This window comes from Streptomyces sp. RLB3-17 (genome assembly GCF_007113425.2).
In the GTDB taxonomy this organism is placed as follows: Bacteria; Actinomycetota; Actinomycetes; order Streptomycetales; family Streptomycetaceae; genus Streptomyces; species Streptomyces mirabilis_D.
This window is the reverse complement of sequence record NZ_CP041610.2, coordinates 10689784-10805126: the sequence shown is the minus strand read 5'-3', so window position 1 is coordinate 10805126 and position 115343 is coordinate 10689784. Positions and strand designations below refer to the sequence as shown.

Genomic DNA, 115343 nt, shown 5'->3' with positions numbered 1-115343 from the left:
TACTCCGCGCTCCTCGCCCTCGGCATCCGGGCCGACGTCGTCACCACGCAGACCGAACTCGACCGCTACCAGGTCCTGATCACGCCGGTGCTGCACGTCATGCCGGCCCCGCTCGCCAAGGAGCTCACCCGGTACGCCGAGAACGGCGGCCACCTGATCACCACGTACTTCTCCGGTGTCGTCGACGAGAACGACCACATCTGGCTCGGCGGCTACCCGGGCGCCCTGCGCGAGCTGCTCGGCATCCGCATCGAGGAGTTCGGCCCGCTGCTCGACGGCGAGACCGCCGACGTCGAGCTGGACGGCGTGGACGGCACCGCCCCGGGCACCCTGTGGACCGACCGGATCAGCGTCACCGACCCGGCGGTGGAGGTGCTGGCGCACTACCGCGGCGGCACGTACGCCGACCGTCCCGCCGTCACCCGGCGCCCGACGGGCGAGGGTTCGGCCGCGTACGTCTCCACCCGGCTCGGCGCGGACGGTCTCACCGCGCTGCTGCCGAAGCTGCTCGCCCCGGCCGGTGTGCACAGTGAACTGCCGGACGGCGCGCGGGGAAGCGTCGAGCTGATCGTGCGGCGGAGCGCGGACAGCCGCTATCTGTTCCTGGTCAACCGGACCGACGAGACGGTGCCCCTGACCGGAGTCTCCGGAGACCTGCTGATCGGCCGGACGGACGACGACGGCGCCGTCGTCCTCGCCCCCCGGGACGTCGCCGTACTGCGGCAGCCCGCCCTCTGACAGCCCTCGAACAGCGAGCACGGCCCCCCGTTCGAGGGTTAGCCGGCGTGCCCCCGCGCGGGGGCACGCCGGTCCATCGCAGCGACCACACACGAGTTGGGAGCACACGTTGGCACGCCGTACCCGCACAAGACGGCTTCTGGGAACCATCGCAGGCACCGCACTGGCCACCGGGGCAGCCCTGGTCACCGCCCCGCCGACGAGCGCGGAGACCGCGCCGCCAGCGGCCGCGTCCGTGACCGTCCGGCCTGATCCCTCGTACAAGGAGCAGAGCTTCGAGGGCTGGGGCACCAGCCTGGTCTGGTTCGCCAACGCCACCGGCAACTACCCGGCACCGATCCGCGAGAAGCTCGCCAAGCTCCTGTTCGGCGACGACGGCCTCAATCTGAACATCGCCCGCTACAACATCGGCGGCGGCAACGCCCCCGACGTCCAGAACTACCTGCGGGCCGGCGGCGCGGTCGAGGGCTGGTGGAAGGCCCCGGACGGCACCACCCGCACGGACACCGACTGGTGGAGCGCCGACGACGCGGCCGACTGGAACCCGAACGCCGACGCCACACAGCGCTGGTGGGTGGACCGGATCAAGAAGGACATCACCCACTGGGAGACGTTCAGCAACTCGCCGCCCTGGTTCATGACCAACAGCGGCTATGTCTCCGGCGGCTTCAACTCCTCCGCCGACCAGCTCAAGGCCGACTCCGTCGACGACTTCGCCGCCTATCTCGCGGGCGCGACCAAGCGGCTGGAGAAGGCACACGGCATCAAGGTCAACACCCTCGACCCGTTCAACGAGCCGAACACGAACTACTGGGGTACGCGTCTGGGCGCGGACGGGCAGCCGGTCGGCGGCCGCCAGGAGGGGGCGCACATCGGCCCCGCGCTCCAGCAGCAGGTCATCCGCGCGCTGGCCCCCGCCCTCGAGAAGGCGAAGACCGGCACGAAGATCTCCGCGATGGACGAGACCAACCCGAGCATCTTCACGCAGAACTGGAACTCCTACCCCCAGGACGTGCGGGACCTCGTCGGCCAGCTGAACGTCCACACCTACGGCACCGGCGGCCGTACCAGTGCGCGCGACCTGGCCAAGGCGGCGGACAAGCCGCTGTGGATGAGCGAGGTCGAGGGCGACTGGGGCGACGGCCAGAGCTTCACGGACATGCGGCCGGGACTGGGCCTGGCCCAGCAGATGGTCGACGACCTGCGCGAACTCGAGCCCAAGGCCTGGGTGTTCTGGCAGCCGGTCGAGGACTACGACAACATGAAGCCCGGCGGTGAGTCCGCCAAGGGCGGCAACTGGGGCAGCATCCAGATCCCGTTCAGCTGCACCTCCGCCGACACCCTCGCGACCTGCCCCATCCACACGAACACGAAGTTCGACACCGCCCGCAACTTCACCCACTACATCAAGCCGGGCGACCGGCTGATCAAGACCGACGACACGTCCAGCGCCGCCGCGGTCTCCAAGAGCGGCAACGGGGCGACGGTCGTCCACGTCAACAGCACCACCAGCGCGCGTACGGTCACCATCGACCTGTCCAAGTTCGGCCACATCGCGCGGGGCGCGACGGTGACTCCCGTGGTGACCAGCGCCGACGGCAAGCTGGCACGCCAGAGCCCCGTCGCGGTCACCGACCGCCAGGCCACGTTCACGGTGCCCGCCCAGTCGGTGACCTCCTTCGTCGTCAAGGGCGTGTCGGGCGTGGCGAAAGACGCCGCTCTGCTGAAGAAGGGCCACACCTACTCCCTGACCGGCGTCCAGAGCGGCAAGGCGCTCACCGTCGCGGACGACGGCGGCAAGCTCGTCATCAAGACGGCGAGCACGGACGCGGCCACGGTCACCGGCCAGCGGTGGCAGCTGCGACAGATCAGCGGCCAGACCGGCAACCGGCAGCGGTACGTGTTCACCAACCCGGTGGAGGGCAAGCGGCTGGCCGTACGCGACGGCGCCCCGGTCCTGGAGGCGGACACCGGCCCTCGTGACACGGCCACGCAGTGGATCATGTCAACGACCGGTGACGGCACCTGGACCCTCGTCAACGCCGCCACCGGAAAGCTCCTGGAGGTGGGCGGCCAGGCCACCGCCGACGGATCCGCCGTCACGATCTGGACGCCGAACTCCGGCTCCAACCAACGGTGGACGGTGTCCGACGTGACCACCGGAACCGGCTCCTAGCGCTACCGCGCCATCCCTCTCCGCGCCCGCCCGTGACGGTCGGCGCGGGTGCGGAGAGGATGCCTCGGCCGCGTCAAACGCCTTGTGTATCAGGTGAGTCCGAGCAGTCCCCTGCACACGGCCGCCGCCCGATTGCCGACCCTGAGTTTGCGATACGCGCGCACGAGGTGGGTCTTGACCGTGGCCTCGCTGAGGTACAGCGCCTCGGCGATGCCCCGGTTGCTGCGCCCCTCGGCCAGCAACCGGACGACCTCGATCTCGCGATGGCTCAAGTCCTGCTCCGGATCGACCACTTGGCCGACAAGTTCGCCGACGATCTCCGCGACGAGTCCCATGGAGCCCGCGGCCGCGCAGGAGCAGCAGGGGGATCCAGAGGTGCCGCCCCCGGTGGACGAGGCAGCGGCGGCGGGGCCGGCCGTGGCGCCGAGGGCTCCGAGGCCGAGGGCTGCGGCACAGGCTCCGGCTCCGGCTCCGGCTCCGGCTCCGGCTCCGGCTCCGGTGGCAAGTACACGTCGTCTGCTGAGGAAACCGGACACTCTGTGGGGCCGCTCCGATGGGGGTGAGGACCTCGGCGGGTTGAACGCGGCGCCATGGTCAGTGGCGATTCTGGCGCCGTGCTGTGAGGCCTCGCGTCATCCGTACGCAGCGGAGGACGCGCGTGCGGTGGAATCCGCGTTCAACCGATCGGTTGAACGACGCCGACGGCCGGGCGGGCCGCGCACGTGGTGCCCGTCAGCGCCCCACGTCCGGCCCGACCGGGCGCCGACGCACCCAGCCGAACAGCGCCACCGAACCGACCGCCGCGAACGCGCACCAGGTCGACACGAACTCCAGCTCCCACAGCAGCCAGCAGATCAGCGCGCCCGTGCCCATCAGTACCCCGAGCAGCCGAAGTCCACGGTCACCTGAGAGCAGGAGGGAGCCGACGGTGGCCAGGAGATAGCCGGCGACGAGCAGTTCGGGATGGTCCAGATGCACGAAGTAGCCGAGGGTGTGGCCGCGCACCTCCGCTCGGACGGGACGGGTCACGAGGGCGTAGGCGAGTGCGGCGGCGGTTGCGAGGCCGATCGCCAGGGGGACCGTCAGCGCGCGCCGGGCGTGCGGGGGCGCCGCGCACATCACAGCGGCCGGAACCCACACCGCGAGCAGGGGCAGCGCGATGACGGCCCAGGCCACGGTCGCCGGGCCCGTACCCCCGCCGGAGTCCCAGACCACGGACTCCACGACCTGATGCGCCCCGAGGATCAACGGCAGCGCGGCCAGCGGCAGATCACGGACCCGCCGGACCCGCGCCACACAAGCCACCCCGACCGCGCCGATCCCGACACCGGCGGCCAGGTCGGCCGTCGCACTCCAACACATCGCGCCACCCGGGGGTCGGCCGTCATGTGATGACACCCTTACGCCGACCACCGTAGTGCCGCCGCCGGGCGAACCCATGCAGGGCCACCCGCCGGTGCGGGTTCGAACGGGACCGGCGGCACCGAAATGCGTTCCGTGAAGAGGTGATCGACGCGGGCCGTCAGGGGCGGCCCGCAGCGTCGCGGCATGGACCGCTGCCCATCGTCGGCTCCCACTCTCGACCCCGGCTCGGTGTCGACGTAAATCAGTTCGCGGAGTGGGGAGTTGATCCCTACGGTGTGACGCCGGACGAGTTCGGACTCACAGCATGACGCGCGTTAGGGAGTTGCCATGCCCCCGCAGATGAAGCTCACGGCGATCACGCTCGACTGCGCCGATCCAGAGACACTGGCCGCGTTCTATCACCAAGCCACCGGGCTTGAGCTTCACCCCAAATCCAACGGTGACTTCGCCGGCGTCACCCGCGAGGACGGGCTAGCGATCGGTTTTCAACGCGTCGACGACTACCAGGCTCCGCGTTGGCCGGACCAGGCCGCGCCCCAGCAGAGCCACCTCGACTTCGCGGTCGATGACCTCGACGAGGCGGAGGCCCTGCTGTTGCGGTTGGGCGCGGCCAAACCGGAGTACCAACCGGGGGGAGACAGATGGCGGGTCTTCACTGATCCGGCCGGCCATCCCTTCTGTCTGATCAGGGGCTGACGTCAAAAGCGCCGTCGAGCAAGGACCCCTGTCAGCCACCGACGTAGGTTGCGAGGTGCTTGCCGGTGAGGGTGGAGCGGGATGCGACGAGGTCGGCGGGGGTGCCCTCGAAGACGAGGCGGCCGCCGTCGTGGCCGGCGCCGGGGCCGAGGTCGATGATCCAGTCGGCGTGCGCCATGACCGCCTGGTGGTGCTCGACGACGATGACCGACTTGCCGGCGTCGACGAGCCGGTCGAGCAGGCCGAGCAGCTGCTCGACGTCGGCGAGGTGGAGGCCGGCGGTGGGCTCGTCGAGGACGTAGACGCCGCCCTTCTCCGCCATGTGGGTGGCCAACTTGAGGCGCTGGCGCTCGCCGCCGGAGAGGGTGGTGAGGGGCTGGCCGAGGGTCAGATAGCCGAGGCCGACGTCGGCGAGCCGGGTCAGGATCCGGTGCGCGGCCGGTGTCGCCGCCTCGCCGGCGCCGAAGAACTCCTCCGCCTCGGTCACCGACATCGCGAGCACCTCGCTGATGTCGCGGCCGCCGAGGTGGTATTCGAGCACCGACGCCTGGAACCGCTTCCCCTCGCACTCCTCGCAGGTGGTCGCGACGCCCGCCATCATCGCCAGGTCGGTGTAGATGACGCCGGCGCCGTTGCAGGTGGGGCAGGCGCCCTCGGAGTTGGCGCTGAACAGGGCCGGCTTCACGCCGTTGACCTTGGCGAACGCCTTGCGTATCGGATCGAGCAGTCCGGTGTACGTCGCCGGGTTGCTGCGCCTGGAGCCGCGGATCGCGGCCTGGTCGACCGACACCACTCCCTCGCCTGCCGGGATCGAGCCGTGCACGAGCGAGCTCTTCCCGGAGCCGGCGACGCCGGTGACGACGGCGAGCACCCCGAGCGGGATGTCGACGTCGACGCCCTGCAGGTTGTGCGTCCTCGCGCCGCGGATCTCCAGCGTGCCGGTGGGCTTGCGCACCGCCTCCTTGACGGCGGCCCGGTCGTCGAAATGGCGGCCGGTGATGGTGCCACCGGTCCGCAGTCCCTCGACGGTGCCTTCGAAGCAGACGGTGCCGCCCGCCGTACCGGCGCCGGGGCCGAGGTCGACGACATGGTCGGCGATCGCGATCGTCTCCGGCTTGTGCTCCACGACGAGCACCGTGTTGCCCTTGTCCCGCAGCCGCAGCAGCAGGTCGTTCATCCGCTGGATGTCATGCGGGTGCAGGCCGATGGTGGGCTCGTCGAAGACGTAGGTGACGTCGGTGAGCGAGGAGCCGAGGTGGCGGATCATCTTGACGCGCTGCGCCTCGCCGCCGGACAGCGTGCCCGCCGGCCGGTCGAGCGAGAGGTAGCCGAGCCCGATCTCCACGAACGAGTCGAGGGTCTGCTGCAACGCGGTGAGCAGCGGCGCCACCGACGGCTCGTCGAGACCGCGGACCCACTCGGCCAGGTCGCTGATCTGCATCGCGCAGGCGTCGGCGATGCTGATCCGCTTGATCTTCGACGACCGGGCCCCTTCGTTGAGCCGGGTGCCGTCGCACTCGGGGCAGGTGGTGAAGGTGACCGCCCGGTCCACGAACTCCCGGATGTGCGGCTGCATGCCCTCCCGCTCCTTGGCGAGCATGGACCTCTGGATCCGCGGGATCAGCCCCTCGTAGGTCATGTTGATGCCCGCGATCTTCATCCGGGTCGGCTCGCGGTGCAGGAAGTCGTGCAGTTCCTTCTTGGTGAACTTCCGGATCGGCTTGTCCGGGTCGAAGAAGCCCGACTCGCTGTAGAGCCGTGAGTTCCAGCCGCCCCCCGTGTACCCGGGGACGGTGATCGCGCCCTCGGAGAGCGACTTGGAGTCGTCGTAGAGCTGCGTGAGGTCGAGGTCGGAGACCGAGCCACGGCCCTCGCAGCGCGGGCACATGCCACCGGTGATGCTGAAGCTGCGGCGCTCCTTCACGGTCTGTCCGCCGCGCTCCATGGTGACCGCGCCGGCTCCGCTGATCGAGGCCACGTTGAAGGAGAACGCCTTGGGCGAGCCGATGTGCGGCTTGCCGAGCCGGCTGAAGAGGATGCGGAGCATCGCGTTGGCGTCGGTGGCGGTGCCGACCGTGGAGCGGGGGTCGGCGCCCAGCCGCTGCTGGTCGACGGTGATCACGGTGGTCAGTCCGTCGAGGACGTCGACCTCGGGCCGCGCCAGCGTCGGCATGAAGCCCTGCACGAAGGCGCTGTACGTCTCGTTGATCAGTCGCTGCGACTCCGCCGCGATCGTGTCGAACACCAGCGAGCTCTTGCCCGAGCCGGACACGCCGGTGAACACCGTCAGCCGGCGCTTCGGGATCTCGATGCTGACGTCCTTGAGATTGTTCTCGCGCGCGCCGTGCACGCGGATCAGATCGTGGCTGTCGGCAACGTGCGGCGCAGGCGACTGCGGGTCCGTCCTCGGGGCCATGCTCATCGTGTCTCCATCTGTCGAGTGGGGCCGCCTGCGCGGACTCCGTCGGCGTCGCCTGGCTGGATCCGACCAGCTCCGAGAGTAACGTCTGACGTTTCCCGTGTCGGAGCGTTCGTGGCAGCGGTCGCTGCCGGCCTGGCCGTCACGCTAGCCGCGGCTCACCGGCCGGCGCTTCTCGAATCCTGACCGGTCCGGTCGCGCGCGTCGCTTTCACGCCGGAAGCGCGCTGCCGTCCCGCCGCTGGATCGTCGCCGCCGCCCGGTGGAGTTCGGTGAGCACCGTGCGTACGGCCCTTCGCGCGGCGCGTTCGGGGCGGTGGAGCACGTCGATGTGGCGCCGGGTGTGCACGCCGCTGAGAGGTCTGAGGACGAGTGCGGGGTGTGGGCGCGTGGTCCAGCGGGGCATGAGGGCCAGGCCCCCGCCGGCGGCGACGGCCTCGGCGACGACCGAGAATTCGTTGATGCGATGGACGATGTCGAGCCGTCGGTTCGCGGCGCTCGCGATGGCGTCGATGGTGGCCATCAGCGGGAACCCGTCGTGGACGGTGATCCAGGGTTGGTCCGCGACGTCGCGCGGGGTCAGACGTCGTTTGGCGGTCAGGGGGTGCCCGGCCGGCAGAGCCACGTCCAGCGGCTCACGCAGCAGCGTGTCGGCGGTGACCGTGTCCGGCCACGGCGGCGCCTGGTCGAGACGGTGCGCGAGTACGAGGTCGTAGTCCCGGGTCAGTCCGGGGAAGTGGTCCTGCGCGACGTCCTCGTCGGCGAGCGAGAGCCGCGGGCGTCCAGGTCCTGCCTGGCCGAGCAGCAGGAGCGGGAAGAACGCGGAGGCCGCGCTGTGGAAGGCCGCCACCGACACGCCCGCGTCCGGCTGGTCGACGAACTCGTCGATCGCGTGCCGTGCCGCGGCCATCGCGGTCTCCACCTCGATCGCGGCACGGGCCAGGGCTTGCCCGGCATCGGTGAGCACCAGCCGTCGGCCGTCACGTGCGGTGAGAGGGACCGGGATGGAGCGTTGCAGCAGCCGCAACTGCTGGGAGATCGCCGAGGGCGTCATCAACAGCGCCTCGGCGGTGGCGGTGACGCTTCCCGACTCGCCGAGCTCCCGCAAGATCTGCAACTGTCGCTCATTCACCTGCTCAGTGTAGTGATGCTTCAGGTTCGCTGAAGAACATCGTTCTTGGCTTCAGGGTGGGAACAGTGCAGCGTAGGGGCGTGTTCCATACCCGCCGCACTGACGCAGTGCTTCTCCTTGTCGCCATCGTCTGGGGCTCCAGCTACCTGGCCGCGAAGACAGCCACCCATGCCCTGCCCGTCCTGGTGGTGCTGTTCGCGCGGTACGCGATCTCCGCGATCGCCTGCCTCGCCCTCGTCGCCGCCCGCCGGAAGGAGCGCTGCACGCGGGACGAAGTACGAGCCGGGACTGTGCTGGGGATCACCCAGGCCGCTGTCCTGGTTCTGGAGACGTACGGTGTCGCGCACACCAGCGCGGCCAACGCCGGACTGATCATCAGCCTCACCATCGTGCTCACCCCACTGCTGGACCGCACGACGGACAACGGACGGCTGCCTCCGCGCTTCTTCGCCGCCACGGGTGTGTGTCTGCTGGCCGTCGCCCTGCTCATGTCCGGCAACGGCTTCCACACCCCCGGGATCGGCGACCTGCTGATGCTCGCCGCCGCGGTGGTGCGCGCGGCACATGTCGCACTCGTGGGGCGGCTCACGAAGGGCCGCGACGTGCGGGCGTTGCAGCTCACGACCGTCCAGACGGCTGTCGGCTCGGCGCTGTTCGTCGTGCCCGCCGCGAGCGCCCTGCCGACGCTGACTCGGGTCGATGCCGCGGTCTGGGGTCAGCTCGTGTATCTCGCCCTGTTCTGCAGCGTGTTCGCCTTCCTCGCCCAGACCTGGGCGGTGCAGAAGAGCTCCGCCAGCCGGGCCAGTCTGCTGCTGGGCACCGAACCGGTCTGGGCGGTCGTGGTCGGCGTCTGCCTCGGCGGCGAAGGGTTCACCGTCCTCGCCGCCCTCGGCGCCGCGCTCATGGTCACCGGAACGTACTGGGGACAGCACATCGAACGCACCCACCGCACCACCCACATCGAGGAGTCCCCATGCCGGACAACGGCACCTACGAGCGTCTGATCAGCCTGCTCGACAGCACCGCGACCGCGTACGAACTCATCGACCACGAACCGGAAGGCACCACCGAGACGGTCAGCGCACTGCGCGGGCACCCGGTGTCCGAAGCCGCGAAGTGCCTCGTCCTGATGGTCAAGATCGACCGGCGGGTCACTCGCCACGTGCTCGCGGTCGTTCCCGGGGACCGGCGTGTGGACCTCGACGCCATCCGCACGCTGTTCGCGGCCCGCTACGTCGGATTCTGCGACGCCGCCACGGCGGAGCGACTGGCCCATGCCGTCCCCGGCACCGTTCTGCCCTTCAGCTTCGACCCCGCACTCGAACTCGTCGCCGATCCGGACGTCGTCGCGCGGCCGTGCCTCTACTTCAACGCCGCCCGCCTTGACCGTTCGCTGGCCATGTCCGGGGCGGACTACGCCAGGCTCGCGGAGCCGCGTGTCGAACGCATCGCCGGTCCCGGCGCGGACTGAGCAAGAAGGCCCCGCCTCCGGAAGGTCGGAGGCGGGACGGTGTGCAGCGGCGGCCGACGCGCCGCCGGGTTGCAGCGCCGCTGAACGGCACTTCGGCTGACGTACGGTTACGGCGAGTGGTCTGCGGTCGAAGTCGTAGGGGTGGGAAATGGCCGAGTTCCAGGGCGAGTTGGTGCGTGTGTTGACCGGCACGCTGAAGGAGCATTCGGCTCGGCGGGGAGGCAGGACCGCCTACGTGGACGGCCGCCGCGCCGTCACCTACCGGGAGTTGGAGGAGCGCACCGGCTGGCTGGCGGGGCATCTGGCGCGGCTCGGGGTGCGGCGCGGGGAGCGGGTCGCGATCCATCTGGGCAATCGGGTGGAGCTCGTGGAGAGCTGTCTCGGGGTGCTGCGGGCCGGGGCCATCGGCGTGTTGCTGAACCCCGGTGCGTCGGCCGAGGAGTTGGGGTATTTCCTCGACGACAGCGGCGCGGTCCTGTTGATCACCGAGGAGTCGCTCGCCCCCCGGGTCGCCCGACTGGCCGCCGTGCGGCCCGAGTTACGGGTGGCCGTCGTCGGCCCGGGCGACCTGCCCGCCGACACGTTCGCCTTCGAGGACCCGCCCGCCGACGCGCTCGCCTTCGAGGACCTGGCCGGGACGGATCCTGGTGTGGCGCCCCGGGACGACCTCGGTCTCGACGATCCGGCGTGGATTCTCTACACCTCGGGCACGACCGGGGAGAGCAAGGGCGTGGTCTCCACCCAGCGTGCCGCCCTGTGGTCGGTGGCGGCGGCCTACGTCCCGGCGCACGGACTGCGGGCGGAGGACCGACTGCTGTGGCCCCTGCCCATGTTCCACGCCTTCGCGCACTCGCTGTGCCTGATGGGAGTGATCGCGGTCGGTGCGAGCGCACGCCTCCTCGCCCCGGGTGCGAGCGTCGCCCAGGCGCTGGCCGCCGAGCCGTTCACCATTCTGGCCGGGGTGCCCGCCACCTATCGCCTCCTGCTGGAGTCGCTGCGGGAGACGGCGGCCCCGGTGTCCTCGTCACTGCGCCTGTGCGTCACCGGGGGCGCACCCTGTCCCCCTGAGCTGAAGGCGGAGGTCGGCCGTGTCCTCGGCGCTCCCCTGCTCGACGGCTACGGCTCCACGGAGACCTGCGGGAAGATCGCGGTCCAGCGGCTCGACGGACCCCGTGACGACGCCTCCAGCGGGCCTCCGCTGCCGGGGCTCTCGGTGCGGCTGACCGATCCGTCCACCGGTGCCGAGGTCACCGACGGGGCCGACGGGGAGATCTGGGTCCGCGGCCCTGGACTGATGACGGGCTATCACAACCGTCCGGACGCCACCGCGAAGGCGTTCTCCGACGGTTGGTACCGCACGGGGGACCTGGGCCGGCTCGGCGGGAACGGCCATCTCCATGTCACCGGCCGGGTCAAGGAACTCATCATCCGGGGCGGGGAGAACATCAACCCGTCCGAGGTCGAACAGGTACTGCTGGCCCGTCCCGACATCGCCGACGCCGCTGTCGTCGGCCGCCGGCACGACGTGCTGGGCGAGGTGCCGGTCGCCTTCGTCGTCCCGGGACCGGACGGGTTCGACACGGCGCGGGCGCTCGCCGACTGCCGGGAGCGGCTGTCCGGGTTCAAGGTGCCGGACGAGATCTACCCGACCCCCGCGATCCCCCGCACGCCCTCCGGCAAGATCGTCCGGTCGGCGCTCGCCGAGCAGTTGACGGAGCGGCTCGCCGCCGAACGTGCGGCCGCGTCCTCGGCGCTGCGTGCGCGGCTGACGGCCGCGTCCGACGCCGTACTGGACCTGGTACTCGACGAGACCGCCCGCACGCTCGACGTCCCCGCGCAGTCGCTCGATCCCGAACTGCCCTTCACGGCACAGGGACTCACCTCGCTCGGCGGCGTGCTGTTGCGCGACCGGCTGGGCACGGCGACCGGTCTCGATCTGCCGGCGACGCTGGTGTTCGACCATCCCACGCCGGCCGCCGCGGCGGTCCTGGTGCGCGACGCGCTGCACGGCGACCGCAGGCCCGCCGCCGCGCGCACGTCCGGCGGCGGACCCCGCGTCGAGCCCGGGGAGCCCATCGCCGTCGTGGCCATGGCGTGCCGCTACCCCGGGGGCGTGGAGTCCCCTGAGGATCTGTGGCGGCTCGTCGCGGACGGCACCGACGCGACCTCGGACTTCCCCACCGACCGTGGCTGGAACACGGCCGACCTGTACGACCCCGACCCCGACCGGCCCGGCACGTCCCTCACCCGCAGGGGCGGCTTCCTGCACCGGGCGGCCGACTTCGACGCGGCCTTCTTCAACATGTCGCCGCGCGAGGCGCTGGCCACCGATCCGCAGCAACGGCTGCTGCTGGAGACCGGCTGGGAGCTGCTGGAACGGGCGGGCCTCGACCCGTCGGAGCTGCGCGGCAGCGACACCGGTGTCTTCGTCGGCGTGATGCACGCCGACTACGGGCGCCGCCTCCTGCAGCGCGGCGGACACGAACTGGAGGCGCATCTCGCCCTCGGTTCGGCGGGCAGCGTCGCCTCCGGCCGGATCGCCTACACGCTGGGGCTGCGCGGGCCCGCCGTGACGGTGGACACCGCGTGTTCGTCGTCGCTGGTGGCGATGCACACGGCCGTACGGTCCCTGCGCGACGGCGAGTGCTCGCTGGCCGTCGCGGGCGGGGTCACGGTCATGGCCTCGCCCGGTCCGTTCATCGCGTTCAGCAGGCTGCGCGGACTGGCACCGGACGGGCGCTGCAAACCCTTCTCCGCGGCGGCCGACGGCACCGCCTGGGGCGAGGGCGTGGGGCTGGTTCTGCTGGAACGGCTGTCCGACGCGCGGCGCAACGGTCATCCGGTCCTGGCCGTGCTGCGCGGCTCGGCCGTCAACTCCGACGGCGCGTCTAACGGGCTGACCGCCCCCAACGGGCCCGCGCAGCAACGGGTGATCCACGCGGCCCTCGCCGACGCGGGACTGTCCGCGGCGGACGTGGACTCGGTGGAGGCGCACGGCACGGGCACCGCGCTCGGCGATCCGATCGAGGCGCAGGCTCTGCTGGCCACGTACGGACAGGCCCGGACCGCCCAACAGCCGTTGTGGCTGGGCTCGTTGAAGTCCAATCTCGGGCACACCCAGGCGGCGGCCGGGGTGGGCGGTGTCATCAAGACCGTACTGGCGATGCACCACAAACGGCTCCCGCGCACGCTGCACGCCGACGAGCCGACACCACGGGTGGACTGGTCGTCGGGCGCCGTACGGCTGCTGACCCGGGACGAGGAGTGGCTCCCCGCGCCCGGGCGGCCCCGACGGGCCGCGGTGTCGGCGTTCGGCATCGGCGGGACCAACGCGCACGTGATCCTGGAGGAGGCCGAGGCGGGCGCGGTCGCCGCGGCACCCTCCCGTCGCGGCGCGGCGACACCGCCGCTGCTCCTCTCCGGCGCGAATTCGGCGGCGCTGCGGGCGCAGGCCGCACGGACCGCGGCCGTACTGCGGGAGCGGCCCGAAATCGCCCTGGTCGACGTGGCGTTCACCCATGCCACCGCCCGGGCCGCACTCCCCCACCGAGCCGCCGTCGCCGCCGACGACCGCGCGGGGACGCTGAGCGCCCTGGACGCCCTGGCGGAGACCGCCGCGTCCCGCCCGGCGGACTCCGCCGGCCGGTCCGCCCTGCTGTTCACCGGTCAGGGAGCCCAACGCTCCGGGATGGGAAGGGAGTTGTGCGAGGCCTTCCCGGTCTTCGCCGACAGCTTCAACGCCTTGTGCGACCGCTTCGACGCGCACTTGGAACACCCGTTGCGCTCGGTGCTCTGGGACACCGCCGCGAGCGAGCTGCTGGATCGTACGGACTTCGCCCAGGCGGCCCTGTTCACCTTCGAGGTGTCCGCCTTCCGACTCCTGGAGTCCTGGGGCGTACGGCCGGACTTCCTGGCCGGACACTCGATCGGCGAGGCGGCGGCGGCGCACGCCGCGGGCATCCTGTCGGAGCGGGACGCCGTCGAACTGGTCGCTGCCCGGGGTCGGTTGATGCGGGAGCTGCCTGCGGGCGGCGCCATGGTGGCGCTCGACGCCACCGAGGTGGAGGTGACCCGCGAGCTGACCGACGGGACCGCGATCGCTGCCGTGAACGGCCCCCGCGCGGTCGTGGTCTCCGGCACGGAGGAACCCGTCCTCGCGCTCGCCCGGCGCTTCGCCGCGCTCGGGCGCCGTACGGTCCGGCTGCGGGTCAGCCATGCCTTCCACTCCCCGCTGATGGACCCGATGCTCGCCGAATTCGGTCGTGTCGTCGGCGGACTGACGTATGGTCAGGCCCGCATTCCGGTGCTGTCGGGGCTGACGGGACTCCCGGCCGCCGGAGACGAGCTGCGGTCGGCCGAGTACTGGGTACGGCACGCCCGCGAGGCCGTGCGGTTCGGGGACGCCCTGCGCTGGCTTGCGTACGACGGGCGGGTGACCGCGTTCACCGAGATCGGGCCGGACGCGCACCTCACGGCCCAGGCCACGACGGCTCTGGCCGAGGGCGGCAAGGACCCGGTGTTCACGGCCGCCGCCCGGCGGGGCGCTCCGGAGCCGCGGACGCTGTTCGACGCGCTCGGTCGACTCCATGTCCACGGTGTGCCGGTGGACTGGCGCAGGGTGTACGCGGACAGCGGCGCCCGCCGGGTCGACCTGCCGACCTATCCCTTCCAGCGGCAGCGCTACTGGCTGTCCGAGCCCGCCACCGACGCGCCGGCCGGTTCGGGCCATCCGCTGCTCACCCAGACGGTCACCGTGCCGGGCACGGAGCGTGTGCTGTGCGGTGGCCGGCTGTCCGGCGCGGCCCAGCCGTGGCTGCGCGACCATGCCGTGGGCGGCCACACCCTGGTGCCCGGGGCCGCGTTCGCCGACCTGGTGCTCCATGCCGGTGACGCGTGCGGTGTCGCCGTACTGGAGGATCTCGCCCTTCTCACCCCGCTGTTCCTCCCCGCCGCCGACGACGAGGGGATCCAGGTCCAGGTGGCGCTGGGAGAGCCGGACGGCGCCGGACGGCGCACGGCGGACGTGTACGCGCGGCCGGAGGAGTCCGGTGCGCTCGGCGCCTGGACGCACCATGCGACCGGTCGGCTCGGACCGGCGGTTGCGGGTGTCCTGGAGCGCCCGGCCTCGCTCGACGCGTGGCCGCCGCCGGATGCCACGCCCGTGGATCTCACCGGCGCCTACGAACGGCTGGCCGCCACCGGTCTCGCGTACGGGCCGGCGTTCCGGGGCGTCACGGCCCTGTGGCGGCGAGGCGAGGAGTTGTTCGCCGAAGTCGGCCCGGTGTCGCTCCCGGAGGCCCGGCGTCACGCCCTCCACCCGGCGCTGCTGGACGCCGCCCTGCACGCGGGACTGCTTGCCGAGCCGCCCTCCGGACCGGCCCGGCTTCCGTTCGCCTGTCAGGGCCTGACACTGCACGCGACCGGGGCCACGGCGCTGCGCGTACGCATCAGGAACACCGGCCCGGACACGGTCGGCCTCGACCTCGCCACGCCCTCGGGTGCGCCCGTGGCCCGGCTGGAGTCGATGACGACCCGACCGGTGCCGAAGGCGGGTGTCGCTCCGGTCGGAGAGCTGTACAGGCTGCGGTGGACCGGCGTTCCGGCTGTCGGCGAAGGACCCGCCCTCGCGGTGGAGGAACCCGACGACCTGGGGCTGGCCGCGTTCCTGCCGCGGCGGGACACGGCCTCCGGGGCCGCGGACGCTCCAGAGGTGGTCGTGGTGTCCTTGTCCGCCCGCGCCGACGAGGGGACCGACCCCGCCGCCGCGGCCCACGCGCTGACCGTACGGGCACTGGATCCGCTGCGTGCGCGGCTCGCCGGTCCCGGGCGGCTGGCCGTGGTCACGCGTGGCGCCGCCGATGCGGCGCCGGACCTGCCCGCCGCGACGGTCTGGGGGTTGCTGCGGGCCGCGCAGGCCGAGTACCCCGGTCGCCTCACCCTCGTGGATGTGGACGGCCGGCCCGAGTCGCTACGGCTGCTGCCTGCCGCCCTCGGCACGGGCGAACCCCAACTGGCCATCCGAGACGGCCTGCTGAGTGTCCCTCGGCTCGCGGCCATTCCCAGGGCGGCGGTGGACGGCTCCCTCGGCCGGGGCACCGTCCTGATCACCGGCGGCACCGGCTCCCTGGGCGCGCTGCTGGCCCGGCATCTGGTCGATCGGCACGGCGTACGGCATCTCGTGCTCGTCAGCCGACGAGGAGAGCGGGCGCCAGGGGCGCAGGCGCTGCGCTCCGAGCTCGAAGGAGCGGGGGCACGGGTGGACCTGATGGCCTGCGACATCACCGAGCGGGATCAACTGACGTCCCTCATCAAGGAGTTCGGGCCCGATCTCACCACCGTGGTGCACACGGCCGGGGTCCTGGACGACGGCGTGCTGGAGGCGATGACCCCCGAGCGGCTGGCGGCCGTACTGCGGCCGAAGGCCGACGCGGCCTGGCATCTGCACGAGCTCACGAAGGATCTGCCGCTGTCGCAGTTCGTCCTGTTCTCCTCGGCCGCCGGACTGCTGGGCAATCCCGGCCAGGCCAACTACGCGGCGGCGAACTCCTTCCTGGACGCACTCGCCCGTCACCGCACCGCCCTCGGCCTCCCCGCGCTGTCCCTGGCCTGGGGTCCTTGGGCCGACGACGACGGGATGGCGGCGCGCGCGGGCCGGGTGCACGGTGGGGCCGTGCGCGCGGTCTCCCCGGAGCAGGCGCTGGCACTGTTCGACGCCGCACTCGGCGGCCGGGAGCCGGTCCTCGCACCGCTGCCGCTGGACCGCTCGCCGGCAGCGCTGCCCGCCGGGACACCCGTTCCGCCGCCGCTGCGGGGGCTGCTGCGCCCTGCCCGGCCGACGGCCTCACCCGCGGGGGCGAACGGGGTGGCGGGCGAAGTGACGGAGCCGGACGGCGTCGCCGGGGCCTGGCGGGAGCGTCTCGCGGCACTGCCGCCGTCCGAGCGGGCGCCCGCCCTGGTGGAACTGGTCCGCGCCGAGGTCGCCACGGTGCTCGGTCATGCGCAGGTCGAGGCCGTCGACCGGGACTTCCCGGAGCTGGGTCTCGACTCGCTGATGAGCGTCCTGCTGCGCAACCGGCTGAGCCTGCTCGCCGGGATCCCGCTGGCGGCCACCGTCGCGTACGACTGGCCGAGCGCGGAGCAGCTCGCGGAGCACCTGTACGCCGAGCTGAGCGGCGCCCTGGCCGACGAGGCCGCTGCCGCCGTGCCACCGGAGGGCGATCCGCGTCATGAACCGACCCGCCCCGACATCCCGACGGTTGAGCGCCGGCGCGAAACCGGCAGGTCGCTGCCGACCCTCTATCGGCAGGTTTGCGAAACGGGCGACGTCGTCTCCGCGATGCACCTCCTCGTGAGCGCGTCCCTCGCCGCACCCACCTTCGGCCACGACGAGGGCGCCCGACACGCGATACCGCCGCTGCGACTGGCCTCGGGGGCGGACGGTCCGGCACTCGTCTGCGTTCCCGGCTTCGCCACCAACCTCGGTCGGCCCTGGTACGCGGGGCTCGCCGGCCCCTTCGACGGCGAGCGGGACGTCTTCGAACTGCGCCACCCCGGCGTCGACACCGGAGTCGCCGTGGCGCGGGACCTGGAGACGCTGGCCGAACTGCACGCCGCGACCGTCCGGCGGCAGCTCGGCGATCGCCCCTACGTCGTCGTGGGCCACTCCATGGGCGGTTCGGCCGCCCACGCGGTCACCGCCCGGCTGGCAGCCGACGGCGCACCCCCGGCCGGACTCGTGCTGGTGGACTCGTACCACGTCACCCCCGACCGGGAAGCCGAGCCCTGGCTGCTGGCGATGCCCGCCCGGATCCCGGCGGCCGTCGGCGAGCGGTTCGACAGCGCGGTGGACGACCTGACCTTGCTGGCGCTGGGCGCGTACACCCGTATGTTCCGCGGCTGGGACCCTCAACCCATGCGGGTTCCCACCCTGTTGGTGCGCGCCTGCGAGCCACTGCCGGACATGCCGGAACGGTGGCGGTCGTCCTGGCCGCTCCCCCACGACGCGGTGGACGCTCCCGGCAGCCATCTCGGTGTGCTGGAGGAGAACGCCCGGACGACGGCCCGGGCCGTGCGCGAGTGGATCGACGCGCTCGCTCCGGGCCGAGGAAGGACCGCATGAGCGCCGCGGCGGGTCTCGTCGCCCGCCGCGGTGTGCCCGAACGGGCACGTGACCTTGCCTCTGCTCCTCCTGAAGTCCGGCGGACGAAACGCTAGCGTCCCCTGGTGAGTATCAGGACCCCCGAGTCACCATCCGAGCCCGGGGCTTCGCCCACCCGGCGCAGACGCCGCCCCGGCCCGTTCACGCTGCTGATCCTGCCGGGGCTGACCGCCGTGGTGGGGTTCGCCGTGTTCATGACGGCGACGGGCCGGTTGACCACTCTTCTGTCGCCGGCCCCGAGTACGAACAGCGCGGTGGTCGCGGACGGCGCGGTCGCCGAGCACGTCGAGGACGCCTACGTCCCTTGGCTGCGTGCGGCGGCCAAGACGTGCACGGTCCTGAAGCCGTCCGTCCTCGCGGCGCAGATCGAACAACGTTCCAGCTGGGACACCGACTTCGCCACGCTCTCGGGCGAGACGGGGATCGCCGGGTTCACCGACGCGCAGTGGCGGACCTGGGGCAAGGACGAGGACGGCAACAAACGGTCCTCGCCCCGCGACCCGGTGGACGCCATCGTGGCGCTCGCCCGCGAGGACTGCGCTCTCGCCAAGAAGGTCACCCGTCTCAAAACCCATGGCACGGTCACCGGAGAGCCCCTAGACCTCACCCTCGCCGCCTACACGGTGGGCACGGACGAGGTGACCCGGGCGGGGCACGTCCCCACGAAGGCACGGACCTACGTCACCGCGGTCAAGGCGCTGTTCCCGCGCTACAAGACGTACGACCGGGTGGAGAGCGGGAGTTCCGGCAGCGGGGCGGCGAGCGCGGTGCTGGCGCCGCCGCTCACCTCGCTCGTGGTCACCTCACCCTTCGGCATACGCCAGCACCCGCTCACCGGTGTGACCAAGCTGCACACGGGCGTCGACTTCGCGGCGCCCCAGGGGGCCCCGGTCTCCGCCGCACGGCAGGGACAGGTCGTGTTCGCGGCGATGACCAAGGCCTACGGCAACCGCATCGTGATCGATCACGGCACCATCGGCGGGAAACGGCTGGAGACGACGTACAACCATCTGTCGGCCCTTCAGGTCACCTCGGGCCAGAGCGTCGACGCCGGAACGGTCATCGGTTTCGTCGGCTCGACCGGCCTGTCGACCGGCCCACACCTCCACTTCGAGGTACTCGTCGACGGAACGTACACCGACCCGATGCCGTGGCTCGCCGCCGGTTCCTGACGGCCACCTGGGCTGGTCGGCACCTGCGCGGGCGAACCCGCGCAGGGATCGGCCGACACCTCACAAAGTGGCATCGCGCTCGTGCTGTGCCAGCGGCGGACCTTCCAGGGGCGGCGTCTTCCGGCCGAGGAATACCAGCGCGAGCATGTCGGGCATGAGCAGTCGGGCGGGCGGCTTCTCCATGCTCATCACGTCCAGGAGGATGCGTAGGGCGTAGGGGTTGCGCGAGCCGGCGTCGACGGCCTTGTCGACGAAGGCGGCGAGGGTTCGTTCGAGCCGGGTGGGCGGCTGGTCGCTGGCGTCCGGGTAGAACACGTCCTGGCCCACGGCCAGGCTCCAGGCGTTCTCGACCGGCCGGGCCGCGGCCTTCTGGACGCGCCGGGCGGTACCGGGTGCGCCGAGGTCCTGTTGCCGCAGGACGCGGCGCAGGGCGATCACACTCTGCGCGGCGGCGCTCAGCCCGTGGCCGTAGACGGGGTTGTAGCCTGCGACGGCGTCTCCCAGCACGGTGAAGCCGTCGGGCCAGCGGGCGGCCTTCTCGTAGTACCGCCGCTTGTTGGCGGTGCTGCGGGTGGTGACGACATCGCTCTCGGGTTTGGCGTTCGCCAGCAGTTCGCCGATGACGGGGTGGGGCAGGCTCAGGGCGAAGGGCATGAACTCGTCGTTGTCGCTGCTGGGTTGCCCGCCGCGGGATCCGGAGAGCGTCACGAGCCATCGGCCGCCCTCTATGGGGGCGATGATGCCCCCGCGGCCGGGGATCCGGCGGGGATCGGCCTGGACGTTGACGATGGGAAAACCGTCCGCCGCGCTGCCGGGTGCGCGGTAGATCCTGCTGGCGTAGCCGATACCGGCGTCGACCGTGCGCTCCTGCACCGGAGGAAGTCCGAGTTCCCGCAGCCAGACGGGGGCGCGGCTGGCGCGACCGCTCGCGTCGATCACCACGTCGGCAGGAATGGATGTTTCGGACTCCTCCGCGCGTACACGGACACCGGTCACCCGGTCCCCGTCGCCCAGCAGGCCGAGCAGTTCGGTCTGCTGGAGGAGGGAGACGCGGTGGTCCCGCAGAACCCTGGTGCGGATCACCGCGTCGAGGAGGTCACGGCTGCACAGGAGGTTGGTGTGGCGGGCGTGGGTGAATCTGCGGAACCACTGCCCCGAGGGGGCTTTGGACACCAGGTCGGTCATGATGCGCGGTGTGTGGGCGCCTTGGTCGACGAGTTGGTCGACGATGCCGGGCAGGAGGTCGTCGAGGGCTTTCACGCCGCCGGACCAGAGCACGTGGGCATGGCGGGCCTGCGGCAGTCCCTTGCGGGGGTGTGGGCCGTCGGGCAGCACATCGCGTTCGATGATCCGCACGTCTGCGAAGTCGGCGAGCACGGCCGCGGCGAGCATGCCCGTCATACCCCCTCCGATGACCACCGCGGTACGGCGGGAGGCAGTTCTGGCAGACGACGACATAGGGTGCACTCTTTTCTGTTGCGGGGAGCGGGAGTCTCAGTCACGGCCGGCGGCCGTACGGGCGGCGGCCTGCCGTCGTGCTCGGGCGACGATCGGGGATGAGGACAGCGCGCGTGACAGCGGAACCATCCGTTGCGGTTGGGAAATGGACTCCAGGGTTCCCGCTCTCGCCGGTACCTCCGCGCGGCCGTCGCGCAGGACCTGTACACGGGCCGCGGCCAGCATGGCCGCCTCGGCCACCACCGCGGCCTGGTGCGGTGATCGGACTCCGCGGGTGCCGTCGGCGGCGAGTGACGCCGCGGCCTCGGCGTACGCGGTCGTGCGCACGTGGTCGTCGAGATAGGGCGAGCAGACCAGAACGCCGTCCCAGATGGCGATCTCCTGGCGCGCCAGGCGCACGACCGGCGGATCCCACCAGCGGATGATCCCCTCGGTCGGCGCGCGCAGCGTCCGCAACTCCGCCCAGAGGGGCTTCAGGAGCCGGTAGCGCTTCCACGCGCGCAGATTGTCGACCGCCGGCGGCCCCACCCGGGGGACGGCGAAGCCGGCGGCGGTGGTGACGCCGGCGAGCATGACGAGCGGTGGGGACACGTCGGTGGAGAGGAAATCCCAGTCCACGCCGTTCCAGCGGGCGGCCATGGCCGTGTACTTGGCGATCTGGTAGCCCGCGTCGAACGTCAGGCCGACGACGAGCAGGATCAGACCGACGCGGGTCACGCCGCGCACCTCTCGCAGCCAGCTCACGCTCATGACGGCGAGAGCGACGGTGGCGGCCGTGTGCGCGACCATGTACAGCACGATCATTTCCCGCATGCAGGGCGTGTTGGCGTAGTACGTGTCCAGGTCCCGGGTCCGTTCCACGGGGACCTCGGCCAGGCCGAACAGGACCCAGATTCCCGCGATGACCAGTGCGTAGACGCTCAGTACGAGCCGGGCGGCGCGCTGTTGCGTCTCAGGGGGTCCGCCCTTCCACCGGATCATGAGGACGAGGTAGCTCGCGCTGAGCGCCGTCATGCCGGCGTACACCAGCGGGGCGCTGAAGTTCGCGACGCCGGTCGCGTCATTGACGTACCGGATCGTGGGCGGGGCGGACAGAACGCACACGGCGGAGCCGACCAGCAGGATCGCGTTGCTCGGCGCGACGAGGGAATCCCGCCACAGGCCCGTGCCCGCCGACAGCTTCAGTCCCGCGGCGACCAGAAGAAGAGCGCCGGGTATGTAGAAGACGATGCCGCTGTCCACTGGGCCTGCCTGCCTTCCGGGGATGTACGTGGGACCGGTCGATCGGACTGCGGAAAGGGCGCCGTGGCCCGCCGTGACGTGTCCGGTGGCGGGACGGGCCTGCGCGGGGGCACGCCGTGCGGGCTCATGACGGGGTTCTTTCGTCAGCGGGGGCCGCAGCGGCCACGGCGTCCGCGCGGGCCGCCGCGACCATGGGGGACGTACGCAACGCATGCGCCACGCCCATCAAGGTGGCGCGCGCCGTCAGGGCCGCGGAGTGGTCGAGTACGGCCGTTTCGGCAGGCGCGCCGTCGGGGTGGACCCGAACGGCGGCGACGATCATCGCGGCGAGGCCGATGCGGGAGGCGTCCTCGTCGCCGTGTCCCGCGGACCGGGCCGCTGACTGCGCCCGGGCCCGGATCCGGTCGTCGAGATGCGGGCGAAGAAGGTTCAGCCCGTCCTGGATGCCGGCCTCGCGCCGGGTGAGCCGCACGGCGTACGAGGAATACCAGGGGATCGGAGCGGCGAGCGGACTCCCGGGGGAGACGCCGCCGAGTTCGTGCCACAGCGGACCGAGCCGCCGCCAGGTCACCACGGTGCGCCAGAGCAGGCCCAGCCGCGGCCCGAACAGCGGCACCGTGAAGCCGACGGTGGCGACGGTGGCGGCCAGGCTCGCCATGCCGGGCGCCAGGCTGGTGCTCAGCACGTCCCAGTCCCCGCCGGCCCACCGCGCCGCCACCGCGGTCAGCTTCAGGGTGCTGAAGGACAGGTTCAGCAGCCACCCGGCCACGAGGAGCCACAGCCCGGCCCGCAGCCATCCCCGCACCTCCAGCGCCCGGCGCCGGCACAGCGCCGTGGTGGCCACCGCCGCGGTGATGTGACCGAGCAGGTACAGCGCGATCATCAGCCCGATCCAGGGCGTGGTGGCGTAGTAGGTGTCGAGATCCGTACGGCGCTCGACGGGGGCGTCCCCGGCCACGAAGAGGACGATGATCAAGGTGATCAGTACGCTGTAGCCGATCTGCCAGCGCCGGGCGAGGCGGCGTACGTGGTCGGCCGGCCCGCCGCGCCAGTGAAGGATCAGCAGCAGGCAGGCGGCGCTGTAGGCGCTGACGATGACGTAGTCCAGCGGGGCCGCGAGGTTCGGGATGCCGCTCGCTCTGTTCACGGCGGCGACCGTGGGCGGGGCGGCGAAGAGGAATCCGGCACCTCCGAGGAAGATCACCCAGCACACCGAACGGACCAGAGGGTCGCGCCAGGTTCGGATCAGGTCCGGCAGTTTCACTCCGAGGCCGGCCCACAGGGCCAGCGCGGGTATGTAGTAGCGCGAGGCGTTCACGGCTCAGACCTGGGACCGGCGGTGTCCCAGTGAGGCGCCGATCCGGCCGGCGATCTGGGACCGGTCCGTGGCAAGGCTGCCCGGTTCCCCTTCCAGCCAGATCCGAAAATGCGTCACCGCCCGCAGGGCGAAGGTCTCGGCTTCCTGCTCCGACCGTTCGTGGAACTCGGTTCGCGCGGCCACGGCCCGCACCGTCCGCTGCACATCGGCCCGGTCGCTCAGCAGGCGTGCGGCGACGGGGACGCCGGCGGCGTGGTGTCCGCAATCGCCCTTGATCATGTGCCAGATCTCGTGGCAGAGGATGGCCAGTTGGTGGACGGGCGCCGCCCGCCTGTCGACGAGGACGATGTCGTGGTCCGGCATGTCGAGCCACAGTCCCGTGGCGGTACGGTGCGGGAACTCCTCTTTGAGGAGGACGACCTCACGGCCCCTGATGTCGGCGACCACGGCGATGAGCGCGTCGAACAGCGCGTCAGGAGCGGCGGGTACGGGCAGGCTCACGCCGTCGGCCAACAGGCCGATCAGGTTCCGCATCTCCTTGGCTCTGCCTGTGCGCACCGCTCTCCCCCGCGAACTTCAGCATGGGGCACCGTCGCACGACGCCCGCCGATCCCACCCTGCCTGCACCCACCCGGCCGAAAATACGCCCAACTCGGCCTGTCAATATGCCAAACAAGGTGCCTTGTCGGCCACGCCAGGCTCTGCGGTGTGCAGCAAGCTGAGGGGGATCAAATACCGATCAAACCGGATACGCGCACATCCGGGCCTGGCGCATCCGATGCGTTCCGGACACGCTCCGGCCCGCGCGCAGGACGCCCGCCGGTACCTGCGCCCGGCGGACGGCGCGGCGTGGGCTTCCCGCCCCGGGCGGCGACGCGCCTGCGTACGACCAGGTGCCCCCATGATCAGTGCCCTTCGGTGTGCGAACTGTCCGACCCCGAACCCCGTACCCGCTGAGCGTTTCTGCGCTGCAGGATGGTGTCGATCCAGTCAGTGACCAACTGAAGCTCTTCTTCGGCCAATTGCGGAGCGCGGGCGGCCAGCTCCCTCAGTCCGTGCGTACCGCGCAGCCGAGCCATCGGATCGGCTGCCTCTCTTTCCAGGCCGTGCAGGACGGACTGGAGGGCGTTGTCGAGAGAGGTCTGCGGTTCGGCGGAGAGCCAGCCGTTGGGCTGGCCGAAGAAGAACGTCTCGATGCCGGCCTGGGTGGATGCCAACGGGCCACCGGAGCGTGCCGGGCGTCGCTCCCCCGTCTGTTGCGAAGGCACCTGTTCCGAGAGCACCTGCTCCGAAGGCACCTGCTCCGAGAGCCCTTGCCGCGAGAGCGCCTGCCGCGAAGGCATCTGTGGCGAGGGCGTCTTCCGGCGGCTGTTGACCAGGTTCGACAGGGACGCCCGGGAGGCCCCGTAGGAGGCGGCGATCTCGTCGTAGGAGTGACGGGTCCCGTCGGGGCGCAGGCGTGTCTCGCGCAGGTGGACGATGCGGCGGACGATCCGGTCGGTGATGTCCTCGGCGGGTGGCTCCTCGCCGTCCAGGAGCATCCGGACGACGTCTCGCGGGACACCGCTTTCGTTCGAGAGCTGCTCCACGTCGAGCACGTCGTCGCGGCTTCGCCCGTCCCCGATGAGGGAGCCGATACGGCTGAGGGTCTCGGCGAGCGCTGGGCGCGTTTCTCTCACCGGCAGGTCTCCTGGTGTCGGACGGGGGGAACTGCACGTTGACTTCGGAGACTTTAGCCGCTGCCGGGCTCGGCCAGCCAGAGCGGAAGATACTCCAATAGCCTTACTCGGCTAGAACAGTTGACACGAATGACCGGGGATTGCAGGATCACGACACGACGTGCGGACCGGTCGTCACGCTGCGGGGATGGGGGAGCCCGCGTGCGCTCGGACGCGGGTCCCACGGAGTGTTCCGGGCTGCGGCGGTGCGCCATCACGGGGTGTGCGGTCGCAGCCCGGGCCGATTCCCACCGACGTCGGCCGCGTCGCGCGAAGGAGCCGCAGCGCACGGGGGAGCCGCAGCGCGCGGTGGCGGCATCGACGGGCGTTGCCCGGACAGCAAGCGCTCTCTAGACTCCCGTGCGATGGACGCGCAAACCGCTCTCGATAACGCCTACTTCGACTACTGTCCCTGGGACTTCGTGGGCCGCGCCTCCGCGGGGCAGCGGGCCGCGCAGGACGCGCACCAGCGACGGCTGGCGGAATCAGGCGCGCACCTCGGGCCGCGTTGTTACGTCTCGCCGGCCGCCGGGGTCTTCACCGACACACTGCGCCTGGGCACCGACTCCTACATCGCCGGGCACGCCTACGTGACCGGTGAGGTGACCGCGGGCGACGACTGCACGGTCAACCCGTATGCCACCGTCCGGGGCCGGATCACCCTCGGCGACGGGGTCCGGATCGGCGCGCACAGTTCGCTCCTCGGCTTCAACCACGGCTTCGCTCCCGACCGGCCGGTGCACCGGCAGCCCCTCACCGCCAAGGGCATCACCGTCGGCGACGACGTGTGGATCGGCTCGCACGTGGTCGTACTGGACGGGGTGACGATCGGCGACCACTGCGTCGTGGGCGCGGGCGCGGTCGTCACCAAGGATCTGGCGCCGTGGACGGTCGCGGCGGGCAACCCGGCCCGCCCCCTGCGCGATCGCCGCGCCCAGGGTGGACCACGACGGGATCGCGCGATCTCGGGCGACCTGCCGGGCGGACTCTCGGACGACCTGTCGGGCGACCGCCCGGGTGACCCGTCGGGCGACTTGGGGGACGCCGTCGCCCGGTTCGCCGACCGGGCCCGGGCGCAGGCCGCCGATCTCCTCGCCCGCTGCTGGAACGCCGACGCCGGCCGCTACGCCGACCGGCCGGGCGCTCCCGCGACCGTTCGAGCACACTGCGACGCCGTCGAGATCGCCGACCTGCTGCTGGGCTCGCCTCCGGAGCAGTTGGCCGCCGACGAACACGCCGCGCGGCTGCGCGCCCTTCAGGATCCGGGCAGTGGACTGGTGCCCGAGTTCGCTCCGGACGGCGGTCCGGGGGTGCTTCCCGCCCCGGCAGCCGACGGCTGGATCGATCACGGCACCGCCGAGTACCACGTGCTGGCCGTGGGCTACGCCCTGGACCTACTGGGCTCCCGCCTCACCCAACCGGTGCACGTGGTACGCCGCATGACGGCAGGTCAGCTGATCACGCGACTGGAGTCACTGCCGTGGCGGACGCGGACCTGGTCCGCCGGCGCGTGGGTGGACTGCTGGGCGACCGGCGCCCATCGCAATCTGGAGCTCGGCGTCGAGGACGGGGAGCCGGGCGCGCTGGAGGCGCTGTTCGGCTGGCTCACCACACGGGTGGACCCCTGGACGGGGATGTGGGGCACCGCCGGGTCGCCCACCGCGGGCCGGTTGCAGCTGGTCAACGGCTACTACCGGCTCACCCGGGGCTCCTACGCCCAGTTCGGGTTCGATGTGCCGTACGCGGAGCGGGTCGTGGACACCGTACTGGCCCATGGCCGCGATCAGCGCTGGTTCGCGGCCGGCCGGGAGAACGCCTGCAACGTGCTGGACGTGGCCCATCCCCTGTGGCTCGCGGGACGGCGCAGTGGGCATCGGGCGGCCGAGGTGCGGGCGTGGGCCGAGGAGCAGCTGACGCGGGCGCTGGGGCGGTGGCGGGACGGCGCCGGATTCGGTTTCGGTCCCGCGGGCGAGGGTGGTGGGGGTCCGGGCCGGGAGCCGGGGCTTCAGGGCACCGAGATGTGGCTCGCGATCGTATGGCTGCTCGCGGATCTGGTGGGCGTGGCGGACCGGCTCGGGTACCGGCCGCGCGGCGTTCATCGCCCGGAGCCGGCCCGGTCGCCGGGGTTCGCGACACCGGGGTAGTCCGCGCGGAACGCCGCGTCCTGCGGGGCGTGCGCGTACGGTGGGGCCGCGCGGTGCGCCACCCCCTGGCATGCTGCACCCATGCCGACGCCCATACAGCCGTCCTCGTCCGCCGAAGCCTTCGCCACCTCGGTCAACGGCCTGCGCATACAGGCACGTTCAGTCGGGCAGCGCATACACGGCGCTGGGAACGTCCTGCACGACGTGTCCCTCGACGTCGCGCCCGGGCGGCTCACCGTGATCGCCGGGAGCAGCGGGGCGGGCAAGACGATCCTGTTGCAGACGCTCGCCGGGCTGCGCGCGCCGACGGAGGGGACGGTCCTGCACGACGGGACGCGACCCGGCCGGCCGGGGCCGGAGTTCGGGTTCGTTCCGCAGGAGGACATCATCCACCGCGAGCTGCCGCTGCGTCGGACGCTGGTGTACGCGGCGGGTCTGCGCATGCCGCCGGGCACGACGCCCGAGTCCGTCGCGGCCGGTGTGGACCGGGTCCTGGAGGCTCTCGGTCTCTCCTCCCGGGCGGCGACGCCCGTGCGCGCGCTGAGCGGCGGGGAGCGCAAACGGGCCAGTATCGCCGCCGAGTTGCTCACCCGTCCCCGCGTGCTCTTCCTCGACGAGCCCACCTCCGGGCTCGACCCGGTGACCGGTGCCGCCCTGCTGCGGACCTTGCGCGCGCTGGCCGAGGACGGCACCACCGTCGTCCTCACCACGCACACGCTCGCCGATCTGCTCCGCGGCGACCAGGTGGTGTTCCTCTCCCCCGACGGCGAGGTCGCGTACGCCGGTGAACCGGGCCCGCTGTGCGGGGCGTTCGGGGTGGGCACCGTCGAGGAGGTGTACGAGGCGGTGGCCCAGGGCGTACGCGTCGAGCGCGCCGCGCCGCCGGACGCCGCGCACAACGCCGACACACCGTCGCCTCCGGTTCCCGTCCGGCGTGTCGGTGCCCTGCGCCAGTGGGCGCTGCTCACCCGTCGCGGTACCGCGCTCCTCCTGCACAACCGGCTCTCCGTCGCCGTCCTCGCCGGTTCGCCGGTGATGATCGTGGCGATGTTCGCGGTGCTGTTCCGGGCGGGCGCCTTCGATCGCGCGGCGCCCGACCCCGGATCGACCGCGATGATCATGTTCTGGATCGCGTTCGGCGCGTTCTTCTTCGGCCTGACGTACGGGCTGCTGCAGATCTGCACCGAACTGCCCGTACTGCGCCGGGAATGGCTGGCCGGGCTGCGGATCGGTCCCTACGTCGCGTCGAAGCTGACCACCATGCTGCCGGTGCTCGCGGTCGCCGACGTACTGCTGCTGGTGGTGCTGAGGGCGCTGGACCGGCTGCCCGCGGCCGGATGGGGCACGTACGGTTCGCTGTTCGTGTCGAGCGTGCTGGCCTCGGCGGCGGCCCTCGCGCTGGGGCTGCTGGCCTCGGCCGCGGTGACGGAGCCGGGCCAGGCGACGCTGATGCTGCCGCTGCTGTGCTTCCCGCAGGTGCTGTTCTCGGGGGCGTTCGTGCCGGTGCCGCGGATGACCGGTGCCGGGGAGGCGATCAGCTGGGCGATGACCAACCGGTGGGCGTTCGAGGCACTGGGCAGCGGGGTCGGCCTGGAGTCGTTGTGGCGCACGGGCGCGTCGCCCCTGGGTCCGCCGCTGCTGGACTCGTACGGGGACTCGTTCGGTCATCCGGCGAGCCGCGGCTGGTTGATCCTCGCGGGGTTCGCGGTGCTGTTCCTCGCGGTGACGTGGGCGGTCCTGGTGCGCAAGTGCCGGGACGGCGCGGTACGGAGCCGGGCGGGTCGCTGAGCGGCTGTCGACCCCCGCCGGACCCTCAGCACCCCACCCGAACCGCCAGCCCCGTCACCCCCGGCACCCGGTCGCGGTAGGTCTGGGTCACGAACGTCACGAACGTCTCGATGTCCCTGGGCTGGGACGACACGCCCAGGGAGATGCGGACGGCACCCGCCGAAGGCAGCCGCAGCAGGTCCAAGTACTCCTCCATCGAGCCGAGTTGCCTGCCCGCGGCCGAGCGCAGCCTGCGCAGCGGCAGTGCGAACGCCGCCTCGCCGGCGCCCGGGTTGCAGAAGCAGCCGGTCCGCAGGGAGATGCCGCGCGCGGCGCTGTCACGGGTGACGACGCGTTCGTCGACGATCCGGCCGTCCGCACCCAACAGGTTGAGCGCGACCGTGCCGCCACGGGCCGCCCCGGCGTCCAAGGGGCCGTACACGCGGGCCATCGGGGAATCGTCGCTGTGGCGCAACGCGCGCAGGCCGGTGAGCAGTTGGTCGGTGAGGGCGGTGACGTGGGCGTGCACCCGGTCCATGCCGAGGCGGTCGATCCACTCCAGCCCGGCGGTGACGTCCGGCACGGACAGGAAGTTCACCGTGCCGTCCTCGAAGGCCGCCTCGTCGTCGGCGAGGACGTGCCACTGCGCCTGCGCGCTGACCGCGTAGATCGTGCCACCGGAGAACCAGGGCCGACGCAGCTTGGCGAGGGCCTCCCGGCGGGCGATCAGACTGCCGATGCCGGTGGGGTGGCCGAAGACCTTGTACCAGCTGACCACGGTGAAGTCCGGGTGGAACCGGCCGAGGTCGAGCGGGTTAGTCGGCACGAAGGCGGCCGCGTCCAGCAGGACGTCGTAGCCCTGCTCCTGTGCCCGGGCGATCCACTCCAGCGGATGCTGGACGCCGGTGAAGTTGCTCTGGGCCGGGTAGGCCAGCAGCCCGCGCGGCCCCCCGCCACCACGCCGCCCCAGGCGGCTCAGGCGGCTCGGGTGACGCCCGGGACCGCGTCCGCGCGCGGTGAGCGCGCCCCACAGCTGTTCCTCGTCGATCCGCAGACCGGGCCCGCTCACGGGGACGTACGCCGTCGCGGCTCCTCTGGCCCGCGCGTACTCGCGCAGACCGTTGACCGAGTTGTGGTTGTCCAGCGACATCACCAGCCTGCTGCCGCGCGCGAACGGATACGCCTCGCCGACCAGGCGCAGCGCGCCCGTGGCGTTGGGCGTGAAGATCACGGCGTACTCGGCGGGGTCGGCGCCGAAGTGCCGGAGCACCGCGCGGCGGGCCTCCGCGAGCAGCACTCCCGAGGCGCGGGAGGCCGGGCTCTCGGAGTGCGGGTTGCCGAATAACCCGCCGGTGATCCGTTCGGCACTCCCCGTGACGAGCGAGCGCGGCGGAAGCCCGGCGCCCGTGTGGTCGAGGTAGGTGTGGCCGCCCTCGTCGAGATAGCCGAAGTCGCGCGCCCGCAGCCCGGCGAAGGCGTCCGCGCCCCCTGCGTCGGCGGCAGTGCCTCCGGCAGGCTTCTCGGTCGCGCGTATGTGACCGTTGCCCGGTGCTGTGTCCATGAGTTCCCTCCGCCCGGCCGGTCCTTCCCCGTCCCCCTGACCGACCCTCCATGAAGCTTCACCAAAGGTATCCGTACGGACCGGCCTCTCCCCTGTGCCGCGGCATCGAACAGTGATTGGGTGGGCGCGGCCATACCGTTCGAACCGCAGGAGAACCCCGCAGTCATGAGCAACGCTTACACGTACGAGTACAAGGTCGTCACCTTCCGGGAGTCGCTCATCGGCGACGCGCTGGACAGCGACAAGCTGGAGAAGGTTCTGAACAAGCACGCCGGGGACGGCTGGGCGCTCAAGGCGATCACGTCCGCCGATGTCAAGGGCCGCATAGGCCCCGGCGCGGTGGAGGGGCTGCTCCTGACCTTCGAGCGCCCTCTGGCGTAAATCCATTTATGCCCGTTTATGTCCTTGTATGGTGCGTAGGCGGCCTCGGCGGGGGATGCTGGAGCTGATGAGAGAGCGGATCCGCGGGTACTCCTGAGCCGTCGGAGGCCTTCCGGTGCGGAAGGCCTCCCCGGGCTGGGCGGGTGCCGGTCGCTTGCCGTACGCCACCGGCATCCCGGAGTACTCGTGTCCAGCCGCTGGCGGCCAGTGAGGGCAGGACGGTACAGCGATGAAGAGCGACGGAACACTCGACCGTGCGGTTGTCTCCAGCCACTCGGTGTTCGGAGCGCCCTGCTGGGTCAGCCTGGCCACACGCGATCTGCGGGCCGCGCAGGATTTCTACCACGCCGTGCTGGGCTGGGAGTGGCACACGGGCAGGCTGGGCAGGGAGTACCGGTTCGCCCGGGTCAACGGGGTGCCGGTCGCCGGCGTCTCGGCGATGTCCGGCATCGGCGAGAGGATGGCCACGTGGACCCCGTACTTCGCGGTGGCGAGTGCGGACGAGACCGTGTCCCGTAGCCAGGAGCGCGGGGGTACGACCGCGGTGGGGCCGATCTCGTTCCCGCCGGGCCGGGCGGCGCTGCTGGCCGACCGGGACGGAGCGGTGTTCGGCATCTGGGAGGGCGAGCTGGTGGCCGGCTGGGAGGAGTGGCGCCGGGCGGCACCGGTCTTCGTACGGCTGCACACCCGCGACGCCTTCGACGCCGCCATCTTCTACGCGGAGGTCCTGGAGTGGGCGTCCTCGGACCCCCGGTCCTGCGAGGTGCGCTACGAGGACAACGAGGTCGTGCTGCGCAGCCGGGGCGACGTCGTGGCCCGTATCCACTCCGGCGCGGTCGAGGCCGCGCCCGACCCGACGATCCGGCCGCACTGGCAGATCCACTTCACCGTCGACGACGTCGAGGCCGCCGCCCGCGCCGCCCGCGCCCACGGCGGCACGGCCCACCAGCAGGGCCTCGGCTCGACCGAGGCCATCCTCACCGACCCCGACGGAGCGCACTTCACCGTCACCTGCAAGGGCGCCGGATGACTCATCGGGCCCCGGCTGCCAGCGCGTCCCCCAGCGCCGTGCGCTCGTAGAGGACGTACTGCCCCTGCCGGTGCGACACCAGCAGTCCGGCCTCGCGCAGCACCGAGAGGTGGGACGAGACGGACGAGGGGGCCAGACCGTGGCGGTTCGCCAGGGTCGTGGTCGAGGCGGGACCGTCGAGGCCGACGAGGACGGCGGCGCGGTGGGGTCCGAGCAGCCGGGCCAGCGCGGCGGGCGCCTCGGTGGGGGCGGCCCCGGCCGGCGGGCCGCCCGTGCCCCGGGCCGGATAGATCACCGTCGGCTGCCAGGGCCGGGCGAAGCCGCTCACCACGTCCGGCCGGACGAAGACACTGGGCATCAGCAGCACACCCCGCCCGTCGGGCCCCTGCGCCTCCTTCAGGTCGGCGTACCCGCGCAGGGTGAGGGTGTCGTCCGCCCATCCGATCTCCGGGTGCAGGTCGCCGAAGAGTGCCTCGAGTCCGCCGTCCGCCAACCGCCGTGAGCGGTGGGCGATATCGGCCTCCAGGAGAGCCTGGTGGCGAGGCCAGTCCGGGGCGAGCAGCGCGTGCCAGGCCCGCTCGGTGAGGTCGGCGAGGCGTCGCACGGTGCCCGCCGGGTCCTCCAACGCCGCCCGCCCGTACGGCGATGCCGCGGCGCCGGGTGTGCAGGCGAGCGAACGCGCCAGCTCCGTACGGGCCAGGGCGGGGTCGGTGGCGCGCATCAGGGCCAGTTCCTCGTCGAAGGAGGCGTTCGGCGTCCGCGGCGGCGGTCCGAGGAAGTCCGGGGTGTAACCGCCCTTGCGGGGGATGAACAGCCACAGCTCCACCAGGTCCAGGCCCGCCACGATGTCGCGCACGCGCCGCAGCCAGTCCCGGTGGAAGGCGTGCCGGTCCGGGCGCCGCAGCATGCGCAGCGCCTCGTGCGTCTGGCAGAGCGGGGACACCGCGAACCGGCAGCGCGTCAGATCGTCGGTGCCGAGGTGCAGGGTCAGCGGCAAAACAGTCTCCGACTGGTCTTCGGCCGAGCGCACGGGGTCGGGGTGGGCGATTCGGCTCCAGCCGAAAGAGTAGTGGGCCGCGCGGCGGCCACGCAGGCTGGCCCGTGGCCGGGTCCGGCCGCCCGTCCCCCTTGGGCACCCCGTCAACACCCCTTCGCAGAAAGGCTCGTGGATGGCGAGCGTTCTTCTCACCGCCTGGCGCAGGGCCGCCGTCGTCGCCGCGCTCATGCTGGCCGCGTTCGCCTTCAACACCACGGAGAATCTGCCCGTCGGGCTGCTCCCGCTCATCGCGGACGACCTGCGCGTGTCGCTCTCCTCCGTCGGGCTGCTGGTCACCGGCTACGGCCTGACCGTGGCCGTCGTCTCGCTGCCCCTCGCGCACCTGACCCGGTCGATCCCTCGCCGCCATCTGCTGTCGGGCCTGCTGGGACTGCTCGTGGCGGCCAGCTGGATGTCGGCGCTGAGCGGTGTCTCGTACGGCTTCCTGCTCGCGGCACGGATCGCGACCGCGCTGGCCCAGGCGCTGTTCTGGGCGGTGATGGGTCCGGTCGCCGTGGGGTTGTTCCCGCCCGAGCGGCGCGGGCGGGTGATCGGGCTGCTCTCCGTCGGGGGCTCGCTCGCCACGGTGCTCGGGGTTCCGGCGGGTACCTGGCTGGGCGGGCACAGCGGCTGGCGGGCACCCTTCGTGGTGCTCGGCGCGCTGGGCCTCGTCGCGCTCGTCGCCGTCGCCGTCCTGCTGCCGACCTCGCGCCCGGACGAGGGGCACGCGGCGTACGGGGCGACCTCCGACGTCCGCCGGTTCGCCGTGGTGCTGGCGACCACCGCGCTGTCGGTCACCGGCGCCTTCGCGGGATTCACGTACGTCGTCGCCTTCCTCGACGAGGTGAGCGGTTTCTCCAGGGATTCGGTGAGCGCCGTACTGCTGGCGTTCGGGGTGGCGGGCATCGCGGGCGTCTCGGCGGCCGGCCCGCTCCTCGACCGTTTCCCGCGCGCGACCCTGACGGTCCCGGTGGCGACCCAGGCGGTGGCGCTGCTCGGGCTGTACCTGGGCGGCGGGCGCAGCCAGGTGGCGGCCGTCGCCCTGCTGATGCTCCTGGGCGCGTCGGTGGGACCCGTCTTCATGGCCACGCAGAGCCAGGTCCTCCACGTCGCACCCGGGCGCACGGAACTCGCCCTGGCGGCGAACTCGGCCGCCTTCAACGCGGGCGTCGCGGCGGGCGCGCTGACCGGCGGCGCCCTGCTCCACGCCGCCGGCGTGCGCGGGACCTTCCTGGTCGGCGGAGTGCTCACACTCGGCGCCCTGGCCGTACTGACCTGGCCCGCGACCGGCTCGTCGCGGGCCAGACCGAACGGTCAGGGCAGTGGTTCGGCGGTGGGCACCATCGGCGACTGGTAGCCGCCGCTGGCCAGCATCCGCACTTCCCCGGCCGTGCTGATCTCGGCGCGGAGGATGCCGGTGGGGTCGGAGTACACCGGGTTCCCGCCCGGTCCAAGGGCGTCGGTCCGTTCGACGACCACCTCGTCGGTGATGACGCCGACGCCTGATTCCTGATGGGTGAAGATCAACCGGTAGCGGTCCGGAGTGTGCATGACGACCTCCCGTACCCGAGACAAGCCAGAGTTGCATAAGCGGGCAAATCGACCCTCCTCCATGATGCGGCCAGATCAGCCCGACAGCAGCACTCGCCGAGCGGCCCGCGCCACGGGCCCCGACCGGCCCCTGTCACACCACGCGCTGCCCCTCGCCTCGGGGCGCCCGGCAGTGTAGACATAGGCACATGGTCCGGCTCTTGGGTCGATCCCGGGCTCGGTCGACCCCTCGCCCAGGCGGTCCGCGCGCGGGGGGCAGACCCGCGTGGGGACCGCGGTCCGCGCTGGGCGGACGCAGCGTCGCGGGCCAGGTGTTCGTGCTGCAAGTGGTGATCGTGCTGCTGCTCATCGTCTCCGCGGTGGTGGCGCTGGTGCTGCAGGTACGGCACGACAGCACCCAGGAGGCCCGCAATCGTTCGCTGGCCGTGGCCGAGACGTTCGCCAACGCGCCCGGCACCCGTGAGGCGCTGAGCAGCCCCCACCCCACGCTCGTGCTGCAGCCGCAGGCCGAGGCCGCCCGTAAGCGGTCCCACGTGGACTTCATCGTCGTGATGAACACCGACGGGATCCGCTACACCCACCCCAAGCCGGACCGGATCGGCAAGAAGTTCGTCGGGAACACCGCCCCCGTGCTGGCCGGCCATCCCATCATCGAGGAGATCAACGGGACCATCGGGCCGCTGGTGCAGGCCACGGTTCCCGTCAAGGCGCCCGACGGCAAGGTCGTGGGCATGGTGTCGGCCGGTATCACGACCGCCAACGTGGGCGGGGTCGCGGACCGGCAGCTGCCCCTCCTGCTGGGCGCCGCGGCCGCCGCGCTCGCCCTGGCCCTCGGGGGTACGGCGCTCGTGAGCCGACGCCTGCTGCGCCAGACACACGGCCTGGGCCCGTACGAGATGACCCGGATGTACGAGCACCACGACGCGGTGCTGCACGCCGTCCGGGAGGGGGTGATCATCGCCGGCGGCGAGGGACGACTGCTGCTCGCCAACGACGAGGCACAGCGCCTGCTCGACCTGCCCGCCGACGCCGAGGGGCGGCATGTCCTGGAACTGGGCCTCGAGGCGGACACCGCCGACCTGCTGGCCTCGGGACGGGTCGCCACGGACGAGGTGCATCTGGTCGGGGACCGGCTGCTGGCCATCAACCAGCGGCCCACGGACCTCCAGGGCGGCCCGCCCGGCAGTGTCGCCACCCTGCGTGACTCGACCGAGCTGCGCGCGCTGTCCGGCCGGGCCGAGGTGGCGCGCGAGCGCCTCAAGCTCCTGTACGACATCGGGGTCGGCGTCGGCACCAGTCTGGACGTGACCCGCACCGCCGAGACGCTGGCCGAGGTGGCCGTTCCGCGGTTCGCGGACTTCGCGACCGTGGACCTGGCGGACTCCGTACTGAACGGAGAGGAGCCGGACTGCGTCACCGAGCTGCGCCGTACCGCGTACAGCGGCATCCGCAAGGACGCCCCGCTCTACCCGGTGGGCGAGAAGATCCGCTTCATCGCCTCCACTCCCCAGGCCCGGAGCCTGCGCACGGGCGAGGGCGTCGTCGAGCCCGACCTCGAAGGGGCCCCCGGCTGGCTCGCCCAGGACCTGGAACGCACGACGCAGGTGGTGGAGTACGGCATCCACTCGCTGATCACCGTGCCCCTGCGGGTCGGCCCCCTGGTGATGGGCGTCGTCAACTTCTGGCGCTCCCGCAAGCCCGAACCCTTCGACGAGGAGGAGCTGGCCCTCGCCGAGGAACTGGTCGCCCGTGCCGCCGTCTCCATCGACAACGCGCGCCGCTACACACGCGAGCACACCATGGCCGTGACGCTGCAACGCAGTCTGCTGCCGCGCAACCTGCCCGAGCAGAGCGCCCTGGACATCGCCTACCGCTATCTTCCGGCGCAGGCGGGGGTGGGCGGGGACTGGTTCGACGTGCTGCCGCTGTCCGGCGCCCGGGTCGCCGTCGTCGTGGGCGATGTCGTCGGCCACGGACTGCACGCGGCGGCCACGATGGGACGCCTGCGGACCGCCGTCCACAACTTCTCCGCCCTGGACCTGCCGCCCGACGAGATCATCGGGCTCCTCGACGAGCTGGTCGGCCGCATCGACCAGGACGAGGCGTCGGCGGACAACAGCGCCGCGATCACCGGCGCCACCTGCCTCTACGCCGTCTACGACCCGGCCTCCCGGCTCTGCACGGTCGCCCGGGCCGGCCATCCGCCCCCGGCGCTGGTCCGTCCCGACGGCAGCGTGGAGTTCCCGGATGTGCCCGCCGGGCCCCCGCTGGGGCTCGGGGGTCTGCCGTTCGAGACGGCCGAACTCAAGCTGGAGGAGGGCAGCCGTCTGGTGCTCTACACGGACGGGCTCGTCGAGGACCGGGAACGGGACATCGACGAGGGGCTCGAGCTGCTGCGCGCCGCCCTCACGGGGGTCGACCGGTCACCGGACGACACCTGTCAGGTGGTCCTGGACGCCCTGCTCCCGGACCGCCCGAGCGACGACATCGCCCTGATCGTCGCGGGCACCCGCGCGCTCGGCGCCGAGCACATCGCCGAATGGCAGGTGCCGTCCGAACCGGCCGCGGTGGGGGAGGTACGCGCCTCGGTCACCCGGCAGCTGGCGGAGTGGGGCCTCGACGACATGGCGTTCACCACCGAGCTGATCCTCAGCGAGCTGGTCACGAACGCCATCCGCTACGGCAGTGGCACCATCCAGGTCCGCGTACTGCGTGACCGCAGCCTGATCTGCGAGGTCTCGGACAACAGCAGCACCTCACCCCGCCTGCGGTACGCGGCCACCACGGACGAGGGCGGACGCGGCCTGTTCCTCGTCGCCCAGCTCGCCGAACGCTGGGGCACCCGGTACACCCAGGCCGGCAAGGTCATCTGGGCCGAACAACCACTGCCCTGAGCGGCTCGCGGCAGGGCGCACGGTCTCGATCCGGCCCCCGGCGCGACGAATTCCGTGGTTGCCGGTCCAATGGAGGTGACGGGATATACCGGTACGACATGTGCCGTCGCGTCCATGGGGCCCTGCGGCGGTGCGATGGAGGTCCGCGATGCCCACTGCTCTCCGGCTGCTGCCCGCCCTCTCCCCCGACCACAGGGAACGGCTGATGTCCCTGGCCCGGGAGGTCTCCTTCCCGGCGGACGGAAAGATCTTCGAGGCAGGGGGCACCGCGGACCGTTTCTGGGTGATCCGCTCCGGAACGGTCTCCCTGTACCAGCGGGTCGTCGGGGAGCGACGCATCTCCGTGGCGACACTGGGGCCCGGCGATCTGCTCGGCTGGTCGTGGCTGTTCCCGCCGCACCACTGGGACTTCGGCGCCGAGGCGTTCAGCCCCGTACGCGCGTACGAGTTCGATGCCGGGGAGGTGCGCACGCTGTGCGACCGGGATCCGGCCCTGGAACTGTCGCTGACCCGGACCATCGCCGCGATCCTCGCGCACCGGCTGGAGACGACCCGGGCGGCCCTGATCGAGCACTACGCGCGCCACGGCGGTGGCAGCGTGCGCTGAGGTGAGCGGTGGGGGCCGGGCTGCGATAGGAATCTCTCGTGAACCAGACTCCTGACCGCGACGAAACGTCCTTCGAGCTCCTGCCCGGTGCCCCCGACTCCCCCGTCATCCTGCACGTCCCGCACTCCTCGCGGCGCATTCCGGCGCCGGTGCGCGCCGGCATCGCGCTCGACGACGCCGCGCTGGAGCGGGAGTTGGACCACATCACGGACGCGCACACCGCGGAGCTGGCCGCGGCCGCGGCGCGGGCGGCCGAGGTCACACCATGGCGGTTCGTGAACCGGCTGTCCCGGCTGGTGGTCGATCCAGAACGCTTTCCCGACGAACGGGAGGAGATGCTGTCCGTCGGAATGGGCGCGGTCTACACACGGACGACCCGGCGCACACCGCTGCGGCCCGCCGACGCCGACCCGCGGCCACTGATCGAGCGCTACTTCCACCCGTACGCGGCGGCCATGACCGCGGCGGTGGCCGACCGGCTCGCCGTCGCCGGGCGGGCAGTGATCGTCGACGTCCACTCGTATCCGACGGCCCGGCTGCCCTACGAGCTGCACGGCGACGGTCCGCGACCTCAGGTCTGTCTGGGAACCGACTCGTTTCACACGCCGCCCGAGCTGGTCACCCTCGCGGAGAAGGCGTTCGCGACCCTGAGCGGTGTCGGGATCGACAGCCCGTTCTCCGGCGCGTACGTCCCGCTGCGCTTCTACGAGAGGGAGCCGCGGGTCACCGCCCTGATGGTGGAGATCCGGCGGGACACGTACATGAGCGAACCGGGAGGCCCCACGGGCCCGGGGTTCTCACGACTCGCCTCGGCGCTGACGGCTCTCGTCGATGCCATGGTCAACGAGTGAAGCGATAACAGGTCTGGCTGAACGTCCTGCCCCTGCCGAACCCGAAGACGGTGTGGGGCGCCACCTCGAAGACCAGGGCGAGGCCCGCGTCCCCGGCTTCCTCCGTCGACGGCGGCGCCGCGGCCGCCGTGGCGGAGTCGAAGGCCCCGCCGCGCACCTCGAAGTGCCACTCCGGGCCGTACTTCGCCTCCCACGCCGCCGCCAGCTCGGCCAGCCGCTGCTCGTCGGTGATCCGGACCGCGTCACCCTCGACCACCAGGTCGAGGCCCACGCCGTAGGCGTTGGTGCCGGTGGTGAGAACGACGTGCGGATTGGCGGCGAGGTTCAGCCCCTTGCGCTCCCGCGCGCCGGTGGCGAAGTGGAGCGCCCCGTTCAGCCACACCGACATCAGGGGGGTCACATGGGGTCGGCCGTCCGGACGTACCGTCGACAGCCAGAAGATCTCGGCCTTCTCCAGGTGGGAGACGGCCTCGGCCCAGGGAGTGGCGGTGGCACCCGGGGAGCTGTAGCGCGCGTCCAGATCGGTCTGCGGTTCCTGCGTCTGTGCCCGTGTCGGCATGGCAGAGTCCTCTCGGTCCTCGGTCCCCACCCATGGTTCCCGTGAAGCGCTGACTCCGCGCGCGAACCCCTCTAGGGTCGGGATGAGCAACCGCTTAGCCGCAAGCCCCGGGGAGGGTACGGGATCATGCCGGTCGTCGACGCGTGGATGCAGCACCCCACACTGCGCCACTCCAACCACGAGATGTTCGAGTCGCTGCGCCGCTGGACCGGCATGGAGCTGCTGGAGGAGCCGCTTCCGGTGAAGGTCACGGTGGCGGCGCTCGCGGCTGCCGACGTGGAGATCGGGCTGTCCGCGGCCTGGTACGGGCCGCAGGGGCCCCTCATCGACAACGACGAGGTCGCCGAGTTCGTCGCCCGGTCCGAGGGGCGGCTGCGCGGGGTCGCGGGCGTGGACCTGACCCAGCCCGTCGCGGCCGTGCGGGAGCTGCGGCGGGCCGTCCAGGAGCTGGGCTTCGTGGCCCTCAGGATCGTGCCGTGGCTGTGGCAGCTGCCGCCCACCGACCGGCTCTACTACCCGCTGTACACCGCCTGCGTCGAGCTCGGCATCCCGTTCTGCACCCAGGTCGGACACACCGGACCGCTGCGCCCCTCGGAAACGGGCCGGCCGATCCCGTACATCGACCAGGTCGCACTGGACTTCCCCGAACTGACCATTGTCTGCGGGCACATCGGCTACCCGTGGACCACCGAGATGATCTCGGTGGCCGACAAACACCCCAACGTCCACATCGACACCAGCGCCTACACCGCCCGCCGCTACCCGACCGAACTGGTCGACTATCTGCGCGGCCGGGGACGGCGCAAGGTCCTCTTCGGCTCCAACTACCCCATGATCACGCCGAGTCAGGCCCTGGAACACCTCCCTGACCTGCGCCTCGACGCAGAGACCACCGAGTTGTTCCTGTCGGGCAACGCCCGCCGCGTCTTCCGCCTCGGGGATCATTCGTAGATGCTGGGGCCAGGTACACGTTCGACCCCGAGGTGAGGGCAGCCCGTCGATGGCTTTGCAGATCAGCGCCACCAACCCGGAGCACCCCGCGCTCCTGCTCGAACTGCCCTGGCAACTGCCGCTGGAAGAGTGGCCGGAGCACTATCTGGTCCCGCTCCCCCGCGGCATCTCGCGGCACGTGGTGCGCTACGCGCGTGCCGGGACCGAGGTCGTGGCCGTCAAGGAGCTGGCCGAGCGGCCCGCCCTGCGCGAGTACGAGCTGCTGCGCAGCCTGGACCGGCTCTCCATCCCCGCCGTGGACCCGCTCGCCGTGGTCACCGGGCGCACCGACGGCGAGGGCGGCCCGCTGGAGCCCGTCCTCATCACCCGGCATCTGGGCGGCTCGATGCCGTACCGGTCGATGTTCGAGACGACCATGCGGCCCGCCACCATGCACCGCCTCATGGACGCGCTGGCGGTGCTGCTGGTGCGGCTGCATCTGGCGGGGTTCGCGTGGGGCGACTGCTCGCTGTCGAACACACTGTTCCGGCGCGACGCCGGAGCGTACGCGGCGTATCTCGTGGACGCCGAGACCGGGGAGCTGCACCCGCAACTGAGCAGTGGGCAACGGGAGTACGACCTCGATCTCGCCCGCGTCAACATCAGTGGGGAGCTGCTGGACCTGGAGGCGGCGGGGGCCCTGCACCCCTCCGTCGACCCGATCGAGTTCGGCATGGAGATCTGCGCGCGCTACCAGAGCCTGTGGGAGGAGCTGACCCGCACGTCCGTCTACCCGGCGGGCAAGCACCACTACATCGACCGCCGGATCCGCCGCCTGAACGACCTCGGTTTCGACGTCGCCGAGATGCAGATCGCGCACTCCTCGAACGGGGACACGGTGACCTTCGTGCCGAAGGTCGTCGACGCGGGCCACCACCAGCGCCAGCTGCTGCGGCTCACCGGGCTCGACGCCGAGGAGAACCAGGCCCGCCGTCTCCTGAACGACCTGGAGTCCTGGATGGCCACCCAGGACGACTACGCGCCCGGCGACCCCCTGGCCGCCCGCCCCGAGGTCCTCGCCCACCGCTGGGTGCGGGACGTGTTCCGGCCGACCGTCCGGGCGGTGCCGCTGGACCTGCGCGGCTCCATGGACCCGGCCGAGATCTACCACGAGCTCCTCGAACACCGCTGGTACCTGTCCGAGCAGGCCCAGCACGACATCGGCCTGGACACCGCCGTGGAGGACTACGTCACCAACATCCTCCCCAAGATGCGGGAGTCCCTCCTGCCACCGGCGGTGGACCCCACAGCGCCCGCGTGAAGCGGTTCCAGAGCGAAGGCGAGCATTCGTACATACGATTGAGGGCGACACTGTCCTGCTCGGGGTGGGAGACGTATGGCACAGGCCGCCGCTACAGCGCGGACCGTCATTCTGACCGTGGATGACGATCCCGGGGTGTCGCGCGCCGTCGCGCGCGACCTCAGGCGCCGCTACGGCGAGTCGCACCGGATCGTGCGCGCGGAGTCCGGGGATGCCGCGCTGGACGCGCTCAAGGAACTGAAGCTGCGGGGCGACCAGGTGGCGGTGATCCTCGCCGACTACCGGATGCCGCAGATGAACGGCATCGAGTTCCTTGAACAGGCGCTCGACGTGTACCCCGGCGCACGCCGGGTGCTGCTGACCGCGTACGCGGACACGAACGCGGCGATCGACGCGATCAACGTGATCGATCTGGACCACTATCTGCTCAAGCCGTGGGATCCGCCGGAGGAGAAGCTCTACCCGGTCCTCGACGATCTGCTGGACGCCTGGCGGACCAGCGACTACCGGCCCGTGCCGACCTGCAAGGTGGTCGGGCACCGGTGGTCGGCGCGCTCCTCGGACGTACGGGAGTTCCTGGCCCGCAACCAGGTGCCGTACCGCTGGTACTCGTCCGACACGCCGGAGGGGCAGCGGCTGCTGTCCGCGGCCGGTCAGGACGGGGAGCGGCTGCCGCTGGTGATCACGCCGGACGGTACGCCGCTGGTCGAGCCCGACGACCCGGATCTCGCGGCGCGGGTCGGCCTGGCCACGACGCCGACGTCGGAGTTCTACGACCTCGTCGTCATCGGCGGCGGTCCGGCCGGACTCGGAGCCGCCGTGTACGGCGCGTCCGAGGGGCTGCGGACCGTGCTCGTGGAGCGGTCGGCGACCGGCGGGCAGGCCGGGCAGAGCTCACGCATCGAGAACTACCTCGGCTTCCCGGACGGGGTGTCCGGGGGCCAGCTCACCGACCGGGCACGCCGCCAGGCGGCGAAGTTCGGCGCCGAGATCCTCACCGCGCGCGAGGTGACCGGCCTCGAGGTCACCGGAGCGTCCCGCACCATCCGTTTCTCGGACGGCTCGGCGATCTCCGCGCACGCGGTGATCCTGGCGACCGGTGTCTCGTACCGGCAGTTGCAGGCGCCCGGCCTGGCCGACCTCACCGGATGCGGTGTCTTCTACGGTTCGGCGCTGACCGAGGCGGCCGCCTGCCAGGGCCACGACGTGTACATCGTGGGCGGGGCGAACTCGGCCGGTCAGGCCGCCATGTACCTGTCGCGCGGCGCGAAGTCGGTCACCCTCCTGGTACGGGGAACGTCGTTGTCCGCCTCGATGTCGCACTATCTGATCCAGCAGATCGAAGAGGCGCCCAACATCACGGTGCGCACCTGCACGGTCGTCGACGCGGCGCACGGCACGGACCATCTGGAGCAGCTCACCCTGCGGGACGTGACGAGCGGGCACACCGAACTCGTCGACGCGCAGTGGATGTTCGTGTTCATCGGCGCGGCCCCGCTCACCGACTGGCTGGAGGGGACGGTGCTGCGGGACGGGCGCGGATTCATCCCGGCGGGTCCCGACATGACCATCGACGGGCAGCCGCCCAAGGGCTGGGAACTGGACCGGCCGCCGTACCACCTGGAGACCAATATTCCCGGCGTGTTCGTGGCCGGGGACGCACGTGCCGAGTCCGCGAAGCGGGTCGCTTCCGCGGTCGGAGAGGGAGCCATGGCCGTCATGCTCGTCCACCGTTATCTGGAGCAGTCATGAGCGGGCGGCCGATGCCGTGCGACATGGGGGAACTGAGCACGCTGTTCCTGTTCGAGAAGCTGGACGCGGACCAGCTGGGCCGGCTGTGCCGGGAAGGGCGGGTGGAGGAGTTCGACCCGGGTCCCGTCTACATCGAGGGCGATCCGGCCACCTGCTTCTTCGTGCTCCTCGAAGGCACCCTGGTGATGTCGCGCCGGGTCGGGGCCGACGATGTGGAGACCACCCGCAGCTCCCAGCGCGGGGTGTACGCGGGGGCCACCCAGGCCTATGTGAGCGGGCCGGACCAGGCGAACTACAGGGGCTCCCTCCGCGTCACCGTGCCCTCCCGGTTCTTCATCCTGCCCGCCGAGACCTTCTCCTCGATCATGCGGGACTGGTTCCCCATGGCCGTACACCTGTTGGAAGGGCTGTTCTACGGCACCCAGAACGCCCAGCGGACCATCGGGCAGCGCGAACGACTGCTGGCGCTCGGTTCGCTGTCGGCCGGGCTGACGCACGAGCTCAACAATCCGGCCGCGGCGGCGGTCCGTGCCACCTCCGCGCTGCGGGAGCGGGTCGCGAAGATGCGGCAGAAGCTCGGTGTGATCGCCGCGGGCCCCTACAAGCGCCACACTCTGGAAATCCTGGTCGAGATCCAGGAGCGCACCGCCGAGCGGGTCGCCAAGGCCACGCCGCTGAGCCCGCTGGAGACCTCCGACCGGGAGGACGCGCTCGCCGACTGGCTGGACAACCACGACATCGCGGGCGGCTGGCAGCTCGCGCCGACGTTCGTGCAGGCGGGGCTCGACACGGACTGGCTGGACCAGGTCGCGGCGGCCGTGGACGAGGAGACACTCCAGGGCGCGGTCCACTGGCTGAACTACACCGTGGAGACCGAGCTCCTCATGAACGAGATCGAGGACTCCACGACCCGTATCACGCACCTTGTGGACGCGGCCAAGCAGTACTCGCAGCTCGACCGCGCGCCCTATCAGGTCGTCGACGTCCACGACCTCCTGGACAGCACGCTGATGATGCTCTCCGGGAAGATCGGCTCCGGCGTCAAGGTCGTCAAGGACTTCGACCGTACGCTGCCGAAGATCCCCGCGTATCCGGGCGAGTTGAACCAGGTGTGGACGAACCTCATCGACAACGCCGTCTCGGCGATGGACGGCGAGGGGACCCTGACCGTGCGCACCGCACTCGACCACGACCAGCTGCTCGTCGAGTTCCGCGACAGCGGTCCCGGGGTACCGCCCGAGATCCGCGACCGCATCTTCGACCCGTTCTTCACCACCAAGCCGGTCGGTGAGGGGACGGGGCTCGGTCTGGACATCTCGTTTCGGATTGTTGTCAACAAGCACCACGGAAGTATTCACGTGCAGTCCGTCCCGGGCGACACCCGTTTCCAGGTACGCCTTCCCCTGACCGTCGCGGACACCGAAACACCCGAGGAGTCTTCATGAGCCTGCCCGCCGGAATCGATCCGAGTGTCCCGCCGAGCGGTCCGGGGTGCGGGGACTGCGACGCCGCCGGCGGCTGGTGGTTCCATCTGCGCCGCTGTGCGCAGTGCGGCCACATCGGCTGTTGCGACGACTCGCCCGCCAAGCACGCCACGGCGCACGCGAAAAGCACCGGCCATCCCATCATCCGCAGCTTCGAACCCGGCGAGGCCTGGTTCTGGAACTTCGACACGTCCGAGCTGTACGAGTCCGGTCCGGACCTCGCTCCCCCGCTGAGTCACCCCGAGGACCAGCCGACACCGGGTCCCGCGGGGCGGGTGCCGGCGAACTGGGCGAGCACGCTGGGCTGACCTGCCGGCCCGTACCTTCAGCTCCGTACCGTCAGCCCCGTGCCCTCGGCCCCGTGCCCTCGGCCTCGTGCCTTCGGCGGACGTCAGCGCACTGAGTGGCCGTACATCTCGCCCAAGGGCTCGGCGAGGAGTTCGACGCGGGCGCCGTCGGGGTCGCGGAAGTAGAGCGAAGTGCCGCTCTCCTCCTCGTAGTCGACCCCGGCGGCGTCGAGCCGTTCGCGCAGCCGCTGCCAGGTGGTGGGGTCGACGGAGATGGCCAGGTGGTGCAGTCCACCGAGCACCTCGGCGTAGGGGCCCAGGTCGAGGCCGGGGAAGTCGAAGAAGGCCAGCAGGTTGCCGTTGCCGACGTCGAAGAAGAAGTGGGTGGAACCCTTGTAGTCGCGGTTCTCGATCACCTCGGTGAGCGGGAACTCCAGGATGCCCTGGTAGAAGCGGACGGTCCGCTCGACGTCGGCGGAGAGCAGCGCCACGTGGTGCACTCCGCGTGCGGAACTCGCCGGCCGGTCCGAGGCCAGTTGCGTGTCGCGGATGCGCGTACGCTCCGCCTCGATCGCCGCGAGGTCCAGGGGCTGCAGCGCACTCATGGGAAACTCCGTTCGCCATTCAACCACTTTGCCCTCACTCTAGACCTCGCAACCGCACGCGGGCCACCGGTCGGTGGCGGCCACGGCAACCTCGGTCGGCGCCCCCGGGGTACCGAAGCCCGAACCAGCGTCACTGGTCACCCGGTCGCCCTGAGCGCGTCCTCGCGTCTCGGCTGTCGGGCTGGATCTCGCGTTGGAGATCGGCCACGCGATGGAGAGCCGTCTTGAAGGCGGCGTACTCCTGCCGACCCAGTGCCTTCGCGTGACGTTCCTCGATCGCGCGCATGATGGAGGCGGCGGCCTCCATCTGGAACAGCCCGCGTTCGGTGGGGCAGATCAGTTTGGCGCGGCGGTCCCCGGGGTCGGGTTTGCGTTCGACGTAACCCAGGCGTTCGAGGTCGTCGACGAGGGAGCCGATGACCTGCTTGTGCTGTCCGGAGACGCGGGCGAGTTCGCTGGCACGGATCCCGTCGGCACGCAGGTAGGCGAGGACGGCGCCGGCCCGGGGCTGGATGTCGTCGAAGCCCTGCTCGGCGAGCGCGCTGAACAACTCGCGCTGAACGGAGAAGAGGACCTGGGCGGCGAGCACGCCGAGGTCCGGGTCCGCGGTCCGGTGCTCGCTCAACACCTCTCCCGTCTCGGCGGTCGTCCGCCGTGCTGCGTGACCGGCGCTTGCGCTCCGGGGGACCGAGGTATAGCTTCGAATGGTCACTAGAACTGACTATCAAGTTTAGTGACCAATAAGCTGTGGCTCAACCCTCAAGGGAGCGGAAGATGAGCGAGCGCAGCAAGTTCTTGGAATCGATCACCCGGGACAACGCCGCCGTGGTGCTGGTCGACCATCAGGTAGGCCTGCTGTCCGGCGTCCGGGACATCCCGGTCGGCGAGCTGAAGCACAACGTGGTGGCGCTGGCACGGGCGGCGACCGTGTTGGGCATCCCGCTGGTCGTCACCACCACCGCGGCCGAGAGCATGTGGGGGCCGACCACCCCCGAGCTGGTCGAGGCGCTGCCGGCCGGACTGAAGATCATCGACCGCAGCACGGTCAACGCCTGGCACGACGACCGGGTCCGAGAGGCCATCGAGGCCACCGGCCGGCAGAAGCTGATCTTCGCCGGGGTGTCGCTCGAGGTGTGCGCGGCACTGCCCGCGATCGCCGCGACGGCCGCCGGCCATGACGCGTATGTCGCCGTGGACGCCTCCGGGACCTTCAGCCAGGCCAAGCGGGAGGCGGGGCTGCTGCGCATCCAGCAGGCGGGTGTCGTCGTCAGCGACTACGCCACCCTCATGGTCGAGGCCCTGGCCGACAACGCCGCCCCCGAGTCCGGCGCCGTCTACGCCGCCCTCGACATGCCGTTCGCCGTCCTGGTCGGCCAGATCTCCGCGGCCTACCAGGCCTAGGGCCTGTCCGGCGGATCATGCCTGGGCCGCGAGGTCCGCACAAGATGCGCCGCGCGGTGACGTGCCGGTCTCCGGTGTCTCGACGCCGGTCGCAGGGGGCTCTGGCGCCAGGGGACTTCGTGGACGACTGCTGACGGACGCTCTCCGTCCGGACGGTGGCCGGTGGAACGGTTTCCGGCCGGCAGCGGGCTACTGTGCGCTGCCGGGCCGCAGCGAGGTGAGGCGCGCCATCTCCGCCTCCGAGAGCCGCAGCGTGCCGGCCGCCACGTTCTGCGCGAGATGGTCCGGATCACCGGTGCCCGGGATCGCCAGGACGTGCGGCCCCTGCTGCAAGGTCCAGGCCAGCCGGACCTGCGCGACGGACACACCGTGCGCGCGGGCGACGGCACGCACCGCCTCGCTCTCGCCGGCTGCCGGACCCGCCTCGCGTCCGGAACCGGCGATCGCGAAGAACGCGACGAAGGCGAGGCCGAGTTCACCGCAGTGCCGCAGGAGCGCCCGGTCCTCGCTCAGCTCACCGATCCCGTAGGGGTTCTGCACGCAGACGACCGGGGCGATGGCCCGGGCCTCGGCCAGTTGCCCGGAGGTGACGTTGGAGATACCGAGGTGGCGGATCAGCCCGGCATCGCGCAGTTCGGCCAACGCGCCGAAGTGTTCGCCGATCGAGCCGTGCCGCCGACTCGGCGGCACGCGCAGGTTCACCACGTCCAGGTGATCGCGGCCGAGTTGGCGCAGGTTCTCCTCGACCTGGCCGCGCAACTGCGCCGGTGTGGCCCACCACCACGCGCCCGAGGGATCACGGCCCGGCCAGACCTTGGTGGTGATGACCAGATCCTCCGGGTACGGCGCCAGCGCCCGGTTGATCAGCTCGTTCGCGGAGCGCGTCGCCGAGAAGTAGAAGGCGGCGGTGTCGATGTGGTTCACGCCGAGCTCGATCGCCCGCCGGAGCACGCCGATCGACCGTTCGCGGTCGCGCGGCACGCCGCGGTCGAAGGGCGCGGTACCGGTCAGGCGCATCGCGCCGAACCCGACGTGGTTGACGGTCAGGTCACCGAGTCGCCAAGTACCCGTGGCTGCAGCGGTGTTCGTCCGTGGGCCCATGACATGGATCTCCTCTTGCGGGATGGGAACCGGGAACCGATGGGCGGTGCGGCCCCTTCAGGTCACTCGGGGCGTGAGTACCTTCGCAGCGGGTCCGCCGGTGCCGGGGGCAGGCTGGACCCGGGCACGAAAAAAGCCTCCTCGGCGGACCGGAGTCCGCGCCGAGAAGGCTCACGTGATGCCCAGCATCCTAGCAGCGCGGACCGGGCATCCACCAATAGGTCATCAATACCCCGCAAAATCCCCCAGGAGGGCGGCGCCGGTCGGCGACGACCGGTCAGGACGCCGCGTTCATCACGTCCAGGGCGCTCTGCTGGCGGGCGGCGTCCGTGGAGTCGATCGGCCCGGCCCAGTGCAATCCGTACGCGCCGAGGGCGTTGCGGTCGTTGGCGTAGGCGGAGTCGGCCTGCCGCGCGAGGTACGAGGTGTAGGGGCGGTCGGACAACTGGGCGTTGAAGGTGCTCAGACCACGGACGTAGGCACCCTTGAAGGTCGGCCCGTCGGCCCCGCAGCCGTTCGACTCACACGGCTCGCGCAGGATTCCGCCGGAGTTCAGCGATGCGGAGGTGGTCGAGGCGTCACCGATCTGGCGGCCGGTGGTCAGCAGGGCCGAGTCCCCCGTCGCCCGGTACAGCTCGGCGAGCCCGCCGAGGAGAACGCCCTGGTTGTACGACCATGCCGTGGACCCGTTGTTGCGACAGGTCGACAGGTCGATGCCGTCGTCGACGAGGTGCGAACTGTTGATCAAGCCGGTGCCCTTGAACCACGACCACTCCGCGTTCGCCCGGCCCAGATAGACCGAGTCGGCCCCGATGCGGTTGTGCAGGGCGGCGTTCAGCTCCAGGTAGAGGGAGTTGGCGATGGCGTTCTTGTACGTCTTCGCCGTGCTCCACCACACCCCGCCGCCGCACGTCGAGTCCCAGTACTGCGCCATGTGGTCCGCGTCGGCGCGGGCGGTGTTGAGATAGCGGCTGTCGCCGGTCAGGTCGTACGCGGCGACCCAGGCGAGGCCCCACCAGCCCGTGTCGTCGATGTAGTCGCTGCGGAACTGGCCTCCCTGGGCCCCCAGCTGGCGGTCGTAGGTGTTCGCGACGGCGTACTTGTAGCTGGGCATTCCGGTGACGCGGATGTTGTCGATGATCGCGGTCAGGGCGTTGGCGGAGTTCCACCAGCCGGTGGTGTCGAACAGACCGGTGGAGTTGTTGTACGACTGCATCAGCGCGGTGGCCGCCGCCGTGGGGCGGCTGTACGCGTTCCAGGTGGTGCGGGCCCATGCCGTACAGGCGATCTCGGCCCGGTCCCCCGCCTTGCCGCAGGCCCGCAGCGCGCCGACGCCGTTGTTGTTCCAGTCGTCGACGTTGTACATCAGGGTGCGCCAACCCCCTTGTCCTGAGGGGACGGTGGTGTCACCGAGCTTGCTGCCCGAGCTCCAGGTGCGGCCGCCGTCGAAGGAGCGGTCGAGCCAGACCTCGTCGGTCGGGCCGCCGTTGGTGATCGAGGCCCAGCCCATCGCGTCGGTGTCGTCGAAGTGCAGGGCGAGGGTGCGGGAGTAGATGGTGGCGGTGACCGGCTGCCGGTCACCCGGGGACAGGGCCGGGTCGCGTCCGTCGCAGTACTTGTTGCAGATCGTCGCCTCGGGGGCGGCGGTCGCGACGCCGCCGGTGACCGTGATCAGGAGGGTCAGCGTCGCGAACAGACCGGTCCCGATTCTCCGGACATGTCTTGCCGTTGAGTTCATGTCAGCTCCGTGGACGTGGGGGGTACGGGCCGTCAGCCCAGACGCCACTGCTGGTTGGCGCCGCCGTTGCAGGTCCACAGCTCGACCTGGGTGCCGTTGACGTTCCCGGCGGGCTTGTCGCCTCCGGTGACATCGAGGCAGAGCCCCGACTGGGCGCCGGTGATGGTGCCGTTTCCGTTGAGGCGCCACTGTTGGTTCGCGCCGCCGTTGCAGGTCCAGAGCTGCACTTTCGTGCCGGAGGTGGTCCCGTTGTCATACGCGTCCAGGCACTGGGTGCCGCCGTAGAGCCGCAGTTCACCGGCGGCGGTGAGGGTGACGGCCTGGTTGGCGCCGCCACCGCAGTCCCAGATCTCGATCTTGGTGCCGGGGGTGGTCTGGCCGTCGTACGCGTCGAGGCAACGGTTGGAGGAGGCTCCGATCAGCGGGTGTGTCGTCCCGACGCTGGTGCCGCTGCCGACGGACACCCGGTACATGACGGAGCCGTGCCCCGGTACGTTGGCCGCGATGCTGCCGGTCGTACTGCTGATCTGGTGGCTCCAGAGGTTGTTGATCCGGTACGACGAGGCCGCCGGCAGGCCCACCGCGGAGGCCGACGTCGTGATCGTGGCCGCGCTCGAGTTCTCGTTGAACAGGACGACCGACACATCACCGTTGGCGAGGGGTTTGGTCAGGACGTGCAGACCACCTGCCGAGGAGATCTCGGTGCCCTGCTTGCCGAGGGAGTCCTGGTCCACGGCGATGACGTCCTTGTTGCCGTAGAGGGAGAGGGTGGCGGCGGAGGCCTTGCGCAGATCGGTTCCGGCGATCAGCGGCGCGGCCATCTCGGCCCACAGGCTGAAGTGGGAACGGTCCTCGGTGAACGACATGCCGTTGCCGACCTCGAGCATGTCCGGGTCGTTCCAGGCGCCGGGCTTGGCGTACGGGGCGAGCTGGACGTTGGCCTTGTAGATCGACACCACCGTGGAGAAGTTGACGTTGATGTCGTCGGTGGTGCGCCAGCTGTTGCCGACCCCCGCACCCCAGGTCCACACACTGGCGAGACCCCAGTTGCAGAGGCTGTAGACGATCGGTCGGCCGGTGTTGGCCAAGGCGTCGCGCATGGCGGTGTAACGCTGCTGGTCGGGCACGTTCTGGTGGTTGCAGTTGTCGTACTTCAGATAGTCGACGCCCCAGGAGGCGAAGCTGTTGGCGTCCGTCTGCTCATGGCCGAGGCTGCCCGGGAATCCCTGGCAGGTGGCGGTGCCGGCGCTCTCGTAGATGCCGAGCTTGAGTCCCTTGGAGTGGACATGGGCGGCGGTGCCGCTGATGCCGTCGGGGAACTTGACGGGGTCGGGTACCAGTTGACCGGCGGAGTTCCGGGCCGAGGTCATCCAGCAGTCGTCGATGTTGACGTACTGGTACCCCGCGTCCTTCAGACCGGAGGAGACGAGATAGTCGGCGGTCTGCTCGACCAGCGCCTCGCTGACATTGCAGCCGAAGGCGTTCCAGTCGTTCCAGCCCATCGGGGGCGTCCGGGCCAGGCCGTTGTCGAGAGCGTGCACGCGCGGGGCCGAGCTCAGCAGGAGCAGGGGCGGGGAGAGCACCAACAGCAGCAGCGCGAGCACCGCTCTCAGGGGTCTCCACGGGCTTGACGGGGCGGTCATGTCTGCGTCTCCTGTTTCGCCGTGGGGGCCGGACGGATACAGGCGTCCGGAGCTATGGAAACGTAACCATCGCGAAGATCCCACGCCCTCGATCGGACGTCAATGGTCCGTACCACAACGGCTGTTGAGGATGACGCTGAAGAACTACCGTGCCTGCGCGGTCTGTTGACGACTCCATGTGACAGTGGCAACGTTTCCATTCGCCTGACGCCTGCGCGCCCCGTGCAGGCGGCGGCGCTCTGAATGGAGGCGTGTCGATGCGCTTGAATCCCTCTCGCCGGGCGCTGGTCGGCGGCGGCATCGCGGCCATGGCCACGTTGACCGCGACCAACGGAACGTCAGCCGCGGCAGACGTGCCAGGGTCTCAACACCCCGACCGGTCCCGGGCATTGTCACGCGGCATCGCCGCCTACGCCGCGCTGGAGAGACACCTGGCGAGCAAGGGCGGCTCCGGTCTGGTCCGTGAGCGGTATCCGGCGGCTTCCGGAGACAACGCGTACTCGTACGAATGGCCCTTCTCCCAGGTACACGTCGCGGCCCTCGACCTCGCGGCGGTCGATTCCCGCTACGCGGCGGAGGTGACCCGGCGGGCGAAGGCACAGGAGCACTACTGGAACGCCGGCGGCGGCACGACCGAGCTGCCCGGGTACGACTCCTACCCGCGCGCCCCCTACGGCTCCGGCGGCGACATGTTCTACGACGACAACGAATGGGTGGGCCTGGCGAAAGTCCAACTCCACCTGCAGACAGGGGACTCGGCGGCACTGGCCCGAGCCAAGGAGATCTTCGACCTCGTCAGGTCGGGCTGGGACACCGACTCCGCGCACGCCGCCCCCGGCGGCGTCTTCTGGACCCAGGCGAACTGGAGCCAGGACCGCAACACCGTCTCGAACATGCCGGGCGCCCAGCTCGCCCTCCGTCTGCACCAGATCACCGGTGAAGACGGCTACCTGGACTGGGCAAGACGGTTCTACGACTGGACGAACACGTATCTGCAGAGTCCCGGCGCTCTGTACTGGGACCATCTCGACCTGAAAGGGACGGTCGAGAAGACCATCTGGTCGTACAACCAGGGAGTCCCGGTCGGCGTCAACGTCCTTCTCTACAAGGCGACCCACGACCGCACATATCTGCGCAGGGCCGAGCGGATCGCCCAGGCGGCCTACGCCTACTACGTCACGCAGGGACGGCTGTTCACCCAGCCGGTGTACTTCAACTCGATCTTCTTCAAGAACCTGCTGCTCCTGGAGTCGGTGACCGGGGACGGCACGTACCACCAGGCGATGGCCGACTACGCGGACGAGCTCTGGTCCACGATGCGCGATCCCGGCACGGGTCTTGTGCACTTCGACTCGTCCGGCGGCACCGAGGCGATCCAACAGGCCGCCTTCGCGCAGCTCTACGCCGTGCTCGCGTGGCCGCGCGAGCTGTGGCCGACGCTCTACTGAGCCGCTACCGGGCAGCCGTCTCCCCCGTGCCACGGGCGATCAACCGCGACGGCAGCACGGTCCGGTGGAAGGGTGAGTCCTCGCCGTTGATGCGGTCGATCAACAGATGGGCGGCACGTCGGCCGAGTTCCTCGATGTCCGAGGTCACCACCGTGACCGGGGTGGGGAGCATATCGGCGAGCTTGAAGTCGTCGAAGCCCACCACGGCGATGCGCGCCTGCAACTGCTGGCTCGCCCGCAGGACGCCCTCGGTGAGGAAGCCCGTCGTCGAGAAGATCGCCGTCGGCGGGTGCGGAGAGGTGAGCAGGGCGTGGGTGGCGGCGGTGGCCTCCTCCGTGGTGCCGCGCCGCAGGGTGACCACCAGTGCTTCGTCGACTTCGATGCCGCTCTGCCGCAGGGCCTTGCGGTATCCGCGCAGTCGGCGGCCGGTGGTGTAGTACGAGGGGGCCACGAGGATCGCGATCCGGCGGTGACCGTGGTCGATGAGGTGCTGCGTCGCCATGCGTCCCCCGCCCTCGTTGTCGACGAGGACGACATCGGCCTCGGCTCCGGTGGCGGGCCGGTCCACGAAGACGATGGGCACCTGGTCGTGGCCGTTGACCTCCTGCAGAAAGGCGTGATCGCCCTGGTCGGGAACGATGATGAGGCCGGCCACGCGTCGCCCGATCAGCTCGCCCACGGCACGGCGTTCGACCTTCGGGTCCTCGTCGGCGGTGCTCAGGAGGACTGCGTAGCCTGCGTGGGCCGCCACCTCGACCGCCGCCTTGGCCAACGACGCGTAGAAAGGGTTGGTCAGGTCGCCGAGCAGCAGGCCGATGGTCATCGAGTTCTGCCCGGGACGCAGCGAACGCGCGATCTCGTTGCGCTGGTATCCGATCTCGCTGATCGCCGCGTTCACACGCTCGGCCGTCTCCTCACGGACCGTCCCGATGCCGTTGACGACGCGGGACACGGTGACAAGGGCGACTCCGGCCCGCTCTGCGACATCGCGCATCGTCGGCCTGGTGTTCTGGCGCTGCGGGAGACGACTGCTCACGTGGGGCGGAGACCAACTTTCCTGATGTGTTTCGCGGCCACCTGCGAGGGTGCCGCGCGGGCCTGACCGGGCGAACGCCCTCAGGATACGTTTCCGTTCCCGTCGTACGCCCCGGTCGGCGGGCGGCTTGCCCGCCGACCGTGAACGCGCCGAACACCTAGCCGTTGCTCTTGATCACTTCGTTGATCTTGTCGGCCATGGACTGCAGATCGGACAGCGGCTTCTTGCCCTGGAGGATGTCGGGCCAGTACGCCGTGATCAGGTCGCCGGCCTGGCTGGCCCACTGGGTGGTGAAGCGCACGCCGATGGTGGACGAGGCCTTCAGATCCGTCCTGACGGTGGAGGCGACGGTCGTCTGCCCCGCCTTGTCGAGGGCGTTGAAGTAGGAGTCCTGAGCACGGGTGTAGGCCGGCACCGCCACGGGCGAGTCGGGGAGCACCTTGGTCCACACGGTTGAGTCGAGGTACTTGAGGACCTTGAAGGTGGCGTCCGCGTTCTTGGTGTACGAGGGGGTGCAGATGCCCACGGCGTCGTACAGCGTGGCCGGCTTGTCGGCCTGGGGCAGGGGCGCGAACCCGTACTTGATCTTCGGTTTGTCCGTGAGGAAGCCGGCGGCCAGCCACTGGCCGCTCCAGAGCATGGGGATCTCCCCGGCGGAGAACAGCGACTGCTGGTTGGAGATGTCATAACCGGGAGGCGCTACGGCGCCGCTCTTGATCCCTGCCACGAGCTTGCTGACGCCTTCGGTGTACGTGGCGTCGACGGTGACCTTGGTGGGGTGGTGGACGTCGTCGGTGAAGGGCGCGCCGCCGGCGGACTGGGAGTAGAGGCTGAGGCTGAAGGGGGCGTCGAGAGCGGTCATGGCGTCGGCGACCAGGCCGTACTTGGCGCCTTTCGCGTGCAGCTTGGCGGCGGCCTCGTACATCTGGTCCCAGGTCCAGCCGGCCGCGGGTACCGGAATGCCGGCTGCCTTGAAGGCGTCGATGTCGTACCAGATGCCATAGGTGTTCATCAGCGAGGGGACGCCGCCGATCCTGCCGTCGGCGGTCTTCCAGTTCTTCATGGCCGTGGCGTCGAAACTGCCGGTGCCGAAGTCGCCGGAACCGGAGAGCTTCGAGGACCAGTCGGTGAGCAGTCCCTGTCCGGTGTACTGCTGCTCGGTGTCGTTGCCGCACCAAAAGAGGTCGGGGAGCTTCTTGGCCTGGGTCAGCGCCGAGAGCTTGTCGCTGTAGTTGCCGTTGGGTGTGTCGATGCGTTTGACCGTGATGTCGGGGTCCTGGAAACCGGCCAGGGCCTGGTCGATGAGCTTGTTGGTCGCGTTCGACTCCCAGGTCATCACGGTGACCGTGGTCTTCCCGCCCGACTCCTGTCCCGAGGAGCCGCCGCAGGCCGAGGTGGCCAGCAGTCCGCCTGCCGCCAGCAGCGCTCCGGCTGCATGGAGTGTTCGTTTCAACGTGGCCTCCTGGTACGGGGAGTGGGTCGGCTGACGTGGTGCGGGTCAGCGCTGGTTGACGGTGCCCAGAGCGCTCAGGCCTTGGATGAAGTAGCGCTGGGCCACGAAGAACACGGCCAGTGGGGGCAGCATGTAGAGCAGGTTGGTGGCCATGTAGAGGTTCCAGTCCGGGGTCTGGCCGGCGAACTGGGAGACGAAGGAGGCCATGCCGACGCTCAGCGGCCACTTCTGTGACGAGTAGAGATAGATCAGCGGGTTGAGGTAGTCGTTCCACGACATCTGGAAGGCCAGGATGGACATGGTGATCCAGGCCGGTCGGGTGAGGGGCAGCATGACGCTCACGAAGATCCGGAGGTGTCCCGCGCCGTCGACCTTGGCCGCCTCGTCGATGGAGTGGGGAATCGAGAGGAAGTACTGGCGGGCGAGGAAGATGAACAGCGGATTGCCGCCCAGCCAGGCCGGCACGATCAGCGGCAGCCAGGTGTCGTACCAGCCGATGTCCTTGAACAGCTGGAACAGCGGGATGACGCCGACCACCGGTGGCAGGAGCATGCTGCCGACGAAGACGTAGAACAGGATCCTCCGGCCGGGGAAGCGGAGCCGGGCCAGGGCGTATCCGGCCATCATCGATGTCATCACCCCGCCGATCACCGAAAGTCCGGTGATGACGAGGGAGTTGAGCAACAGGCGCGGGAAGTGGATCGCCTTCGGCCCGTCGATGAAGTTCTTGAAGTGGAACTCGTGGGGCAGCAGTTTCGGCGGCACTTCGAAGACGGCCGAAGGCCCTTTGAGCGCGACGGTGAGCATCCACAGGATGGGCAGGATCATCACGGAGCTGATGAGCAGCGCGACGGCGTACCAGGACGCGGTACGTGCGGCCCTGCCTCGCGGTCGGGCCGCCCCCGCGCTGTCGGGCGGCGGCGGAGCGGTCGGCGGCGATGTCTTCATGACGTCAGGAGACGTGGTCACTGTAGGTCCAAATCGAGGAGAAGCGAGCGGTGGCGGCGATCAGGACGACGATGACGAGGAAGAGCACCCACACCTGGGCGGAGGCGTAGCCGAGTTGGGCGACCCGGCCGAGGCTGGGGAAGCCGTTGGTGTAGATCGACAGCATCAGCACCCTGGTGCTGAATCCCGGGCCGCCCATGCCGTCCGGGGAGAGGATCTTGGGCTGGTTGAAGGCCTGGAGGGCGGTCACCATCTGCAGGACGACCTGCAGCACCATGATCGGGCTGATCAGCGGCAGGGTGATCCGGAAGAACACCGTCCTGGGTCCGGCGCCGTCGAGCCTGGCCGCTTCGTAGAGCTCGGTGGGAACCGCCTGGAGCGCGGCGAGGAAAATGATCATTGTTGAGCCGACGCTCCACAGCATGACGATCACGATCGAGGGCATCGCCGAGTCCGAACCGGACAGCCACTCACTCGTCGGGAGGTGAAGCCATGACAGCACCTGGTTGGCCAGGCCGACTTGGGGATTGAAGACGAACTTCCACAGCGTGATCGTGGCGACCACCGGCAGTACGACGGGCACGTAGCACAGCGTGCGCAGCAGGCTGACCCCCCGCATCCGCTGGTTGCAGAAGACCGCCAGCGCCAGCCCGATGGCCAGAGACAGGGGCACGTACAGAACGACCAGCAGCAGGGTGGCGCGTACCGAGGGCCAGAACGACGGATCGGTGGTGAACATCCTTCGGAAGTTGTCGAAGCCGACGAACTTCGGATCCGAAAGGCCGTTGTACTGCGTCAGCGCGAAGTAAGCCGACCGGATCAGCGGGTAGACGACGAACACCGTGAACCCGATGAGGGCCGGCGCAAGGAACACGTACGCGGCCCGGGCGTCCGATCCGAGCTTTCTGCGCCACGGGCGTGGAAGAGCTGTCACACGCGTTCACCTTCTCCCTACGGGGAGTTGGCGATGGCTCAGTCCTGGGCGGGCTCGCCGGTCTGGTGGTCGCCAGCTCCCTCAAGGTAACGTTTCCATTCCCCGTTGATCACACCGTGGCGTAGGTCACAGGAGGAGTCAAGAGGCGTGATGGTAACGTTTCCCATTCCCCAATCTCCTCCGCCCTGGAGCATTCCGGAGTCCCTGAGGGCGCTCGGAGGGAAGCTCGCCACCGAACTGCGGGGCGCCGGCCCGGCCGCGGACATCGTCGAGAGCTGCCTGACCAACACCTGGGTCACGTCGATGAGTTGGGGAACTCCTGCGGCCCCTTGGGCGGCGGAGGTCTTCGTCAGGACCGGCGACATACCGGCGATGTGGTTGCGCGACAGCACCGCCCAGATGCGTCCCTACCTGGCTCTGGCCGCGGATCCCCGGATCGGCGATGTCCTGGTCGGCGTGTCGCGGCGTCAGATCCGCTGCGTCCTGCTGGACCCGTACGCGAATGCCTTCAACGACGGCCCCACCGACGCGCACGGCGAGCCCACCGACCGTCCTGCGGTGGGAAGTTGGGTCTGGGAGCGCAAGTACGAACTCGACTCGCTGTGCGCGCCACTGCAGTTGGCGTACGCGATCTGGCAGGCGACCGGTCGCGTGGACCACCTGGACGACGGCTTTCGCCGCGCCGCGTGGACGATCGTACGCACCTGGCGTGCTGAGCAGGCGCACGAGCGGTCACCGTATCGATTCGTCCGGCCCTCCGGCCCCTTCTCGTCGGACACCCTTCCGCTCGGCGGCCGCGGCGCGGCGGTGGCGTGGACCGGTATGACGTGGTCCGGCTTCCGGCCGAGCGACGACCGCTGCACGTACGGCTATCTCGTGCCGGCCAACGCGTTGGCGTCGACGTGCCTGCACGGCCTGGCCGCACTGGCCGAGTCCGTCCTGCACGACACGGAACTCGCCCGGACGTCGTTGGCGCTGGCGGACGAGATCGACGCGGGAATCCTGGCGACCGCGGTGGTGGAGGCGGGCGGCGCGTCCGTGCTGGCGTACGAGGTGGACGGCCGGGGCCATGTCCTGCTGGGCGACGACGCCAACCTCCCCAGCCTGCTGAGCCTCCCCCTCAGCGGCTGGTGCGCCCAGGACGACCCGCTGTACCGTTCCACTCGGCAGGTCGTGCTGTCCGACGCGAACTCCTCCTACTTCCGCGGCAGGTTCGCGTCCGGGGTGGGCAGTGCGCACACCCCGGACAAGCACGTCTGGCCGCTGGCGATCGCCGTCGCCGGGCTGACCGGCGACGAGAGCGACGCGGCGCGGGCTCTGGACACACTGGCGGCCACCACCGCGGGCACCGGGCTGATGCACGAGAGTTTCCATGTCGACGACCCCGGCCGGTTCACCCGGGACTGGTTCGGCTGGGCCAATGCCATGTTCTGTGAACTCGCCCTCGACCTGTGCGGACGCGGCGTGCGCCACCTCTTTCCCAGGCACCCGCGCGTCCCGCCTGCCGCCCCGGGCCTCACCTGAGAAACGTCCGGCGCTTCAGGCCGCCCACTGGCAAGTCGGCAGCGATTCAGGGCGAACCCACCTCCGCCACCTTCCGGTGGCACGTCGACCTGACACAGGTATCGGGCCGACGTGCCGAACGAAAAGGTCCGCCTGCGAGGACGGTGAAACCCAAGGCACCCAAGGAATCCGAGCAAGCCAAGCTCTTCGTCGTCGAAGCCGCGCTGTGAGCCTGGCCGTGGTTCACGGACGGACGGCCGAGACCCCCGAGTCGAGACAGGGGTGTGGAGCGGGCGATGGTGTGGTGCCGGGCCGCCCGATCACCGTCCTGGCAAGATGGCGGCATGGAACGTGTGCTTGGAATCGGTGGGTATTTCATGCGGGCCGCCGACCCGGCGGCCCTGAACGCGTGGTACCGCGACTGCCTGGGCCTGGACGCCGACGAGAACGGACTGTGGCGTCAGGAGACCGGGCCGACGGTGTTCGCGACGTTCGAGTCCGAGACCGACTACTTCGGGTCTCGCGCCCAGCAGGCCATGCTCAACTTCCGGGTCCGCGACCTGGATGCGATGCTCGCGCAATTGCGCGCCAAGGGAGCGGACGTGGCCGAAGAGACGCAGGACATGGAAGGTGTCGGTCGATTCGGCTGGGTCACCGATCCCGAGGGCAATCGGGTCGAGCTGTGGCAGCCCGCCTGACCACGTCTTCACGCAGGCGCGGGAGGCGGGACGGCACAGTCGCTGATGTGGTCGGCCTCGGCGGACGAGAACTCCGTCCCGGCGACCGCGGGGCTCGTTCAGGCCGATGAGGACACCGTCCAGACCCGTGAGTGGCACCGTGGCGACAACCGTGGCGTGGGCGAGGAGGGTCAGGCGGCGCCGGGCGTCCGCTTCCCCTCCCGTTCCTCCCGCTCGGTGAGCAGCGCGTCGAGCACGTTCAAGGCACGCCAGGTCCGTGTCATTCCGAAGGGCGCGGTGACGCGGACGGCGGCGCGGACCTCGTCCGGTGTCGCCCCCGCGCCCAGTGCGCGGCCGACGTGAGCGCGGAAGCTTTCCTGGAGGGTCTGGTAGAGGACGTCCACCGTCATGGTGGCGAACGCCCGTTCGCGGACGCTGATGCGGGACATGTCGGCCCGCATGCGCGACTGCAGGTCCATGTAGTCGGCCAGACCCGGGTCGAGGGTTTGGACCTGGGCGCGCATCGCCGCGGGAAGCGGGCTGCCCGTGCCGTCCGCGTTCACCTCGTGGCCCTTGCCGGTCGGTCCGGGCAGGCCGTGCTCGCGCTCGATCTCGGCCAGCCGCACCAGCGCGGCCAGCGCCGCCGGGTATCCGCTGTCGTAGGAGATGAAGCGGAGCAGTTCGCGCAGGTCGTCGGCGTCGATGCCCTGGTCGAGGGCGGCTCGCACATGAAGTTCGTACGGCATGCCGAGGACCTGTTCGCACACGTCGGCGACGAGGCTGAGCAGGATGCGCTCGCGTGGCGTCAGTTCCGGGCCCTCGCCGGCGAGTCGAAAGCTCGCGGCAGCCATCTCCGCGAACGTCGGGTCCAGCTCGACGATCGTGCTCTGGGTCGGCAGTGTCATGGCGACTCCCCATAGGTGAACACCTGTAGTGCTACGACTGTAGCTCTACAGGGGGTCCCCTACAATGCCGAACCATGGACGCGACCACCCCGGCCCGGAAGACCGCCCGGACCGCCTCACGCGGCCGCAACCCGCGGGGCCAGGGCGAGCGGCTGCGCGCCGAGATCGTCGACGCGACGCTGCGGCTGCTGGAGGAGCTCGCCGACGACGAGGCCCTGTCCCTGCGTGCCGTCGCCCGCGAGGTGGGCATCGCCGCGACGTCCGTCTACATCCACTTCGCCGACCGCGACGCGCTGGTACTGGCCGCGCTGGAGCGGTGCCACACGGACCTGCTGCGCGCGGTGGACGAGGCGGAGTCGGGTGCCGGCGACCCGGTGGCCGCGTTGCGCGCCCGCACCGCGCTGCTCGGGGCCTGGTCCCGCGAGCACCCGGGGCTGTACAAGGTGCTGCACGAGAGCACGCTCAACCGGCGCACGGACATGTCCTTCAAGGAGGAGATGGCCGGGCGCACGACCGCGGCGATCCGTCGCTGCATGGACGCGGGGCTGGCGCCTCGGGGCGACGCCGAGACCGTGTCCCTGGATCTGCGGACGGCCGTCCATGGCGCGGTGTCACTGCGCGTCAACCAACCCGAGCTGCCCTGGCCCCCGTTGGAGGAGCAGGTCGACCGCTTCCTGACGAAGCTGGTCGGTGTGCCACCCGTGAAAGGCTGACGGAGCGGCGCGGCCCACGGCCCCGCACAGGGTCAACCGCCTGAGGACACCGGTGGTAGGGACGTGTCGTTCTGCCGCAGTTCGACCAACAGTTCGTTCTGCCCGGCCAGTAGCTCCGTGAGGATGCGGCGGGCCGCGCGCAGGAGCTCCGCGACGTCACCGCCGGCCAGCGCGTAGCTGACGGTGGAGCCCTCGCGGATGGACACCACGATGCCGGAACGACGCAGTACGGCCAGCTGCTGCGACAGGCTGGACGGCTCGATGTCGAGGTCGGCGAGCAGGTCCCGCACCGGGACGGGGCCGTGTTGCAGCAGTTCGAGGACCCTGATGCGCACGGGGTGTCCCAGCATGCGGAAGAACTCCGCCTTGGCCTGGTAGAGGGGGACCCGCATCGGTGCTCGCTCCCTGCCGCGTGGGGATGGTCTTCACCTGGTGCGGCGACGCCCGGAAGGCGCCGCCGCACGATGTGTCCTTCGCTACCGATCCTTCTCGCTCGCGGCCCCGCGCATCCCCTTGTTGGGATCATGCTGATGTGGTGACTTGAAGAAGTCTTCACATCGTGGGCGCACGTCGGCCCGAGGATCCGGTCGGCCTAGACTTCCAACTGCTCCTCAACGCGCTTGAGTTGGTGGCGAGCCATCGCCAGATTCGAACGCGCCTTGTCGAGCACGAGGTAGAGGAACAGACCGTTGCCGTTGCGTCCGGTGACCGGCCGGATGAGGTGGTACTGCGATTCGAGAGTGATCAGGATGTCCTCGATCCGGCTCTTGAGACCCAGTTGCTCCATGGTCCGCACCTTCGCGCGGACGACATCCGTGTTTCCGGCGGCAGCGATCGTGAGGTCGAGGTCCTTGCCCCCGCCCAGCGTGCCCAGCGCCATGCCGCTGGTGTAGTCGACCACGGCCGCCCCCAACGCTCCCTCGGCCGCGGTCATCATTTCCTTCAGCGACACTTCCACACTCGCCATAGCGCCTCCCCTTGGTTGTCGGCTGTGCGGCGGGATCGGCGATGCCCGTCCCGCCACGTGACCGCACCGTATGCGGACGGCCGAGGCGCCGACGGGAGTATCTCCGAGGCTGACATCAGGCGATCGGAGATGATCGCGACGGCATCGATTTCCGACTACTACTGCCCTGTTGCGGCCAGTGCGGCGAGGGTGTCGTCGAAGTCGGTGGCACGGGGCTGGTTGAGCGGGAGCTTGGCCAGAACACGGGCCATGGCGCAGCTGCCGCTGACGGCCGAGTAGACCAGGCCTCCGGCGACGCCGACGGACAACCAGCGCGCGGCCGAACGGCGTTGTCCGACCGCGAGTCCGACGAGGACCAGGGACCCGGCGACGAAGCGGACCTGACGGTCCATGGGCCAGACGCCGCGGGCGTCGGCCGGACGGTGCAGGTCGTGTCCGTGCCGGCTCCAGGCGGTGGTGCCGCCGGTGAGGGTGGCGGCGGGGATGCCGTGTGCGGTGAGGGTGGCGCAGGCCTGCGCGGAGCGGGCGCCGGAGGCGCACACCATGACGAGGTCACCGCGCTCGGCGGCGGACTTCAGGACGGGCACGGCCGCGTCGAGACGGTCCACGGGGATGTTGTGGGCGCCTGCTATGTGACCCGAGGCGTACTCGCCGGGGGTGCGCACATCGATGACGGTCAGCTCGTGGAGCCGGGCGTGGGCCTGGTCGGGGGCGAGGGAAGTGGCGGTCACGGGAATTTCCTTCTCTTTCCGGTGCTTCACCCCACGGACAGAATACCCGCGGGGGTATATCGAGGGAGGGCTTGTGGAACTGGCGATGGCAGCCGAGGAGCTGAAGACGGTGATCAACCGGCTGCGCCGGGCGCAGGGGCAGATCGCCGGAGTGATCAAGATGATCGAGGAGGGACGGGACTGCGAGGACGTGGTCACCCAGCTCGCCGCGGCCTCCCGGGCACTGGACAAGGCCGGGTTCGCGATCATCGCGACCGGTCTGCAGCACTGTCTGACCGATGCCGACCTGGCCGCCGACGGCGACCGTGAGCGGATGCGGGCCCGTCTGGAGAAGCTGTTCCTGTCCCTCGCGTGAAGCTGTTCCTGTCCCCTGGCGTGAGTCCGCCGGTACCGGCCGGGGTCAGGTCAGGGCGTCGACGAGCATGAACACGGCGACCGCCAGCAGGACCACGGCGAAGGTGCGCTGAAGGAGAGGGCCCGAGACCTTGCCGGCCAGGCGTTTGCCGTCCCAGGCGCCCAGGATCGCGGTCCCGGTGAAGGGCGCGATCAACGTCCAGTCCAGGCCCGACGTCGTGGCACCGCGGGTGAGCAGCGAGGCCAGCGAGTTGACCGAGATGATCAGCAGGCTGGTGCCGATGGCGGCCTGCATCTCGAAGGCCAGGACGGTGACCAGGGCCGGCACGGCGAGGAACCCGCCGCCCACCCCCAGCAGTCCGGTCAGCGCGCCCAGCCCCGCTCCGGTGCCGAGGGCCCTGGCCGGACGAACAGCACCAGGCTCCGCTGCGGACGGCGCCCGGGAGGGGCGCAGCATGCGGGTGGCCGCGAGCGCGGCGACGGCGGCGAACGCGGCGATCAGCAGCGGCTGCGGCAGCCGGGCCGACGCCGCTCCGGCGGCCACCGCCGGGACGATGCCGGCGGCCGCGAACAGGATGCCGGCCCGCCACCGCACATGGCCGCTGCGGGCGTGGCCGAACAGGGCCGTGAGCGAGGTGGCGGTGACGATCAGGAGGCTTGCGGTGGTGGCCGCTGCCGGGGTGAAACCGAGCAGGTAGATCAGGGCGGGCACGGCGAGGACGCTGCCTCCCCCGCCCAGGGCGCCCAGCGCGAGACCGACCAGGCCCCCCGCGACGAGCGCGAGAACGAACGCGCTCACGCTATGGCACCGTCGTCTCCGTCCGGGCCGGCCACCGGCAGACCGGCCCGCGACCAGGCGACCATGCCGCCGGTGACATCGGTGGCCTCCGTCCCACGGCCGGTCAGGATCTCGACGGCCTGCCGGGAACGCCGACCGGAGCGGCAGATCGCCACGACCGACCTGCCCTGGGCGGCTGGTGGCAGGGCCTCCCCCGCCACCAGCCGGGACAGGGGCAGGTGCAGCGCATCCGGTGCGTGTCCCGCCTCCCACTCGGCGGTTTCACGGACGTCGAGCAGGACGGCCTGGCCGTGGGCGGCCCGCTGGTGGGCCTGGACAGGGTCGAGACGACGGGAGGCACGACTGCGGCTGCGGCTGCGGAAGAACATGGGTTCATCACTCCGAACGGGTGTTGCGGCGGGGGTTCCGTGAGGGCCTGACTGTGGTGCAGCAGTCCGTACGGAACCGGGTGCGGGTCGATCCATGCCGGACCAGGTGGAAATCAGCCCGGGCTGGACCAGGCAAAAGACGGCCCGTGCTGGACCAGGCGAGAGTCAGCCCGTGCTGGACCTGGTCAGGGTCAGTCCGGCCTCGACGGCGGCGTCGAAGCTGTCGTCCACGGCGACCACGCCGCGTCCCGTGGCGTCCAGGAAGGAGGCGGCGATCGCCGCGCGCATCCCGCCCGCGCAGTGCACCCACACCTCCCCCGCGGGCACCTCCCCGAGACGACCGGGCAGTTCATGAATGGGGATGTGCACCGAACCCTCCACGGAGCCGCCCGCGCGCTCGGAGTCGCGCCGCACGTCCAGCACGACCACGTCCTCGCCGCGACCGCGGCGGGCGGCGAGGTCGGCGAAGGTCGCACGTGGGAAGGACCGCGGCTCCACTCCCCCGGGCACCCAGTCCCAGGGGCCGCCGGTGGCGGCGGCGACCGGCCGGTCGATACCGACCCGGGCCAGCTCCCGCTGTGCCGCGGCGATCCGCTCGGGCGTGTCGGCGAGCAGCGTGACGGGCTTGCCCCAGGGGATCAGCCAGGCCAGGTAGGTGGCCGGCTTGCCGTCGCCCTCGAAGTTGAAGGAGCCGGCGACGTGCCCCTGGGCGAACGCGACACGGTTGCGCAGGTCGACGACCCATTCACCGGCCGCCAGCCGCTGGGCGATCTGTGCGGCGTCGGCCGGACGTGGCGGGGTGAGGTCGACGGGAGCGGGGCCCGCGGCGTTGGCCGGGCCCATGTGCGCGTAGTACGCCGGCACGTCGTCCAGACCGGCGAGCAGGTCGGCGACGAAGGCGTCCACGTCGCGGGTGAGGGCTTCGTTGATCTTGCGTTCCCGCCCGATCGTGGAGCTGTCCCCCTCTGCCTGGGATCCGGAGCAGAAACTGCCGAACCCGTGCGTGGGCAGCACCGGCACCTCGTCGTCCAGCTCCTCGGCAAGACGGTGGGCGGAGGCGTACTGGGCGCGGGCCAGCTGCTCGGTCAGCCGCGGTTCGACCAGGTCCGGCCGCCCCACCGTACCGATCAGCAGTGATCCGCCGGTGAAGGCGGCCACGCCGCGCCCGTCCTCTTCCAGGACGTAGGACGTGTGGTGCGGGGTGTGGCCCGGGGTGGCCAGTGCCCTCAGGGTCAGGCCCCGGTCGACCGTGACGGTGTCGCCGTCGGCGACCGGGGTGCGGGCGAAGGACACCGAGGCCCCGGCCGGGACCAGATAGCGGGCACCGGTGACCCGGGCCAGTTCGAGTCCGCCGCTCACGTAGTCGTTGTGCAGGTGCGTCTCGGCCACGTACGCGATCCGCACCCCTCGCCGGGCGGCGGCGGCGATCACCTGATCGATGTCGCGCGGGGGATCGATCACGACCGCCTCGCCAGGGCCGCCGGCCAGGTAGCTGCGGTTGCCCAGGCCCTCGAACTCCAGGGTGTCGACGAAGAACACGGGTTCGGCTCCTTCCGGATGAAAGTACCCCGGGGGGTATCTGACATCCACCGTAACAGAGATACCCCGGGGGGTATCTCCAGGGGTATGCGCGGAGGTGCTTCAGCGACAGCCGGCGACCGTCAGCGACGCCGAGGGCGCCCTAGACGAGGCCCTTGAGCATGCCGCGCCAGTACAGGGCAGGCAGGCCGTACCGCTTGAGCAGCCACATGTCGCGGCGCTCTTTGGTGGTGTCCAGCAGGGGGATGCTGGGGGCGGGGCGCTGGTCGTAGTCGAACTCGGCGAGCAGCACCTTGCCGCGGGCCGTGACCAACGGGCAGGACGTGTAACCGTCGTAGCGGCGCTGCTCACGGTGCTCGCCGTTGATCTCGGCCAGCAGGTTGGCCACCAGGACGGGGGCCTGCTTGCGGACGGCGGCGCCGGTCTTGGAGGTGGGCAGGTTGGCGACGTCACCAAGGGCGAAGACATTGCGATGCCGTGGGTGTTGCAGGGTGTGCTTGTCCACTTCGACGTAGCCGTAGGGGCTCGCGGGATCGGCCAGCGGGCCGCGCTCGACCCAGCCCGGCGCGCGCTGCGGCGGTACGGCGTGGAGCAGGTCGAACGCGAGGCCGTCCTCGGCGCCGGTGAAGCGGTCGGCCACGGTCAGCCGACGGGCCGCGCCGTCGACGGAGGTCATCTCGGAGTTCAGCCGGACCTCGATGCCATAACGCTCGGCGACGCGTTCCAGGGCCCTGCGCCAGACCGGTACGCCGAACATGGAGTCGGCGGGCAGCACGAGGACCACCCGGATACGGTCCAGGACCCCCTGCCTGCGCCAGTGGTCGGCGGCCAGATAGGCGATCTTCTGCGGGGCGCCGCCGCATTTCACCGGGCCGCTCGGCTGGGTGAAGACCGCCGTGCCCGAGCGCAGGCCACGGATGAGTTCCCAGGTGTATGGGGCGTACTCGAAGGCGTAGTTGCTGGATACGGCACCGTGCCCGATGGCGGCGTCGAGGCCGGGGATCGCGTCCCAGTCCAGTTGGAGACCGGGTGCCATCACGAGGTGGTCGTAGCCGACGGTGCGGTGCGCCGTGGTGACGGTCCGCGCCTCGGGGTCGACGGCGGTGGCGGCCTCGCGGATCCAGTGCACCCGCCTGGGCATGACGGAGGCTTCGGGGCGGTGGGTGACACCGAGTGGGGCCCGGCCGCCGCCGACCAGGGTCCACAGCGGCTGATACCAGTGGACGTCGGCCGGTTCGAGCACCGCGATGTCACAGAGGCCGGCGCGCCGCAGGCGGGCCGCGACGGTGATGCCCGCGGTTCCACCTCCGATGATCAACACCTGGAAGTGGTCGCGGGCGGCACCGGAGGCGGGGTGGGTGGAGGGCATGGCGGGCTCCTCGCAATCCTCGGGGTATACCCCCAGGGGTATTGGGTGAGCCCGATGCTAGGCCACGCCCGGCGACGGGACCAATGCGCGGTCGATTAATTGCCAGCCAGGTAAGGGGAGTTGACGCACATGGCGACCGTCGGCTAGGTCCAGGCGGTGAGGATCGGCCGTGGAGCGTGTCCCGCGCGCGAAGACGATCCGCCCGTCGAACACGGTCCGGCCGACCTCGACCCACGTGACGTCGTGGAAGTCGACGGACAGCAGATCGCCGTCCAGCACGTCCGAGGACGCCGACTCGGACACCGACGGGCAGCGCTGCCGCCGGGGCTGGTTCCACTCCGCGCGGGTGCGCCCCGCGGGTTTCCGCGGCGGGGTCACGTGGACGCTGCGCCACCGGGGGCCGTCAGGTCGGCCTGATCCCCTACGGCTGCGGCCGCTGTGGCAGGTGGAGCGCGACGGGTACCGCAGGTGCTGCGCCGGCCCGGCCGCCCCTCCGCCGTCGTACGGGACGCGGTGGTCCTGGTGCGAGCGCCTGCTCGGAAAGACAGGCGCCGCCTCCCACGCCGAGGCCACCGCCACCGCCCTCGCCCTCGCCCTCGCCCGACGGGAGGGTCCACCGCGGCCGTCCCCGGAGGTCCTGGACCCCTTCGCCGTCCCCGGAGGTCCTTGGACCCCTTCGTCGAACGCCACCCGGGCCGCTGAGCCGCCGTGTCAGCTCATGGTGAGCACCATCCGGAAGCGGGCGGCACCGGAGAGCATCTTCTGGTACGCCTCATCGGTCTCGCCCAGCGTCACGACCTCGGTCATCGGACGGATGCCGTGCAGGGCGCTGAACTCCATGGTGTCCTGGATGTCCTGCGAGGTACCGCTCGGGTGGCCGCTGACGACCTTGCCCGCCATCAGGAGCTGGGCCGGGGTGATGCCGAGCGGCTCCGCGTCCACGCCGATGACCACCAGCTCACCGCGGGGACCCAGACCGTCCACGGTCGCGGTGATGGCGGCGGAGTTCGACGCGGTGGCCAGGACGACCTGTGCACCCCCGAGGGACTGAAGCGCCTCGGCGACCGGAGTGTCGGCCGTGCTGTCGACGTAGTGGTGCGCGCCGAGCTGCTTGGCGAAGTCGGCCTTGTCGCCACCGCGGGCGATGGCCACGGTCTCGAAACCCATCGCGGCCGCGTACTTCACCCCCAGGTGTCCGAGGCCGCCGATGCCGAGGATGGCGACCAGGTCGCCCGGCCGCGCCGAGCTGCGCCGCAGGCCGTTGAACACGGTCACGCCCGCGCAGGCCAGGGGCCCCGCGTCGGTGGCCGCCAGCGCGTCGGGGATCCGGGCCAGCGCGTCCACGGGCACGACCGCCGTCTCCGCGTACCCACCGTCGTAGGCCCATCCGGGGACCCGCAGGTTCTCGCAGACGATGAAGTCGCCCTGCCGACAGGGCGTGCAGTGGCCGCACGCGCCGCCGAACCAGCCCACCGCCACCCGGTCGCCCACCTGCCAGCCCCAGTCCCCCGTCCCCTCGCCGAGTTCCGCGATCCGCCCGGCGATCTCATGCCCGGGGACCACCGGGAACGTCACGCCGGGAACGCCGGCGTTCACGAACAAGGTGTCGCTGTGGCACACCCCGCAGGCGTCGACGGCGACCCGTACATGTCGGGGGCCCGGCTGCGGTACCTCACGCTCGACGACCTCGAACGAACCGCCGGGGGCGGTCACCTGCGCGACGCGATAGCTAGTCATCCGGATCCCTGCCTTGGAGAGTCGGTCTGATCTCGAAAGCGCTCCGCCCGCAGGTGGTCACGGGGGCTGGTGACAGGCGCGCGGGGCGGCACGCGGACCACACGCGAGCCCGACCGGCTTGTTTCACTCCGGTGGTGGTGTTGTCGGTCGGTGGCCGGACGTGATCCGTCTGCCGGGCCTCGGCGGGCCATCGACGGACGGGCGCGGGTAGCCTCACGCTACTTCAGGTCACAGCAGGACGCTCGGCGAGTTCGCCGTCCACCGAGCGCCCAGGGCACGTGCGGGCCGACGCTCGCGAGCGGTGTGAGCCGCGCGATCACGGCACACCGTTCCCCTCGACGGCCCGCCACCCACCGCCTACCACCTACCGGACAAGGGCACCCGGCTGCCCGCCCCGGGCGGAAGCCCACCCGTCCCGGCTGTCACACCCGATCCCCCACGGGCGCCCGGAGCGAGTGCAGCCGACCGCCATGGATCGGTGTCGTGTGCCAGCGCACGGTGAAGGTGCCGTCCGGCAGCGAACACGTCACGGTCAGCCGGTGCGGGGTCTCCAGGAACAGCACGTCGAGGCGCAGGGTGTCCTGGTCCGTCCAGCCGCCGCTGACCGCGGTGGGCGGGCCGCCCGCGTCGACGGTCCAACCGGTGGCGCCGAGCCGCATCTCGATGAGCTCGTCGTCCTCCGCGAGGGACACGCCCCAGCCCTTCCCGTCCGCATCGGCGGTGACCGTGACGCCCGTCAAGGTCCGCTGCTGCGGGCACTCACCGTCCTCCGGTGCGAACACGGCGCCCCTCCAGTCGTCGCCCCGCGCGGGCGGCTCGGGGCTCGCCTCGACGGGCGGCAGGGCCAGCTCCGCGAGGCGGCGGCGCAGGCCCTTGTCCACCGTGCCCGGGAGCCGTTCGGCCGGGAGCCGTCCGGCCGGAAGCGGTTCGGCCGGAAGCGGCTCGGCGCCGAACGCCGGGAGGAGGTGGCGCCACACCAGATTCAGCAGACCCTGCATGTCCTCGGTCGCCGCGGTCGTCGCGATCACCGCGTCGTGCTCGGGCAGGACGAGACAGAACTGCCCGTACGCGCCGTCGCCGCGGTACCCGTGCCTGCTCCTCCAGAACTGGTACCCGTACCCCTGCTGCCAGTCCGACTGCGCGCCCTCCCGCGTACCGTCCGCGGTGGAGATGTGCGCGCGGGTCGCTTCCGCGATCCACGAGGAGGGAAGCAGCCGCCGCCCCTCCCAGACACCGTCCTGCAAATAGAACTGGCCGAGCCGGGCGATCGCGTCCGTCGTGGCATGCAGACCGCTGAAGCCGAGGTCACGCCCGGGCGGCCGTTGGAGCCAGGCCGTCTCGCCGATGCCCAGCGGGTCGAACAGCCGGGGCCGCAGGTACTCCGTCAACGACTGGCCGCTCACGCGCTGGATGATCGCGGCGAGCGTGTACGTGCAGGGCTGGTTGTACGCGAAGACGGTCCCGGGATCCCGGTCCGGCGGAAAGAGCAGGAACCCCCGTACGATCTCGTCGCGGTCGCGTCGGATCGAGGTCGCGTAGGTCTCTTCGAGGTGGCCGCTGGCCATGGCGGCCACATGGCGTACGAGCATGGCGCGGCTGCGCGGGTCGGTGATGTCGGCCTCGAACTCGGGGAAGTACGAGATCACGGGGTCGTCCAGGCGCAACAGCCCTTCGGTGGCGGCGAATCCGGCGGCCGTGGACGTGAAGCTCTTGCTGAGCGAGTAGAGCAGGTGGCGGCGGTCGGGTGAGTAGGGCGCCCACCAGCCGGAGGCCACGAGGTGCCCGTGGCGCAGGATCATCAGGCTGTGCGGTTCGATGTCCGGTGCCGCCTCGACGGCGTCGAGGAAGGCGTGGATGCCCGCGGCGTCCACCCCCTGGGCTGCGGGGGTGCTGGCGGGCAGGGGACGGGCGCTCATGAAGGCTGCCTCCGGGCGGTTCTGGCGGTGACGGGAGCGGGGCACTGTGTGCATTTGGCATCTTTCCGTCGCCGGACACCGTCTGTCCACGAGGTGCGTGCAGGACTCTTGAGGCTGAAGAGACGTGATGCGTAGGATCGTTGCCAGCGGAATGAAACGTTTCAATTCATCGCTTCACCATCGGGTTCACCATCGACTCCACCGTCGACTTCACCATCGAGGGGCGACACATGGCCAAGGATTGGAACCGCCGCGTCTTCCTGCGCAGCTCCGTCGCCGGAGCGGGCGCCACCGTCGCGCTCGGGTCCGGAGGCGCCCACACCGCCTCCGCGACCCCCGGAGCGAGCGCCGACGCCCCGCGGGAGGGCGGTCTGCGCATCGACCGCACCACCGTCGAGTACGCCGAGACACTGCTCGGCACCGAGGTCGAACACCCCAGACTCACCTGGGAGTTGACCGCCCCGGGCCGGGGTGCGCTGCAGTCCGCGTACCGGGTGCGGGTGGCGCTCACCGAGAAGGACCTGCACGAGGGGCGGCGCCTGGTCTGGGACTCGGGGCGGGTCGAGTCGGACCGCAGCGTCGGCATCGTCTACGCGGGGCCCGCGCTGCGGCCCCGTACCCGCTACCACTGGCAGGTCAGGGTCTGGGACGGCGACGGCCGTCCGTCGGCGTGGAGCGCCCCGCGCTGGTGGGAGACAACGTTGCCAACGGACGGTTGGCAGGGATTCTGGATCGGAGCGGCGGCCCTGCCCGAACCCCCTGGCTTCGGCGGGGCGTCCTGGATCTGGTCGCCCGGCTCGACCACCGGATCCGCCCCCGTGGGGCCCCGTTGGTTCCGTACCGCGACCACCCTCCCCGCCGGCAGTGAGGTGCGCAGGGCGAGACTGGTGGCCACGGCCGACGACGACTTCACGCTCTACGTCGACGGTCAGCAGGTCCTGTATCAGCCGCAGCAGACGGACGCCTGGCGCACCGGGCATCTCGCCGAGGTCACCGAGCAGGTGCGCGGGGCGAGCGGCGGGCGGATCGTGGTCGCCGCCGTCGCGACCAACCGCGACAACGGGTCCGCCAATCCTGGCGGGCTCCTGCTCCGCCTGATCGTGGAGACCACGTCCGGCGACACGGTCGAACTCGTCACCGGCGACGGCTGGCGCTGCGTCGACAGTGAGCAACAGGGCTGGCAGCGGCCCGACTTCGACGACACGGGCTGGTCGGAGGCCGCCGTGCTCGCACCCTGGGGACAGGGCCCCTGGGGCACCGGCGTGTCCGTCAGCGTCCCCGAACAGCCCGCTCCCCTGCTGCGCCGGACGTTCAGCGTCCCGAAGGACGTCGTGCGTGCCCGCCTGCACATCAGCGGACTCGCCTACTACGAGGCCGAGATCAACGGAGTCCGCGTCGGCCGTCAGGTCCTCGACCCCGGCTTCACGGACTACGAGGAGACGGTGCTCTACGCGGTGCACGACGTCACGGACCGCGTCCGGCGCGGTGCCAACGCGATCGGAGTGACGCTCGGGCGCGGTTTCTTCGGTCTGACCAGCCCCACCGCGTGGAACTGGAACCGAGCGCCCTGGCACGGTGAACCCCGGCTGCTGGCGCAACTGGAGATGGACCATCCGGACGGCTCGCGCACCACCGTCGCCACGGACGGCACCTGGCGGATCACCGACGGACCGACCCTGTCCAACTCCCTCTACGCGGGCGAGACCTACGACGCCCGCAAGGCGCCCCGGGACTGGACGCGCCCCGGCTTCGACGACCGCTCCTGGCAGGAGGCCCAACGGCAGACCGCGCCCAAGGGCACCCTGCGCGCACAGGGGCACGACCCGATCGAGGTGGCGGAGACCATACGCCCGGTGGACATCCGCGAGTTGAGCCAGGGCGTGTACGTGGTCGACATGGGGCGGACGCTCGCGGGCTGGACCCGGCTGACGGTGCGCGCCGAGGCGGGGACGACCGTCCGGCTGGTCCACGGGGAGCGGCTCGACTCCGACGGGAGTGTGCTCGCCCGCAACGACCTGGTGCCGGGCCGCTGCCAGACGGACGAGTACGTGTGTGCGGGCGGCGGCGCGGACGAGGTGTGGGAGCCCAGGTTCTCGTACAAGGGCTTCCGCTACGTCCAGGTCAGTGGATTGCCCGCGAAGCCGGGGCCCGAGCAGGTGCTCGGCCGGGTCGTGCACACGCGGGTGGCGTCGACGAGCACGTTCTCCTGCTCCGAACCGTTCTACGAGCGGTTGGACCGGGCGATGCGCCGCACCGTCCTCAACAACCTCCACGGCATTCCGACGGACACTCCCGTGTACGAGAAGAACGGCTGGACCGGCGACGCGCAGCTCGGCGCGCCCGTGATGGCGTACGCCTTCGGTGTGCACCGCTTCCTGACGAAGTGGCTCGGTGACCTGAGAGACAGTCAGAACGCCGAAGGGCAGCTGCCGGTGATCGTGCCGAGCGGCGGCTGGGGCTACCACGATCTGGCTCCCGCTCCCGAGTGGACGACGGTGTACCCCTTCCTGCTGCGGGAGATGTACCGCGTGTACGGGGACGAGCGGCTCGCCCGTGACCACTGGGCGCCGCTCGTCCGCTACCTGGACTGGGAGATCGGGCGCCTCCAGGACGGCCTTGCGGTGACCGCCCTCGGCGACTGGCTGCCGCCGGGCTACGGCGGCAACCCGCCCGAGGACACCAGGCTGACCGCCACGGCCTATCTGCACCGCGCGCTCACCGGGACCGCGGAACTGGCCGACCTGCTGGGCGACACCGAGGTGGCGGCCCGCTACCGCAAGACGGCCGACGCGTTGAAGGAGGCGTTCAACGCGGCTTTCCTCGGCGCGGACGGCCACTACCGCACGGCGAAGGACCCCGACTACCGCCAGACCAGCAACTGCCTCCCGCTGGCCTTCGGGCTCGTGCCGCCCGGCGCCCGGGCGAGCGTGGTCGACTCGCTCCTGGCCGACATCGCCCGGCGTGGCAACCACCTCAACACGGGGGCGCTGGGCACCAGCGTGCTGCTGCGCGAGCTCTCGGCCCAGGGGCATCCCGAGGTGGCCCACGCCCTCGCCACCCAGCGCACGTACCCCGGTTGGGGGTACTGGTTCGACAACGGCGCCGACACCATGTGGGAGATGTGGCCGCTCGACTCCCGCTCCCGGGACCACTACTTCCTGGGCACCGTGGTGCAGTGGCTCTACGAGAACGTGGCGGGCCTGCGCCCCGGCGACGCGGGCTACCGCACCTTCACGGTCCGCCCGGACGGCCGTACGGGCGTGGACTGGGCCCGTACCTCGGTGCGGACCGTGCGCGGCCGGGCGGCGGCGGCGTGGTCCGTCGTGGACGGGACGACGCGGCTGTCGGTGGGGGTACCGGTCGGGGCCACGGCGGAGGTCCATGTGCCGGCCGCCGACCGCTCGGCCGTCGCGTCGCCGGCCGGTGCGAAGTGGGTGCGCTCGGAGCCGGGGTTCGTCGTGTACACGGTGCCACACGGGAGTTGGGAGTTCGTGGCGCGCGCCTGAGCCGTACCCGGGGACGCCGCGGCAGGTCGGTGCGGGCAGGGGCGGAGGGGTTGTGCGGGCCGTGTCAGAGGGTTGCGCAGGCGCTGTGAGGGCTTGTCGGATCGCCGCCATAATGCCGAAATGATCAACCCCTCCCCCACATCCGCGCCGGCGCCGCGCGTCCCCGTCGTCATCATCGGTGCGGGACCCGCCGGGCTCACCGTCGCCAACATCCTGCGGGCCGCGTCCGTCGACTGCGTGGTCCTGGAGACCGAGAGCCGGGAGTTCGTCGAACAGCGGCCCCGCGCCGGATTCATCGAGGAGTGGGCGGTGCGGGCGCTGCGTCATCGGGGGCTGGCCGACCGGCTGGTGGAGCGGGCACAGGCACACAGCGAGTGCGAGTTCCGGATCGACGGCGAGCAGCACCGCTTCCGGTACGCGACGCTGACCGGGGACCGGCACTTCGTCTATCCGCAGCCGCTGCTGGTGACGGACCTGGTACGCGAGTACGCCGACGTGAAGGGCGGCGAGATCCTTTTCGGTGTGCGGGACGTCGCCCTGCACGGCATCGACGGCGACCGCCCGGCGGTGCTCTACACCGATCCGCAGACGGGTGAGCGCCGGCGGATCGACTGCGACATCGTCGCCGGCTGCGACGGCGCGCGCGGAGTGACCCGCGCCCATGTGGCCCCGAACCGGGGCACGGTGGCCCGGTACGACTACGGGGTCGGCTGGCTGGCGCTGCTCGCCGAGGCACCGCCGTCCAGCGACTGCGTCGTCTTCGGTGTCCACCCGCGCGGATTCGGCGCCCATATGGCCCGCAGCCCCGAGGTCACCCGCTACTACCTGGAGGTGGCGCCCGGTGAGGACCCGGAGAACTGGTCGCACGACCGCGTCTGGTCGGAGCTGCACGCCCGGCTGTCGGCCACCGGAGCCCCGGCTCTCACCGAGGGGCCGCTGATCGAGAAGCGCGTCCTCGACATGCACAGTTACGTCGTGGAGCCGATGACGTACGGGCGGCTGTTTCTGGCCGGAGACTCCGCTCACCTCGTCGCGCCGATCGCCGCGAAGGGCATGAACCTCGCGCTGCACGACGCCCTGCTGCTGGCCGACGCGCTCGTCGCCTACTACCTCAGAGGGGACGCCGACGGACTGCGCGGCTACTCGGCGGCCTGTCTGCGGCGGGTGTGGGAGTACCAGGAATTCTCCCGGTGGTTCGCGGAGTTGCTGCACGGACCGTCCTCGGGCGATCCCTTCCGGGCGGGTTCCGCGCGAGCCCGCCTCCGACGGATCCTCGGCTCACCCGCGGCGGCGGCCACCTTCGCCGAGTCGTACATCGGCAAGGTCACCGGCCCGATGGCCATGACGACACCGTGAGATGAACGGCAGTGGAGATGCGGCCTGAATTCTTCGCACGGGTGCGCTACGCGCAAAGAATTCCGGAAATCGGGGCCCCGGAATCGCCCGCCTTTGAACACACAACGTCACACCCGCCGTACAACCGGGAAAGGTGAGAGTCCGGTGCGCAGCGAGGGATGACCATGGTCAAGGTGCAAGTCTCCACGAATGAGTTGGTCGCCGGAAGATACCGACTGCTGGAGGGTGTCCACCACGAGGAGGGGCGTGAGGGCTGGCACGGTCAGGACGTCGAGTCCGAGCGGCCGGTCACCCTGACGCGCTCCCGGCTCCCGGCCCATCTCCGTGAGGAGGCGGAGCTGCGCACCGCCGTCCGGATCACCCGGGAGTCCGAGGCCCTGGGGCTGGTCTGCCCCGGGCGGGTGTCCGTCGTCATCGATGTCGTCGAGGACAAGGACTTCCTCTGGACGGTCACCGCACGGCCGGAGGGCGTTCCGCTGTGCGCGCTCCTCGGGCACGGCCCGGTGGACTACGTCCGCGCGGCCCGGATCGGGCTCGGTGTCCTCGACGTCCTGGGCGCGGCCCATCAGGAAGGGATCACACACGGCGACCTCAGCCCCGGCCAGGTGTGGGTGGAGGAGCGCGGCGGGGTCACGGTGGCCGGCTTCGGGCTGATGGGGGCCAGCGCCTCTCCGCGCGTCACGGCACCGTCGTACGCCTCTCCCGAGCAGGCCCGTGGCGAAGGCGGTGGACCGGCCACGGACCTGTGGGCGCTGGGCGCGATCATGTACGAGATGGTCGAGGGCCGACCGGCCATCCGGGACCGAGGAGGGCTCGAAGCGACGTTCCGCGCCGTGGAACGGCTGCCCATCCGGGCCCCGTTGAGCGCCGGGCCGCTCAGTCCGGCCATTCAGGGGCTCCTGCGCAGGGATCCGGTGGAGCGGGTGCCCGAGTCGGTCGTGCGGGAGGCACTCACGCGCATTCTCAAGGCGGAACTCGACGAGGACTCGATGCCCACCGAGACCCTGCCGGTCTTCCGGGACCTCGACGCCCCGCCGGCGAGGCGGGTGTGGGGCAAGGTGCCCCTCAGCCGCCCGGTGCTGCTGGGCGGGGCGCTGGCCGTGACGGTCGTCTGCTTCGCCGGGCTCACCGCGGCGGGCGGTCTGTCCGAGCGCGGCACCTCCGCGTCCGGTCCCGCGTCGTCCCCCAAGGTTTCCGCCACACCGTCGCCCACGCCGAGCGCCTCGCCCAGCAGCACCGTTGCCCAGCAGGCCCCGTCGACGTCCCCCTCCCCAACCTCGTCCTCATCCGCCTCCGCCTCCCCGTCGCCGTCCCACACCCTCACCGACGATCCGCCGACCGGCTTCTTCCGCTACACCGCGCCCCAGGGCTTCTCCGTCGCACTGCCCAAGGGCTGGAAGCCGGTACGGACCGAGAGTTCCGCCGACGGCTCCTATCGGGTCACGCTCGGCGCGAGCGGCGACCCGCGCACCCTGGTCGTCACCTACAGCACCCAGCTCACCTCGGACCCCGTCGCGGTCTGGCGCGAGGTGGACACCTCGCTGCGCGGCGACTCCATCGCGTACGAACGGCTGGGTGACATCCGCGCCGTCACCTACCAGGGCTACAAGGGTGCGGACATGGAGTGGCTTTCGACGAACGACGGGGTCCGTGAGCGCACGTTCGGGCGCGGCTACCTCATCGGTGACCACGAGGGCTTCTCGCTCAGGTGGACGACCCCGGCCGCCGACTGGGACACCGCCGCCGACCGGGCCGCCCTGACCACCTTCCTGCGGACCTTCAAGGGCGGATCACAGTGAACCCGTATGGCAACAGCCGTCCTTGCGCATCAGCCGCCCCACTTCGAGCCAGTCGTCCTCGGTCACGTCACGCCACCGCGCCGACGCCGAGACCTTCGACGGCGGCTCGAAAGCGGCCACCAGGTCCTGCGTCACGTACGGCGTTCCGCCCCTCAGCACCGACACCGTGCGGACGAGGGTGTCGAAGTCCTCGAAGGGATCGCCGTCCACCACCGTGAGATCGGCGAGTTTCCCCGGTTCTACGGTGCCGAGGTCGCCGTCGAGGCCGAAGAGGCGAGCCGGCAGGACGGTCGCGGTGCGCAGCGCCCCGGCCGGTGACAGCCCGCCGTGGTGCAGGGCCCGCAGACCCAGGTGCAGGGAGAGCCCGACCGGTACGAGCGGCTGGTCCGTGCCGAGCGCGACGAGACCGCCCGCGGCCAGTACCCGCCGGTAGACGTCCGTCTCGGTGCGCAGGGTGGCCAGTTGGGCCGCGGTGGGCGGCACGCCCGCGGACCGCCGTACGGCGGCGGAGTCCCACGGGGGCATGACGACGGTGACGCGGGTGTCGTCGGCGAGCCCCGGATCGGCGCCGAGCAGCGGCGCGGAGGTGAACGGCGTGGCGACGAGGGCGAAGTTGGCGCCCTGTCCGGTGTAGATCTCCACGACGTCCTCGTAGGCCCGTCCGGTAGCGCTCACCGCGTGACCGAACTCCCCGCGCTGAGTGGCCAGCAGATGGGTCGTCAGGTCCTGGCCGCTCTGGACGCCGGGTGACAGGAGATGGCTCCCCGAGCGCACCCCGAGCCGTTCGTGCGCGAATCGCGCCGCTTCCTCCATCACCCAACTCGGGGCTCGTACATAGGTCTTGACGAAGTCCCAGTCGAGGGCCGCACCCCGCTCCAGCGACCTGCGCAGACCGTCCCTCGTGCGGTGGGCGCGCCCCATGCTGTAGGCGACCCGCGAGCCGTCGAGCAGTTCGCCAGTGGTCAGCAGGCGGGGTCCGGCGAGCTGACCGACGGCCACCGCCTCGCGGATGCGGGCCTGCTCGTAGGCGAATCCGCCCAGGGAGACGGCCGTCGTGATCCCGTAGGTCAGTTGACCGACGGTCTGGCGGCCTCCATAGGTGCTCTGCCAGGGGTGGGTGTGGGTGTCCCACAGCCCGGGGATCACGGTGCGGTTCGAGGCGTCGATCCTGCGGAGGGCGCCACGGCCGCGGGCCCGGTGCGGCGCGACTTCGGCGACGCGTCCGCCGCGTACGACGATGTCCACGTCGTCCCTGACCGACTCGCCCGTGCCGTCCCACAGGCGCCCGGCGTGCACCACCGTGTCGGCGGGGGCGGTCCGGTGCTGGTCGAGCGGGACCCGGACGGTGCGGCGGTCGTGCCCGTCGATGCCGATGAGCCGCAGGCGGCCCGCCGAGAGGTACAGGAGAGTTTTCGAGTCGCCGGACCAGGAGGGGTGGTCGGCGGGTTCGGTGGCGAGGATGCGCGGGGCGCCGGTCGGGGTGCCGTCGGGGGCGACGGGCAGCAGGCACAGCGCGGACTCGACGACGACCGCCATCCAGCGTCCGTCGGGTGACCAGACGGGTCCGGAGTCGTAGCGGTCGGCGATGCAGACGTGGGGTGCGACGGCGTGGAGGCGGTCGGTGCCGGTCGTGGTGTCGACGATCCTGATGACGTTGTAGCCCTCGCGGAAGCGGAGATTGAGGCGGTTGCGGTCGCACAGCGCGAGGTATCTGCCGTCGGGCGACCAGCTCGGGCGGCCGGGCAGCCCGCCGCCGCCGAGCGGGGTCACCAGAACGCGTTCCGCACCGCTGCCCAGATCGCGCAGGACGAGCCTTCCGGTCATGTCGAGACAGGCGAGCCGCTTCCCGTCGGGCGAGAGCGCGGGATGGACCCGCCCGCCCGTGGCGAGCGCGGTCTCCTCGCCGGTGGCGAGATCGCGCCGGTACGCGCCGAGCAGTCCGTCGCGGTCGTCGGCGTACACGAGGGACCGTCCGTCGCGTGCCCAGACCGGTGCGAGCAGATAGCGGGTCGGTCCGGACTTCCGCAGTCGCTCGGGCGGGCGCCCGCCCGAGGTTCCGGCCAGCCAGAGCGAGTTGAGGGCGGCGAAGGCGATGTGCCGTCCGTCGGGGGACAGCGCGGGCAGGTGGATGCCCCGCACCGGGCGCACCCGCTCCTCGCCGAGGTCGTACTCCTTGGTCCGGTACCGCGGCCGGTCCACCGGCAGTTCGCCCTCGAAGGGGATCGGCTCGGTCCGCGCCGGCTTCTCCGGTCGTACGAGGGTGAAGTGGCCGTCCACGGTGAGGAGCAGTTCCCCCGTCGCGGTCCAGCGTGGCGGCACGGGTGCGAGGTCTCCGGCGAGCGCGACGGGCGTGCCGTCGACGACGAGGGTGCAGGAGGCGCTCGGGGCAGCGGTGACGCGCAGGTACGCGAGGCGGCGGCCGTCGGGGGCGAGGGCCGGGGTCATGACCTGCGCGGCCGTGGTCTCCGTGTGCTCGACGACGACCGGGCCCGCGGCGCCGGCCGGTACCGCGGCGATGGTGCGGGCTTCGAGGCCGGGCCCCGTGGGCAGGGAGACGGCCTTCGCGCGGACGAAGAGGACGCGCCTGCCGTCCGGCGACCAGGTGGGGTCGAAGTCCTCCCAGGGGCCGTCCTGCAAGGGGCCGTCCTGACCGGTGAGCCCGGTGACGCGGGTCAGTTCGCCGTTTGCCAGGTTCAGGACGTGGATACGGTACGGGCTGCCCTCGACCGGGTCGCCGCCCCGCTCGGAGGCGAAGGCGATCCGGGTGCCGTCCGGGGACCAGGCCGGGGCGCGGTCGTCCCAGGGGCCGTCGGTGCGCTGCCGTACGTCCGAGCCGTCGGGGCGCATGGTCCACAGGTGGTAGCCGCCGCCCTGGTACGCGCAGAACGCGATGAGCTTGCCGTCCGGGGAGTGCGTGGGCCGGTCGGGTTCGAGGCCGGCCGGAGTGAGGGGCACGGCACGGCCGCCGGTACGTGGGAGCGACCACAGCACATGCTGGATCTCGACGATCAGCCGGTCGCCGGCCGGCGAGAGCGTGGCCGCGCCGTTGGTGGCCTCCGAGAACGACAGGGAGAGCGCGGCGCGGCCGCTCGCCGCGGCCGGAACGGCGCTGAGGGCGGTAGGGGAAACGCCCACGACACCCGCGACGCCTGCCGCGGCGAGGAGTTGACGACGGGAAGGACGAGAGAGAAGCGAGCGCGGGGAAAACGGGGAGGGACGGGAGGTGGGGAAGGCTTCGGAGCTCCGGTCACGTTCCATGACAGAGAACGCTTACTCATCTCAAAGCCCGGGAGCAACAGCGCCATTCACGCCAAACGGGCACCTCCCGTACGGGAGGCCTTCCTCCCGACACACCTCTTGTCGCCGCCCCGGCGCCGACCTAGACTCCCCTCTGAACTGAAGTTGGTTCAGTAAGTGTCTCGTGCCACGGACGGGAGCAGACCGCATGCTGGATTCGCTCGGCGGCAAGACCGCCCTCGTCACCGGCGCGGGCCAGGGCATCGGGCGGGCCATCGCCGTGGAGATGGCCCGCCAGGGGGCGTCGGCGGTGGCCGTCGCCGACCGGAACGCGCAGGACCACGACCGCGCCGTCGACTCGCTCTCCGAGGAGGTCTGGGACGCGGTCTACCAGGTCAATCTCAAGGCCGCTTGGCAGACGACCAAGTTCGCGGCGCCGTATCTGCGCCGCTCACCGCGCGGCCCCGCCATCGTCAACGCCGTCGATCTCTCCCCGGTGCGCTGCAACTGCTTCTGCCCCGGTGTGATCGACACGCCTCTGGCGCGGGGTCACTTCGCCGCGGGCGAGGACCGGGACGCGCGCGAACGGAAGATGACCGCACCGCAGTTGGTGGACCGGCCGGGGCGCCCGGAGGAGGTGGCGCGGCTGGCCTGCTTCCTGGCGTCCGACAGCGCGGCGTTCATCACGGGTGCCGCGTATGTGATCGACGGCGGCGCGCTCGCCTGGCGCGGCGTCAAGGGCTGACGACGGAAGCGGGAGTGGTCGCGATGGAAGCGAGACTGGCCGGGAGGGCGGCGCTGGTGACCGGCGCCACCGGAGGCATCGGCGAGGCGGTCGTCCGGCGACTGGCGGCCGAGGGCGCCGCGGTCGTGGTGACCGATCTGGACGCCGACCGCTGCGAGAAGCTCGCCGAGGAGGTCGGGGGCGGCGCCCTGGGCCTGGCTCTGGACGTCTCGGACGAGTCCGCCTGGCAGGAGGTCGTCACCAGGGCGACGGCCGCGCTCGGCGGACTGGCCGTACTGGTCAACAACGCGGGGATCGCCGCGATGGGCACCGTGGAGACGGAGACCAAGGAGACCTGGGACCAGGTGCTCGCGGTCACCCAGACCGGCGTCTGGCTCGGCATGAAGCACGGCGGCGCGGCCATCGAACGCTCCGGGGGCGGCTCCGTCGTCAACGTCGCGTCGATCTTCGGCACGGTGGGCGGGTTCGGCGCCCAGTTCTCGTACCACGCGGCCAAGGGCGCGGTCCGTCTGATGACCAAGAACGCCGCGCTGCACTGGGCGCGGCGGGGCGTACGTGTCAACTCGCTGCACCCCGGGTTCATCGAGACACCCCGCTCCCGTGAACTGTGGCGCGGTACGCCCCGGTTGACCGCGATGCTCGACGGCACCCCGCTCGGCCGGCTCGGCACACCCGACGAGGTGGCGGCCGCGGTCGCGTTCCTCGCCTCCGACGACGCGAGCTTCATGACGGGTTCGGAGCTGTACGTCGACGGAGGCTGGACGGCGCGCTGAGCGGGCCGGAGGCCAGGGCTACGACATCACGGCGGCGGTGTAGCGCAGGACGCCCTCGGTCTCCGTGCGCGCGACCCGGCCGCGGGCCACCAGCACATCCAGGTGTGCGGCCGTCTCGTTCACGGCGAGCATCTGGTTGAAGGCGCCGAGGTCCGCGAAGGGCAGCTGCCTCCGGGTCCACCCCAGCTCCTGGGCCACCGTGTAGGCCGCGAGCGTGCGGTCGCCGAGGACGGCCAGGGCCTGGGCGAGTCGGTCGTCGTGGTGGTCGAGCAGCTCACCGACGCGCGTGTGGACGCTGGGGCCGACCGGGCCGTGGGCGGGCAGGAGCCGGGCGTCGGCGAGGGTGGTCAGGAGGCGCAGCGAGTCGAGGTAGTCGCCCAACGGCAGCGCGGTGGAGCCGAGTTCGAACCCGATGGACGGGGTGATGTGCGGCAGCACATGGTCCCCGGAGAAGAGCAGCCCGCGCGCCTCGTCGAGGTAGACGACATGTCCCCGGGTGTGTCCCGGCGTCGGGACGACCCGCAACCGCGTGTCGGCGAAGCGGAGTTCCTCGTCCTCCAGCCAGCGGTCCGGGGCCTCCCACACGCTCGGGTCGAAGCCTCCGTGGTCCATCGCGGCCACCCGCTCGGCGAGTTCGTGGGCCCCCGCCCGGCGCAACGTGTGCAGCGAGCCGGACGGCCGGTCCGTGCCCGTCTCCCCGAGCAGTTCCAGGCTGCGTCGCTCGCCCGAGCCGAGGTGGACCCGGGAGCCGAGCAGCCTGCGCAGTTCGACGGCCTGCGTGTAGTGGTCCCGGTGGATGTGGGTGACCAGGACATCACTGATCTCGCCGAGGTCGTGGCCGATGGTGGCCAGCGCGTCCTCCAGCGCCTTGCGGGACTCGGGGATCGACCATCCCCCGTCGATCAGGACCAGCCCCTCCGTCAGCCCTTCCAGCGCGTACACGTTGACGGCCCGCAGCCCGTCGTCCGGCAGCGGAAGCGGGATGCGGTGAACGCCGGCTCGTACGGTCTCGGCTCCGGCGTCCGCCCAACGGCCTCGGTCGAAGCGGGCGGTGTGAGCCGTGGGGGTGGTCATGCATCTCCTTGCCGGTGCTGTTCGTGATCCGGTTGTCCGTGCCGTTCCTGGTCCGGTCGTCCGTGCCGTTCGTGATCCGCTTGCCGATGTGGTTCGCGATCCGTGAGCCGGTGTGGTTCCTGATGCGCGTCGAGCCGCGCGTGCAGTTCGTGGGCGAGTCTGCGGGCCGCGGACCGCTCGAGCTTGCCGACGGTGGTCTGCGGCAACTCATCGACGGAGAAGGCGAATTCGGGCCACTTGGCCTTGGACAGGCCGGTGCGGGCGAGGTGTTCGGTGATCTCGTCCAGTCCGATGGCGGCGCCGCCCCCGGTGTCGTCTCCGTCTCCGTGCGTCCCGGCCTCCGCCTCCGCCTCCGCCACGACGAGAACGGCGGCGCGTTCGCCGAGCAGCGGGTCCGGTACGGGTGCCACGCAGACCCGGGCGACTCCCGGATGGCTGGCGACGGCACGCTCGATCTCCGTGACGTCGAGATTGCGGCCGCCGCGGATGATGACGTCCTTCTCCCGGCCCATCACGGTGACCGTGCCGTCGTCGCCGGTCATGAGCAGATCGCCGGTGGGGAAGAAGCCGTCAGGGGTCAGGACCGGCGACTCGACCTTGCCGTCGTGGGCGTAACCGAGGAAGAGCGAGGGCCCCCGGACCTGGGCGCGCCCGGTGCGCCCCGGCCCCAGCGCGGTGCCGTCGGCGTCCACGGCGCGCAGTTCGGTGCCGGGGAACGGGCGGCCGTCGCGGCCCAGCCTGATCTCCTCGGGGTCGTCGGGCCGCGGCGAAGTGTGCCCGAGGCACTCGGACATGCCGAAGACCCGCAGGATCCGGGTGCCGAGGGAACGTTCGGCGCGGGCGAGAGCCCCGCGGTCCATGGGGCCGCCGCCGACCGTGATCGAGCGGACCCCTTCGAGGACGCGTGATCCGGCCGCCGCGGAGCCCATCTGGAGGGCCATCGTCGGGACGCACATGGTCCACCGGACGTCGTGGGCGGCCATCCGCGCGAGCGCCTGTTCGCGGTCCCAGCGGCCGCTCAGCACGAGCGGCCCGCCGAGCATGAGGGCGAGGCAGACCCCGAAACAGTAGGCGGCGGTCGAGGAGAGCGGGACGACGGCGGCCACCGCGTCCCCGTCGCGCAGCCCGTTGACATCGATGGTGCACGTGCACGCGTACCGCAGCGCGCTCTCGGACTGGACGACCCCCTTGGGGCGCCCGGTGGAGCCGGAGGTGAGGCCGATGAGGGTGCCGCCCGACCAGCGGGAGACGTCTCGTGGGCCCCGGCCGGCGAGGACCGTCCAGCCGTCCAGCGCCTCCGCGGGCCGTGCGCCGGGCAGGGGCGGGGTGCCGCTGCCCGGCGCGTGCCACTCGTCGAGGGCGGAAGGGTCGGCGATCACCGCGTCGGGACGGATGTCCTCCAGGGCGGCGGCGAACTCCGCCCGGGTCGTGTGCCGGTTGACGAGGGCCAGGACCCCGCCGGTCATCCCGGCGGCGAGGGTCGCCGTGACGGTGCGCCAGGAGTTGTCGGCCTGCAGCAGCACCGTCCCGCCCGGCGTTCCGTCCGGTGTCATCGCCTCGGCCAGCTCGGCCGCGCGGTCCAGGAGGTCGCGCGCGGTGTGCCGGCCGTGGTCGTCGACGACGGCCGTGAAGTCGGCGTGCTCGGCCCGCTCGTAGAACTCCCGTACTGTCTGTCGCATCCGCTTCCCCGCCTTTTCGCGAAGGGTGGTGGAGCCCCGTTGTCCGGCCCGTGTTCGGCCCGCGGACGGCGGGCGGGGCGTGCTCATCCCGCGTACATCTCCCGCTCGTCGCCCATGAGGGCGATACGGCGTCCCCGCATGTCGCCGACCTGGGCGACGGCGGCCGCCCACTCGGGGCTGTCGAGGGCCTTGCGCAGGTCCTCGGGGGTGTCGAAACCGAGGACGGAGAGGCCGTCCCAGCCTTCCGAACGCGGTTCGAGCGCCGCGTCGAGGTCGGTGTGCCGCCAGGACCTCAGTCCGGGCAGCCGGCGGGTGAGTTCGGCGTGCTCGCCGCGCCACCAGTCGATGAACCGCTCATGGGTCCAGTCGGGCGGCCGGGCGGCCAGCAGGACGAGGTTGTACATCGCGCCCTCCTCAGGTGAACAACACTGCGGGCGAACGCCCGATGAGCAACCGCCGCACCCGGCCCGAGCCGTCGAGCCGCGCGGAGGCCACGAAGCTCGCCTCCGGCTCGCCGAGGCGCCGTACCTCTCCGAGGAACAGCTCGTCCCCGCCGACGGTGCTCGCGGCCAGCACATGGTGGGTGCGGACGCCCACCTCGCGCTGGTCGAGGTAGCCCTCCAGCTCGAGCCGGCCGCCGTGGAAGTCGGTGGCGCCGTCGCCGCCGGTGGAGAAGAGGATGGAGAACGAGAAGTCCTCGCTGATCATGTCGAGGATCCGGTCGGCGTCGGCGCTGTCGAGGATCGCGAACCAGGTGGTCAGGAAAGAGGCGGTGGACTGTGTGGTCATGGCCGGTCCACGAGGTCGAAGTCGGTGGTGAAGAAGGACTGGTAGCGCGCCATCAACCCGTCGGGCGACAGCCGCACGGCGGAGAGGAACGCGCCGGTGGTGACGCCCTTCTCGACCACGAAGCCGTACGCCGTCTCTACGTCGCCGTCGGCCGCGTACCGGCTGATCTCGTGCGTGCGGTCCACCGCCTCGCGTCCGGCGATGTACGCGGCGAAGTCCTCGCGGGACTCCCCCGTTCGCTGCCCGCCGGGCAGGGCGATGAGGAATCGGAAGCCGGGTTCGAGGAGTTCCAGGACCTTGTCCGGTTCCTGGCTGTCCATTCTGGCCATGTAGTCGCGAAGCACCATTGCTGTTCGCTCTCCCTCAGCGCCGAGAAACAACCTGAGTTCAGTTCAGTTTGACTCTAATCCGGATGTCCCGACCCCGACAAGGGGCGGGACGCACCCGGAGTTCCGGAACTATCCGGCGACCATGCGCACCACGCACTCCTCGATCATCTCGCTGATCTCGGTGAGCGGGATCGCCCCGGTAGGGCGGTACCAGCGCCAGACACTGACGATCATGCCGAGGACGGCGAGGCCGAGGGTGTGCGCGTCCCGGACCGGGAAGGCGCCCTTCGCCATGCCGCGCATCAGCAGGTTCGTCCAGTCCCGCTCGACCATCTGCACGAGCTGCCGGGCCGCGACGCGCTCGGTCTCCTCGCGCTTGGACTTGCGCGGATTGGCGAGCAGGGACATGTTGGCCTGCAGGATGCGCATCTGGCGAATCTCCTGCTCACTGACCGCGAAGGCCGAGCGAACCGCCGCGCGCAGCTCCTCGACGGGATCCCCAGCGTCGGCCGTCGCCTCCGTGAACATGTCGTGGGAGCGCTGGAGTTCCAGGCGCATGATGGTGAGCAGGCAGTGGGCCTTGGACTCGAAGTAGTGGTACAGGGCGGTCTGCCCGATCCCGACCCGGTCGGCGACCTCGGACCACTTCGTGCTCTCGTAGCCGTCCTCCCCGAACCGCTCCACGGCGGCCACGAGAATGGCCGCGCGCTTGGACCTGGGCCCCTCCTCCGGATCCACGATCCGTGCCCTCGCCATCGTCTCTCCCTCTGCTCCACGACCGCTGTCGATCGCCGCCCGGTACCGATCACCGCTCGGGATCGATCACTGCTCGGTGTCGATCACCGCTCGGTCGTCCGAGAGTAGACCCTAGTTCAGCTCGGGTCACCGTGGTCGCCGTGGTCGCCGTGGCCACCGAACGGCGGGTGGACGAAGTCCGGTCGGCGCTTGGCGACGAAGGCGCTGACACCTTCGCGGCCCTCCGCCGAGACGGCGGCGGCGGCCAGCGCGCGGGCCTCGGCGTCCAGATGCTCGTCGAAGGAGGCCGACAGAGCCCCGGAGACCAGTCGTCGTGTCACGCCGTACGCCCCCGTCGCCCCGCGTGCCAGCGCCCTCGCGGCCGCCGCGGCCTGAGCCGCGAGGCGCTCCGGTGCGACGACCCTGGCGACCAGTCCCATCGCGAGCGCCTCGGCGGCCGTGATCCGGCGGTTGGTCAGCAACAGGTCCCGTGCCCGCCCGGGGCCCACGAGCCGCGGCAGCGACCAGGTGACCCCGGCGTCGGGCGAGTACCCGATCCCGGTGTAGGCCGCCGTGAAACCGGCGTCGGACGCGGCGAAGGCGAGGTCGGCGGCGGCCGTCAGCCCCAGTCCGGCCCCGGCGACAGCCCCCTGCACGGCCACCACCAGCGGCGCGTCGAGTCCGGCGAGGATCCGCAGCGCGCCGTGCAGGGCGTCGGTGACGTCCGTGAGATGCCCGGCAAGACGGTCCCCGGGCACCGCCGCGAACTCCCTCAGGTCGCCGCCGACGCAGAAGGACCGGCCCCGCCCGGTGAGCAGCACCGCGCGGGCCCGCGCGGTCTCGCAACTCCGGGCGGCGTCCAGCAGTCCCCGGGCCATCGCGAGGTCGATGGCGTTGCCGTCCCCGCGGCACAACTCCACGTGGGCCACCGCGTCGCCGTCGACCTCCGTCGTGACCCTCATCGTGCCGTCCACCCGCCGTCCACGGTCAGCACCTGCCCGGTGCAGTACGAGGAGGCGTCCGAGGCCAGGAAGAGCAGTGCGCCGTCCAGTTCTCCCGCTCCGCCGCCCCGGCCGAGCATCGTGCCGCGCTCGACCCAGCGCCGGGACCGCTCGTCGGCGAACAGCCCTTCGGTCATCTCGGAGCGGAACCATCCCGGGGCGAGCGCGTTGACCCGTGTCCCCGATCCGCCCCACTGTCCGGCCAGTTCGCGGGTGAGTCCGACGAGCCCGGCCTTGGAGGCGGCGTAAGCCGCACCCCCCAGCGGGGCGCCGGAGACGAGCCCGAGGACGGACGACACGTTCACGACCGATTTCGTACGGGCGGACGGAGCCTGGGCCAGCAGCCGGGCCAGGTGGAAGGGAGCGACGAGATTGACGTCGAGGACGTGGGCGAAGTCCTCCGGGCTCTCGTCCTCGGCGCGTACGGACCCGGGTGTGCCCGCGTTGTTGACCAGCACGTCGAAGCCGCCGCCGTGCTCCAGGACGGTCTCGACCAGGCGCACCCGGTCCGCGTCCCGGGAGACGTCACAGACGACCGGGCGGATACGGGGATCGCCGCCGGCCAGTTCCTCGAGCCGGTCCGGGCGGCGCGCCGCGGCGAACACGGTGGCACCGGCCGCGGCCAGCACGGCGGCGAACCGGGCGCCAAGACCCGAGGAGGCGCCGGTCACCACGGCGGTCCTGCCGTGCAGCGAGAACAGGTCCGTGGCCGGGTCCGGAGCGGCCGTGGTGGTCATGCCTCCACTCCGATCGGCAGCGCGGTCGCCCCGCCGTCCAGGACCAGTGTCTGTCCGGTCATCCACGCCGACGCGTCCGAGGCGAGGAACAGCGCCGCGTTGGCCACGTCCTCCACCGTGCCGAGCCTGCGCAGCGGCAGCCTCGCGGTGAGGATCGGTTCCCTCGGCTCCCAGACGGCCCTGGCCAGCTCGGTCTTGATCAGCCCGGGCGCGATCGCGTTCACCCGGACGCGCGGCCCGAGTTCGTACGCGAGCTGCCGGGTCATGTGCAGCATCGCCGCCTTGGTGGCGTTGTACCAGCCGATGTGCGGGTCGACGACCAGTCCGCCGACGGACGCGATGTTGACCACCGTTCCGCCGTGCTCGCTCATCCACGCCCGCCAGGCGCAGCGGGTCCAGGCGATCATGCCGTACTGGTTGACCCGGACGGTCTTCTCCGCGCGCGCCAGGTCGAGATCGAGCAGGTCGCCCATGTACGGGTTGGTGGCCGCGTTGTTGACCATGACGTCGAACCGTCCGAGGCGGGCCATGGTCTCCGCGACGCACCGCTCGGCCTGCTCGGGCTCCCCCGCGTTCGCGACCAGCTCGTGGACCTCGCCGTCGCCCTTGACGCGCAACAACTCCGTGCGGGCCGCTGCGAGTCCGTCCGCCTTGCGGGCGGCGATCACCACATGGGCGCCCGCCTCACGACAGGCCTTGGCGATGCCCAGGCCGATCCCTCGGGAGCCCCCGGTGATCACGGCGACCCTGCCGTCCAGTGCGCGTGCGCTCATGCCGACTCCTCGGGATACTTGGCCAGTTCACGGCGGGCGACCGTGCGCAGATGCACTTCGTCGGGCCCGTCCGCGATCCGCAGCGCCCGGGTGATGGCGTACAGCCGGGCGAGTACGGTGTCGTCGCTGACCCCGGCCGCGCCGTGGGCCTGAACCGCGCGGTCGACCACCCGGTGGGCGACCTCCAGGGCGGCCACCTTGATGGCGGCGACCTCGGTACGGGCGGCGGAGTTGCCCGAGGTGTCCATCAGCCAGGCCGACTTGAGGACGAGCAGCCGCAGTTGCTCGATCTCGATGCGGCTGCGGGCGATCCACTCGCGTACGACGCCCTGTTCGGCGAGCGTGCCGCCGAAGGCGGTACGGGTCAGGGTCCGGCGGCACATCAGCTCCAGCGCCCGTTCGGCGAACCCGACCGCGCGCATGGCGTAGTGCATGCGCCCGGGCCCCAGCCGCCCCTGAGCCAGGGCGAATCCCTCCCCTTCGCCGCCGAGGAGCGACGACACCGGTACCCGTACGTCCTCGAAGAGCACGTCGCCGTGGCCGCAGCGGTCGGTGTAGCCGAACATCGGCAGATCGCGCAGGACGGTGATGCCCGGGGTGTCGCGTGGAATCAGCAGCATGCTCTGCTGCCGGTAGGAGGGCGCGTCCGGGTCGGTGACGCCCATCAGGATGATCAGCCGGCAGTCCGGGTCGAGGATTCCGGAGGTGTACCACTTGTGGCCGTTGACGACATAGGCGTCTCCTTCGCGGGTGATCCGGGTACGGATGTTGCGCGCGTCGGAGCTGGCGACCTCCGGCTCGGTCATGGCGAAGCACGACCGGATCTCGGCCGCGAGGAGGGGGCGCAGCCAGCGGTCCTGCTGTTCGGGGGTGCCGAACAGGGCGAGCAGTTCCATGTTGCCGGTGTCGGGGGCGGAGCAGTTGAAGACCTCGGGGCCGATGACCGAACGTCCGGCCAGCTCGGCGAGCGGCGCGTACTCCAGGTTGGTGAGCCCTGCGCCCCATGCGCCGTGGGCGAGGAAGAGGTTCCACAGGCCTTCGGCCCGCGCCTTCTCCTTCAACTCGCGCATGACCGGGGGTAGTTCGTGCGGGTTGTCGGCCTCGGCGAGCTGCCGCTCGTAGACGGCCTCGGCGGGCACGACGTACTCCTTCATGAACGCGGCCATGCGCGTGCGGAGTTCGTCGGTCCGCGGGGGGAGTCCGAAATCCATGGTGGCGCTCCTTCAGGACCGTGGGGCGAGGATGTCGCGTGCCGTGCGGATCATCGCCGCGATGGTCGGCGGCAGCCGCTCCTGGTCGGGGTCGTGGTACTTGCCCTCACGGTGTCTGCGCAGGTTGTGACCCATGATCGCGGCCATTTTGGTGCGGGCCAGGGCGCGGAACCAGTCGAAGGCGGGGGGTACGGCGCGGCCGTCGAGATAGCGGGCGAGCAGTTCGTCCTCGGTGGGCAGGCCCGGTACGGGACGGCCGAGCCGGGGGAAGTTCCGGTGGTCGGCGAAGAGGAGGAACCAGCCGAGGTCGATGCGGGGATCGCCCACACCCCAGATCTCCCAGTCGACGACCGCGGACGGACGCTCGCCCCGGCAGAGCACGTTGCCGAGTCGGAAGTCGCCGTGGATCAGCACGGGCGGCAGGCTCTCGGGGATCCCGGCGGCGAGGAGGCCCAGTACCTCCTCGGCACCCGGCCGCAGTGGGGCCGGTACGGCACGCATGGTCCGCGCCCAACGCTCCAGCTCGGCCGCCGGATCCAGGGGTTCGGCGCCGTCGACGTGCGTGCGGTGCAGGTCGCGCAGGACACCGGCCAGCGCCAGCATCCGTGTGCGGCACAGCCCCGGGTCCAGGCGGTGCTCGTCGAGGACGGGCTCGATCGCCTCTCCGGTCACGAACTCCATGGCGAACCAGGCCGGTTCGCGCTCGTCGACGGCGAAGACCTCCGGCACGGGCACCGGCGATCCGACGAGGGCGCGCAGGATCCGGGCCTGGCGCAGTACGTCGTTGCGCCCGACGGGCCGCTGCCCCTCAGGCACGGCTTTGACGACGTACGCCCCGGTGCCCGCGGTGATCGAGTAGGTGAGTCCCGAGTGGCCGCCGGGCAGGGTGCGCAGATCACCGAAGGGCTCGTTCGGGTGCCGGGCGGCGAGCCCGGTGCGGACCCGGGCGGCGAGTCGTGTCACCTCGGTCGCGGTGATCAACGCCCCACTCCCTTCGGTTCCTTGGGCAGTCCCAGCACGCGTTCGGCCAGGATGTTCCGCTGGATCTCGTCGCTGCCGCCCGCGATGCGATAGCCGGGTGCGCCGAGCAGGTGCTCGGTCCAGGCGAAGGTGCCCCACTCCCCCGTGTCGGCGGCGAGGCGCGGTCCGAGGAGCTGTTGGACGAGGTCGGTGGTGGCGCGCAGGGTGGCGGTGGCGTGGAGCTTGCCGACCGAGGCTTCGGCGCCGGGTTCGCGTCCGGCTGCCAGCGCCGCTGTGACCCGCAGGCCGATGAGCCGCTGGACCAGGCTACGGACGAACAGGTCGGCGGACCGCTGCTGTTCGCCGGCGGTCAGCGGGCGGGGCAGGTGCCGGGCGAGGTCGAGGGCCCGGTCGGCGTTGTCCAGGCCGAGGCCGCCGGAGTCGAGGCGTTCGGCGGCGAGGACGGTCAGCGTCACCCGCCAGCCCTCGCCGACCGGGCCGAGCCGGTCGGTGTCCGGCACGAACACGTCGTCCAGATAGACCTCGTTGAAGCTGGAGCCGCCGGTCATCTGTCGGATGGGCCGCACGACCACGCCCGGCGCGTCCATCCGGACCAGGAAGACGGTGATGCCTGCGTGTTTGGGCGCGTCCAGGTCGCTGCGGCAGACGGCCACTCCCCAGGTGGCGACGCGGGCCCCGGAGGTCCAGATCTTGTGACCGCTCAGGATCCAGCCGTCGTCCTGACGGACGGCCCGGGTGCGGACGGCGGCGAGGTCGGAGCCGGCTTCGGTCTCGGAGAAGAGCTGGCAGGCGAGTTCGTCGGTGCGGAGCATGGGCCGCAGCCAGCGCCTCCGCTGTTCCTCGGTGCCCCAGATCCGGATCGCCGGGGCCACGAGTTGCTGGGTGACCGGGAAGACCTCGGTGCGCCGGGGCACGTCGAAGCGGGATTCCTCGGCACGGTACAACTGCTCGTAGTAGGGCGGCAGTTCGCGCCCCCCGTGCTCCGGTGGCCAGTCCAGCGCGCCCCAGCCGTGGTCGAAGCGGGTGCGTTCCCAGTCCCGTATCCGGTCGGTGTGTTCGCGTTCCTCCGCCTCACTCCAGTTCTCGAAGACGGCCACCGAGTCGTCGCCACGGCCCCACTCCCGGCGGTCGGCGCGCGCCGCCGCCACACCGGTCAGCCATTGCCGGGCCGCGGCACGGAACTCTTCGGGCTCCGGGATACCGCTCATGGTCCTCCTTCCGGACGGGGTCTCAGCGGGTCAGTACGGTGCAGGCGCTGACGCCCGGCGCCCCGTACACATGGGTGAAGCCTGTCGACGGGCGGTCCGGCAGCTGTCGTTCGCCCGCACGGCCGCGCAGTTGTTGGACGATCTCGTGGACCTGCCGCAGGCCCGAGGCGCCGATGGGTTCGCCGTTGGCGATGCAGCCGCCGTCGGTGTTGACCGGCAGGGCACCGCCGGGTGCGGTCGCGCCTTCGGGGATCAGCCGCTCCTGCTCGCCGTGCTCGCAGAACCCGCACTCGGCCAGGTGCATCACCTCGGCACCGCTCTCGGTGTCCTGGAGCTGGCACACGTCGATGTCCGACGGTCCCAGCCCGGCTTCCTCGAAGGCGAGTCGCGCGGCGTCGGCGCTGACACTGGTCGGGGTGCCGACGGGCGCCCAGGGGCTGAACACCTCGAAGGAGCCGAACCGCCGGGTGCGGACGACGGCCGCCCGCAGCGTGACCGGGGTCGCCTCCAGTTCACGGGCGACCGCGCGGCTGCACAGGACGAGCGCCACGGCGCCCTGGCCGGGCGAGCAGAACATGTACCGGGTCAGCGGGTCGTTGACCATGCCGGAGGCCAGGATCTCGTCGGCGTCGAGCGGTGTGCGCCGCCAGGCGTGGGGGGTGCGGGCCCCGTTGGCGTACGCCTTCTCCGCGACCAGGGCCAGGGTCCGGGCGGTGACCCCGTGGTCGTGCATGTACCGCTGGATCTTCATGGCGAAGAACTGGGTGGTGACCATCAGCCCGTCGCGTCCGTAAGCCTCGTCGAGCCCCCAGTCGGCGGGCCGCGGATCGAAGGCGCCGCGCGGGTGCTTGTCGAAGCCGACGGCGAGGGTCACGTCCGCCGCCCCGGAACGGATCGCGTTGACCGCCGAGACCAGGGCGCTGCCGCCGGTCGCACAGCCGTTGCGGACGTTGACGAACGGCACTCCGGTCAGGCCGAGTTCGGCCACCAGCGTGTCGGCGTTGCCGGCCGCGTCGCTGCCGCCGTACGCCGCCCGCACACGGGTCCAGGGCAGTCCCGCGTCGGCCAGGGCGGCCCGCACGGCCCGCACGGCGAGCTGCCGGCCGCTCGCCTCCGTGCGGGCGAAGGAGGTGATTCCGGCACCGCACACGAGCACCTCTTCGGTCGTCATACGGCGACTCCCCTGGCCCGTGGGACGCCGTCCGCCGCCGCGACGGCCACCGGCATGCCGATCTTCAGGTCCTCGGCGCGCAGGTCGAGCACGGCCAACACGCGTACTCCTTCCGGAAGTTCGACGTAGCCGACGGCAAACGGCTCGAACCCGGCGGCGGGCTGGACGTACGGCGGCGACTTGGGCGCATGGTGCTGCACGGTCCACGTCCACAGCGTGCCCGTACCGGAGAGGACGACCGGCTCGGCCGGTCCGCCGCAGCGCGGGCACGACGGGTCGGCGGGGTGGACGGCCACCGCGCAGTCGGCGCACCGGGAGCCGCGCAGCGGGCCCCCGGCCTCCGGCAGGGGGCTCAGCGCCCCTTCCACTGCGGCTCCCGCTTCTCCAGGAACGCCGACACGCCCTCCGCCGCGTCCTCGGAGTTGAGCATCACACCGACCGCGAGGTGCTCCATGACCATCAGCGACTGGATGTCGGCATCCAGGCTCCGGTCGATGGTCATCTTGGTGATCCACATGGTGAACGGGCTCTTGTCGACGAGCTGGTCGGCGAACTCCTCGACCCTCGCGTCCAGCTTGTCGGCCGGCGCCGAGGAGTTGATGAGACCGAACTCGGCGGCCTCGACCCCGGTCAGGAGCTTTCCGGTGAGCATCAGCTCCTTCGTCTTGCGGACGCCGATCATGCGCGGCACCCGGTAGATCGGCCCGGCCCCGCCGAACAGGGCGCGGCGGATGTGGAAGTCGCCGATCAGGGCGTCGTCCGCGGCGATCGCGAAGTCGCAGGAGATCATCAACTCGAAGCCGCCCGCCGTGACATGGCCTTCGAGGACCGCGATCGACGGGGTCTTCATCGAGTACAGCCGGTCACAGACCTTCGCCGACTTCACGGCCACGTCGATCGCGTTGGACCTCCCGACGAAGTCGGCCTTGAGGCTGTCCAGGTCGAACCCGGAGCAGAAGGTGTTGCCCCGGCCCCGCAGCACCAGTACGCGCAGCTCGGGGTCGGCGTCGACCTCGGTGATGATCTCGTCCAGCCGATCGAGGATCGGCACCGTCACGCAGTTCTTCTTGTGCGGCCGGTTCAGCCAGACCCGTGCCACGTGGCCGTCCCGCTCGAACTGGATCTCGTCTTCGACTGCCATGAGCTCCTCCAAACTGAACTGAATTCAGATTGATTCTGTGGGCGTTGGATGCCCCTGTCAATGGACGGGGAAGCGATTCCCGAAACGGTCCGGCGCTCAGTCCGTACGGCTCGAACAGTCCGTACGGCTCGCTCCGTTCGCACGGCTCGCTCCGTTCGTACGGCCGGTGAGGCCCAGCAGCCCGGCCAGCCGCAGACGATGGTCGTCGGCGGTGCCGAACAGCGCCTCGTCGGCGCGGGCCCGGCGCACATAGAGATGGGCGGGGTGCTCCCACGTGAAGCCGATCCCTCCGTGGAGCTGCACGTATTCCGCCGTCGCCAGCCGATAGGCGCCGGAGCAGGCCACGGCCGCCGAACTCGCCGCCACCGGCAACTCCGCACGTCCGCCCGCGAGGCAGGCCGTCGCGTACGCCGAGGCGGACCGCGCTCCTTCGAGGTCGACCAGGAGGTCGGCGAGCCGGTGCTTGACCACCTGAAAGGACCCGATGGGCCGCCCGAACTGGGTTCGATGCCTGACGTACTCGAGGACGGCGTCCAGCGCGTGCGCCGATCCGCCCACATGCTCGGCGGCCAGCGCCACCCACCCCGCGTCCAGGACCGCCGCCACGGTCGCGGCGGCCTGTTCGGCCTCACCGACCGGCTCGGCGGGCGCGCCCCGGAACCGTACGAGCGCCTGCCGGCGCGTGGGATCGAGGACGCGCCGGGCCATCCGCTCACAGGTCCCGGAACCGACACCCGGCCCGGTCCCGGTCCTGGTTCCAGTCCCAGTCCTAGCCCCGGTCCTAGTCCCAGCCCCGATTCCAGTCCCGGTACCGTGGTCCGGTTCGCAGGCGAACAGCCGCGTACCGTCCGGCGCTTCGGCCGCGACCAGGATCAGATCGGCCCCCTCCCCGTCGAGTACGAAGTCGGCCTCGCCGCGCAGCACCCAGCCACCGGCGCCCCGCTCGGCGGTCACGTGCGCCGCCTGCGGGAATCCGGCCACCGTCGCGGTGAGCGAGCCGTCCGCGATACCCGGCAGCCAGCGCTGACAGGCCTGCCGGTCACCGCTTCGCAGGAGCGCGTGCCCGGCCAGTACGACGGTCGGCAGCAGCGGCGCCGGGCACAGCACGCGCCCGGTCTCCTCCAGAGCCACGGCGAGTTCGGCGAAGGTGTAGCCGGCGCCACCGAACTCCTCCGGGACGGCGAGCGCCTGCACCCCGATCTCGCCCGCGAGCCGTTCCCACAGCAGTCGGTCGTGACCGCGGGGCCCCGCCACCTGCTTGCGGACCTCTTCGGGTCCGCAGGTCTCCTTCAGCAGTTCTCGCAGCACCTCGCGGAGTTGGCGCCGCTCCTCACTCTCCAGCAGCAGCGTCGGATCGGTGTCGAGCCGGAACATACGAGCCTCCCTAAACGGTGAAGCGTCCGCCGTTGGCGAGCAGCACCGCGCCGACGAGATTGGCCGCCGCGTCGCCGGCCAGGAACAGCGCGACGTCCGCGATCTCCTCGGGTGTCGCGTAGGGGCGTACACGCGGGTCGGCGAAGCCCCGGCGCAGCGCCTCGGGCGTCCGGGCGGCCATCCCCGTCTCGGTCGGCCCGGGTGCCACCGTGTTGACGCGGATTCCGAACGCGATCGCCTCCTTGGCGACGGACTGACTCAGCGCGTGCGCTCCGGCCTTGGACGCCGCGTAGTGCGGATAGCCGGCCTGGGTGTCGAAGGCCGAGGAGGAGCCGACGGTGACGACCGCACCGGAACGGTTCGGCACCATCGTCCGCAGTGCGGCGCGCAGGACATGGAAGGTGCCGTCGAGATTGACCCGCATGACGCGCCGCCATGCGGCCTCGCCGAGCCGCGTGGTCACCTCGGGCGGCCGGTCGGTCAGCAGGGCTTCGGCGATCCACTGCTTCGCCCCGGGGTCGTCGACTCCGGCGGCGTGCACCACGACGTCCAGGCGTCCGTACTCGCGCACGGCCTCGTCGAAGACCCGGTCGACCTGCCCGCCGTCCCCCACGTCCACGGTCACCGGCCGCGCCCCGGGCAGTTCCTTCGTGACCGCCCGGGCCGCGGCGGCGTCGATGTCCGCCACCAGGACCACGGCGCCCTGCTTGGCGAGCCGCCGGGCGACCGCGGCGCCGATACCGGAGCCCGCGCCGGTCACCAGCGCGACCCTGCCCGTGAAGTCTTCGTGTGCCGGGCCCTCGCCGTCCATGAGATCCACCGCCCCACTCGGTTGCCGTGCCCGGTTGTCACACTCGGCCACCGGACCAGTTACTGAACTGACTTCATTTTTGCTAGCCTCTCACGTATGTCAACAGGCGGCACGAGAGCGATCCGACTGACGCGATGGGGCGGCCCACCGGTGCTCACCGAGGTGGCACGGCCGACACCCCGCGGCGAAGAGGTCCTGGTGCGGGTCGAGGCGGCCGGGCTGTGCCGCTCCGACCTCCATGTCCTGGACGCGGCACCGAACTCCCTGCCGTACCGGACGCCGTTCACCCTCGGGCACGAGGTCGCGGGCCGCGTGGCCGCACGCGGCCCCGAGGCCTTCGGCCCTGCGATCGGCGAGCGCGTGGTCGTCTACGGCCCCTGGGGCTGCGGGCGTTGCGCACGCTGCTCGGTCGGGGCGGACAACCACTGCGACGAGCGCCCCGCCCTGGACGCGGCCCGCGCCGGTACGGGGGCGGGGCTCGGGCGCGACGGCGGAATGGCCGACCACCTGCTCGTACCGTCCGGGCGGCTACTGGTTCCGGTGGGCGAACTGGACCCCGTGCAGGCCGCGCCCCTGTCCGACGCCGGACTCACCTCGTACCACGCCGTGGTCGGCGTCCGTCCGGCGCTCGGGGAGGGAGCGAGCGCGGTCGTCCTCGGGGTCGGCGGGCTGGGGCACCTGGCGGTACGGATCCTGCGCGCCACCACGTCCGCGTACGTCCTCGCCGTGGACGTACGCGAAGAGTCACTCGCCCTGGCCGCCACGTGCGGTGCGCACTTCGGCACGCTCCTGGGACCACGCACGGCGGAGGTCCTGCGCCGGCACGTCGGCGGCACCGGGGCGGACGCCGTGCTGGACTTCGTCGGCAGCCGGTCCAGCCTGGAGCTCGCAACCGGCGTCCTGCGCGCGGGAGGAGAGTTGGCCGTCGTGGGGAGCGGCGGCGGGGAGCTGACCGTCCGCAAGTCCGGCGCGCTCCCTCCGGGGCTGCGGATCTCGCTGCCCTTCTGGGGGACGCGGCCGGAACTGGAGGAGGTCGTGGACCTGGCGCGCGAGGGGGTTTTGACGGTGGAGACAGAGCAATTCCCGCTGTCGGGAGCGCTGGAGGCGATCGACAGGCTCCGCTCCGGCGACCTGCGCGGGCGCGCGGTGCTGGTACCCGACTGAGCCCGACGCCGGACGGCCCTCGACGCCGCCATCACCCCTCACCCTCAGCCTCGCCCCCGCCATCACCCCCACCCTCGGCCGAGCACGGCCGCAATCATCTGCCGTCCGGACCCTCGACTACAGAAGTGAGTTCAATTAGGGTCTGGTTCCACGCAACGACGCGACAAGGCGGTGGGCCGCTGTGCACGCTCGAAAAGTGGATCTGCTGGTGATCGGTGGCGGGATGGCCGGCCTCTCGGCCGCCGCCAAGGTGGCGCACGAGGGCGGCTCCGTCGTCCTGGTGGATCGGGCGGAGCGCCCCGGAGGCTCGGCGCGCCTCGCCGGTTTCGTCTGGACGGCCCCCACCCTCGACGCGTTGCGCCGGGTCGACCCGGACGGCGATCCGGAGCTCGCGCGGGCACTGTTGGAAGGGTTCGCCGAGGGGGTGGCCTGGATCGGCTCGCTCGGTGTGGAGTGCCGCCCGCCCGTCCCCGTACTCGGCTTCGGCCGGGGACACCAGATCGACACCAACCACTATCTCGACACCTGCGAGCGGCTGGTCCGCGACCGGGGCGGGGAAGTACTGACAGGCACCGAAACCCGCACGCTGGTGACGGAGGACGGCGTGGTCAAGGGTGCGGAGTGCGTGCTGCCGGACGGATCCGTGCGCCGGATCGACGCCGCCTGGACCCTGCTCGCGACCGGCGGCTTCCAGGGTGACCCGGTGCTGCGCGCCGAACACATCCACGACCAGGCCCGCGCCATCGCACTGCGCGCCAACCCGCACAGCCGGGGCGGCGGGCTCGCGCTCGGCCTCGCCGCGGGGGCGGCGTTCGGCAAGAAGGACGCGGGGTTCTACGGACACCTGATGCCGGCGGGCGTATCCCTGTCCGACCCGGCGCGCTTCGTCGACCTCGCCCTCTACTACAGCGAACACGCCCTGCTCTTCGACCTCACGGGCGAGCGATTCGTCGACGAGACCGTCGGGGACCACCTGACCGCCATGGCGCTCCTGGAACGACCGGGGGCCCAGGGGCTGTTGGTCGCCGACGCGCGGGTGCACAGGGAGTGGATCTCGGCCTCGTACGTGGAGGGGATCCCGGGCGTGGACAAGTTCCAGTTGTGCCACCGCGCCGGTGCCCGGAGCGCGGTCGCGGAGAGCCTGGAGGAGTTCGCCTGGATGCCCGAGGAATGGGGGTATCCGGGCGCCAGGATCCGGGACCGCGTCGAGGAGTTCAACTCCGTCGTGCGCGGGGGCGGCGAGACGGTCCCCGGACGACTGCTCGACCGGCAGCCGCTCGACGAGCCGCCCTTCTACGTGATCGAGGCCGCCCCCGCGATCACGTTCGCCTTCGGCGGTCTGCTGATCGACGCCGAGGCGCACGCCCTGTCCGCGGACGGGCGACGGACGGTCCCGGGCCTGCTGGTGGCCGGGGCGGACGCGGGCGGACTGTACCGGCGCGCCTACGCCGGTGGCCTCGCCCCGGCGCTGGTGTTCGGCCTCGCGGCCGCTCGGACCGCGCTCGGCCCAGACGGTGAAACGCACTCCGACAAATCCGGTGCAGCGGTCTTGCCCGACCGCCATCCGCGTGTCTAGCCTACCGAATTGAGTTCAATTTACCTAAGCGGTTCGTGGCGCGAACCCGCTTCCTGAAGAGGGAGGGACTGTGAGTCAGTTCCTGCTTGTCCTGGTCAGCGGTGTGGCCGGCGGAGCCGTGTACGGGCTCATCGGACTCGGGCTGGTCATCATCTACCGGGCCACCGACGTCGTGAACTTCGCGATGGCCTCCCTGGCGACCCTGGGCCTGTACGTGGCGGTCTCGCTCCGGGACCGCGGTGTGGCCACGGTGCTCGGCGTGCTGGCGGCGATCACGATCACCGTCGCGGCGGGCCTGCTGGTCCGCGAAACGGTGATCAGGCCGCTCGGCCAGGGGCAGTTGTTCTCGGCGCTCGTCCTGACGATGGGCGTCTCACTGGTGGCCGAGAGCGCGGCCGGTTCGATCTGGGGAGACCAGCCGAAGGCCTTCCCCAGCCTGGTCGAGGGAACGGTGCGCTGGTCGGGTGCGGCGCTGCCGGCCCAGAGCCTGCTGACGATCGCCGTGGCCGCCGTGGCGATGGCACTGGTCGGCTATCTGTTCGGACGGACCACCCTCGGCTCGGCCATGCGTGCCGTGGCCGAGAGCGCGGACACCGCGCGGGTCGTCGGGCTGGGCGCTCAACGCCTCGCGCGGATCGCCTGGGCCCTCGGCCTCGGCCTCGCCGCGCTCGGCGCCTGTCTGTACGCGCCGCGGGCCGGACTGGTGCCCACCATGCTCAGCGCACCGCTCTTCCGCGCCTTCGCCGGGATCTTCCTGGGGGGCCTGACGAGCATGTACGGGGCTGTCATCGGCGGACTGACCGTCGGCGTGCTGGACAACCTGGCGGCGAACTACGTCTCCGCCAGTCTCCGGGACACGTTCGTGTTCTCGTTCACTGTTCTGGTGCTGCTCGTCCGACCACAGGGCATGTTCGGCACCCGCACCTTCCAACGGGTCTGAGGGATCTGAAGGATCTGAGGAGTCGCATCCATGGTCTTCAACCGTTCCGTCCTGGCGAAGGCGGCACTCGGGCCGGCTGCCGGCGCGGTGCTCATGGCCTTCATGGCGTCCGGTGCGATCCCGGCGTACCAGATGTATTCGGTGGCGCTCGCGGCCGTCTACTCGATCGTGGTGCTGTCGGTCGGCCTGCTGGCCGGATGGTCGGGCATCTGGTCGGTGGGGCATCCGGCGTTCTTCGCCATCGGCGCCTACTTCGCCGCCTACGGCAGCGGTCACGACTGGCCGCTGGAGGCGGTGATGCTCGGGGCGGTCGCCACCGGCGCCGTCCTCGGCACCTTCCTCGGCTACGCGGGCGCCCGGTTCTCGACGCTCTACATCGCCCTGCTGACCCTCGCGTTCACGATGGTGTCACTGGAACTGATCAACCGCTGGAGCAGCGTGACCGGCGGTGACCAGGGAGCGCCGGTGCTGCAACTGCGCAGCGTCCTTGGCCTCGGCACCCTCGCGGGCGGCGGCACCGAACCGCAGTACCTCGCGGTGGGGGCTGCCGCCGTGGTGCTCGCGCTGGCCGTGCCCGCGGCGGCCTCGGGACTGCGGATGCGGCTGGTCGCCGCCAAGTCGCATCCGCTGGCGGCCCGTACGATCGGGATCGCGCCCGAGGCACAGTCGGCCCTGGCCTTCGCGGCGAGTGCCGCGTGCACCAGCTTCGCGGGCGTGCTGCTCGGTCTGATCACCGGCTTCGTCAGCCCCGACCCGTTCTCGCTCGGCTTCGGCATCGCGCTCGTCGCGGCCTGCGTCCTCGGCGGGGTGGGGACCGTCCTCGGTGCGGTGGCCGGTGGTGCCTACCTGACCTGGAACCCCTCGCTCTCGTCCGCCGTCGGGCTGCCGCAGCCGGTCGTGCAGGGCCTCGTACTGATCGGTGTGCTCCTCTTCCTTCCCGGAGGGGCCGTGCCCTTCCTGGCGCGGCCCGCGCGGGCCCTGCTCCGGCGTGCCCTGCCCCGGCGCGAGGAACGGCGGCAGGCAGCGGCGCTTCCTCTCGGCAGTCCCTCGGCCGACCTTCCCGTCGACACCCCGCCACCGGCGCGGACCGCCGGCGCGGACTCCCCGGCACTGCTGCGGCTGGAGCATCTGTCCGTCGCGTACGGCGGACTGAAGGCCCTGGAAGACGCCTCGTTGTCGGTGCGCCAGGGCGAGATCCTGGCCGTCATCGGACCCAACGGGGCGGGCAAGACGACCCTGTTGAACGTCCTGTCCGGGCTCACCGGCAACGGCCGGGTCCACGGCAGCGCCGACTTCGCGGGCAGGCCGCTGCTGAGGACCAGGGCGACCGCACGGCGTCGGCTCGGCATCGGCCGCACGTTCCAGCACGCGGAGGTCTTCTCCGAACTCACCGTCGCCGAGAACGTGTTGTGCACCCGGCGCCGGATCACGGCCGGGCACCGGGCCTCCGTCGCGCGGCTGCTCGACGCCATCGGTCTCGCCGACGTGGCGGACCGCCGCCCGGCCGAGCTCCCGTTCGGTCTGCAAAAGCGCCTCGACCTCGCCCGCGCGATGGCCGAGGAGCCGAGACTGCTGGTGCTGGACGAGCCGTTCGGAGGCCTGGACGCAGGCGAACGGGCGCTGCTGGCCGACCACATCAGGCGGCTGCAGGCCCGCGGCACCGCCGTCGTGGTCATCGACCACGTGCTGGACGACCTCTTCTCCGTCGCCCACCGGGTGCTCGCCTTCGACTTCGGCCGCACGATCGGCGAGGGCACACCGGACACCGTGCTGGAGGTTCCCGAGGTGCGTTCGTCGTACCTGGGTACGGTCGGCGGCAAGGCGGAACTGCCCGAGCGGGTCGGCGAGCGGTCGGTGATCCGGCTCCGCGGGGTCGGTCACACCTACGGCGGCGTGGTCGCGCTGCGGGATGTCGACCTGGACGTCCGGGAAGGAGTCGTGCTCGGCGTCACGGGCGCCAACGGCGCGGGCAAGAGCACGCTCGCCGGTGTCCTGCACGGCTCGTTGCACCCCGCGCGGGGCAGCAGGGTGACGGACATCGGCGGGGGCGGGACCGCCCGCACCAGCCTGGCTCCCGAGGGGCGGGCCCTGTTCAAGACGCTCTCGCTGCGGGAGAACCTGGAGGTCGCGGCGTACGCGGCCGGCATCACCGGAGCGCCGCTGCGCGAGCGCCTCGAGGAGACGACCGAGTGGCTGCCGCCCCGGCTGCGCGACCGGATGTCCACCTCCGCCGCCGCGCTGTCGGGAGGCGAGCAGCAGATGCTCGCCATCGCCCGCGCGCTGATCGTCGGGCCGGACGTCCTGATCGTGGACGAACCGGCGCTCGGTCTGGCTCCCGCGCTGGTCGACGAGGTCTACGACCGGCTGGTCCGGCTGGCCCACGACGGACTGACGGTCGTGCTGCTGGAACAACTGCTCAGCCGGGCGATGTCCGTGTGCCACGAGGTGGTCGTGCTGCACGAGGGCGTCGTCGCCGCCCAGGGAAGGCCCGGCGACCCGTCGTTCGCCGTCCTGGCCGAGGCGGCGTATTTCAGCGGGTCCCGGGAGACCGCCGCGACCGCCACCTAGCAACTGCCGGAACTTCCGCCGTACCTGTCAAAGCTTCCGCCGCACCTGTCGAAGCTTGCGCTGCGACCGCCGGAACTTCCGCTCACTGTGACCGAACCGAACTCAGGTTGAGAATGAGGTGGAGCCGTGCTCCGGAGAACCAGTAGATTCCGCCGCACCGCCGGGGCCGTCGCCGTCCTGGCCGCCGTGGCGCTCACCGCAGGCGCGTGTGCGGGGCAGGACTCCGCCGAGGCCGGCAGCGGCCAGCAGTCGTCCATCAGGATCGGCGCGTGGATACCGCTCACGGGGGCCGTCGCCGCCTACGGCGTGCCGCAGAAGGCGGGCGCCGACGCCTACTTCAAGATGCTCAACGCCCAGGGCGGGATCAACGGCCGCAAGGTCGACTGGACCGTCAAGGACAACGCCTTCGACCCGCAGCAGACCGTGCAGATCGCGCGCCAGCTGATCGGCCAGGACAAGGTCGTGGCCATCGTCAACGCCAACGGAACGGCTCAGGCCGAGGCGGCCTTCCCGTTCGTCCTGACGCAGTCGAAGGTGCCGATCGTCGATGAGCAGGGGGGCTCCGAGTCCTGGTACAAGCCGCCGCGCCCCGGGCTCTTCGGTACGCAGACCCTGTACGAGGACCAGGCTGCCGCGGTCGCCGCCTGGGCGGTCCAGGACGGCGCGAAGAAGATCCTCGTCGTCCACAGTGACCCGGCCGCGTTCGTCAACGTGGCCAAGCAGGTGGAGCCCGTCGCGAAGAAGGTGGACCCGTCGGTGGTGGTCGACCGGCTGGCGGTCAAGTTCCAGACGACGGACTACACGCCGGTGGTCAGCAAGGTGAAGGCCGAGAAGCCGGACGCGGTGATCCTGATCCTCACCTCGCCCGAGGCGGCGGCCTACCTCAAGGAGGCCAGGCTCCAGGGGCTGGCGCAGGCCACGTACGGCTATGCGCCCGTGGCCGCGGAGTCGACGATCGCCCTGGCCAAGAACGCCGCCGAGGGACTCAAGGCCGTACAGCTGGTCAAGGCCCCCTCCGACACCGAACCCGCCGTGCAGGAGTTCAGGACCGCGATGGCCAGGTACGAGCCCGGCCAGGACGCCGGATTCCTCGCGCTGTGGGGGTGGAGCAACGCCAAGGTGTTCGCGCAGATCGTGAAGACCATCAAGGGCCCCGTCACCTCGGCCGCGATCACCGAGGCGTACGAGAAGGCCACCGCGGTGGATCCCGGCGTCTCGCCCGTGATGCGGTTCGGCGCGAACGATCACCTCGGGACCCGGAGCGTGCAGCGCGTGGTCGTGAAGAAGGGGGTCTGGGTCTCCAGCGGCGACTTCTACACACCTCCGGCGCGCGACTGAGTCCCGTACGGCGGGCGGGGGCGCCACCTCGACGCGGTGCCCGCCTCGTGGGCGAGGTCGGGCCCCGCCGCACAGGTGGAGGATCAAGCCAGGTCGACGCGCGTCAATGGCCCTTGGCAGCCGGTCTTCGCTGGGAGAGCCACAGGGCGACCGCCTCCGAGATGGGTTGGCCGGTCTCCAGTTCGATGAAGCCGAACTGCCCGCCCTGGTTGCCCTCGAGGAACCACCAGACGCCGTCCTCGTCCTCGGCGAAGTCGAAGGCGGCGTACGCGAGTCCGGTGAACGCGGTGTACTCCTGGACCGAGCGGGAGATGCGGCCGGGCACCGGGGTGGGCTCCCAGCCGTGTCCGGTCTCGCCGAAGCGCCCGTCGACCTGCCCGGCCTCGGCGACCTTCCGTGCGGCGAACAGTTGGTTGCCGATACAGGTGAGCCGGATGTCGGCCCGCTTGGGGATGTACTGCTGAAGCAGCGCGGGACCGGCCGCGACGCCGGAGAAGTCCGCGTCGGGGCCGATCAGTGTGGTCGGCAGGGCCACCGGGGGTTCGCCTGGCGGCGGCCCCGAGGCGGACTTCACCACCACCTGCCGGTACTCCTCCACGAACTGCTGGGCCACCCGGGGAGCGGTGGTGATCACGGTCGGTGGGACCGCGAAGCCACTGCTGTGGGCGACCCGCAGCTGCCAGGGTTTGTGCCGGGCCTGCTCGGCCCGGCGCGGGTGGTTCATCCAGCGGGTGGAGGCGGAGTAGAGCATGCCGAACAGGGCCTGCTTGGTCTCCGCGGTGAGCCACGGCGAGGGCTCCGCCGCGTGCGCCGCGGGTTCACCCGGACGGCGTACCCACACGGAACGCAGGCCACCCATGCTGAGCACATGGCCGTTGACCGAGAGGTAGCCGTCGAAGTCGCCGTGCGCGTAGTCCGCGGACAGCACCGCCTTGCCCGGCAGGTCGGCCGGGTCCAGGCGCACCATGGGCACGCCCTGTTCGTGCAGCCTGGCCACGACCATGTCGGCGGTGACGTCCTGCTCCGCCGTGAGAATGAGTACCGTCATGTGAGTGAGGGGCCGTCAGTCGTCGAAGTGCGTCTGGGAACCGGCGGTGGAGGTGGTCGTGCCGGTGGCCATGAGGAGGGCGTGGTCGCTGACGGCCGGGCGGCCGTCCGGCAGCACGTTCAGTTGCAGGGACACGTCGAAGTGGTACGGGGGTATTGCGGCCGAATGCCCTGTGGGCAAGGCGTAGTTGAGGGTGAACGGTCGCACAAAAGTTCCTCCCGCCATCTCACGATGTCCTGCCCCCTTCCCTACGTGTCGCGACCGTAAGGGATTCATCACTTTCCGCCACATCGGGGTGAAGGGCATCACATCGCGTCGTTTCAGGCTTACTTGTTTCCGTATTGCACGTGTGTGTGCTTGGTTGTCTGCTTGACCCAGGCTGAAAGCTTCGGCCAAGGCTTCATTCTCTGTAATCTAGACGTCGTCTTACCCAGGAGAGTTCCCGGTGACCGTAGTTCTCGATCCGAGTGCCCAATCCGCCCCGATCCAGGGCGTGTTGGACCCCATTTCGTGTGACGCACGCGACTTCGGTGCCTATGCGCGAAACGGCGGCTGGGCCTTCGCCCTGATGGTGGCGCGCAGCGTGCGCCCCGGCGGGCAGTCCGCGGACGAGACGCCGAAGGTGTCCGCGAAGGAGTTCGCCGAGCTGGCCGGGTGCTCCCCCGAACGGGTGATGCGCTATTACAAGGCGTGGGACAGGGCCGCCGACGAGGGTCTGGTCCCGCACTTCGAAGTCCTCGTCCCGGGCCAGGACATCGAACTCCCGGACGCCGAGGCGTGGCAGACGTACTACGTGTCCCGCTCCAGCGCCACCTCCGAGCGCGGCAGCGCCATCACCGAGGCCGCCGCGGCCGAGGGCATCCGCCCCACCAAGGCCCTCGAGGTCGCCGAGAACCCCACCGCGCTGCGGGCGGCGATCCTCGCCGACCCCTCCACGGCCCAGGCGGCCCGGGCCGCGCTCCTCGACCGGGTGAAGGAGGACCCGGCGCTGCAGGCCGAGCTGGCCCGTGACATCGCCCGCACCGACGAGCTGAAGAAGGCGGTCGCCACCGAGACCAGGGCGGCCGACCGGATCGGCTACGTCCGCCAGATCGCGGAGAAGGGCCAGATCAGGACACCGGCCGGACAGACCCTCGACGCGCCGGCCGAACTGCTCTCCGAGGCCGAGCGCCACCTCTCGCTCCTGGACGAGCTGGACGAGGGCGAGGACACCGGCGAGTGGGCGACCGAGGCGTACGACACCATGAAGAACCTCGTCGTCGAGACCGTGGAGGCGGACCCCGAACTGCGCGTCCAGGAGCGCCGCACGAAGTTCTACAGCAGCCTGCAGAAGGCCACGAAGGTCTTCGAGGAGCTGACCTTCGACGACGCGGACGACATCTACGAGGACGACATGGTGCAGCGCCTGGAGGAGCTCCAGCAGGCGATCGGCTCCTGCATCACGGCACTGCGCAGCGCGGCTCCCCGCCCGTGAGCCGTGCCGGTGGTCTCCCGGGAACGGCCTGTTCCCGGGAGACCACCGGTTTCACCGGGGAAGACCGGACGGGTCGGTCGCCCACCGGGTGTTGGGCTGTTCGGCGAGCCGGAAGGCGATCCTGCCGCCCTTCGTCGTCAGGTCGGCATTCGTCCAGGAGCGTTGCGTGGGGCGCCCGTTGACGCGTACGGCGTCGATGTAGGGGTGTGCGGCGTCCGCGCCGGGCGCGGCGACGGTGAGGTCGGTGCCGCCCGGACGGTCCACGACCGCGCTCGGGAAGAGCGGGGCGCCCAGCAGCATCGAGGCGCTGCCCGGGCTCTGGGGATACAGACCGAGGGCGGAGAAGACGTACCAGGCGGACATGGTGCCCAGGTCGTCGTTCCCGGGCAGCCCCGAAGGACCGGTCCCGTACACGGTGTCGAGGATCTGCCGCACCGTCGCCTGCGTCTTCCAGGGCTGTCCGAGGGCGTTGTACAGCCAGGGCGCGTGGATGCCGGGTTCGTTGGTCGGGTCGTAGCGCAGCGGGTCGCCGCCGCGCACCGACCAGGAGCCGTCCGCAGCGTGGAAGAACCCGTCGAGGCGGGCGGCGGCCTTCTCCCGGCCGCCCATCGCGGCCGCCAGACCCTGGACGTCCTGCGGCACCATCCAGGTGTACGTGGCACTGGTGCCCTGGGCGAAGCCGAGGTCACTGCCCGGGTTGAACGGGCCCACCCAGGAGCCGTCGAGCCTGCGGGCCTGGATGTAGCCCGCGTCGGCGGTGGCGGCGGGGTTGAACACATTGCGCCAGTAGGCGCCGCGCTCGGCGAGCACCGCGGCCTCCTGGTCACGGCCGAGCAGCTTCGCCCACCGCGCGAGCGCGGAGTCGGCGACGGCGTCCTCCAGGGTCTCGGCGGCGCCGCCCCAGCAGTGGCAGACGTCCTGCGCGGCGTAGTGCGAGGTCAAGTACTGGGCGAGATTGGGCCGTTGGCCCACGCACTGTCCGGGGCAGCCCGCGTCCGAGAGACCGTCGGCGTTGGGCACGGTGGCCTGCCGGACCAGCGAGTCGAAGGCGCCCTCGTAGTCGAAGTTGCGCACACCCATGGCGTAGAAGGTGGCCAGGGTGGCCGCCGAAGGGTCACCGGTCATGACGTGGGTGGCGCCGCTGATGTGCACCCAGCGGTCCCAGACCCCGTTGTTCTGCTGCGCGAAGTTGTAGAGGGACTGGGCGAAGTCGCCCGCGATCCTCGGTTTCAGCAGGGCGAGCAGCTGTATCTGTGCGCGGTACTGGTCCCAGCCCGAGAAGTTGCTGTACTGCGCGCGCTGGCCTCGGGCGAGGCGGTGCACCGCGCCGTCCATGCCGTAGTACCGGCCGTCGGCGTCGCTGATCAGGTCGGGCTGCATCAACGCGTGGTACAGCGCGGTGTAGAAGGTGGTGCGTTGGGCGGAGGTGCCGCCCCCGACGCGTACGGTGCTCAGTTCGCGGTCCCAGGCGCGGGCACCCTCGTCGGCCACCTCGGCGACGCTCGCGTGCGACGGGATCTCCCCACGGAGGTTGGCCTCGGCGCCGCCGAGACTGACGTACGAGATCCCGATGCGCATGTGGACATCGTTGTCAGATCTGGTGTCGAAGCCGACGTATCCGCCGGAACCCCGGCCCGCGCGGTCGGCCCCGGTGGCGTACCCCTCGCCTCCCGAGGCGGAGGCCGAGCCCGCCGACAGCGTGCCGTCCTTCCACGTACCGAAGTCGGAGAAGGCACGGTCGAAGGAGGCGCTGAAGTACAGCTTGTAGTAGCTCTTGCGGTTGTTGGTGCCGCCGTTGGCGCGGCGTCCGCAGAAGGCGCCGGTGAGGACCCAGCCGGTGACCTTGCGGTGCGCGGCGTCGATGTCGACGTGCGCGTCCTGGCTGCCGTTGAGGGAGTTGGAGACGCGGAAGAGCAGGTTGGCGGGTCGGTCGCTCGGGAAGCCGAAGTCGGCGACACCGGCCCGCTCGCTGACGGCCAGGTCGGCGGTGGCGCCCGTCTTGAGACCGAGGGTGTAACGCCCGGGTACGGCCTTCTCCTCGGCGTGCGTGAAGTCGGCGGCGTAGACCGCGTCCTTGGTGTCCGCCGAGGGCGAGGACGTCACATCACCCACGAACGGCATGATCGGTACGTCTCCGGCGGCACCCGGGTTGCAGCCGGCGCCGTTGACGTGGGTGAGGCTCAGCCCCCGGATGCGGGTGGTGTCGTACTGGTAGCCGTTGGCGGCGCCCGTACTGGTCTGATCACCGGTGGTGCTGGTCGGGGACCAGGCGATCATCCCGTACGGGAGAGTGGCGCCGGGGTAGGTGTTGCCGCCGTTCGCCGATCCGATCAGTGGGTCCACGGCGGAGACCGGCCGCTGGGGCGGGAGGCCGGCCGCGTCCACCGGGGCGGGAAGGGCGAGGACGACCGCCGTGGTCACGACCACCGCGGCGGACCTGCTCGCGGTGCGACTGCCGAACCGTCTTGCTGTGCGCAGCCATGGGGGGCGCATACGTGGTGTCACCTTCCGTTGGACGAGGAGGTGCGATGACGGGTCGGACCGGGCTGTCCCCGACGACTGGCCGCCTCGGGCGCCGGTCCGGGCGCGAGGATAGAAGGCGGCCGGGAGCGCCGGAAGTGGCGGGTGCGGACTGCTGGTTACGGGGCGGTGAAGGGTGCGGGCGGGACGGGGGTGCGGAGCTCGGGCGGGTGGGACCCGCGGGTGGCGTCAGCCGGTCGCGTTCGCCGTCGCCGTCTCGGCCTCGGCCTCGGCACGGTAGAAGGCCATCCGGTCGACGAGCGGCTGGGGTGCGTGCGGGGCGAAGCAGAGGTCGAGGTTCTCCGCCGACGCGGCCGCCGCGGCCTCGCTGCGCGGGAAGAGCGCCTGCTCGTACACGGTCAGGGCCTTCTCGGTGTCGTCCGGGTGGGCGGCGAGGGCCGTCGCGAGTTCGGCGCCGTCGAGCATGGCGAGGTTGGCGCCCTCGCCGGCGAACGGGGACATCAGGTGGGCGGCGTCTCCGAGCAGGGTGACGCCCGGAACGCGGTCCCAACGGTGCCCGACCGGCAGGGCGTGGACCTGGCGGGCGACGAGCGCCCCGTCCGCGTCGGCGATCAGCGCCCGCAGCCGCTCGTCCCAGCCTTCGAAGTGCTCCAGGAGACTCGCCTTGGCCGCTTCGACGTCGGTGAAGTCGATGGGTCCGGACGTGACCCAGTCGGCGGGCGCGCGCAGCGCGGCGTAGACGTGCAGCGAGCCGCCGGGGGTGCGGTGGGCGAGAAAGCCGTGGCCCTCGGCGAGCGCGAACATCATGCCGTTGCCCACGACGGCGGCGCTCTCCGGGTGCCGGGTGTCGGCGTCGAGGAGGTGCGCCTCGACGAAGGAGAGGTCGAGGTAGGCGGGGGTGGCGTCCGAGACGAGCGGCCGCACCTTCGACCAGGCACCGTCGGCGCCGATCAGCAGATCGGCGGTGATCGTCCGCCCGTCGGCGAACGTCACCTCGTGGCGGCCGTCCACGAGCGTCCGTACGCCGGTGACCTTGGCGCCCCAGCGGATGGTGCCGTCGGGCAGGGAGCCGAGGAGGAGGTCGCGCAGCACTCCCCGGTCCACCTCGGGCCGTATGCCGCCCTCGCCGTCGTCCGCCGTCCGGACGGTGGCCTCCCGGTCGAGGATGCGCATGGCCTCGCCGCCGGCGTGGATGACCGCCCGGAACTCCTCGTGGAGACCGGCGGCCCGCAGAGCGGCCTGACCGGATTCCTCGTGGATGTCCAGCATGCCGCCCTGTGTGCGGGCGGTGGGTGAGGCGTCCAGGTCGAAGACGGCGGACTCGATGCCGTTCAGGTGCAGTACGCGGGCGAGGGTGAGGCCTCCGAGACCGGCGCCGACGACGGCGATGGGGTGGTGAGTGGACAAGGTGTCGCTCCTTCGGAAGGGGTGACGCGGGTCGCTGTCACCCCTCAAAGGTAGCGAACATGTTCGTTGCGAACAAGTATGTTGCGATCGCGTTCGTTCTCCTTGGGTGTGGCTGCTCGACGTGCGGGAGGTTTGTGTCGGTGGGTGGGATCGTCGCCCGAAGGGGGAACCAAGGGGGGCGAACCAGCAGGGCGGACGGGCCCGCCGGAGAACCGGTGACGGGCAGCCGCGCGGGAGGCCCCGTGGCGGGCAGCCGCGCGGGAGGCCCCGTGGCGGGCGGCCACGCGGGAGGCCCCATGGCGGGCGGCGTCGCGCAGCGGTCTTCACGGCCGACCGCAGTCCCGCGGCGTCCGGGGAAGGCGGTCACTGCTTACTGTTGCCGCCCGCACAGCCACCGAGGCGGGTGCGGGCGGCCGGGGCTGCGGGCCAGGCGCGCGGGCCCGATCCGGTGGGAGCCGGGCCACCGGACCCCGCCCACGCGGAGGCCCACAGGCCCTGGGGGCAGAGCGCGACCGCCCGACGCCCCTCCTGGAGGCGCAGCCTCACACCATCAAGCGGCAAGCCACGTCTATGTGAGGGCAGCCCAAGGAGGGGCCACCGGACGACATCCGTCGCGCGGCCAGCCCCCGGCGGGGTGCTACCAGCGGCCCTCGACCTGCTCCTTGATCCGTCGGTCGTAGAGTTCCTCGATCGCGTCCAGCGTCTCCGTCGGCAGCGCCGGCAGCTTCGCGGCGGCCGCGTTGGCGTGGGCCTGTTCGAGCGAGCGGGCGCCCGGGATCACCGTGGTCACTCCGGGCTGCTGGATGATCCAGCGCAGCGCCAGCTGGGCCGGGGTGACGCCCTCCGGGGCGAGCGCGGAGAACTCGGCCGCCGCCTCGACGCCGGTCACGAAGTCGACGCCGGAGAAGGTCTCGCCCTGGTCGAAGGACTCCCCGTGACGGTTGTACGTCCGATGGTCGTCCGCCGCGAACACCGTGTCCTTCGTGTACTTGCCGGAGAGCAGCCCGGAGGCCAGCGGAACGCGGGCGATGATCGCGACGCCTGCCTCTCGCGCCGCCGGCAGAACCTGCCGCAGGGGCTTCATGCGGAACGGGTTCAGGATGATCTGCACGCTCGCCACGTTCGGCCGCGCGATCGCGGTCAGCGCCTCGTCACACGTCTCGACACTCACCCCGTACGCGGCGATCCGCTCCTCCTCGACCAGCGTGTCCAGCGCGTCGAACACCTCGTCCGACGAGTAGACGGGGGTCGGCGGGCAGTGCAGCTGCACCAGGTCGATGCGGTCGACGCCGAGATTGCGCCGGGAACGGTCGTTCCACGCGCGGAAGTTGTCGAGGACGTAGTTCTGCGGAATCTGCTCGACCCGGCGACCCATCTTCGTCGCCACCATCACGTGCAGGTCGGGGCGGCCACTGAGGAAGGACGCGATCGTCTGCTCGCTGCGCCCGTCGCCGTACACGTCAGCGGTGTCGAAGAACGTCACCCCCGACTCCGCCGCCGTCTCCAGCACCGCCTTGGCGTCCGCGTCGCTCACGTCGCCCCAGTCGGCTCCGAGCTGCCACGTACCGAGACCGATGACCGATGCCTTCTGGCCTGACCTGCCGAATTCACGCTCGTCCATGCCGTCAGTCTGACATCTCCGCCCGCCCGCGCAGGACGCCCACCCCGCCCGCGCCCGCCCTCGCCCCCCAGGCGGACGCAACAGTGCGTCATTCACCCACATGGATGAATCGTTTTGACGGACAGGTGATGCGTGTCAACCGTCACCTACCGTGAACCGCGTGACCGACCATTTAGAAAGTGAAGGGCGCACCCCCTGGTCCCGTCGGGGGTTCCTGCTGAGCGCGGCCTCGCTCACCGCGCTGCTGCCGCTCGCGCTGCCGGACCGCGCCGCCGCGGCGCAGGAGCTTCCCGGTTTCCCCGAAGGTGTCGACGTCTACCGGTCGGCGTACCGCAACTGGGTCGGCGAGATCACCGCCACGGGGCTGTGGGCCTGCGCCCCGGCCGACCAGGGCCAGGTGGTCGCCGTGGTCAACTGGGCCTGGAAGCAGGGCTGGTCGGTGCGTGCCCGGGGCAGTTCCCACGGCTGGTCACCGCTGACGATCCCCATGGGGACCGAGGCGGGCGCTCCCGTGCTGCTGGTCGACACCGCCCGGCATCTCACCGGTGTGTCCCTGGAGTCCACCGACCCCGCCGTCGTACGAGCCGGTGCCGGCGTCACGCTGGAAGCGCTGCTCGGTCATCTGGAGGACCACGGCCTCGGCCTCACGGCTGCGCCCGCGCCCGGCGACCTGACGCTCGGCGGCGCCCTGGCCGTCGACGCGCACGGCACGGCCGTTCCGGCCCACGGCGAGAGCAGACTGCCCGGGCACACCTACGGCTCGCTCAGCAATCTCGTCCTGTCCCTCACGGCGGTGGTGTGGGACGCGGACAGCGACGCCTATGTCCTGCGGACGTACGCAAGGGACGACCCCGACGGTGCGGCGCTCCTCACGCATCTCGGCCGCGCTCTGGTCACCGAGGTGACGCTGCGCGTGGGCGCCAACACCCATCTGCGCTGCGTCAGCCGGACGGACATCCCGGCCGCCGAACTCTTCGCGGCGCCGGGCGGCCCCGAGGGCCGGCGCACCTTCGCGAGCTTCCTGGACGAGTCGGGGCGTGCGGAGGCGATCTGGTTCGCGTTCACCGAGCACCCCTGGCTGAAGGTCTGGAGTGTCGCCCCCACCCGGCCGCCGGCCTCCCGCCGCGTGGGGTCGCCGTACAACTACCCCTTCTCGGACAACATCCCCACCGTCGTCGCCGATCTCGCCGGACGCATGGTGGCCGACGCGGCCTGGTATCTGGCGCCGCTCCTGGGCGCCGCGCAGCTCACCGCGGCGGCCGTGGGACTGACCGCCACCCTGTCGGCCGACCTCTGGGGGCCGTCGAAGAACACGCTGCTCTACATCAGGCCCACCACACTGCGGGTGACCGCCAACGGGTACGCGGTGCTCACCTCGCGTGCCGAAGTGCAGCGCGTCATCGCCGAGTTCACGGCCTTCTTCCGCGAGCGCCTCACCGCCTACGCCGCCCAGGGTCGCCACCCCGTCAACGGCCAGGTGGAAATCAGGGTGACCGGCCTCGACCACCCGTCCGACGCCGACTCGGCGGGTGCCCGTGCGCCACTGCTGTCCGCGCTGCGCCCTCGCGCCGACCACCCCGAATGGGACACGGCCGTCTGGCTGGACGTGCTGACACTGCCCGGGACGCCCGACGCGGAGGCGTTCTACCGGGAGTTGGAGCGCTTCCTGCTGACGACGTACGACGGCGGGTACGCCCTCACCCGCGTCGAGTGGTCCAAGGGCTGGGGCTACACGGACGAGGCCGCGTGGGACGACGAGGAGGTGCTGGGCACCGCGGTGCCCGCCTCCTTCCGGGACGGCGTGGGCCCGGGCTGGGACGAGGCGGCCACCGTCCTCGACCGGCTCGATCCTCACCGGGTCTTCGGCACGGCCCTCCTCAACCGGCTCTTCCCCTGATGTCCGGTCCCGCGAAGCGCGATGGTCTCACTCGACGGCAGCGGTCAGTTGCTCGTGGTCGGGCGTACTCGTCTCGCGGAACAGCAGACGCGCGGGAACCGTGAGGAGCCACCAGTACTTGGCTGCCGTCGGGGAGGCGAGCGACACCGGAATCGAGGTCGCGAAGACGAGGACGGTCAGGAGACCCCTCAGGACCGACTGCCTGATCTGCGCGGGGAGCACGGTCGGCTTGGCAAGGGCCGGACTGGCCCACAGACGGGCGGACATGGCTGTGAGCAGCCCGACGGCGAGGACGAT

The 115343-nt window shown here is 71.3% G+C and carries 95 protein-coding genes (2 of these 95 only partly in view); 38 read left to right on the top strand and 57 right to left on the bottom strand.

Annotated elements, in window-relative coordinates:
• Together FNV62_RS48640 and FNV62_RS48635 are read left to right on the top strand one after the other, a co-directional pair.
• Positions 1–738 carry the final stretch of a beta-galactosidase gene (locus FNV62_RS48640; protein ID WP_097288089.1) on the top strand. The gene continues 1323 nt to the left of window position 1, outside the view, so 738 of the gene's 2061 nt are visible here — the last part of the coding sequence; the start codon falls outside the window, past its left edge; the stop codon is at positions 736–738.
• 109 nt (positions 739–847) lie between these two features.
• The gene (locus tag FNV62_RS48635) at positions 848–2914 is read left to right on the top strand and encodes an RICIN domain-containing protein (protein ID WP_143629797.1); all 2067 of its coding nucleotides are present in this window, start codon (positions 848–850) and stop codon (positions 2912–2914) included.
• An 89-nt stretch (positions 2915–3003) separates the two neighbouring features.
• On the opposite strand, the gene FNV62_RS48630 is transcribed toward FNV62_RS48635, so the two are convergent.
• Both FNV62_RS48630 and FNV62_RS48625 read right to left on the bottom strand, forming a co-directional pair.
• Positions 3004–3249: a response regulator transcription factor gene (locus FNV62_RS48630; RefSeq protein ID WP_143629795.1), complete on the bottom strand. Its 246-nt coding sequence runs from the start codon at positions 3247–3249 to the stop codon at positions 3004–3006.
• Between the two features lie 397 nt (positions 3250–3646).
• Complete coding sequence (locus FNV62_RS48625; RefSeq protein WP_143629794.1) at positions 3647–4276, bottom strand: DUF6629 family protein; 630 nt, start codon at positions 4274–4276, stop codon at positions 3647–3649.
• A gap of 330 nt (positions 4277–4606) precedes the next feature.
• On the opposite strand from FNV62_RS48625, the gene FNV62_RS48620 reads away from it, so the two are divergent.
• Positions 4607–4975 carry a VOC family protein gene (locus FNV62_RS48620; RefSeq protein ID WP_143604443.1) on the top strand — a complete coding sequence of 123 codons (369 nt, stop codon included), beginning with the start codon at positions 4607–4609 and terminating at the stop codon, positions 4973–4975.
• Between the two features lie 31 nt (positions 4976–5006).
• Here FNV62_RS48620 and FNV62_RS48615 read toward each other — a convergent pair whose 3' ends face one another.
• Together FNV62_RS48615 and FNV62_RS48610 are read right to left on the bottom strand one after the other, a co-directional pair.
• A complete protein-coding gene (locus FNV62_RS48615) occupies positions 5007–7397 on the bottom strand; it encodes an ATP-binding cassette domain-containing protein (RefSeq protein ID WP_143629793.1) in 2391 nt (796 codons plus the stop codon).
• 207 nt (positions 7398–7604) lie between these two features.
• Entirely contained in the window at positions 7605–8525 is a 921-nt protein-coding gene (locus FNV62_RS48610) for a LysR family transcriptional regulator (RefSeq protein ID WP_143604441.1), read from the bottom strand.
• A gap of 80 nt (positions 8526–8605) precedes the next feature.
• Here FNV62_RS48610 and FNV62_RS48605 point away from each other — a divergent pair, with 80 nt between their 5' ends.
• The 4 genes from FNV62_RS48605 (at position 8606) to FNV62_RS48590 (ending at position 19326) form a co-directional block, all read left to right on the top strand.
• The gene (locus FNV62_RS48605; RefSeq protein WP_097288083.1) at positions 8606–9529 is read left to right on the top strand and encodes a DMT family transporter; all 924 of its coding nucleotides are present in this window, start codon (positions 8606–8608) and stop codon (positions 9527–9529) included.
• On the top strand, positions 9499–9996 hold the full coding sequence (locus tag FNV62_RS48600) for a YbaK/EbsC family protein (RefSeq protein WP_143604440.1): 498 nt from the start codon (positions 9499–9501) through the stop codon (positions 9994–9996). Before FNV62_RS48605 ends, FNV62_RS48600 begins: the two co-directional genes overlap by 31 nt.
• A gap of 148 nt (positions 9997–10144) precedes the next feature.
• Positions 10145–18115, top strand: coding sequence for a type I polyketide synthase (locus FNV62_RS48595; RefSeq protein WP_144316237.1), 7971 nt, complete (start codon positions 10145–10147; stop codon positions 18113–18115).
• 104 nt (positions 18116–18219) lie between these two features.
• On the top strand, positions 18220–19326 hold the full coding sequence (locus tag FNV62_RS48590; RefSeq protein ID WP_225900663.1) for a M23 family metallopeptidase: 1107 nt from the start codon (positions 18220–18222) through the stop codon (positions 19324–19326).
• Positions 19327–19386: 60 nt separating this feature from the next.
• Here the strand turns inward: FNV62_RS48590 and FNV62_RS48585 are convergent, their stop codons facing one another.
• The 5 genes from FNV62_RS48585 to FNV62_RS48565 all read right to left on the bottom strand — a co-directional run bounded on the left by FNV62_RS48585 (position 19387) and on the right by FNV62_RS48565 (position 25023).
• Positions 19387–20784 (bottom strand): FAD-dependent oxidoreductase, encoded by a 1398-nt coding sequence (locus FNV62_RS48585; protein WP_143629791.1) that lies wholly within the window; start codon positions 20782–20784, stop codon positions 19387–19389.
• 36 nt (positions 20785–20820) lie between these two features.
• Complete coding sequence (locus FNV62_RS48580) at positions 20821–22026, bottom strand: DUF6545 domain-containing protein (RefSeq protein ID WP_143629790.1); 1206 nt, start codon at positions 22024–22026, stop codon at positions 20821–20823.
• Between the two features lie 124 nt (positions 22027–22150).
• A complete protein-coding gene (locus tag FNV62_RS48575) occupies positions 22151–23344 on the bottom strand; it encodes an MAB_1171c family putative transporter (protein ID WP_186003175.1) in 1194 nt (397 codons plus the stop codon).
• Between the two features lie 3 nt (positions 23345–23347).
• Positions 23348–23902 carry a toxin-antitoxin system, toxin component gene (locus FNV62_RS48570; RefSeq protein ID WP_225900662.1) on the bottom strand — a complete coding sequence of 185 codons (555 nt, stop codon included), beginning with the start codon at positions 23900–23902 and terminating at the stop codon, positions 23348–23350.
• A 347-nt stretch (positions 23903–24249) separates the two neighbouring features.
• Positions 24250–25023 (bottom strand): hypothetical protein, encoded by a 774-nt coding sequence (locus FNV62_RS48565; RefSeq protein ID WP_143629789.1) that lies wholly within the window; start codon positions 25021–25023, stop codon positions 24250–24252.
• A 404-nt stretch (positions 25024–25427) separates the two neighbouring features.
• Between FNV62_RS48565 and FNV62_RS48560 the strand changes: the two genes are divergently transcribed.
• Together FNV62_RS48560 and FNV62_RS48555 are read left to right on the top strand one after the other, a co-directional pair.
• Positions 25428–27206 (top strand): acyltransferase, encoded by a 1779-nt coding sequence (locus tag FNV62_RS48560; RefSeq protein WP_143629788.1) that lies wholly within the window; start codon positions 25428–25430, stop codon positions 27204–27206.
• 81 nt (positions 27207–27287) lie between these two features.
• Positions 27288–28994 carry an ATP-binding cassette domain-containing protein gene (locus tag FNV62_RS48555; protein WP_143629787.1) on the top strand — a complete coding sequence of 569 codons (1707 nt, stop codon included), beginning with the start codon at positions 27288–27290 and terminating at the stop codon, positions 28992–28994.
• 25 nt (positions 28995–29019) lie between these two features.
• Here the strand turns inward: FNV62_RS48555 and FNV62_RS48550 are convergent, their stop codons facing one another.
• A complete protein-coding gene (locus FNV62_RS48550; RefSeq protein WP_144316236.1) occupies positions 29020–30534 on the bottom strand; it encodes an aminotransferase class V-fold PLP-dependent enzyme in 1515 nt (504 codons plus the stop codon).
• Between the two features lie 165 nt (positions 30535–30699).
• Here FNV62_RS48550 and FNV62_RS48545 point away from each other — a divergent pair, with 165 nt between their 5' ends.
• Both FNV62_RS48545 and FNV62_RS48540 read left to right on the top strand, forming a co-directional pair.
• On the top strand, positions 30700–30915 hold the full coding sequence (locus tag FNV62_RS48545; RefSeq protein WP_143629785.1) for a DUF4177 domain-containing protein: 216 nt from the start codon (positions 30700–30702) through the stop codon (positions 30913–30915).
• Positions 30916–31144: 229 nt separating this feature from the next.
• Entirely contained in the window at positions 31145–31945 is an 801-nt protein-coding gene (locus tag FNV62_RS48540) for a VOC family protein (protein ID WP_060898995.1), read from the top strand.
• 1 nt (position 31946) lies between these two features.
• Here FNV62_RS48540 and FNV62_RS48535 read toward each other — a convergent pair whose 3' ends face one another.
• Positions 31947–32942 carry a DUF5937 family protein gene (locus FNV62_RS48535; RefSeq protein WP_143652410.1) on the bottom strand — a complete coding sequence of 332 codons (996 nt, stop codon included), beginning with the start codon at positions 32940–32942 and terminating at the stop codon, positions 31947–31949.
• A 172-nt stretch (positions 32943–33114) separates the two neighbouring features.
• Here FNV62_RS48535 and FNV62_RS48530 point away from each other — a divergent pair, with 172 nt between their 5' ends.
• A complete protein-coding gene (locus FNV62_RS48530) occupies positions 33115–34338 on the top strand; it encodes an MFS transporter (protein WP_225900661.1) in 1224 nt (407 codons plus the stop codon).
• Here FNV62_RS48530 and FNV62_RS48525 read toward each other — a convergent pair.
• The gene (locus FNV62_RS48525) at positions 34296–34532 is read right to left on the bottom strand and encodes a DUF6296 family protein (RefSeq protein WP_060900045.1); all 237 of its coding nucleotides are present in this window, start codon (positions 34530–34532) and stop codon (positions 34296–34298) included. The two genes, FNV62_RS48530 and FNV62_RS48525, sit on opposite strands and share 43 nt — an antisense overlap.
• A 188-nt stretch (positions 34533–34720) precedes the next feature.
• On the opposite strand from FNV62_RS48525, the gene FNV62_RS48520 reads away from it, so the two are divergent.
• From FNV62_RS48520 to FNV62_RS48510, 3 genes are all read left to right on the top strand, one after another.
• Positions 34721–37426: a SpoIIE family protein phosphatase gene (locus tag FNV62_RS48520; RefSeq protein WP_179858421.1), complete on the top strand. Its 2706-nt coding sequence runs from the start codon at positions 34721–34723 to the stop codon at positions 37424–37426.
• Between the two features lie 148 nt (positions 37427–37574).
• The gene (locus tag FNV62_RS48515; RefSeq protein WP_060900046.1) at positions 37575–38033 is read left to right on the top strand and encodes a cyclic nucleotide-binding domain-containing protein; all 459 of its coding nucleotides are present in this window, start codon (positions 37575–37577) and stop codon (positions 38031–38033) included.
• A gap of 38 nt (positions 38034–38071) precedes the next feature.
• Complete coding sequence (locus FNV62_RS48510) at positions 38072–38884, top strand: N-formylglutamate amidohydrolase (RefSeq protein WP_097288072.1); 813 nt, start codon at positions 38072–38074, stop codon at positions 38882–38884.
• Here FNV62_RS48510 and FNV62_RS48505 read toward each other — a convergent pair.
• A complete protein-coding gene (locus tag FNV62_RS48505; protein WP_097288071.1) occupies positions 38874–39443 on the bottom strand; it encodes a pyridoxamine 5'-phosphate oxidase family protein in 570 nt (189 codons plus the stop codon). The genes FNV62_RS48510 and FNV62_RS48505 overlap by 11 nt on opposite strands.
• 126 nt (positions 39444–39569) lie before the next feature.
• On the opposite strand from FNV62_RS48505, the gene FNV62_RS48500 reads away from it, so the two are divergent.
• From FNV62_RS48500 to FNV62_RS48480, 5 genes are all read left to right on the top strand, one after another.
• Positions 39570–40394 carry an amidohydrolase family protein gene (locus tag FNV62_RS48500; protein ID WP_143604430.1) on the top strand — a complete coding sequence of 275 codons (825 nt, stop codon included), beginning with the start codon at positions 39570–39572 and terminating at the stop codon, positions 40392–40394.
• A 49-nt stretch (positions 40395–40443) separates the two neighbouring features.
• Positions 40444–41694 carry a DUF4032 domain-containing protein gene (locus tag FNV62_RS48495; RefSeq protein WP_097288069.1) on the top strand — a complete coding sequence of 417 codons (1251 nt, stop codon included), beginning with the start codon at positions 40444–40446 and terminating at the stop codon, positions 41692–41694.
• 75 nt (positions 41695–41769) lie between these two features.
• Entirely contained in the window at positions 41770–43446 is a 1677-nt protein-coding gene (locus FNV62_RS48490) for an FAD-dependent oxidoreductase (protein ID WP_097288068.1), read from the top strand.
• Positions 43443–44891, top strand: a complete 1449-nt coding sequence (locus FNV62_RS48485; RefSeq protein WP_143604429.1) for an ATP-binding protein — start codon at positions 43443–43445, stop codon at positions 44889–44891. The genes FNV62_RS48490 and FNV62_RS48485 overlap by 4 nt, the downstream gene beginning before the upstream one ends.
• Complete coding sequence (locus FNV62_RS48480) at positions 44888–45238, top strand: UBP-type zinc finger domain-containing protein (RefSeq protein WP_143604428.1); 351 nt, start codon at positions 44888–44890, stop codon at positions 45236–45238. Before FNV62_RS48485 ends, FNV62_RS48480 begins: the two co-directional genes overlap by 4 nt.
• 83 nt (positions 45239–45321) lie before the next feature.
• Here FNV62_RS48480 and FNV62_RS48475 read toward each other — a convergent pair whose 3' ends face one another.
• Entirely contained in the window at positions 45322–45822 is a 501-nt protein-coding gene (locus tag FNV62_RS48475) for a VOC family protein (protein ID WP_179858420.1), read from the bottom strand.
• A 130-nt stretch (positions 45823–45952) separates the two neighbouring features.
• A complete protein-coding gene (locus FNV62_RS48470) occupies positions 45953–46447 on the bottom strand; it encodes a MarR family winged helix-turn-helix transcriptional regulator (RefSeq protein WP_143604427.1) in 495 nt (164 codons plus the stop codon).
• A 149-nt stretch (positions 46448–46596) separates the two neighbouring features.
• On the opposite strand from FNV62_RS48470, the gene FNV62_RS48465 reads away from it, so the two are divergent.
• Entirely contained in the window at positions 46597–47223 is a 627-nt protein-coding gene (locus FNV62_RS48465) for an isochorismatase family protein (RefSeq protein ID WP_060900055.1), read from the top strand.
• 189 nt (positions 47224–47412) lie between these two features.
• On the opposite strand, the gene FNV62_RS48460 is transcribed toward FNV62_RS48465, so the two are convergent.
• The 3 genes from FNV62_RS48460 to FNV62_RS48450 form a co-directional block, all read right to left on the bottom strand.
• On the bottom strand, positions 47413–48324 hold the full coding sequence (locus FNV62_RS48460; protein ID WP_143604426.1) for an aldo/keto reductase: 912 nt from the start codon (positions 48322–48324) through the stop codon (positions 47413–47415).
• A gap of 277 nt (positions 48325–48601) precedes the next feature.
• A complete protein-coding gene (locus FNV62_RS48455) occupies positions 48602–50062 on the bottom strand; it encodes a glycoside hydrolase family 76 protein (RefSeq protein ID WP_144316235.1) in 1461 nt (486 codons plus the stop codon).
• A 32-nt stretch (positions 50063–50094) separates the two neighbouring features.
• A complete protein-coding gene (locus FNV62_RS48450) occupies positions 50095–51705 on the bottom strand; it encodes a glycoside hydrolase family 27 protein (RefSeq protein ID WP_143610491.1) in 1611 nt (536 codons plus the stop codon).
• Between the two features lie 257 nt (positions 51706–51962).
• Here FNV62_RS48450 and FNV62_RS48445 point away from each other — a divergent pair, with 257 nt between their 5' ends.
• Complete coding sequence (locus FNV62_RS48445) at positions 51963–53153, top strand: glycoside hydrolase family 76 protein (protein WP_143610490.1); 1191 nt, start codon at positions 51963–51965, stop codon at positions 53151–53153.
• 4 nt (positions 53154–53157) lie between these two features.
• Here the strand turns inward: FNV62_RS48445 and FNV62_RS48440 are convergent, their stop codons facing one another.
• The 4 genes from FNV62_RS48440 to FNV62_RS48425 form a co-directional block, all read right to left on the bottom strand.
• Positions 53158–54147, bottom strand: a complete 990-nt coding sequence (locus FNV62_RS48440) for a LacI family DNA-binding transcriptional regulator (RefSeq protein ID WP_143610489.1) — start codon at positions 54145–54147, stop codon at positions 53158–53160.
• Between the two features lie 199 nt (positions 54148–54346).
• Entirely contained in the window at positions 54347–55642 is a 1296-nt protein-coding gene (locus tag FNV62_RS48435) for an ABC transporter substrate-binding protein (RefSeq protein ID WP_186003174.1), read from the bottom strand.
• A 45-nt stretch (positions 55643–55687) separates the two neighbouring features.
• Positions 55688–56590 carry a carbohydrate ABC transporter permease gene (locus tag FNV62_RS48430; protein ID WP_225900660.1) on the bottom strand — a complete coding sequence of 301 codons (903 nt, stop codon included), beginning with the start codon at positions 56588–56590 and terminating at the stop codon, positions 55688–55690.
• A gap of 4 nt (positions 56591–56594) precedes the next feature.
• Positions 56595–57524, bottom strand: coding sequence for a carbohydrate ABC transporter permease (locus FNV62_RS48425; RefSeq protein WP_225900659.1), 930 nt, complete (start codon positions 57522–57524; stop codon positions 56595–56597).
• Between the two features lie 150 nt (positions 57525–57674).
• Here FNV62_RS48425 and FNV62_RS48420 point away from each other — a divergent pair, with 150 nt between their 5' ends.
• Positions 57675–59048, top strand: coding sequence for a glycoside hydrolase family 125 protein (locus tag FNV62_RS48420; RefSeq protein WP_143610487.1), 1374 nt, complete (start codon positions 57675–57677; stop codon positions 59046–59048).
• Between the two features lie 323 nt (positions 59049–59371).
• Entirely contained in the window at positions 59372–59725 is a 354-nt protein-coding gene (locus tag FNV62_RS48415) for a VOC family protein (protein WP_143610486.1), read from the top strand.
• Between the two features lie 170 nt (positions 59726–59895).
• On the opposite strand, the gene FNV62_RS48410 is transcribed toward FNV62_RS48415, so the two are convergent.
• Positions 59896–60609: a carboxymuconolactone decarboxylase family protein gene (locus FNV62_RS48410; protein WP_143610485.1), complete on the bottom strand. Its 714-nt coding sequence runs from the start codon at positions 60607–60609 to the stop codon at positions 59896–59898.
• Between the two features lie 74 nt (positions 60610–60683).
• Here FNV62_RS48410 and FNV62_RS48405 point away from each other — a divergent pair, with 74 nt between their 5' ends.
• Positions 60684–61322 (top strand): TetR/AcrR family transcriptional regulator, encoded by a 639-nt coding sequence (locus FNV62_RS48405; protein WP_143610484.1) that lies wholly within the window; start codon positions 60684–60686, stop codon positions 61320–61322.
• 32 nt (positions 61323–61354) lie between these two features.
• Here the strand turns inward: FNV62_RS48405 and FNV62_RS48400 are convergent, their stop codons facing one another.
• The 3 genes from FNV62_RS48400 to FNV62_RS48390 form a co-directional block, all read right to left on the bottom strand.
• Positions 61355–61714: an ArsR/SmtB family transcription factor gene (locus FNV62_RS48400; protein WP_060900065.1), complete on the bottom strand. Its 360-nt coding sequence runs from the start codon at positions 61712–61714 to the stop codon at positions 61355–61357.
• A gap of 200 nt (positions 61715–61914) precedes the next feature.
• Positions 61915–62289 carry a hypothetical protein gene (locus FNV62_RS48395; protein WP_060900066.1) on the bottom strand — a complete coding sequence of 125 codons (375 nt, stop codon included), beginning with the start codon at positions 62287–62289 and terminating at the stop codon, positions 61915–61917.
• A gap of 158 nt (positions 62290–62447) precedes the next feature.
• Positions 62448–63020 (bottom strand): rhodanese-like domain-containing protein, encoded by a 573-nt coding sequence (locus FNV62_RS48390; protein WP_143629783.1) that lies wholly within the window; start codon positions 63018–63020, stop codon positions 62448–62450.
• 73 nt (positions 63021–63093) lie between these two features.
• Here FNV62_RS48390 and FNV62_RS48385 point away from each other — a divergent pair, with 73 nt between their 5' ends.
• Complete coding sequence (locus FNV62_RS48385; protein WP_097288054.1) at positions 63094–63375, top strand: metal-sensitive transcriptional regulator; 282 nt, start codon at positions 63094–63096, stop codon at positions 63373–63375.
• Between the two features lie 45 nt (positions 63376–63420).
• Here the strand turns inward: FNV62_RS48385 and FNV62_RS48380 are convergent, their stop codons facing one another.
• The 7 genes from FNV62_RS48380 to FNV62_RS48355 form a co-directional block, all read right to left on the bottom strand.
• Positions 63421–64173: a sulfite exporter TauE/SafE family protein gene (locus FNV62_RS48380; RefSeq protein ID WP_097288053.1), complete on the bottom strand. Its 753-nt coding sequence runs from the start codon at positions 64171–64173 to the stop codon at positions 63421–63423.
• Positions 64170–64541, bottom strand: a complete 372-nt coding sequence (locus FNV62_RS48375) for a rhodanese-like domain-containing protein (RefSeq protein WP_143656641.1) — start codon at positions 64539–64541, stop codon at positions 64170–64172. Before FNV62_RS48375 ends, FNV62_RS48380 begins: the two co-directional genes overlap by 4 nt.
• Before the next feature lie 165 nt (positions 64542–64706).
• The gene (locus tag FNV62_RS48370) at positions 64707–66080 is read right to left on the bottom strand and encodes an MBL fold metallo-hydrolase (RefSeq protein WP_097288051.1); all 1374 of its coding nucleotides are present in this window, start codon (positions 66078–66080) and stop codon (positions 64707–64709) included.
• A gap of 142 nt (positions 66081–66222) precedes the next feature.
• Entirely contained in the window at positions 66223–67449 is a 1227-nt protein-coding gene (locus tag FNV62_RS48365) for an FAD/NAD(P)-binding oxidoreductase (protein ID WP_143629781.1), read from the bottom strand.
• A gap of 57 nt (positions 67450–67506) precedes the next feature.
• Positions 67507–67752, bottom strand: a complete 246-nt coding sequence (locus tag FNV62_RS54860; RefSeq protein WP_143629779.1) for a hypothetical protein — start codon at positions 67750–67752, stop codon at positions 67507–67509.
• 408 nt (positions 67753–68160) lie between these two features.
• On the bottom strand, positions 68161–69186 hold the full coding sequence (locus FNV62_RS48360; protein WP_097288048.1) for an alcohol dehydrogenase: 1026 nt from the start codon (positions 69184–69186) through the stop codon (positions 68161–68163).
• Positions 69187–69608: 422 nt separating this feature from the next.
• Positions 69609–71102, bottom strand: a complete 1494-nt coding sequence (locus tag FNV62_RS48355; protein ID WP_143629777.1) for a serine hydrolase domain-containing protein — start codon at positions 71100–71102, stop codon at positions 69609–69611.
• Between the two features lie 230 nt (positions 71103–71332).
• Between FNV62_RS48355 and FNV62_RS48350 the strand changes: the two genes are divergently transcribed.
• The 3 genes from FNV62_RS48350 (at position 71333) to FNV62_RS48340 (ending at position 77763) form a co-directional block, all read left to right on the top strand.
• Positions 71333–74608, top strand: a complete 3276-nt coding sequence (locus FNV62_RS48350) for a family 78 glycoside hydrolase catalytic domain (RefSeq protein WP_143629775.1) — start codon at positions 71333–71335, stop codon at positions 74606–74608.
• Positions 74609–74728: 120 nt separating this feature from the next.
• A complete protein-coding gene (locus tag FNV62_RS48345; protein ID WP_143604412.1) occupies positions 74729–75964 on the top strand; it encodes a 4-hydroxybenzoate 3-monooxygenase in 1236 nt (411 codons plus the stop codon).
• A 164-nt stretch (positions 75965–76128) separates the two neighbouring features.
• Positions 76129–77763: a protein kinase domain-containing protein gene (locus FNV62_RS48340; protein WP_313905091.1), complete on the top strand. Its 1635-nt coding sequence runs from the start codon at positions 76129–76131 to the stop codon at positions 77761–77763.
• On the opposite strand, the gene FNV62_RS48335 is transcribed toward FNV62_RS48340, so the two are convergent.
• The gene (locus FNV62_RS48335; RefSeq protein ID WP_143629772.1) at positions 77755–81021 is read right to left on the bottom strand and encodes an amidohydrolase family protein; all 3267 of its coding nucleotides are present in this window, start codon (positions 81019–81021) and stop codon (positions 77755–77757) included. The genes FNV62_RS48340 and FNV62_RS48335 overlap by 9 nt on opposite strands.
• Before the next feature lie 187 nt (positions 81022–81208).
• On the opposite strand from FNV62_RS48335, the gene FNV62_RS57730 reads away from it, so the two are divergent.
• Both FNV62_RS57730 and FNV62_RS48325 read left to right on the top strand, forming a co-directional pair.
• Complete coding sequence (locus FNV62_RS57730) at positions 81209–81745, top strand: SDR family NAD(P)-dependent oxidoreductase (protein WP_143629770.1); 537 nt, start codon at positions 81209–81211, stop codon at positions 81743–81745.
• Positions 81746–81768: 23 nt separating this feature from the next.
• Complete coding sequence (locus FNV62_RS48325) at positions 81769–82518, top strand: SDR family NAD(P)-dependent oxidoreductase (RefSeq protein ID WP_097289461.1); 750 nt, start codon at positions 81769–81771, stop codon at positions 82516–82518.
• 18 nt (positions 82519–82536) lie between these two features.
• Here the strand turns inward: FNV62_RS48325 and FNV62_RS48320 are convergent, their stop codons facing one another.
• From FNV62_RS48320 to FNV62_RS48240, 17 genes are all read right to left on the bottom strand, one after another.
• On the bottom strand, positions 82537–83592 hold the full coding sequence (locus FNV62_RS48320) for an MBL fold metallo-hydrolase (RefSeq protein WP_143604408.1): 1056 nt from the start codon (positions 83590–83592) through the stop codon (positions 82537–82539).
• Positions 83589–85271, bottom strand: coding sequence for a class I adenylate-forming enzyme family protein (locus tag FNV62_RS48315; protein ID WP_143604407.1), 1683 nt, complete (start codon positions 85269–85271; stop codon positions 83589–83591). Before FNV62_RS48315 ends, FNV62_RS48320 begins: the two co-directional genes overlap by 4 nt.
• 83 nt (positions 85272–85354) lie before the next feature.
• On the bottom strand, positions 85355–85675 hold the full coding sequence (locus tag FNV62_RS48310; protein WP_143604406.1) for an EthD family reductase: 321 nt from the start codon (positions 85673–85675) through the stop codon (positions 85355–85357).
• Positions 85676–85685: 10 nt separating this feature from the next.
• A complete protein-coding gene (locus tag FNV62_RS48305) occupies positions 85686–86060 on the bottom strand; it encodes a hypothetical protein (protein ID WP_143604405.1) in 375 nt (124 codons plus the stop codon).
• Positions 86057–86407 carry a nuclear transport factor 2 family protein gene (locus tag FNV62_RS48300; protein WP_097288038.1) on the bottom strand — a complete coding sequence of 117 codons (351 nt, stop codon included), beginning with the start codon at positions 86405–86407 and terminating at the stop codon, positions 86057–86059. Before FNV62_RS48300 ends, FNV62_RS48305 begins: the two co-directional genes overlap by 4 nt.
• Positions 86408–86518: 111 nt before the next feature.
• Entirely contained in the window at positions 86519–87145 is a 627-nt protein-coding gene (locus FNV62_RS48295; RefSeq protein WP_097288037.1) for a TetR/AcrR family transcriptional regulator, read from the bottom strand.
• A 116-nt stretch (positions 87146–87261) separates the two neighbouring features.
• A complete protein-coding gene (locus FNV62_RS48290) occupies positions 87262–88086 on the bottom strand; it encodes an enoyl-CoA hydratase-related protein (RefSeq protein WP_143604404.1) in 825 nt (274 codons plus the stop codon).
• The gene (locus FNV62_RS48285) at positions 88083–88862 is read right to left on the bottom strand and encodes an SDR family NAD(P)-dependent oxidoreductase (protein WP_143604403.1); all 780 of its coding nucleotides are present in this window, start codon (positions 88860–88862) and stop codon (positions 88083–88085) included. Before FNV62_RS48285 ends, FNV62_RS48290 begins: the two co-directional genes overlap by 4 nt.
• Positions 88859–89635, bottom strand: a complete 777-nt coding sequence (locus FNV62_RS48280; RefSeq protein ID WP_097288035.1) for an SDR family oxidoreductase — start codon at positions 89633–89635, stop codon at positions 88859–88861. Before FNV62_RS48280 ends, FNV62_RS48285 begins: the two co-directional genes overlap by 4 nt.
• Positions 89632–90846 (bottom strand): acyl-CoA dehydrogenase family protein, encoded by a 1215-nt coding sequence (locus FNV62_RS48275; RefSeq protein ID WP_143629769.1) that lies wholly within the window; start codon positions 90844–90846, stop codon positions 89632–89634. The genes FNV62_RS48280 and FNV62_RS48275 overlap by 4 nt, the downstream gene beginning before the upstream one ends.
• A 12-nt stretch (positions 90847–90858) precedes the next feature.
• Positions 90859–91827: a phosphotransferase family protein gene (locus tag FNV62_RS48270; RefSeq protein ID WP_143629767.1), complete on the bottom strand. Its 969-nt coding sequence runs from the start codon at positions 91825–91827 to the stop codon at positions 90859–90861.
• The gene (locus tag FNV62_RS48265) at positions 91824–93035 is read right to left on the bottom strand and encodes an acyl-CoA dehydrogenase family protein (RefSeq protein ID WP_143629765.1); all 1212 of its coding nucleotides are present in this window, start codon (positions 93033–93035) and stop codon (positions 91824–91826) included. The genes FNV62_RS48270 and FNV62_RS48265 overlap by 4 nt, the downstream gene beginning before the upstream one ends.
• 22 nt (positions 93036–93057) lie before the next feature.
• Positions 93058–94206 (bottom strand): thiolase family protein, encoded by a 1149-nt coding sequence (locus FNV62_RS48260; protein WP_143629763.1) that lies wholly within the window; start codon positions 94204–94206, stop codon positions 93058–93060.
• Positions 94203–94574: a Zn-ribbon domain-containing OB-fold protein gene (locus tag FNV62_RS48255; protein ID WP_143610463.1), complete on the bottom strand. Its 372-nt coding sequence runs from the start codon at positions 94572–94574 to the stop codon at positions 94203–94205. Before FNV62_RS48255 ends, FNV62_RS48260 begins: the two co-directional genes overlap by 4 nt.
• Entirely contained in the window at positions 94559–95347 is a 789-nt protein-coding gene (locus FNV62_RS48250) for an enoyl-CoA hydratase/isomerase family protein (protein ID WP_143629761.1), read from the bottom strand. Before FNV62_RS48250 ends, FNV62_RS48255 begins: the two co-directional genes overlap by 16 nt.
• Before the next feature lie 96 nt (positions 95348–95443).
• Positions 95444–96721: an acyl-CoA dehydrogenase family protein gene (locus FNV62_RS48245; RefSeq protein WP_143629759.1), complete on the bottom strand. Its 1278-nt coding sequence runs from the start codon at positions 96719–96721 to the stop codon at positions 95444–95446.
• Positions 96722–96731: 10 nt separating this feature from the next.
• Positions 96732–97532: an SDR family NAD(P)-dependent oxidoreductase gene (locus tag FNV62_RS48240; protein WP_097288028.1), complete on the bottom strand. Its 801-nt coding sequence runs from the start codon at positions 97530–97532 to the stop codon at positions 96732–96734.
• A 96-nt stretch (positions 97533–97628) separates the two neighbouring features.
• Between FNV62_RS48240 and FNV62_RS48235 the strand changes: the two genes are divergently transcribed.
• The 5 genes from FNV62_RS48235 to FNV62_RS48215 all read left to right on the top strand — a co-directional run bounded on the left by FNV62_RS48235 (position 97629) and on the right by FNV62_RS48215 (position 105118).
• Complete coding sequence (locus FNV62_RS48235) at positions 97629–98696, top strand: NAD(P)-dependent alcohol dehydrogenase (RefSeq protein ID WP_143604396.1); 1068 nt, start codon at positions 97629–97631, stop codon at positions 98694–98696.
• Positions 98697–98892: 196 nt separating this feature from the next.
• The gene (locus FNV62_RS48230; RefSeq protein ID WP_225900658.1) at positions 98893–100272 is read left to right on the top strand and encodes an FAD-dependent oxidoreductase; all 1380 of its coding nucleotides are present in this window, start codon (positions 98893–98895) and stop codon (positions 100270–100272) included.
• A gap of 70 nt (positions 100273–100342) precedes the next feature.
• The gene (locus tag FNV62_RS48225; RefSeq protein WP_143604394.1) at positions 100343–101212 is read left to right on the top strand and encodes a branched-chain amino acid ABC transporter permease; all 870 of its coding nucleotides are present in this window, start codon (positions 100343–100345) and stop codon (positions 101210–101212) included.
• Between the two features lie 30 nt (positions 101213–101242).
• On the top strand, positions 101243–103780 hold the full coding sequence (locus tag FNV62_RS48220) for an ATP-binding cassette domain-containing protein (protein ID WP_144316234.1): 2538 nt from the start codon (positions 101243–101245) through the stop codon (positions 103778–103780).
• Positions 103781–103906: 126 nt separating this feature from the next.
• Complete coding sequence (locus tag FNV62_RS48215) at positions 103907–105118, top strand: ABC transporter substrate-binding protein (protein ID WP_143629755.1); 1212 nt, start codon at positions 103907–103909, stop codon at positions 105116–105118.
• 103 nt (positions 105119–105221) lie between these two features.
• Here the strand turns inward: FNV62_RS48215 and tgmB are convergent, their stop codons facing one another.
• Together tgmB and tgmA are read right to left on the bottom strand one after the other, a co-directional pair.
• The gene (tgmB, locus tag FNV62_RS48210; RefSeq protein WP_060896219.1) at positions 105222–106166 is read right to left on the bottom strand and encodes an ATP-grasp ribosomal peptide maturase; all 945 of its coding nucleotides are present in this window, start codon (positions 106164–106166) and stop codon (positions 105222–105224) included.
• A gap of 15 nt (positions 106167–106181) precedes the next feature.
• A complete protein-coding gene (tgmA, locus tag FNV62_RS48205) occupies positions 106182–106373 on the bottom strand; it encodes a putative ATP-grasp-modified RiPP (protein WP_060896220.1) in 192 nt (63 codons plus the stop codon).
• A 238-nt stretch (positions 106374–106611) separates the two neighbouring features.
• Between tgmA and FNV62_RS48200 the strand changes: the two genes are divergently transcribed.
• On the top strand, positions 106612–107640 hold the full coding sequence (locus tag FNV62_RS48200) for a hypothetical protein (protein ID WP_186003173.1): 1029 nt from the start codon (positions 106612–106614) through the stop codon (positions 107638–107640).
• A gap of 51 nt (positions 107641–107691) precedes the next feature.
• On the opposite strand, the gene FNV62_RS48195 is transcribed toward FNV62_RS48200, so the two are convergent.
• The 3 genes from FNV62_RS48195 to FNV62_RS48185 all read right to left on the bottom strand — a co-directional run bounded on the left by FNV62_RS48195 (position 107692) and on the right by FNV62_RS48185 (position 113149).
• A complete protein-coding gene (locus FNV62_RS48195; RefSeq protein WP_143629754.1) occupies positions 107692–110133 on the bottom strand; it encodes a GH92 family glycosyl hydrolase in 2442 nt (813 codons plus the stop codon).
• Positions 110134–110349: 216 nt separating this feature from the next.
• Complete coding sequence (locus FNV62_RS48190) at positions 110350–111528, bottom strand: FAD-dependent oxidoreductase (RefSeq protein WP_143629751.1); 1179 nt, start codon at positions 111526–111528, stop codon at positions 110350–110352.
• Between the two features lie 637 nt (positions 111529–112165).
• Positions 112166–113149, bottom strand: a complete 984-nt coding sequence (locus tag FNV62_RS48185; protein ID WP_097288020.1) for an aldo/keto reductase — start codon at positions 113147–113149, stop codon at positions 112166–112168.
• Between the two features lie 160 nt (positions 113150–113309).
• Here FNV62_RS48185 and FNV62_RS48180 point away from each other — a divergent pair, with 160 nt between their 5' ends.
• A complete protein-coding gene (locus FNV62_RS48180) occupies positions 113310–115046 on the top strand; it encodes a cholesterol oxidase substrate-binding domain-containing protein (protein WP_143629747.1) in 1737 nt (578 codons plus the stop codon).
• A 27-nt stretch (positions 115047–115073) separates the two neighbouring features.
• Here FNV62_RS48180 and FNV62_RS48175 read toward each other — a convergent pair whose 3' ends face one another.
• Positions 115074–115343 carry the 3' end of a TMEM175 family protein gene (locus FNV62_RS48175; protein WP_097288019.1) on the bottom strand. 387 nt of this gene lie beyond the right edge of the window, so 270 of the gene's 657 nt are visible here — the last part of the coding sequence; its start codon lies off the right edge, out of view; the stop codon is at positions 115074–115076.

Excerpts from the sequence above, each read along its gene's own strand:
- FNV62_RS48630 (WP_143629795.1), bottom strand. The coding sequence starts at position 3,249 with ATGGGACTCGTCGCGGAGATCGTCGGCGAACTTGTCGGCCAAGTGGTC.
- FNV62_RS48625 (WP_143629794.1), bottom strand. The coding sequence starts at position 4,276 with ATGTGTTGGAGTGCGACGGCCGACCTGGCCGCCGGTGTCGGGATCGGC.
- FNV62_RS48620 (WP_143604443.1), top strand. The coding sequence starts at position 4,607 with ATGCCCCCGCAGATGAAGCTCACGGCGATCACGCTCGACTGCGCCGAT.
- FNV62_RS48615 (WP_143629793.1), bottom strand. The coding sequence starts at position 7,397 with ATGAGCATGGCCCCGAGGACGGACCCGCAGTCGCCTGCGCCGCACGTT.
- FNV62_RS48600 (WP_143604440.1), top strand. The coding sequence starts at position 9,499 with ATGCCGGACAACGGCACCTACGAGCGTCTGATCAGCCTGCTCGACAGC.
- FNV62_RS48595 (WP_144316237.1), top strand. The coding sequence starts at position 10,145 with ATGGCCGAGTTCCAGGGCGAGTTGGTGCGTGTGTTGACCGGCACGCTG.
- FNV62_RS48585 (WP_143629791.1), bottom strand. The coding sequence starts at position 20,784 with ATGTCGTCGTCTGCCAGAACTGCCTCCCGCCGTACCGCGGTGGTCATC.
- FNV62_RS48560 (WP_143629788.1), top strand. The coding sequence starts at position 25,428 with ATGGACGCGCAAACCGCTCTCGATAACGCCTACTTCGACTACTGTCCC.
- FNV62_RS48555 (WP_143629787.1), top strand. The coding sequence starts at position 27,288 with ATGCCGACGCCCATACAGCCGTCCTCGTCCGCCGAAGCCTTCGCCACC.
- FNV62_RS48550 (WP_144316236.1), bottom strand. The coding sequence starts at position 30,534 with ATGGACACAGCACCGGGCAACGGTCACATACGCGCGACCGAGAAGCCT.
- FNV62_RS48545 (WP_143629785.1), top strand. The coding sequence starts at position 30,700 with ATGAGCAACGCTTACACGTACGAGTACAAGGTCGTCACCTTCCGGGAG.
- FNV62_RS48540 (WP_060898995.1), top strand. The coding sequence starts at position 31,145 with ATGAAGAGCGACGGAACACTCGACCGTGCGGTTGTCTCCAGCCACTCG.
- FNV62_RS48530 (WP_225900661.1), top strand. The coding sequence starts at position 33,115 with ATGGCGAGCGTTCTTCTCACCGCCTGGCGCAGGGCCGCCGTCGTCGCC.
- FNV62_RS48525 (WP_060900045.1), bottom strand. The coding sequence starts at position 34,532 with ATGCACACTCCGGACCGCTACCGGTTGATCTTCACCCATCAGGAATCA.
- FNV62_RS48520 (WP_179858421.1), top strand. The coding sequence starts at position 34,721 with ATGGTCCGGCTCTTGGGTCGATCCCGGGCTCGGTCGACCCCTCGCCCA.
- FNV62_RS48515 (WP_060900046.1), top strand. The coding sequence starts at position 37,575 with ATGCCCACTGCTCTCCGGCTGCTGCCCGCCCTCTCCCCCGACCACAGG.
- FNV62_RS48505 (WP_097288071.1), bottom strand. The coding sequence starts at position 39,443 with ATGCCGACACGGGCACAGACGCAGGAACCGCAGACCGATCTGGACGCG.
- FNV62_RS48500 (WP_143604430.1), top strand. The coding sequence starts at position 39,570 with ATGCCGGTCGTCGACGCGTGGATGCAGCACCCCACACTGCGCCACTCC.
- FNV62_RS48495 (WP_097288069.1), top strand. The coding sequence starts at position 40,444 with ATGGCTTTGCAGATCAGCGCCACCAACCCGGAGCACCCCGCGCTCCTG.
- FNV62_RS48490 (WP_097288068.1), top strand. The coding sequence starts at position 41,770 with ATGGCACAGGCCGCCGCTACAGCGCGGACCGTCATTCTGACCGTGGAT.
- FNV62_RS48485 (WP_143604429.1), top strand. The coding sequence starts at position 43,443 with ATGAGCGGGCGGCCGATGCCGTGCGACATGGGGGAACTGAGCACGCTG.
- FNV62_RS48480 (WP_143604428.1), top strand. The coding sequence starts at position 44,888 with ATGAGCCTGCCCGCCGGAATCGATCCGAGTGTCCCGCCGAGCGGTCCG.
- FNV62_RS48475 (WP_179858420.1), bottom strand. The coding sequence starts at position 45,822 with ATGAGTGCGCTGCAGCCCCTGGACCTCGCGGCGATCGAGGCGGAGCGT.
- FNV62_RS48465 (WP_060900055.1), top strand. The coding sequence starts at position 46,597 with ATGAGCGAGCGCAGCAAGTTCTTGGAATCGATCACCCGGGACAACGCC.
- FNV62_RS48460 (WP_143604426.1), bottom strand. The coding sequence starts at position 48,324 with ATGGGCCCACGGACGAACACCGCTGCAGCCACGGGTACTTGGCGACTC.
- FNV62_RS48455 (WP_144316235.1), bottom strand. The coding sequence starts at position 50,062 with ATGAACTCAACGGCAAGACATGTCCGGAGAATCGGGACCGGTCTGTTC.
- FNV62_RS48450 (WP_143610491.1), bottom strand. The coding sequence starts at position 51,705 with ATGACCGCCCCGTCAAGCCCGTGGAGACCCCTGAGAGCGGTGCTCGCG.
- FNV62_RS48445 (WP_143610490.1), top strand. The coding sequence starts at position 51,963 with ATGCGCTTGAATCCCTCTCGCCGGGCGCTGGTCGGCGGCGGCATCGCG.
- FNV62_RS48440 (WP_143610489.1), bottom strand. The coding sequence starts at position 54,147 with ATGCGCGATGTCGCAGAGCGGGCCGGAGTCGCCCTTGTCACCGTGTCC.
- FNV62_RS48430 (WP_225900660.1), bottom strand. The coding sequence starts at position 56,590 with ATGAAGACATCGCCGCCGACCGCTCCGCCGCCGCCCGACAGCGCGGGG.
- FNV62_RS48420 (WP_143610487.1), top strand. The coding sequence starts at position 57,675 with ATGGTAACGTTTCCCATTCCCCAATCTCCTCCGCCCTGGAGCATTCCG.
- FNV62_RS48415 (WP_143610486.1), top strand. The coding sequence starts at position 59,372 with ATGGAACGTGTGCTTGGAATCGGTGGGTATTTCATGCGGGCCGCCGAC.
- FNV62_RS48410 (WP_143610485.1), bottom strand. The coding sequence starts at position 60,609 with ATGACACTGCCGACCCAGAGCACGATCGTCGAGCTGGACCCGACGTTC.
- FNV62_RS48405 (WP_143610484.1), top strand. The coding sequence starts at position 60,684 with ATGGACGCGACCACCCCGGCCCGGAAGACCGCCCGGACCGCCTCACGC.
- FNV62_RS48400 (WP_060900065.1), bottom strand. The coding sequence starts at position 61,714 with ATGCGGGTCCCCCTCTACCAGGCCAAGGCGGAGTTCTTCCGCATGCTG.
- FNV62_RS48395 (WP_060900066.1), bottom strand. The coding sequence starts at position 62,289 with ATGGCGAGTGTGGAAGTGTCGCTGAAGGAAATGATGACCGCGGCCGAG.
- FNV62_RS48375 (WP_143656641.1), bottom strand. The coding sequence starts at position 64,541 with ATGTTCTTCCGCAGCCGCAGCCGCAGTCGTGCCTCCCGTCGTCTCGAC.
- FNV62_RS48365 (WP_143629781.1), bottom strand. The coding sequence starts at position 67,449 with ATGCCCTCCACCCACCCCGCCTCCGGTGCCGCCCGCGACCACTTCCAG.
- FNV62_RS48360 (WP_097288048.1), bottom strand. The coding sequence starts at position 69,186 with ATGACTAGCTATCGCGTCGCGCAGGTGACCGCCCCCGGCGGTTCGTTC.
- FNV62_RS48355 (WP_143629777.1), bottom strand. The coding sequence starts at position 71,102 with ATGAGCGCCCGTCCCCTGCCCGCCAGCACCCCCGCAGCCCAGGGGGTG.
- FNV62_RS48350 (WP_143629775.1), top strand. The coding sequence starts at position 71,333 with ATGGCCAAGGATTGGAACCGCCGCGTCTTCCTGCGCAGCTCCGTCGCC.
- FNV62_RS48345 (WP_143604412.1), top strand. The coding sequence starts at position 74,729 with ATGATCAACCCCTCCCCCACATCCGCGCCGGCGCCGCGCGTCCCCGTC.
- FNV62_RS48340 (WP_313905091.1), top strand. The coding sequence starts at position 76,129 with ATGGTCAAGGTGCAAGTCTCCACGAATGAGTTGGTCGCCGGAAGATAC.
- FNV62_RS48335 (WP_143629772.1), bottom strand. The coding sequence starts at position 81,021 with ATGGAACGTGACCGGAGCTCCGAAGCCTTCCCCACCTCCCGTCCCTCC.
- FNV62_RS57730 (WP_143629770.1), top strand. The coding sequence starts at position 81,209 with ATGCTGGATTCGCTCGGCGGCAAGACCGCCCTCGTCACCGGCGCGGGC.
- FNV62_RS48325 (WP_097289461.1), top strand. The coding sequence starts at position 81,769 with ATGGAAGCGAGACTGGCCGGGAGGGCGGCGCTGGTGACCGGCGCCACC.
- FNV62_RS48320 (WP_143604408.1), bottom strand. The coding sequence starts at position 83,592 with ATGACCACCCCCACGGCTCACACCGCCCGCTTCGACCGAGGCCGTTGG.
- FNV62_RS48315 (WP_143604407.1), bottom strand. The coding sequence starts at position 85,271 with ATGCGACAGACAGTACGGGAGTTCTACGAGCGGGCCGAGCACGCCGAC.
- FNV62_RS48310 (WP_143604406.1), bottom strand. The coding sequence starts at position 85,675 with ATGTACAACCTCGTCCTGCTGGCCGCCCGGCCGCCCGACTGGACCCAT.
- FNV62_RS48305 (WP_143604405.1), bottom strand. The coding sequence starts at position 86,060 with ATGACCACACAGTCCACCGCCTCTTTCCTGACCACCTGGTTCGCGATC.
- FNV62_RS48300 (WP_097288038.1), bottom strand. The coding sequence starts at position 86,407 with ATGGTGCTTCGCGACTACATGGCCAGAATGGACAGCCAGGAACCGGAC.
- FNV62_RS48295 (WP_097288037.1), bottom strand. The coding sequence starts at position 87,145 with ATGGCGAGGGCACGGATCGTGGATCCGGAGGAGGGGCCCAGGTCCAAG.
- FNV62_RS48290 (WP_143604404.1), bottom strand. The coding sequence starts at position 88,086 with ATGAGGGTCACGACGGAGGTCGACGGCGACGCGGTGGCCCACGTGGAG.
- FNV62_RS48285 (WP_143604403.1), bottom strand. The coding sequence starts at position 88,862 with ATGACCACCACGGCCGCTCCGGACCCGGCCACGGACCTGTTCTCGCTG.
- FNV62_RS48280 (WP_097288035.1), bottom strand. The coding sequence starts at position 89,635 with ATGAGCGCACGCGCACTGGACGGCAGGGTCGCCGTGATCACCGGGGGC.
- FNV62_RS48275 (WP_143629769.1), bottom strand. The coding sequence starts at position 90,846 with ATGGATTTCGGACTCCCCCCGCGGACCGACGAACTCCGCACGCGCATG.
- FNV62_RS48265 (WP_143629765.1), bottom strand. The coding sequence starts at position 93,035 with ATGAGCGGTATCCCGGAGCCCGAAGAGTTCCGTGCCGCGGCCCGGCAA.
- FNV62_RS48260 (WP_143629763.1), bottom strand. The coding sequence starts at position 94,206 with ATGACGACCGAAGAGGTGCTCGTGTGCGGTGCCGGAATCACCTCCTTC.
- FNV62_RS48250 (WP_143629761.1), bottom strand. The coding sequence starts at position 95,347 with ATGGCAGTCGAAGACGAGATCCAGTTCGAGCGGGACGGCCACGTGGCA.
- FNV62_RS48245 (WP_143629759.1), bottom strand. The coding sequence starts at position 96,721 with ATGTTCCGGCTCGACACCGATCCGACGCTGCTGCTGGAGAGTGAGGAG.
- FNV62_RS48240 (WP_097288028.1), bottom strand. The coding sequence starts at position 97,532 with ATGGACGGCGAGGGCCCGGCACACGAAGACTTCACGGGCAGGGTCGCG.
- FNV62_RS48235 (WP_143604396.1), top strand. The coding sequence starts at position 97,629 with ATGTCAACAGGCGGCACGAGAGCGATCCGACTGACGCGATGGGGCGGC.
- FNV62_RS48220 (WP_144316234.1), top strand. The coding sequence starts at position 101,243 with ATGGTCTTCAACCGTTCCGTCCTGGCGAAGGCGGCACTCGGGCCGGCT.
- tgmB (WP_060896219.1), bottom strand. The coding sequence starts at position 106,166 with ATGACGGTACTCATTCTCACGGCGGAGCAGGACGTCACCGCCGACATG.
- FNV62_RS48195 (WP_143629754.1), bottom strand. The coding sequence starts at position 110,133 with ATGCGCCCCCCATGGCTGCGCACAGCAAGACGGTTCGGCAGTCGCACC.
- FNV62_RS48185 (WP_097288020.1), bottom strand. The coding sequence starts at position 113,149 with ATGGACGAGCGTGAATTCGGCAGGTCAGGCCAGAAGGCATCGGTCATC.